This is a genomic window from Bacillus sp. BR3(2024), assembly GCF_039134555.1.
Taxonomy (GTDB): domain Bacteria; phylum Bacillota; class Bacilli; order Bacillales; family Bacillaceae_G; genus Bacillus_A; species Bacillus_A cereus.
Map to the genome: position 1 here is coordinate 3,330,928 of NZ_CP152433.1, position 115,343 is coordinate 3,446,270.

The window sequence follows — 115,343 nt, forward strand, 5'->3', positions numbered from 1 at the left end:
GGATTGCAATTTGAGAGGGTTATTTCAAGATCAGAAAACGTAACCATTTTTTATACAGTCTTTCCAGCGCAAAATAGTGAAGAAGTTAGTTCCGCTGAAAGTGTGTTTGCATAAAAAGAAATGAATTTAATTGATGCTACAAAAATTTTATTTTAATTCTGGTTCTATTGTTTGGAATCGTTCTAGGGTACCATTTGTGTGGACTTTAAAAATTTTCATTTGCGCACCAAAATGTTGTGTTAAGTAAAATGTATCACCCAGTTATTAAATTTCCAATCTTCCAATCTTCCAATCAGGTTGATATGTACTTTCCATGGAACTTTCTAAATCCCCAATCATTATTAAATTGATATATAATGAAGATGAACTACTCAACATTTTCGTTAAAGATAGTCTATCAACCTCTAACTACCTAATGAACTCAAGTAAACACATCTTCAGTCATTTTAAGAGGTACAAAAGGCACCCTTTCGGGTGATTTTTGTATAAAAATTCTATTTTTTTATATTCGATACCAACCACGAACCTTTTTAAAATAATAGTATCATTATGTCTCCTTTTTAGAGATTATTTTTAATTACCTTTAATTTTTTGCACCAGAACCGGAAAATCCCTGACTACTCGAAATATCAACTATCAGGTGCTAATATTCAATAACGCGTACTGAAAATGATTAAACATTTTTATAAACCCGTGGAACATTTAAGAAATCAATTTTTCTCTTATCGAAATTTAATTAGCTTACAGTAATACAGTGGTCATATATTTTTAAGAATAACGGAAGAATATATAGAAATTGCTACAGAAATGTGAAGTTTAATTAATTTAGGAGGAACAAACTTGTTTAATCAGCTTGTAAAAGTTATACCGAATTTATTTACGATTGGAAATTTATTGTGCGGTGTTTTCTCAATCACCTTGAATATGAGTGAATATTTAAGAGCAGCCTCCATTCTCATTTTCTTTTCAGCTGTTTTAGATTTTCTTGATGGAAGAATTGCAAGAAAATTAAAAGTGAACAGTGAGTTTGGCGTAGAATTGGATTCCTTAGCTGATATTGTTAGTTTCGGCGTCGCTCCTGCGCTTTTATTTCATACGATAGCAACACCTTCTATTTTAACTTCTTTGGCATTTATCCTATTCCCAACAATGGGTGCTTTAAGATTAGCTAAATTTAGTATTAAACCAACTATTGGATATTTTAAGGGATTACCTATTCCAGCTGCAGGATTATCATTGGCTGGTATGGCATTGTTTTCATATAGTAATGCATGGATTACTTTAATCCTCGCCCTCTTAATGGTAAGTCCCATTAGGTTTAAAAAATTTTAATGAAGGTCACGCCCAACACCATTAAGGAGCATTTTAAATGGATTTAACGCGTCAATAAGTATAAAAAAGCGGGACAATAATATTAAATTAGGTGCCCTTCGAAAAATTAAAACCTTGTATTTATGGCTATTGGGTTAATCCATCGATATGTTATTCTGAAACGTCAGTCCACTTTTAACAGGAGCTCCCTTTATCAAGAGAGCTCCTGTTCTTATTTCTTCTTCTTTTCTGTCGGTTGGCTTTGTTTAGCAAAATTAGATGAATCATCAAAATTCGGTTGCTTTTTACCAGCATTATTACTTCTACCTTTTCCCATATGTAATGCACCTCCCCTCCCCCTTACTATTCCCAATAAAAAAATTCTCTTGCATCCAAGAGAATTTTAAATTGGGTTCTTATTGATAATACCTAAGTACTTCCAACACTGCCATTCCATAAAAGATGTATCCAATGTTAAATTATTTAATGCTAAAACAAATATTACATTTTCATATTTAACTGGATAATCAATTAATAATCCTAATGTATTTCCTGAATCTGCGCCAATTATGATTCCCTTTTCTAACACGTCATCTATAACTTCTTTTAATTATTCTTACCTAGCATATAATATTTTCCTACACATTGAGATTGCATGTTGTATAAGGAAGCCCTTCTTCTTTCCATGCAAGAAATCCTCCCTTTAAATTCACTACTTCCTTTATACCAGCTCTTTGTAAAATACTAGCTGCTATAGCGGAACGTAATCCGGTTCGACATTGCAAAACTATTGGAAAATCTTTCGGTATATAATCTAGTTGTTCAAATAGATTACCTAAAGTGATATGTATTGCATCATGAAGGTGTCCTTCCTCCCACTCTTTTTTACTACGCACATCGATAACCTTAACGCTTCCACCTTTTATATGCGGATATAATTCAATCGATGTTTTTTCTTTGTAACTTTCAAATCTATCAAGTCTTTGTATTACTTTTAAGGGTGCAAAAGCAATAATATTATCTAACCCAATAGATTCAAATTCTCTAATAACTGCCTCTACTTTAACCTTTTCCTCATCTAGAATTATTAAAGTTTCTTTTTTATAATCTAATAACCATCCACACCAAGTTGTGAAAGAATTGTTATAAGGTATGTTAATTGACTTCTCGATATGACCTGCAGCAAAACTCTCTACATCCCTTATATCAACTATTTGATAAACGCTCTTCAAAATTTCTTGAAGTTCTTCTACTGTATTAATAGCAGTACTTTTTCTCTTCTTACGAATTGGCGGACCATACTTATTTAAATTCTTCATTAATGAAAAATACTTTGGAGGCTCTGGCTGTCCCGTCAATAAAGTCGATATAAAATCACTTTCTTCATTACACCGAAATGCCCAATTGAACATCTTTTCATAACCTAATGTAGAAGTTGGAATTGCTCCTAATGCTTTTCCACATGCGCTTCCCGCACCATGTGATGGCCATATTTGCAAATAATCAGGAAGTATTTTTATTTTTTGTATAGAATCAAATAATTGTTTCGCTCCTATTTTTGCAGTATCTTTAATACCGACTGCAGTTTCTAATAAATCCGGTCTTCCTATATCTCCTACAAATATAAAATCACCTGTGAATATTCCTATCGGTTTATCATTCGTATAATTATTTTGACTTGTATCAGTTACTAAAAAAGAAATACTTTCAGGCGTATGCCCTGGGGTGTGAATTACATTAAATTTTATATGACCTACTTTAAACTCTGTGTCCTCTCTAACCAATTTGTATCGACCTTCGTTAAGATATTGATATTTCCAATCACAATCTCCTTCATCAGATACATATAAATTTGCATGGTAAAGATTAGAAAGTTCTCTAGAACCAGAAAGAAAATCAGCATGAATATGAGTCTCAGCCGCAGCAATTACTTCCATCCCCTCTTTCTTAGCAAATTCTATATATTGTTCTATATAGCGACTAGGATCAATAACGATTGCTACGCCTTCTTTCTGACAACCGACTAAATAGGAAGCATGTGCTAATTTTTCATCATAAAAATATTTTAAAAGCATAGCTATTCCCTCCAATTAGTTATTTCAAATTAATTTTCAATTTTTGTAACCACTTTTTATCTTCTCCTATAGAATCCCTTTCAACATTAAATTCCAATACATATATGGCAACATATATCTTTTAAGTAAAAACATACTATACCGTTCTTTCGCTTGATTAAATGGAAACGTTTCTTGAGGTTCATGTTCATAGTTAAATTCAGCAAGTATAAGACTTTTATATCCTGTAACAATCGGACATGATGTATATCCATCATATTTAGCCTGTAAATCTCTTCCGCTAAGTACGTCCATAATATTTTGTTTTAAGACGGGTATTTGTTTTCGAATTGCTGCTCCAGTTTTAGAGGTAGGTAAATTGGTACAATCTCCAAGTCCAAAAATATTTTTATATTGCACATGCTGCAAAGTATAAGGGCTTATATCTACCCACCCCTGATGATCACTTATCTCACTCTCTTTAATAAAATTAGGTGGCCCCATTGGCGGAACAACATGTATCATACTATATGGTACGGTTTCTCTTTTTAGTGTTTGCGTATCTTCAAAAATTGCCTCTCTCTTTTCGGCGATAATTTCCACTAGATTTTTATTATAATTCGTTATAATTTGCTTTCTTTCTAGTACTTGTTCTAAAGTATTTGCATATCGTGGAACCTGAAATATGTTATTGTTTGCAGAATAAAATATTACTTTACTTCTGTTTCTTACACCACTATTACAAAAATACTCCTCTGCTAAGTACATAATTTTTTGTGGAGCACCACCGCATTTAATAGGAGTATTAGGGTGGGTAAAAAGCGCATTTCCTCCTTTAAATTTTTCGATTTCTCTCCAAGTAGAATCAACATATGTATAAGAATAATTGCTACATACCCCATTAGTGCCAATAGACTCTTTTAAGCCTTTAATACTGTCCCAATTTATTTGGATACCAGCTGCTACAATAAGAATTTCATACTCAAGTAGCAGTCCGTCATCTAAAAGTATCTTATTTTCAGATGGAAATAACTCAACAACACTTTTAGGGATCCACGTTGCCCCTTTTGGAATAAGCGATTCCTGATTACACATCGTACTTTCCTTTGAAACAATTCCTCCCCCCACTAAACTCCATAGTGGCTGAAAGTAATGTTTTTTTGATGGATCAATAATTGCTATACTTTCTTTCAATAGGGGTACATTTCGTAATAAATGTGCAGTAGAAGATAGTCCTGCTGTCCCAGCACCAATTACAATAATTTTATAACTATCTCTGGTCTTCATTATCCTCTTCCTATCTAAAATTGATTTTTAAATTAACTAATTAGTAGCCATTTTTTCATCGTAGTAACATGATTATAAGTTAAAAACATCATAGTTTTATCTGATTTAAATGAAAATTTTGTTAATTTTACCATCAACATTACTATATGCGTAAATCCCCTATGTTACTTCCATATTTTAGTTTTAATATTAAAAATATATATTATTATATAAAATAAAAATAATGCATTAAAATACTTTTCATGAATCCGGATAAGTAATGTTTAAAAAACAACAATTTTACTACAGTAATCAAGAACAGTTTTCTAAATTAAGTCACTGGAGAAAATATAACTCTGGCGCAATATCCCTACCAGCTTTCATTCCAATAGTAACTCCATGATATAACGTCAAAGATGAAATCCCTCAACTTAGGTATTTAACTTTTTAAATTTATACAAATGTCTTAGCTCTATGTACTGTGATATATAGGTCCACATCAATATGTTATTGTATCATATACTGAACAGATAATTTAAATTACTTTTATAAAGGATGATGAGGATGAACCTAGAAGATATACAAAAATCCTATGGCGTAATTGTAAGTTTAGGAGGATTGTGTCAAGTCACCAACCAAATCAAAAGACACAATTTAAGAACATTTTCTGGACCTTTAGATTGGTTTTATTATCCATCACTTTCAGATGTAAACAGATTACTTCAAAATCGATTTAAAAAATTTATGAAGTTGGAAAATATGGTTATAGAAGGTTCAGAAAGTTACGGTCTTATTGAATCAGAATTTGATAATCAAATTAAATGGGCAGAACGAATTACCTACTGTATAAAGGACACTTATTATAATTGTTTTTCAATGCATGATTTTCCTATTAATTCAGAAAAGGATTTGAAATCAACCTATCCTTCTTTTAAAGCTAAATTAGACACTAGAATTAACCGATTCCTTGAAAAAATAAATAGTAGTGAATCCATTTTATTCATTAGAATTTGGGGAAATCGAGATGAAGCGGTTGAATTACAAAACGTATTATCTAAAATTACAAATAAGGATTTTAATATTCTTATTGTTAATTTCAAGGAGGGTATATCTAATATTGTTGAACAAAATTGGGGAATATCGAGGGTTTGTTCAATTGAACTCCCACGTTATCAGGATAGATGGGAAGGTGATGATTCCGATTGGGATGTTATTTTAAACAAAATAACATTAACTTAATAATTTTCTTCTTACTTTTAACATGATTTGGCCCGTAAAATCAAATAGGTGTAGAGAAATAAAATTCCTATCTAATTGATACACACTTAATTAACAAAACGTTCATATAATAATTCGTAAGTCCTTCTTTATTGAATAAATAGTTCTTTACAAAATTAGTTCCATCACTAGAGCACCTTTATGCGGTGCTCTTTTTTGAATTTATAAAATGTAAAAATAGTTGTTCCATTTTCCTTCAAATGGTTAATTCCTTTTGTTATTCTTCTGTTAATTTCTGTAAAATCATTTATGCGATCAGCATATTCTGCTTATGTAGTGCATTCACAACTACTTACTTCCATACTTTATCTTATATTTTGTCTTCTTGGATATTTCATTATAAGCTTCTTCAATTCCCTTGATTTCCTTCCCCTTCTTTTATCTTAAGAACAAACAATTTCTTTCATTAATATTAAATAAACTAAAGCATAGATTTTAAAAGAACCTAATTTACATATAATTAATGATAAACTACAATGTGTATTCTCCACGTTTAATCAGCATCTGAATTATAAATCTAACATATTTTTTTAGTTGATTGTCATTATGGTACAACCGTGTATACATTTACCAAACAAACTACATAGTTTAAATTAGTAAAACATATAGAGAGGAAGGAAATAAATCTATGAAAGTCATAATTTTGTGTGGCGGAAAAGGGCTTCGGATGCAAGGAATTTTAGAGGACATTCCCAAACCATTAGTTCGAGTTCAAGGAAAGCCTCTCCTCTTGCATATAATGAATTGGTATAGAAAATATGGACATTCTGATTTCATTTTGCCCTTAGGATATAAAGGTGAGAAAATTAAGGAATATTTTATGGACTTTAGCTGGAAAGAGAATGACTTTAGTTTGAATTTTAAAACCAGTCAATATACGCTACTTCAGAAATTAGAAAATTGGAATATACACTTTATAGATACAGGAATTGATACAATGACCGGGGCAAGACTAAAAAAACTTGAATCCTTTGTACAGGGTGAAACCTTTTTATTAACTTATGGTGACGGATTAGCTAATATAGATATTGATCAACTAATAACATTCCATAAAGAAAAAGGAAAAATTGCTACATTAACTGGAATTAAAAAAAATAGTCAATACGGCCTATTGGCGGTCGAAGATGGAATTGCTATTGATTTTAAAGAAAAACCATTACTTGATGAAGTAATTAATGGCGGTTTTTTTGTATTTAACAAAGAAATATTCAATTATTTAAGTAATAATGATGATTGTGTTCTAGAAGAAGATCCTCTTCGAAATTTAATAAAAGACAATGAGCTCGCCGTCTATGAACACAATGACTTTTGGGCTAGTGTCGATACACCTAAAGATTTAAAAACTGTAAATGAAAGTTGGAATCCAAATAAATTTTAGTGGAGAGGACTGAATAAGCATTGAACTCTAATGATAAAAAAATAAGTTTACCTCGATTGTACATCCCCTCTAATGAGAAAATAGTTAACCCACTTTCAACAGGAATTAAAGCTTCAAATCTCTCCAAAAAAAATACTCAAAAAAGAATTAATCCCCAATTCTATAATCAACAACATAATCTAAATAATCATTTCTGCGTCATTGTAGGTAGTGAGTATGTCTTGAAAATTATTGCTTTACAGCAATCATTAATGCAGTACTCAGAAAAATTCACATTGTGGATTTGTTGTATAGATCCTTTTGCATATTCACTATTAAAAGAAATGAGTTTAATTAATGTAAACCTTTTACAAGTTGAAGAATTAGAAGATCGTGAACTAAAAGCAATTAAGAGAAAAAGAAAAGTAAATGAATATTGTTGGACTTTAAAATCTGTCTTGATAGAATATTTATTGGTCAATTATGATTTACCATCTATTCTATATTGTGATGGTGATTTATGTTTTTTCTCTGACCCTAATATTATTTTTGAGGAATGGGGTGACCATTCTATTTTCCTAACCCCCCAAAGAGATCGGGATTGGGTAGAAAAAATGTATGGAAAATATCAGGCTGGTCTAATTGGATTTAAGAATGACCTCTATGGACTAAAAAGTGTAAGATGGTGGAAAAATAAATGTATAGATTGGTGCAGTGCCGAGGCTGAGGAGGGAAAATTTGGCGACCAAAAGTATTTAGATTATATCCCTATTTATTTTCCAAAAGTAAAAATTTCAAATAACTTAGGTATAAATGCTGCGCCTTGGAACTGTATATATAATAACGATTATAAAATTGACAAGACTAAAAACGATATATTTATTGAAAACGACAAACTAGTTGTTTACCATTTTGCATGTATTACTATCTTTACTGAAAATGATTTTGATCTTTGGTCTTTGGGAGAAATTTCAATACCCAATAATATATTAAACCATATTTACACTCCGTATTTAGAGAGAATTCAATTTATTTTAAAGCAATTAAAGGATAAATTCAATAAAGGTACTAAACAATTTTTAAGTAAAAAAGATATAAATAAAGCTCAAACTTTATATAAAGATTCACAATTAAGAAGAAAAATGAATCAATCCAATCATTTTATGAACTTTTCCATGATTATAAGTAAAGAACGATTAATTCAAGGATTGACCTCTTATTATTCCTTAGAAAATTTCAACGCTAAATTTACTGTATGGATCTGTTGTATGGATGATTTAACTTATCAAATATTAGAGAAATTAAAATTAAAGCACGCCATCCTAATTCCGGTAAAAGATATTGAAAATCATGAACTCCTCAGTATAAAAAATGATAGAAGTTTACAAGAATATTGTTGGACATTAAAAGCACCCCTATGTCTACATGTCCTTAGTCTTTATCCGGAAGTTGATCACATTATATATTGTGATGCTGATATGTATTTCTTTACAGCACCTAATATCATTCTTGATGAGTGGTGGAAATACTCTGTATTCCTTTGCCCTCAAAGAAGCTCTACTGAAATTGAAAGCATACACGGTATATACCAAGCTGGTTTAGTAGGCTTCAAAAACGATCAAAATAGTAAAGAAATTTTAACATGGTGGAAAGATAAATGCCTAGAATATTGTAATAATCATTATGATGTTGAAATGGATAGATGGGGTGATCAAAAATATTTAAATCACATTCCTAACATCTTTTCTAATATAAAAATCATGACTCATAGAGGTATTGATGCAGCACCTTGGAATGTCATTTTAAATAGCAGTTCTATATCCAAAACAGATAATAAAGTTTTTATTGATCAAGATGAATTAATAGCTTTTCATTTTGGAAGTATGCAAATTATTAATCCAAATGAGTTCGATTTATGGAAACACGAAACTTTAGAATTACCTCCAGCAGTTTTAGATTATATATACATTCCTTATATTGAACAATTGAATAAGACATGTCATACCCTTCATAACACTTTTCAAAAACCTTCCTCTTCTTTATTTGCTGACCAAATTGATACAACAACAATAAAAAATCATTTTAAATACCCCTCCCCTCATCACAATTAAAACTGATACTTTCCTTATTTAAAAATAAATCTATTTATTTCAGCAACTAAAAATACATCTTAATAAAGGATAGATTATCACTATGATTGCTTCATTTAAAAATAAAACTTTCCTTATTACTGGTGGATACGGTTTTATTGGTTCTCACTTGGCACGAAGACTTTTAAATTTACAAGCAAAAATTGTTCTTTTCATAAGAACACCATCAAACTCTTGGAGACTAAAGGATATTCTAAAATATATTGAAACCTATGAAATAGATATACGAGATAAAAAACAAGTACAAGATGCAATAAAGAAAATTAATCCCGATTATATCTTTCACCTGGCAGCCTATGGTGTAAATTCTGCCCATACAGATTACATCCATGCTATAGAAACAAATGTTATAGGGACTTGTAACATTATTCAAGCAGCAAAATTGGTGAATTGTAAAAAAATCATCAATTTTGGGAGTAGTTCTGAATACGGTAACAAGATGGAACCTATTCATGAAAATATGTTACTAACTCCTGTGGATATCTATGGAAGTACCAAAGCTGCTGCTACTATACTCGCCCATCAAATTGCTAGCGAAAACAATATTAATCTTATAACATTAAGACCTTTTGGCATATTCGGAGAAGGCGAAGAGCCGCATAAAATTTTCAGCTATATAATCTTGCGAGTATTACAAAACAAAGATGTAAATTTAACTTTATGTAATCAATTAAGAGACTATTGTTATATAGAAAATGTAATAGATGCCTGTATCCTAGCAGTAGAAAATACTACTGTACAAAATGAAATCTTTAATATTGGGAGCGGCACTATTCACCCCTTGAAACATTATGTAGAATTATTATTCAAACATTTGAAAACCAATTCCAGACCAAATTACGGTGCAATTTCCTCTAGAACAAACGAAAGATGGGTTCCTGAAGCAGATGTGCAAAAAATAAAAAACTCTCTTTCCTGGGAACCTAGAATTAATATTGAAGAAGGAATTATAAAAACTGTTAATTGGTATAAAAATAATAAACATTTATACCTAACCCCCTAAAAATAGGGTACTAAAGGAGGTGGACTAATTGTTAAACCAAAACTTTAATAATGCTTTTTACGGAAAAACAATTTTAATTACTGGACATACTGGTTTTAAAGGTTCTTGGTTATCTCTATGGTTGAATGAATTAGGTGCTACCGTAATCGGATATTCATTAGATCCTAAAAATAAAAATGATAACTTTAACATTACTAACCTTCAAAATAATATAATTGATATTCGTGGAGACATTAGAGATTTTAATAAATTAAATAAGGTTTTTACAGATTATAAACCTGAAATTGTATTCCATTTAGCTGCCCAACCTCTAGTTAAGTATTCATATGAATATCCTAGAGAAACATACGAGGTAAACGTTGTAGGAACTATGAATGTACTAGAGGCAATTCGATTACATGAATCAGCTAAAATAGGAATTATGGTGACAAGTGACAAGTGCTATGAAAATAAAGAATGGCCTTGGGGTTATCGTGAAATTGACCCTATAGGCGGCCATGACATATATAGCTCAAGCAAAGGATGCTGTGAACTTTTAATTTCTTCCTATCGAAATTCTTACTTTTCAGAAGAAAACTTTTCTCAACACAAGAAAATAATTGCAAGCGTTCGAGCTGGTAATGTAATTGGTGGTGGTGATTGGTCAATAGATAGAATTATTCCTGATTGTATACGAGCATTAGAATCAAACAAAAACATTATTATTAGAAACCCTACTGCTATTAGACCCTGGCAACATGTACTAGAACCCTTAAGCGGGTATTTACTCCTTACAGAAAAAATTATAAATAATGGTATCCTTTATTCAGGAGCATGGAACTTCGGGCCATCCCTAAGCAATATTGTTCCAGTAGAAAAATTAGTAACCAGTTTACTAGATATTTGGGGCTGCGGGGATTGGACAGCAGAAAATATAGGTCCAATAAATTTTCATGAAGCAAATTTACTAAATCTTGACATTAGCAAAGCAAAATTCAATCTTAATTGGCAGCCAAAATGGTCCCTACAACAGACTTTAGAAAATACAATAGAATGGTATAAACATTATAATTCTTACACCAGTTCTGAGATGATAAATCTATGTATTAGCCAAATCAAACAATATTGCATGCTTTGAACTACTCCCACTTACCCATACTTGCTGTGAGTTCCTTATGGAGGGAGTCTTCTTAGTTAAAATAATAAAAGATACATTAATTTTTATAGTCTAAATTATAAACCTACTATACCTAAAATTATGTGATTGTCCATTAACAAAGATTTTATTTCTTCGGTTATTTCAAATCAACTATTGACATTATATTGAAGAATAAAGGAATCACGTATTTTTCTAGTGATTCCCTTGTTCTGAGAAAATAATGTCTTGCTTTAACGACAATACAGTATATGCGATTATTAATTTATTTGTTCTAGTTATGAAAAAATCTATTCCTGTCAAAAGAGCTTTCTTCAAAGAAAAACTTCCTATTTTCTTCTACTTATCCTACCCGAAAAGTAACTAAGATGAAAATTTTGATAATTATATCTACTATATAGAATTATACTGAGCTTTAACAATTTTATAATTATCCCCTTCTTGTAGCTATTCCACTAAATTTCATGCTTATATATTGATTCTCTCATTTATTATCACCAATGTTGATGAATTCATGCATTGCTTATTCTATACAAAAATTGCTTTTTGAATTATCTTTTCAGAATAAGTAAAGAAGGCTTTCTCTTTTATGCACTTCTTCCCTACCAGTCTTTAATTTGCCTTTAATCAACAATAAGAACAAATCTTCAATATAGTACATCTTCTATAAAACAAAACCATAAGTAAGATAATTTCACTATTACAAATAATGAGATAGTCTGTTTCACCTTTTTACATTATCTAAAAAAAGAACTTGTAGGAATTCTTACAAGTTCTTTTTTTGTTTTCTTTATTCTCTTCTTATTTACATACGCAAGATTTATATATTTGGTGTTGATACATACTATATGTATCCGATAAAATAATTTTAAAATTAATACGTAATTGATCCGTTTTAAGAAAAGGAAATTTCATAAATCTTCAATCACAGTTTCTAAGTTCACCTGATAGAACATACAAAGACTCATATCATCTTTTGATAATTTTTGGATGTTTTATTCTAAGTATATTCGACACTAATTGATTGTTTTTTATGAATTTTCTTGAAAAATATTGTAATATCACTCCATTTTTTCTTCTATTTTGTTATGATGTTTATAATTAAATTGGATTAGGATTTTTTTAGAAAATGGGGGCGTATATTATGAGTGTTTCAGTAAAGGGAAATGAGCAATTAACCTCTCTATTGAACGACTGGTATCGAGCTATGCTATCTCAACAAGTTATAAAAGCTACTAATCTAAAAAAGAAAATTGATGAAAAAATTAATAAGTTAAGCATTGAACCGGATCAAGAACATCAGGATCAAAATTTGTTACTATACTATTCACTACTCGAATTTCGTTACAAGGTCTTAACAGATAGCCTTGGTATTCAACAAAATAGTTTTGATACTATTAGCGATTATGATATGCCTACAGATCAATTTCTACAATTCTATTATCATTTTTTCAAATCCATTCATTCCACTTTTATATCAAATTATACTGAGGCAGAGGAACATTATAAACTAGCAGAAAAAATATTGGTAGCTATACCAGATGAAATTGAACATGCTGAATTTTACTATAGAATTGCTACTTTCTATCACCATACCTATAACAATCTCGCTTCTATCGACTACGCAAATAAATCGAGAGCAATCTTTTCAAAGTACGAAGGTTATGAAGTAAAAACAGCCTTTTGTAATAGTTTGCTAGGTGGTTGCTGCATCTATTTAAAACAGTACGAACAAGCAGAAGAATATCTACATTGTGCAATTGATTTACTACAAAAAAATAGGGAAGAAGATTCCTTGTTATACGTAAAAAATATTATGGGGTGGCTGTATTCTGATCAAAGTATGTCTACTTTAGCTATTCGTCACCTTTCAGAAGTAACAGAGAAAATCCCTACACACTTCAAGGCCATCTTCCTACAAGCTAAGGAACATTATAAGTTAGGAGAACAATCAACGGCCAGCCAACTCATTGATAAGGGACTACAGATTTGCAGAGAGATTCATAACGAAGAATATACACACCACTTCTCTATTTTAAAAAAATTAAACGAAAATATTCCATTGGAAGAATTAGAAAAAATCATTCAAGAAGGAATCTTATACTTTGAGGAAGAAGAATTATGGGAATATGTTGTCGAATACGCCGAATTATTTGCCACAAAATGTAGACAATTAGAGAACCACCAAAAAGTAAGTGACTATTTCCATATTTGTTATCAAGCAAGACAAAAATCAATCGCAAAAGGAGTGTTAAAATAATGAAAAAAATTAGCTTATTATTATCAAGCATTGCTTTTATTGGGGTATTAACGGTGGGAATTTTTCAGTTTTCTAAAACAGATCAGCTTGCTACTCATGGGCATTATCCTGCTCCTTCATATAGTGTTGGCGATTATGGTGGTGCACCACCACAAATTTAATGTACATGTATTTAAAACCCTCCAAATGGAGGGTTTTTAAATGGCTTATCTGCTTGTTCAATACGCATAGAGAGTACAATACTTATTTACTATGTTATAAGATTTTTCATTTCCACTCTGTAACAAGATTCTAGCATTCTCTCCTAGAATCTCAACTTAAATCTTAAATCCACCAATTAACTCTTGAAGTTCTTCCGCCATCTGTGCTAATTGTATTGCTGAAGAATTTATCTCTTCCATAGAAGCATGTTGTTCCTCAGATGAACCAGCTATCGTTTGCATACTTGAAGAATTTTCTTTTACAGCCATAGCTATTTGATCAATCGATGTATCAACTTTCATTGCATCAGTTGTCATTTTATTTGATAGTTCTACCATACCATGCACTTTTGATACAATATCATTTGCAGATTTTGAAATCTCATAAAAACTTTGTTTTGTATCGTTCGCAACTTTAATTCCCGACTGTACTTCTACTCCCACTTCATTCATAGCTTTTACAGTCTCATGTACGTCTGCTTGTATTTCCTTAATTAAGCTTCCAATTTCCATCGAAGATTCGGATGATTGCTCTGCTAGCTTCCTAACTTCATCGGCAACAATTGCAAACCCTCTCCCCTGTTCCCCAGCTCTTGCTGCTTCAATCGCTGCATTTAATGCTAATAAATTTGTTTGTTCCGCAATATTTTGAATCGCTTCTAATATACTGCCAATTTGCTGTGATTTCTTATCTAATAATTTTATGACATTATCTGATTGAGAAACAGAGTGATGGATAGACTGCATTTGTGTTACAGTTTGTTCTACTAATTGTTCACCTTCATTTGCTTTTTGTTTAGTGTATATGGAGGAAGTCGATACTTCAGAAGCATTCTCAGCTACGTATTGAATATTTCGTGTTACCTCACCAATTAATTCAGCTCCAGACTCAACTTCATTATTTTGAACCTCTGCACTGTTCGAGATTTCTTCCATCTCTTTTGTAATTTGTTCTGTCGCAACACTTGCTTGCTCTACACTAGCAGTTAGTTCCTCAGAAGACGCAGCTACATGTCCTGCAGATGTGTTAATTTGAGAAATAATATTACGTAACGACTCTGCCATTGTATTGAAACTACCACCTAATTGACCAAGTTCATCCTTTGAACGAATATCTATTTTCTCGGTTAAATCTCCTTGACTAATTCTTTGAGCTGACATGACTAATTGTCTTAGTGGAGTAATTATAGATTTGAGTATGAATAGAATTACAATTCCACCTAACAATAATGAAGCACCTATTATAGTGAGTGTTTTATAAAAAATAGGATTGGTAGCTTCTTCAATTTCTTTCGTAGGCATTACGCCAGCTATTTTCCAACCTGTTTTTTTATTTGTCTTAAAGCTTATGTTTCGATCTTCGCCATTGAGGCTATAAGTAATTACTCCATCTTCTGTCTTGTACAATTCATCCACTAAAGTTTTCTCTAATTTCTCTCCAGGCTTTAGTGATGGATGAACAACTATAGTTTTATCTTGACTAACTATAGATACAAATCCTTGCTTCCCAATTTTTATCATTTTGGATGTTTTTACGATATCTTTAATATTCAAATCTACGCCAATGACACCACTTTTATCTGCATTCTGCTTTGCAATTGCAATTACCATATTTCCTGTAGACTTTGATTTATATGGAGATGAAACAATAATCTCTCCATCTGCTTTTACTGCATCCTTATACCAACTACTTTCTAGCGGATTAAACCCTTCTGGTATTTTTCCAACAGGTGCATGAATAAATTGATTGTTACTGGATGCCGTATAAATCGTTTCTATCTCTGGATGTAACTGTATATATTGATCAAATTTATTCTGTACATTTTGCGATTGTTCAGGATTATAATCCCCTTGTGTGAGTACCTTTGCAAAATGAGTGATATCTGTATGCTTATTTTCTAATTCATCATCAACAATCTTATCTAAAATACTTATATTATCTTTTGCTGATTGTAGAATTGTTTCATTAAGATCTGTTTTTGCTTTATTATAAGATGATACTCCTACGATAAGGCTTGGTATAATTAATATTGCTATAAATGCCATAGACAACTTCGTTTTAAGCTTTATTTGTCCCAATCTTTCTTTTATATTAAACACTAGATACTTCTCCTTTTCATTTTTACTACTTATATAGTTTATTTAAATTTTTCTCCTTTACTTTTCCATATTCATTTATTGTACCATTCGAAATGAAACCACAATTAAATCCTATTATCCGTACTTTATAATTTAGAGATTTACTTTTCACAGACAGAGTTTTATCTGTCCTCCTTTCAAATATGTTATTTTTCTAGATTCAGCAATTATTAGACTACGAATTATTCCAAATAAACTTGATGCAACATATACTTCATTTAAAAAATAATTATTGGATTCGTTTGGATAAAAATTTGATTTAGCGCTATTCCAATCAGATGAAATCCTTACCATAATAAATTCACAAAACATAACTAAGTAAATTTATTCCTTTAATAATTATATTTAACTGCCTTTTAACCATTCTAACTGTATTACTTCATCGTTTTATCTGTTTATTACAATCACTTTTGTTTTATTGAATCACTAAACTATAAATTCTAGATAGGAGAATAAAATAAATTAGAGAATTACATTGTAACATATATATATAAGTTGTTGATATTAAAATTTAAAACTTTACTATTTTTCATATGCAATATTACATGCGAAAAGCCATAATTTTTTTGTTATACTATGCATGTGGATTTTTCATCCAAAAATCCACCCAAACGCATATTTATGTATATGCCACCCTAATTGATGAAAGTGAGAAGAATGTTTATCATTTTTCTCACTTTTTTATTTAGGCTCTGTTAATATTGATTATTGATAAAAAGTATTAAATAAGGGAAGACACCTTAGAATTGGTGCTTCCCTTATTTGTTGATTATTCAAATCTAAAATAGGTATTTTCTAAACCTATTCTTTGCTTTAATGTTCTGCCCAAAGCATAATTATTTGGTAATTCTTTTTCAACGACACAAATAATATAACCTGCTTTTCCTGTTGTTAAATTAGTTAGTTGTAAGTAGTTAGTGTTGTCGTAGATATAAGAAATAATATATTCATAGAAATTATTTTCTTTATCTTCTCTATTCATATCAACATTGTACAACCTAACTCTTGCTCCTGCCCAAATTTCCTCATCATCATCAACATTACTTAAAGGCATCCATTTCGAGTTATCCAATATTTCACCCTTTTCTTAATTCATTCGTTTATACACAAATGTTGCTAGACACAAACTATCATAAGCATCCGTCATTTCATTGATTAGACGACCACCGACAGAGAAAAAAGACTCAACATAGCTTTTTCCCCATTGAAACACTTGCTCTCTCTGTATGAGACAAATCACGAATATGTTTCAATAGATTACTGAACGCTTTGCTCAACCTCAATACATATCGAACGTTAGTTTTTATGAAATTATATTAAGATTTCGAATTGGTTTCAAATATCAACATTTACTTTTAACAGAGCTTTTATTTAAAATGTGTGCTTTTACTTAATTCTTTAGTTATTTTTACATTTTGAATCTACGAAAATGAATTCCCTTATAAAAACTCTAACAGAGAATCTTTCTTTCAAATTCCACCTAGGGAATCATTTGTTTTCCCAAAAACCTACCAACATCTTTATCAACTCATTTTAGAATATTTAAACAATAATTTCATATACAAACTCTGCATAAATTATTCATTTTCTTTTATATAATGCCTACCTTTTTACTTTTGATAGATTATTATACATTGGATTATTATACATAAACGCCAAAACATGAGGTATTTTGTAGAATTTTGTCTATCAATATGTATGTACACCCTTTTGTAGTGGATATAGACTGTGAGGTGTAAGGAGATACCTTACAAAATAATAAAAAGGAGATTATAGAATGAGTAGATTAACAAAATTCTCAAAGTTAGTATTTGCAACTTTAGTCGTGGGAAGTAGTTTAAGCACCTTTGTTTCGTCACACAGTGTACAAGCTGACACCTTAGATACTAATTACCAAGATTCTGTAAAATTCATACCACCTTCTAGTGCTAGGCCAAAATTGGAACAAAAAAACACTATTGTTCCAGAAGCAAAAGTTGTTAAAAACCATTATGTAAAGTACTCTAAAGCACATTTCCAAACTAAAGAAAGTATACCAAAAGAGATTTATTATTCTTCAGAAGGCTTTAAAGGCTATATACAGGCAAGTACCGTTTGGGATATGGGAGATCATTTCGCAACACTATATTCCGGAACCGTTATTCGATGTTAGACTTTTAATCCATTCTTTCCTAATGCTTAAAATGATCAATAGTTCACTGCCAATACTGTAATATCTATTGTTCATAAAATAAACCACAAAATCTTTCGATTTCATGGTTTATCAAATATAAAGATAATGCTAAACGAATACTCTAACATTACCTTCCCCAAAGTTAATTATAGAGTATTTTCAAAAAAAAGACACTCTTGTAGTGTCTTTTTTATAGTATTTTAAAAAGAATTCCACCTACTAACACCTTTTTGTTGCGCCTATTCGTTTATTTCAATATGATACTTTTCCATCTCGTATATGCAATAGACAATAATAGCTAAACTCCAACTGACACTATAATAATTATGTGTGTAGAAGTCATAGCCCGCTTTAATACCTTTTTCTATTACAACTAATGTAAATCCTAAAGCCACCCATCTGTTAATTTTCATCTTTATAAACGTTAAAGAGATAATTATTAAAAATAAAATATTTGTAAGATGATTTATCATTAGCTCATATTTTTGAATGTATACTGCCATTATACAAGCAACGATATTAGTCGCAATGCCAAAGGCAATCACCGCTCCCCAAACCCTGTCCGAAAGTCCCACTCCTGAGTCAGTCCCTTCCTAAACAAATATCCCTTTCTTTAATTCGTTCCTACACCCTATTCAAGATATGCTAAATTATCCTTGTCTGATGAATATCTATTTATCTTTTCATATAGAGCAAACAAAATTTCTACTCATAATTTTTTCTTTATTAGACAAACTATGTCTAAGCCGTTTGAACTAGCGGCTTCACTCTTCTGGTAATGGGATAGCACAATTTATTGAATTGACTAACTCATTCAACCCACTGGCACCGGCAGGCAACAAAATAGTTGTCTGCCATTTTCATGTATACTTTTTCTAATTTCATTTCAAACCAAGTGTGTGCTGTACTGATTTCAAAAGGACAGAATTTCATTTTTTAAAATTTAAAAAAGATAAGGTCCTGTCTACTTTTGGTATAGGACTTTTTCTTTTCACACATACTATTTTTGAACCTGTTTACCAATACGTGTCCTAATGGTGTCTTGAATTCCTCCTAAAAAGGGCTGCAGATACGACTGCATGCCCTTTTATTTACGTTGCTTCTCTATATTGAATAAAATAATTAAAAACTAAAAATGTAATATTACATATTTTTTCTGTTCAGATTATGTTAGGATTTACTTCGTAGTCGAATTATAGTTTCGTATCTAATTCAGCAATATGTGAACTGTTTACCTAAAGAAAAGACACCCAAAAGGTGTCTTTTCTTCTTTTAATCTAAAAAACATTTTTTCTTTTCAGTAAGATCCAATTATCCCTCTAACCTAAACCTCATAATTAAAGGCAATTTAATCATGGTACTCAAGAGTTTTCATCCATTTCAATATACCTATAGCTTAATTTAAAATCACATTTCCAGCACTATATTTGCTTTCCTACAGATTTTCTGTCTTGTTCTTAATTCTGTCAAAATCCTCATGTAGCTATACAAAGAATATATGCTACTATGATATTAAGAAACTATGCGTTCCCTTAACCCTGTATCCGGCCCTGTATTTATTACAGGGTCTTTGTTTATTTCATTTACTTTTATTGGCTTATAAGGGTTAATACACAACCAATTTCAATTAAAATCGTTTAAATGTTAGTTAGAATTTGAAATAATATTTCTATTAACTTTTTTAACAAATGAAATCTAATATTAAATCTCTAAATGTATACTGTACTATACACCAGTTAACACTATATAAATAGTATTAACCATCTTAATTGAATATTAGTAATAGTAAGTATAAACATTATCAATTTACTACATCTTACATTTATGTAAAAATAAATACATGTTAAACTTTTTCAAAATCTTTCCCCTAATAAAGATTTGAAGTAGCATTTCATGATTCTCTTTACTGTTAATATACCTTGAAAAAGAGCCCTATAGGGTTCTTTTTCTTCTCATTATAACCTCAGTAAGTCCATACAAAAAGGACTGCTAGTTATTAGAACATTGCTTCATTTTCAAAGAAACAAAAAAGGAATCCTTTACGGATTCCTTTTTGCAATGCACTCTTTTTCAAATGGTACATTTTGTACCTACTTTTAGTATAACTTATAATCCCTATAAGATAAATAAGATTAAATTGAATTTACTTCATTTATTTTCATAAAAGTATATAAATCTATAAATTAATACTACTAGGTTCACTTCCAAAAGGTTTGTATTTTTTCAATAAAAAGAATACATTATACTTCTTTATAATTTTACACTTTAGGTTTATCTGTTAATGCAGTAACAATCCTGTCCACTAAGTCTTCTGGCATCCATTCATGATTTGTATCATTCGTTTCATTTGGCCCTAAAGAATCAATAAACTTTTTAAACTTTGGAAATAAAACAATAGAAGTGATCCAATGTATCGTATGATTTATGGAGAAGAAATGAAAAACTCCTTGCTTTTCACCCTCCTGTAATATTTCTTTTAACTGTTCAAAATTACCTATGAAATACGGTTTAATCTTTTCTAATCGTGCACTTTCCTTAATAATCTCCTCATATGCCAATGATCCAATTTCAGGGTTCTCTTTTATATGTGTAGTAAAAACCGTTAAATAGTCTCTAAGGGCATTGATAGGATCAAATTGATTCTTCTCAAGAAAATTGGGTAGCTCATTAGCAAGACCATATTTCTTAAATACCTCATAATATAGGTTTTCTTTCCCGTTAAAATAGTACGAGGCCATAGCAACATTCACTTTCGCTTCTTTTGCAATTTCTTGTATGCTCGTACCTTCGTAGCCACGCTCTCCAAATTTTTTCTTAGCAGCCTTTAAAATATTTTCCATTGTCTGCTCTCGAGATTTCCCCATTTCACACACCTCAAATAGTATATATTTCACTTCAAAAACCCAATAAGGAATTTGAATAGAGTATCTTTTTAATGAAATTTAATTATATATTTAAAGTGGTAACTTAACAACCGATGAAGTTCTGATTACTTTAAACAATATCCCCTTGCGTAATATCAATAGCTTTCAAATACTTTACGCTCTTTTCTAATCGAGTGAAAGTCTGGACAAAAAACATCTAATATTATCTTAACTTCGTGTGCAAACAAAAAAATAATAAGGACCAAAGTTTATCTATTTTATAGATAAACTTTGGTCCTTTCATTACATTATACAGATTTAAAATAAACTCGTATATTGATGAGATAATTATCCATCAATCGGCCATCATTTACTGACTAGATCTGTTTAATCTCGATATAAGGTCCTTTAATGTTTAATTTGTTAATATCATTAGAGATATTGCCTACAGTTGATTTTTCATTAAAAGTATAGACCTTTTCACCATTTACAAAGATACCCCAATTTTTATCTTCGTAACTGATACCATAACCAGCATTGCTAGATGTAGCTTTAAGTTGATTTCCATTCATTGAAAGAGATAATTTCCCTTTTCCTTTGTTAAGTTTATCATTCACGCTGTTGATACTATTCATTTGTTCTTCAAGGGCTTTTTGGTTATCAAGAGTAACTTGATGGTTTTTCCAGTCTAATTTATAGTGGTTCGTAAAGAATTCATTATATGTATCTTTATTATTTGTTCCCCACCATTTTGAACTTACCCATTCGATATTGTACTGATCTGAAATTCTACGATTTGTTATTTTTAAATCTGATGTAGTTTCTGTTTTATCAGCAGTAATAACCGCTACTACGTTTGGAGAAAAACCATATCCTGTTAAAGCTGGTACTGTATCTTTTGAAACAAAATTATTCGTTCCTTCATTATAACTACGTGATTTCATAAATAGTTGATTACCATAGAAAGTATTGAATGAATCACGATTATAAATTCCCCACTCTGGGAAGTTAAATGATTGGAATCCTACTTTCCAATTTAATTTTTTATCTGTGTGGGTCTCTAATACCGTTTTATAATCTACTTGATCATAAGATACACTTTCTTTCCAAGCAAAGCTACCTGTGATACTTGCATCGGCATTTGGCCCTTTATCATTTACTCCTACTTTAACACTTCCACCAAGTGTATACCCTACCTCCGAAGTGACCTTTGCTGAAGTCATTGTATTAACTGGGGCAGCTTTATGGAATTGAGCACTATCACCACTTGTTATTTCTGCTTCAGTATGATAGGCTGATGGCCATTTTAAACCTGCGTTATAGTATCCGCTATTAATTGTATATTTAGCATCTATATTACTACCATCAGTGGTAACAATTGCAATCTTTTTATCTGCGTAAGGATCCTCAATAAAAGAAACCTTTATTGAATTTTTGATATTTTGCTTCATGTCATAAGTAGTTTTAAAACTATTATAGACCTTCCCACCATTTTGAAGATTTTCTACAGTTCCTTTAGAATCTGCAAATGCAGATGTTGCTTGTAAACCAAATGATCCAGACATAATAACGGACGCTACCGCAACGCATTTAGCTATTTCTTTTGCTTTTTTCATACAGACAGCCACTCCTTCTTAAACATTTAAAAGATATAAATATATTATTTCTAGTTCACAAAAATAGAGATAGATTTATAGCCATACAATATAGAAATTCATTAACTTTTATGACACTAACTAAAAACACATATTTCACTAATCTTCCTCTCACTATTATTGATAACTATTATCAACATTATTAAAACATAAAATAACGATTTAAACAACAATTTTAAATACAAATTTAAAATTGTTGTTTAAAAAAATTAAAAAAATTATAGAATTCTTCATTTCGAGAATTACTATATTTTCAATTACTTATTACAGCCTATATTCAGATACATTATTTCCTTTCCATTCATAATAATCTAAAATTCCTTCATAAATGGCTTCTGCTGCAATTTGTCTGCCATTTTCCGTAGATAATTTACTGTAATCAATACCATTATCTATAAATGCCAGTTCCGTCAACACAGCTGGCATGTCATTTTCCCTTATAACATGAAGGTCTCCATGTTTAACTCCTCTGTCTCGTGTTTGAAGTGCCTCTACTAAACGTGTTTGAATTTTTTCCGCTAAAACACGACTTTCTTCCACATGAGGATTTGTTTTTTCAGATTTAGAAGATTTATAGTAATATGTTTCTGTCCCTTTTGCATTACCATTAAAAGCATTTGCATGTACGCTTATAAAGATATCACCCCGATTTTTCTTAGCAAATTTAACACGTTCCTGTAAAGAACTTTTTTGATCATGTCCTGGTCTATTATCAGATTGACGAGTTAATAAAACTGTAAATGGTGTATGCTTTTCAAGTAATTGTTGTAGACGTAAAGAAGTGTCTAGTACAATCTTACTTTCAGGTAATCCCTTTGTGGATTTCCCAGGATCTTCGCCACCATGTCCAGGATCAATAATAATTGTTTTGCTTTCTAATGGGTTTTTTTGACGATGTTGCATCATATCTGTTTTTGCAGTAAGTTGAGCAGCTTCAGCACGTGTTATAAATCTATTTGGTTGCCAACCGTTCTCAGTACCATTGGAAATTTTCAAACCGATTAAAATATTGGCATATTTTTCTCCCCAATGCCCTTTTAAATCTTCAAATTTAACCTGCTCATTATGATTTGGTGTGCTTTGTAGTTTATATGCATTTACTAGCATCGTAGCCATAGCAGCGCGAGTTACTTTTCCGGATGGATTGAAGATTCCATTACCCTCACCTTTAACAATACCAGCTTTTTCAGCAGCAGCAATATACGGAGTCGCCCAGTGGTTTTGTGAATCTGTAAATGATGGTTTTGCATTAGAGTCAATTTGTAGACCTAAAACTTTTGTCATAATTTTTGTAGCCGAAGCTCTGTCTAATGAGTCATTTGAACCGAAAGTTCCGTCTGGATAGCCATTCAATACCTGTTTATCAACTAAATAATTAACGGATTTGTCCGCCCATGCAGGAACATCTGGGAACTTATGAGTATTTGCAAATGTATTAGATGAGTAGGATAATAGACTTCCAGCAAGAATTCCTGTAGCAATTAATTTGTATTTCAAAATGTAACACCTCTATCAAGTTATTACAATTTGGTAAATATATCATTTATAATTAATCTTTAAATAATACGACCTTGAATAAAGGATAGATTAAGTTCTTCGCATTACTATATAGCAGATAATGAATTTAAAATCGAACTATTACTCCAAAAATAATCCTCGGACATACACTTATAGATAGAGATTATTAAATATAATTACCAACATCGTGTAACCAGTATAGTTACTTATATATATGAGTGTCAATTAAAATAACCTTACACTTTTGTAAGATAATCACCTTAATAGTAAACCAAGTAATTATTAAATAATATAAATAGTTACTACATATAATAAAATAATAATCTTAAATTTTGAACAAAAGCTAATTATTTTGATAGAAAAACAACTTATAATAACCACATTTTTAACAATGCTTTTGAATCCTACTTTACTCTATAATTCTCTGTTATATCCCAACGTGAATGCTCCTATACTATAGTCAATTGCTGCAATGAATACTACAACTTATAATATTGTATTCCCTCAAAAAACATCTCTAGAAGCCACCTAAAGTAGCCTTTATTAATACACCCACACAATCCATCTTTTCACCCCCTTAAGACATCCTCAAATTTTACAAGGAATGAAAAAAGAAGAGGGATACCTTCCCTCTTCACCAAAAAAATAAAAAAACACCTTAATTTATATCCCCTGCCCTTTACAATCTCACGTCTATTGATAGCCAGTTTAATTCTTCAATTCTATTTTTGTAGATCCATATATTCTTCTAAAGTCTGTTTTTGTTTATATATAGTTCTTAACAGAAAGACTGTATATCCTTCTATTTGTTTGACATCATTAAAATGCTCACAGATATAAATAAATTCTATTCCTACATATAGATAAAAAATCTAAAAATTTATATAATAAGATTAGAAGTGTAGCATATTATTATTGAAGGGTCTTGGTATAATGCTAGGCATTAATGTAAAAAAAACAAATGAAGAGTTAATTATTTCATGGCAATTGGCGGAGATTACAATTCCATTACGTGATGTGATTGAGGTTACCGAAGATGCTACCTATGCTGGTGTTGAAGAAATAGATGTAATACGTATTGGAACAGCTTATGGGACAACAGACCGTATTTTAATTAAAACAGTAAAACAAAATTATGTATTATTTACTACAAATAAAGTTGCTATTTTAAATGCCATTCACACTTAAATATAGGAGTCTTCTTGGCTAAAATGATAAAAATAAGCACATCTTGTTATAAAAACAGATGTGCTTATTTTTTAATTTCTATGCATTTTTACGTTTTAAGAAAATCACTCCACCAACAATTAACAGTAATGCTCCTGCAGCCATAGAGATCCAACTTGTAAGATTAGTACCTGTTTGCGGTAACCATCCAATTTTAGATTGAATTTCTTTCTTAAGTTGTGGTTGTTCTTTTACTTGCTCGTTAGGTTGCTCTGGTGTTGGCGTATTTTTACCTGAATTTGGCTGTTCTGGTTTTGGTTGTTCCGATTTTCCCTCTTTAAATTTCACTGTTTGTCCCTTATCTTCAATTTCAGCGTGAATAGCTACTAATATATTATCTTGATACAGTTCTTCAAATACTACTACTTCTTTACCTTGTAATGCAGAAGCATTGAAAGTGAAGTCTAATGTGATAGAACCATTCTTCTCTTTAGCAGTAAACTTAGATTCTACTGTTACTTCTTTACCATCAACTAATAATGGCTTGTTTGTTGCTTTATCCACTAGTTTACCTTTTACTACGTACTCTTTACCCACGATTAAGTCTTTGTATTCCACTTTATCTTGGATTGTTACAGTTTTAGAAGCGTCTAACTCTTTAGAACCATCAGCTTTGTTTGTTGCTGTCGTTTTAATAGAAGGCTCTACAAATCGAACTGTTTGACCTACATCGTTAATATCAGCGTGAGTTGCAATTACTTGCCCTTCATGTAATAAGTCTTCGAACACAACTACTTCTCTTCCTTGCTGTTCAGCACCAACAAAAGTAAAGTCTAATGTTACAAAACCGTTCTTTTCTTTTGCAGTAAATTTAGTATCAGCTGTTACTTCTTTACCATCAATTAGTAATGGTTTGTTAATAGCTTTGTTCATTAATTTTCCTTTTACAGTGTACTCTTTACCAACAACTAAGTTAGTGTACTCCACTTTATCCTGGATTGTGATAGAATCCTTTGAATGAATCTCTTTTCCACCATCAGCTTTGTTTGTAGCAGTTGTTTTTACTGATGGCTTAACGAACTTAACTGTTTGACCTTTATCATTGATATCAGCATGTGTCGTAACAACTTTTCCGTCTTTCAGTAACTCTTCAAATACTACTACTTCTTTTTCTTCTAAACCAGTTGCATCAAATGTGAAGTCTAATGTAATAGAACCATTTGCTTCTTTTGGTGTAAACTTCGTTTCAGCTGTTACTTCTTTACCATTTACAACGAATGGTTTATTAGTCTTTTTATCCATTAATTTACCTTTTAAAGTGTACTCTTTACCTACTTGTAGGTCTTTTAATTCCACTTTATCTTGGATTGTTACAGACTTAGACGTGTGCATTTCTTTTGTACCATCTGTTTTATCAGTAGCTTTTGTTTCTATTGAAGGAATCTTTTCATCTTTGACAATGTGTTTAATGATTTGACCATTCTCTTTAATTTCAAAAGAGAACGTTTCTTCATTTAATACATAACCTTTTGGTGCAACAGTTTCTTTATATGTGTATTTTCCAAATGGTAACTTTTCAAATTTAGCAATTCCTTTATCGTCTGTTTTTCCTTTTACTACTTCTTTTCCTGCTTCGTTATAAATCGTAAATTCTGCATTTGGAAGCTTGTTATTTCCATCAGCTACATCTACCTTTGTAATTTCTAGATCACCTTTGATAAGATGATTAACTGCCAATAGCTCAATAATCTTTCCATGTTCCTTTATTTCGAACATAATTGGTTCTTTAACAAGAACGTAACCATTTGGAGAAGCCTTTTCTACAAATGAATATTTACCATACGCTAAATCTTTGACGTTAATCTCACCATTTTTATCTGTCTTATATTCCCCAACTACTTTTCCACTTGCATCTTTTAGCTCGAATGCTGCACCTTCTAATTTTTTACTAATATCTTCATTATCTACTTTTAGTAATTTTACACTACCTTTCACTTCGGTATTTTCCACTGTAAAAGTAAGTGTTTTATTGTGCTCTTTAATTTCAAAAGGATACTTTGTTTTATTTCCAATATATCCATTAGGTGTTTTTGTCTCTAAGAAATAATATTTACCATACGTAAGACCTTCAACGTTTGCAATTCCATTTTCTTTTGTTACTACTTTTTTCACTTCTTTTCCATCTTCAGTGAAGACTGTGAATTCAACATTTGGTAAAATCTTTCCTGAATCACTAAGCTTTTTAATTTCGATGCTACCTTTTACTTTGTTATTTACTATTTGGACAGCTCCTGTTTCTCCTGTCTTAACTTCAATAGTTTGTGGTTTATCATCTGAAACATAGCCTGTTGGTGCTTTAATTTCTTTTAATGTGTAAGTACCAATTGGTAAGTTGTTTAATTCTGCCATACCATCAGCACCAGTCGTGATTTTTCCGACTGATTCATTATTTACATTAAAGACCTCAAATACTGCACCAGCTAAAACTTCTCCATTTTCTCCAACCTTTTTAATTTTTAAAGAACCAGCTGCTTCCCAATTTACTGCAAGATCACTACTAAGCTTTTCTTCATTTCTCTCTAATAGTACTGTAGCATTCTGAACAGTATCCGTACCACGGTAAGCAATTGCTTGAACTTTAGTTAAATTAGCAGCAACACTTAAATTAAATTCACCCGTTTTTGTATTCTTAGGAATTTGGATACGAAATTTTTCTCCAACTGAAAGCTGATCTTTCACTTCTCCATTTTCACTTACAATTCTAACTCCATTAGGTGCATTTTTCGCTACTACCTTATAAGAACCACTCTTAGCATTTGTTTGTACTGAATATAGATTTGTTTCGAAGAATTCACCCTTTAATTCTGCTTTTTGCTTTTCAGCAGGAATCACATTCATAAAAACATCTTGAGTCTCTTCACTATTATTAGCATTACTAATAATAGCCTTAGCTGCTTTTTCAACATTTTTATTCTCATGTTTTAATTCATTTACATCGAGTTGACCTAATGCATTCCAAACCGCAAGTTGCGTTGCATAATGCGCTTCATTTTTATTAGCTACTCCCAGCTGTTCAGCACTTTTTTGCGGGAAACCATTTAATAAGACTCTATATACTACATTATCTGTTTTCCCCATTTCAGGAAGATCTTCACCATTTGGTGATTTTAATCCAAGGGTTAAGCAATAAGCAATTTGACCACTTGAATTTTTAATCATTTCAGTGCGAATGTACTTACCTAGACTATTACTATAACTCCAGTCCATTGAATATTTCTCATGCGTCATAACCTCTGCACTAGCCCTAGGTAAAAATACATTAAGGAATAATGCCAGTACTGATAATAATGTAAAAACTCTTATAATGACTCTCTTACCCAATTTTGTAACCTCCCTAGAATAAATTAATCCGAGTATATATCGCAATATCTAAAACATTCACGATCGACCCATTTATCATTATAAAACAATAAATTACAAATATTAAATAATTTTAATGAAATAGTCAAAAAATTTACATATTTTATTATTTATCAAGTTTTTTAACGAATTTACTATATACAAATTCTAAAACACGCCTACAATTTAAAAGACAAATATGTATGTTAAATATATAAATAGCAATTCCTTTACTCCAGTTATTAAGCTTTCCCCTATTAAAAATATCTTCTTCATTTTCTTGTTAACCTGAGTAACTTATACACCTCTTCTAATCTATTACACTCCTCCATTTAAATATAAAGGTGACTTCTCGTTCAAAGAATAAAGTGAAACTTTAATCCTCCCGATTCCCATCTAACTTCCTTGCTTTCATTGAATTTTTGGGCGGGAGTCTTACTGCCCAAAAATAGCGGAATATATTATGCAATATTGCATTTGATAATCATTTTCACTGTAACTATAATGATTACATGGTTACTATTAATCCAATATTCTACATGGAGGTTTTATTATGTTTAAAAAAATTATTGTATCTTCTATGGCGCTTACTATGTTCGGTGGAGCTGCAACTATGCTAGAGGCACCTACTGCTCAAGCAGCTTCTTATAACTCAACGTCATCCTCTTACTTTGATGTCACTCCTGAAGAGGCCGTGGCTTTCTATCAATCTCAAGACTATAAAAAATTAAAAGTATTTTTGGATGACTTTGAAGCAAGAAACCCTTATACTCCAGGTGGAGGCTACGCTCAAGGGAGTGTACGTATTCAAAAATTCAACGATGCTCTTAGAGATGCAAAATTAACAAATGTCTACCAAGAATTTATTAGAATCTCATACTACAATCATTATCCAGAACCAAAATAATAACAACGGATTAAATGTTTATTATTTCTATAACTTAGCCTAATTTTAAATGTATAACCTAAAAATAATTACTAAAACCACTCATATAAGGGTGGTTTTTCTATCTCCCCATATAATTTAGCGGAATGTTACATCATCTTTATTTTAATATGTTTTATAGTAGACATTCTCTAGTTGACACAATCTAGTAGGTTAGCAATGGGAATATCAAAATATATTTATAATTATTTTCTGTTTAATAGCAAAAAACGAACACCCTCTCACAATTAGATAAGGTGCTCGTTTTCATTTTTATCGGTAATTCTCAATTCACTTTAGCTTCTTTCCAATAAGTAAAGATTAAATTAACTTAAAAACAAAGCGTTTTAAATTTAATTCATAGATCTTACTGAAACTTGGAATTGCCCCTTAGAACCATCATCATTTGAAACGTAAATTTTATATGTTCCATTCGGCAATGGAGATAAAGCATTCCGTACATTTGTAACATTAATTTGTTGTTCTCCAGGTTTTATATAACCACCAACAATTAGCTCTGTATTTGGACCTTTTACACTATATCCCATTGTATTTTGACCATTATTTTTCATAGAAAAGCTTAAGTCAGTACTCCCATCATATACGAAAGAAGTTACAGCCTCGCCACTATAATCCATTGTTTGGGTTAATAATAAGTCTGCAGAAACATGTTCAACTACATGAATTGGATCATTCGTTTTGTGTACTTCTTCAGCATAAGTATTATTCCCTAACACACCAAGTGTTAATGCTGAAACTACTCCACAACTAAGCACTAGTTTATTTAACTTCATTTTAAGTTCCCCCTTGATGTTTGTATTCTATTACCATCATACATCCTTTTTTAAGTGAGTTTTTATGTAATAATTCATATCTATAAACCTATATATTTTAACTTTCCGCCTTAATAGTTATTGAGAAAGCCACATAGATAAAGCTACAATATTACACTTCATAAAAAACTTATAAATTTTAAAATCTTTTTCTAACAAAGTTTTATACGAGGAAGTACCAAAATACTCAAATAAATAGCATTTCTATTTCAGATAAAATGTACTAATAAAATTTTTCTAAAATTTCACTTTGTAATTTGATATATTCCATGTTAATATAACGAAGGCTACAAAACAGGAGTCACCACACATATCATTTTCACAGAATATTCATACTTAAAGAACCTTATTTTATCAGTAACTCAATCCCAATTTTACCTATACAAAAGTTAGTTTATAATTTCATATGCACATGAATTTAAATAGATTTTTTATCTATTATTTTTTCTATTTTCCTTATCGATTTTAATACGAGTAATATAACAGCACTTTTCAAGTACCCTTCCTTTTTAGATAAAAAGTCTACTAATACTAAACATCTTTGTCCAACTCATACATAATTCTACTTACAAACTATCGGAGATGCAAAACTATGGGAATTTCTACTCTTTTATTAAATACCTTTATTATAATAATTTGTATCCTTAGCTATCACGTACTCTGGCTAGAGTTTAAAGAAAAAATAACATGTAATAATATGTTATTTTCTATCCTTTCCTCCATTGCTATTATTTTTTGTATGACTTTTCCTTTTCATTTACATGTGGGATTTATTTATGATTTACGTTTTATTCCTATTATATTAGTTTTTCTATATGGAAATACAAAAAACATTGTTTTTATAGGAATTTTATATCTTTCTTACCGGTTTTACTTAGGAGGAAATGGCGTTCTTCCATCATTTATTATCTTCACTATTATTTTGGGTATAACAATGCTCTTTCGTTACTTATTACCTATGTATTTTAAAGAAAAAAAGATATTATTAAGCTTACTTCTTATTTTAGTATGTACAGCTTCACTTTCTATTTGCGGTATTGTAACTCAAATAAATACAGGAGGTAAAATAGACTCTACTCTCATAGAATTTTTATTAAATTATATAGTCATTAATATTTTCACAGTATTATTATCAGTTTATTTTATAGAGGAAATGATTGAGAAATATAAAATGAAAGAAAAACTGCAACGGGCTGAAAAATTTTATATAGCTAGCGAACTAGCAGCGTCAATTGCACACGAAATCCACAACCCACTAACCACGGTACATGGATTCACTCAATTATTAAATGAAAAACATGCCTCTAAGCTATCTCAGGAGCAATACTTAGAAATCATGTTAATTGAAATGCAGCAAATACAATCTACTATTAATAACTATTTATCTTTAACCAAACCACAGAACACCCTAAAAGAGAAAATAGATATTAATCACATTTTAAATCAGGTGAAAGATACTATTTCACCACTCGCTCTGTCATACAAAGTTGAAATCAAACAAAATAGTACAGATTCCTTTTATATAAATGGGGACCCCGAAAAATTCAAACTCTGTCTAAACAACATCATCCAAAACGGAATTGAGGCTATGAAAAATGGTGGATTATTACAAATAAATATACAAAAAGTAAAAGAAAATATCATAATTGATATTATTGATTCAGGAATTGGGATGTCATCTCAACAAATAAAACGAATTGCTTTGCCATTCTATTCAACAACAGAAAAAGGAACTGGGCTTGGTACTATGATTGCTTATAGTATTATTAGAGAATTAAACGGAGATATAGAGATAGAGAGTGAATTAGGTAAAGGGACACGTTTTTCTATTAGTATCCCTTGCTAACGTGATAACAATTTTCTATTTAGTTAATTACATAAAAGGATCAGATCTTATCTATTGTTACAGATATACTCTGATCCTTTAGTTTAATTCAATTAAAAACACTTAATATTTATAACTTTTCTTACATCGTGATGAAATACTAGTTCATCGATTTTATCTCATTTACTGATTAGATTTGTTTAATGTAAATATAATATCTCGCGATACTTAATTTGTTATTATCATTAGGGACATTTCCTGCAGTTGTTTTTTCATTAAAGTACAGACCTTGTGCCATTCATTGAAAAAGACAACTCCCTTTTTACTACTTCACTTCCACCGTATAATTCCCTGTTCCACCACCATACTGATACACATGTAAATAATACTTCCCTGGATACGTGTAGTAACTACCTACTAGTTTATTCCCTTGTTGCTGAGCATACGTAACATAATTATTTAAATCTGCTTCAGAATAAAGTACCCAGTTCATTCCGATATTATTTTCATTCGTTACGTTAATTTGAAGGTTTTTAGCATTCTCCACATTAATTTCAAAGAAGTCACTTGTATCGCCATTTCCTAAACTAGCACGTAAAACTTGATTTAACTGCAGTTTGTTTGTTGTTTGGAATGAGTTATTCGGTTCTTTTTCTACACTGTTATCTTCTTTCTTTTGAACAGTTACAGTCGCTGTAGCAGTATTAGTTGCTCCTTTATCGTCTGTTACTGTTAATTTAGCCGTATACGCTCCTTCTTTTGTATATACGTGAGTTGGATTTTGCTCATTACTTACTGCTCCATCACCAAACTCCCATTTATATGAAATAATTTTCCCATCTTCATCTTTTGATCCGTTGCTTGTAAATGAAATTGCTTCATTTACATTTCCACTATACGGACCGTTTATAACCGCAACTGGTGCTTTATTCTCTGCCCCTTCTTCCGTATCAATACCATGGAACACAACATCATATTCAAATTGTCCTGATGCATTCACGCGATAATTTACGAAGTATGCTGTTACTGTTTTATAGCCTGTCCATTCCTTTACACTTAAACGTTTTAACGTATCATTAACGTTTTGTGTAATTGTTTTCCAATCTTCATATTCTCCTTTTGCTGCAGTTCCTGTATATGTTCCTTGTAGTGTGAATGTATTAAAGAACTGTGATTTATTTTTCTTCACTGATACATTTTTCAATTTTGCTTCCGCTGTTATTTCTGCTGCAATATCTGAAACTGGCTTCGATGCATGATTCGCTAAATAATCGTCTGATACTAATGGCACATTATACTTCTCACGATTATCAACTAGCATTTGCATATAGTCTTGATATTCTTTATTTAAATTCGCATCTTTACTTAATGTAGAGCGATATGCATCATATGCTGTTACATCATTTTTCCTAATAAGATCATGTATTTTATCGAACATATCATATCTCTTATTGTACATATACGATTGTAAAGCAAAGGAATAATTATAGAAATCCCACGTTCCATATTTTGCATTTAACGTTCGCTCTGCCGTATAACGCTCTGCTGGATTTGAAGATAATCCTCCTATAATACTCTTTCTCGGTACAACATTATCCGTTCTCGTTGCCCCTGCAAAAAATTCAGCATTCCCTTCTTCAAACCAAGATAATCTTTCATTTTCATATATTTTCCCTTGTCCCCATAACCCTGGTACTTCATATCTACCTTGTAAATAATGCGTGAACTCGTGTCTGAATAATTCTTCTAAACTATAAATACTTTCTTCTGGCGTACGCTCATAAGTAAAGAACGTACCTGTTCCTTCTATATAAAGACCACCGTTATTCGTTTCATAACCGTACAATTGACGATTAAATTGATATTCTGCTGGGCTATTATAAATAACCATCGTTAGTACATCATCAGGATTTCCTTTTTCTAAAGGTTGATCACTTTCAACCGTACGATGGAATTGTGCCTTCACTTCTTTTGCCGCCCAATATAAACGTTTTACTTTTTCTTCTGTCACTTTATCTCCAGCTTTTAAAACAATTGCCCCATCATCAAACGTATACGTTTTTGGCAAATATTTTTTCTTTCCATCTTCTCTTATTTGATCTAAATTCACCACTTTACCATTTGCATCTTTTCCGCCATAATTCGTTGCGATTTGCTCAGCAGCTACGAAATATTGCTCCCCTAAATACGGATAAATTTTCATCGCATCTGTTACAACTTGTAACCCTTTCGTTCCTGTACTATGGAATGTACCGAGTCTACCTGTATAATAAATGCCATTATTAATAAGCCAACCGTTTTTTGCTGTAATCGTTCCCATTAATGCAAAACGACTTAGTTCATTAATATAACTATCTATTTTCTGATACCATACTGTATCTTTCGGTGCTTTCCTCGTATCGTACAAATACGATTGAATGTCGTAATCAACACCTTGCATAATATCGTAAATAGCATTTCCAGCTGAAAGATTATCTACTAATGTAGAAAAATTATCATTATATTGTTTAAAAATCTTTGCAGCTGATGTTATCGTTTCCACATCACTCGAAGCGTTTCCTATTAACTTTCCGTATGATGATACCACTCTATTTTGCTCTAATGTACCCAGCTTGAAATTTGAATTGTTAGCTATCGCTTTTAATGCAGGTAAGCATTTATCATGATAACTCCGTTCATTTAATTTACTAAGTTCCGAATTATAAAATCCTAAATAAAATCCTGAACGCAATACCTCCACTAATGTCTCAATCCCTTTTGAATCATCCTTCGTATAGGCTTGTCCTTGCTGCTTCAATTTATCAATAATCGCCTGCATCCTACTATCATTTTGATAGAATGCTAGACTGTCTGTATTAAACTGAAATAGCCCCGTAATTTGCTCCCAATCAATTGTTACAAGTAAATCTACTAACTGCTGATTGCTTAATTGATTTAATTCAGCAATTGTATAAGTTTTCGCTACAGCTAATTGCTTACTTTCTTTTTTCACCTCAGGTGGTCTTTGTGATAAATCGGCAAATTGTAGCCTTTTCTCAAAAGACTTGCTTTCGAGCACTTTCGATGAATGAGCTAATTCTTGTACTGGTAGTTGTACACCGACTGGCTCCATTTTGAGCACATTTCGATAAGAAACTTGCTCTCCCTTAGTAACTTCTGCCAAACTGACCCCTTGAAAACTCCCTAACATTAAACTAGCAAAACTTACCCCTACTAACATTTTCTTTGAATAGCTTTTCATGCTCTCCCCTACCTTACATTTTTAGTGTCCCGCTCCATTATTTTACTATTTTTACTTTTTGTCCTGTATTGAGAAAAAATAAGGTAACGTTCACACATATATTCATTTCATGTAAAATTAACGCTTGACTTTCCGTGCATTTTAGATCAAAAAAAGATAGATAATAGCAAAATTTCTGCTACATCTATCCTCGTTTTCAACACTATGATTTTAACTTTATAAACGTAACTTCCGGTAATGTTTGCATATGCTGAATAAACTCATTCTTTTCTTCTGACGATATATTTTTCAGCTGCATTCCTACCTTATAAACAGTTTCTGTACCTTGCTGTGAAGCTTCCACCTCATATGAGAGTATTGGGATGCCTTTCACTTGTAGTGTTTCTAATATTTGTTGTATCGCTTCATGTTTATTTACAAACATTTGCACTGTTATATTTTGTGGAAATAGAAATTGCACCTTAAAAATACGACTTACAATTTCTAAACCAATTAAAACGAGAATCGTCGCTCCAATGCCTACTACATACATTCCCGCTCCAATTGCTAATCCTATACCGGCAGTAGCCCATAAACCAGCCGCGGTCGTTAATCCTTTCACCGCCTGCTTTTGAATAATAATTGTGCCTGCACCTAAAAAACCAACTCCACTAACGACTTGTGCTGCAATCCGACTTGGGTCTAGAGACGTATGCTCTTCATACACAATATCTGAAAAGGCATATTTCGAAACAACCATTATTAACGCACTTCCTACCGCTACGAGGAAATGAGTCTTTAATCCAGCTTCTTTCGATCGAATTTCTCTTTCAATACCAATCATTGCTCCTAACAAGCCAGCAACACCGATTCGTATAATAAAATCAAAATCTACACTCACGGGCACTTCCCCCTTTCATTCATTATAGATAGATAAAACAAAAATTATCACAAACATCCATTTATCACCATGAAAGAATACCACTAAAATACACTTAATACTCCGACTGTTTTATGTTAATATTTTAAATATTAACATAAAATAAATAACTCCTGATTTTAAACCTTCACTAATTTTCTAAAAAACCAAAGGTGGATTGCATGAAATTAGGTTGAGAAATTTTAGAAAACGCTTTCATTTTGTTTCATAATTTTTTATAAAAAATACATAAATAAAGGAGCTTACTAACAATGAACGTCTCGTTACTTACACCTACTACTGATTTACAAGAAGAATACTTAGATTTCTATAACGAATGGAAAGATAGCGGTGAAACAATGATCCCGTGGGTTATCTCAAAAAATCCTGCCAACTTCCCAGCTATGGTTCAAGAACTTCTCGATGCGCATAACGGAATAAATATCCCTGAAACTTGGGTACCAGACTCTACATATTGGCTTGTTACAGATGAAAATAAAATTGTGGGAGCTGTTAATATACGTCATAGTTTAACCGAACATTTATTTAACGCTGGCGGTCATATTGGTTATGGCATTCGCCCTTCTGAAAGAAGAAAAGGTTATGCTACGAAGTTACTAGCATTATCATTAGAAAAAACGAAGGAATTAGACATCACGAAAGTACTTGTCGTTTGCGACGCAGTGAATACCGCTTCTGAAAAAACGATTTTACATAACGGCGGGCTTCGTGATGATGATTTCACTGAGGAAGATGGGAATGTAGTAAGAAGATATTGGATTGAGCTATGAATGATCACAAATAAGCGAGAAAGTGATTATACACTTTCTCGCTTATTTTACACTGCTTCTATTTCAAACTGCACTGTAATACCACTTGGATCTACCACCACAAACCCATTTGTAGTTTCATTTATTTCATGTTGTTTTTCTATTAATCTTTCTTTCACTTCATCTAACGCTTCTTTATACGGTAGTACAATCGTATACACCTTTAGCCCAGTTGCATGTACTGGTGGGTGTGGATTGTTTACTCCGTTCCACGTATTTGCACCAATATGGTGATGATATCCCCCTGCTGAAATAAATAAGCAATCCTCTTCACGCTGTTGTACTTCAAAACCTACTGTTTCCACATAAAATTCATGTGATTTCTCTACATCAGCTATTCGTAAATGTACGTGCCCAACGACAGTATTAGCAGGCAAACCATCAAACTCATAATCAACGAATGTTGCCAATTCTTTTAAATCAAGTGGTGTACTTCCTCCTGGCCCTTCTCCCCATCGATCGCGCGGACGGTCTGCATAAATTTCAATACCATTCCCCTCTAAATCTTGCAAATAAAAAGCTTCGCTATATGTATGATCACTTGCACTATTAAACCTTGAAATTGGTAAAATTTCATTTGAATATGTATAACGCCCTTCTTGCTCAGCCGGGCTGTCAATTACATTCTTATTACGAAGAACCCCAAATAGCGCAGAAGCAAAAGCTTCACGAGTCGGAACTAAAAAGGCTACATGATATATACCAGTCGTACGCGGTTCTTGCAGTACCCCGTCCTCTAACTTTTCAAGAACAAGTAACGCATTCTTTCCACCTTTTCCAGATAAATATGCTTTATTCCCCTCTTGCTTAATTACCTCTAATCCTACAACATTCTCATAAAAAGCAATTTGACGCTCTAAATCTTTCACTTTAAATTCAACATGACCAATACGTGTTTTCGGATGAATTTTTACCATGAATAACTTCATCTCCTTATCCCTATATTTTCCCATTACATATAACCGTTACTATGAAGGATACAACTAAAATCATCCTATGTAAATAAGAAAAGTCAGAATTTACATACATTTTTATTTTCATAATAAAAAGCCACCTTTTCTGAAGTGACCCCCGAAAGTTAGACAGGTCGTTTCATTAGGCAGCCTCTAGGGTATGAGCCCGGTATTGTACTGGGCTCATACCCTTTAATTTTGCCTTAATTCTTTTATGGTTATAGTATTCTATATACTTTGCTAATTCTTGTTTGAAATGTGTTATACTTTCAAATTCTTTTCGATACAGAAATTCCGATTTCATGATACCGAAGAAATTTTCAATAACGGCATTGTCATAACAGTTTCCTTTGCGAGACATACTTTGAGTTATGCCACAATTCTTAAGAGAATGACGGTATTGTTTCATTTGATAGTGCCAACCTTGATCAGAGTGAATGAGGAGTTTATCCGGATCGGTTACACAATAAAGTGCTTGGTCCAACATCGTTGAAACAAGGGAATAGGTCGGTTTGGGGCCAATTGTATAAGTGATAATTTCACCATTAAATAAATCCAACATTGGTGATAGGTATAACTTCTCCCCAAATAATTTAAACTCCGTAATATCTGTAACCCACTTTTCATTTGGTTTTTCAGCTTGGAAGTTGCGATTTAAAATATTTGGCGCAATTTTCCCAACTGTCCCTTTGTAAGAGCGATATTTTTTCATACGAACCAGACATTTTAACCCTAATTCTTTCATAAGGCGATACACTTTTTTATGATTTACTTTGTGTCCACGATTCATAAGTTCATCACGAATACGACGATAACCATAACACCCATCGTGTTCATTATAAATAGCTTGAATCAGTTCTTTTACCTCCGCATTTGGATCAGGACGATTAAAACGTTTCATCCAGTAATAGTACGTACTACGTGGAATGTTTGCGAGTTGAAGTAACTCCTTGATAGGAAATTCATGCCTTAACTCGTAGATTACTTGCGCTTTGTCTTGTTTGGTGATTTTTCTTTGTTTTGAACTAAGGCATTCAACTTTTTTAAATATGCATTTTCCATACGTAAACGCTCATTTTCCGCTTGTAAGGCTTCGATTGATCCTTCATCTACTGGTTTTATTTTTTTATCTTTCATGGTTGGACGCCCCTTTTTCTTTAATTGTAGGGCATCCAATCCTCCTGTTTCATAAGCTATTTTCCATTTCCGAAGTGTTTCATAAGACGGTATATTGAAAAGTGCCGCTGTTTCTCTGATAGATGTCCCGTGTTCATTCATATAATAAAGTACATCTAGTTTATACTGGGCTGGGTAGAATGTATAGCACTTTTCAAAGGCCTTTTCACCTGAAGACTCATATCGTCTAATCCACTCACGAAGTACGCTAGGGTTAACTCCTATAGATTTAGCAATTATTTTTCCACTTTCTGTACCATCTAAATATCGTTTCACCGCTTGGATTTTTTCTTTTGAAGAAAATTTAGCCATAAAAAATGCACCTCCAATTGTTAGACTGTGTCTAACAATTGGGGTGCACTTCATTCTAACTTTTAGAAAAGGTGGCTTTTTAACTCTTATCTCATTTTATGTACTTCAGCAACTAGCTTTCCACCCTGAATGCCCATATAAAGCTTCACAGGTGCATCATTCGGATTTTCAAATACTAAATCTAAGTATGGATATGCAATTGTAGCATCTCTTCCTTGTGGAACATAACCTACCGTTTTAGAATGTGTAGTTCTCTCCACCATTTTCAGACCAGCTTGATCTGCTGCATTGTATAAAGTTGAAGATGTTTGACAAACACCACCGCCATATCCATCTACTAATTTACCATCAACTATTTCTTTCCCTAATTGATATCCTTTATCTGGTGTTGTATCACCGATTAATGAATTAAAAGAGAAACGGTCTCCTTTTGCTAACACAACTCCATTTATGCTCGCTGCTGACAAACGAATATTCTCAATACGGCCACCTGTTGAACCACCTAAGTTCGTTTCATATCTACCAATTACCGTACCATTTCCTTGCGCATCACTTAATGTTGCGACTGGTTTTTTCTCCACGATCGGCAACTGATACGTAGCATCCCACATACCAACATTTAACAATTTATCTACTAATTCTTTTTCCATTAATTCATAAGAAGGTTTTCCTTCTTGCCAACTTCCATCAGGTGCTATACGTGAAGGAACCATTTTTTTGTCGACGCTTTTTCCAACCTCACCAACAACCTTTGTTACAGACTTTTTAAATTTCGCTTCATCTTCAAAATAGCCTAAACTAGATAAATCTAATTTTTTCACTTCAGTACCAGTTCGACCATCAACTAAACTAATAGTATCCTGCACTTCTGCTTTAGCCTCTACAGTATGCCCACCAATATCACTTACCAATGCAACATCACTTACTTTTGCACCACAGCCACTCATTATAGCTACACATAACACCCCAACCAATATACCCTTTACTTTACGGAACAATATACTCTCTCCCTTTCCCCAACATCACTATTATGTATTTATTTCATTTTCATGTATGTTTTGTTACAATCATTTTACAATATGTTTATAAAATGTTACAAGTTATTTTTCACTCTATATAAATTACTCTTTTCTTTTATAAATGTCTATACATATTTACATAAAAGTTTGAGTTTGATAGAATTGTAACTTTTATGTAAACTCTCTCTTTTATCCAGTATATACCATTAAGCAAAAGAAATACAAATCAAAAACCCTCAAGCTATTTTTTATAAAGTGAAACTGTAATCAGTGGGGGTTTTACGGGCATCCCGACCTTCTTTGTTTCTGCTGAATTTTGACATGGGGGTCTTATTGCCCAGCAAATAGCGGGATAAAGAGAAATCCCGTCAACATAAATAGGTATTTGCCGTGCCACCACTCCGCTTTTGCACATACATTATGGTGAATTCAACCTATTTTAAAGAAATGGAGGATGTTATTATGTATCCCTACAATCCATATGATCCATATAATCAATATGCGTACCAACAACCACAGTATGACTTACAAACACAATATCAATCTTATATAGATCAAGCAGAGCACACGAATCCATATGACCAAAATAGACAATTCCAACTTCCAATCTCTTTTCCTGGCACTGGAAATCGTCAATTAGAAAGACGCGTAAATGAGCTTGAACAAAGAGTTCGTCAACTAGAAAATACAGTTGAGCGCCATACACGTAGACTAAACCGCTTAAACCAACGTTTACGCACAGTAGAAAACAGACTAAACATTCCATTCGCAGCATTAGAAGACGGATTTTAATCGAGAAAATAAAGATTATATAAAGGAAGGGGCTTCCCCTTCCTTATATAAATTGACGAAAGTTTTTTCCATCTCTATACTGATAAGAGTTAATGAAATGAAACAAGGTGATAAATATGGATTTTGAAATAAATTATCTTTCCTTTTATGTTGTACAAGTAGAAGGAAAAGGTGAAGCAGTTGATAAACGCTACAAACATTTTCAAACTTTAGACGCTGAAGAATATGAAGATAGTTCCTTAAAAGAATTTTTGAATGGTGAGTTATTAAAAATATCGAAGCGAAAAGTAGAACGTCATGCAAAAACAGAACAAGCCCCAACAAAAATTGGTCGCTTTATTGTAGAAGAAGGGCACGAACTTGATTCAAACCCTCATTACAACCTTTTTAATCGTATTCGCTTTGCAGAAACAAAAGAAAACTTTAAAGATATGAGCGAACCTCTCGTTTATACATATCTTGACACAAGCGCTGTACGTGGTGGTGTATTTTTAATTGCTCAGGCAAAACTACGCAAATACTTTGATGATCCATTCGTATTCGTAATGAAATGCGACTTTGAACCAAAGGTTGCTTCTATTTCTGATGAATCAACACTGATTCGTAACGTTGAAATGGCCATCACAACAAAGAATATGAAATCTATCCAATATCCGTACATGCCTGAAGAAGGTATGGTTGAAGTAGGCGAACTAAAAATACACCAAGCATCACATGCCCGCTACTTTGAAGACTTCTTAAAATTCGTCGAATACGAACGCTCTATGCCTGAAATTATGAAAACACAAGTAATGGACATGGTATACGACCAAATTGAAGATGTATTTGAAGAAGGTACGGAAGAACGCGAACAATTCGACCAAGCGATGGAAGTATGGGCTGCCAGTCCGAAACGCGAAATTATGGAACAATTTTCAACCGAAGAAGTAATGGAAGCAACTGCTCAAATCGTCGAGCATGCTCCTGAAGTCGAATTAAAACTAAAAGCAGATCATATCTCTGTGAAGGCCCTGCTTGCTGATTTCGGGGATCAAATACATATTGCGAAGGTAAATGATCGATATGTACTTATGATTGAAGCAGACACACTTACATTTGAAAAAGGCTTCTCTCCTATTGAGTTTCTGAAGCCAGATGAGCTGCAAGATGTGATTGAGCGGATTGAGAATAAGCAGCAGTATTCGTTTGATCCGAGCGGTATTGAATAAAGTGAAACTTTAATCAGTGGGGTTTTGTTCATCCCCCACTAATTATTAACCCTCACCAATCGGGCTTTTACGGGATAAATACTTCCATATAACTGTTGTTACTGGGCGCTTATAATAAGCGCTCTTTTGTTTATATTAAAAACCGATTCTACTAAGAATCGATTTTTCTGCTTTATAATAAAACATGTTTATTTTCAAATTTTTTTGATGCAAGATGACATTTGTTGCAGAATCAAATACATCCCTTCCTTGTTATACAAGCTTATTTCCATTAGAAATATCTACTTCAATATTTCTATTTGACCAAGTCCTTCTATAAGTTGTTAAGATGCAAATTTCACTTTACTACCTCAAATTTATTGTACTCGTAAAAAGATAATTGAAAACGATATTCCGGATGTTCTCTCACCCAATCGTAGGCTTCTTCTAAAATTTCCATTTTGTTTTGCAAGTCATTAAGTTCACTACATTCGTCCCTTTTCTGTTTGCACAGAGGGCAGGATCCATTCACTATTTCCGCACTCGTCGCCCTAATAGTTTTACTTTCTAAATCAACTACTAGACGAAGAATAACAGAATGCTCTTCTTTTGTAGTCACCTTCATTTCAGCAATCCGATCCTCATTCCAAAAGACACCGTTTAATTCCATCTTTACTGTGACATCTTTAATATCCAAGTCTACCACTATCACACCTCCCTTGTACAAAGCTCAATCTTACTCTTCTATTTTAAACTTTAATACACCACAACTTAAAGAGATATTAAGTTTTTTCCAATTCTTCTTTACTATGAAAGAAAGTGTAGTTAATGCTAATTGTGTGGTAAATATTATCCCAAAAACTAAAACAGTTAAAATGTTAAAGATTGTTTCCATTAAACTACAATCTTTTCTTTATATATATATTTATTTTATTAATACGGTTTAAAGCTCTTATTACGTCTTAACACTCCCAAAGCAATTATAATGCACAATCACAACAACAAGTTGATGCCTATTTAATATCAATACGCTGTTATTACATGTATGTAGTTAGAGGTGGAGGAGAAATTCATTTAACCTCTGTATTCTCCTCCATCTCAGCCAAATACCTAATCTGCCGTTCCGCTTTTCTCACTGCTGTACGAAAATGTTTTTTCAGGAGTTCTACTGTATTTTCACTTATATAATATCTTTCCGTTATACTTTCCCACGTGTCACTACTTTCAAATGTACTCCATTCAAAAGGGCGTTCTGTATTTTTCTTTAGTTCTTTAAATACCCATTTTCGCATCTTTTTTTTCGCTTTTTCTGTTAGTTTTCCGTTTTTTACAAGTTCAAGTTCACCATGTCTTTTGTATCGCTTATTAATATCTCTCTCGCTATATACTTTAAGAAGTATATTTGCTGTATTTTCAGCATCTGCTAAAGCACGGTGCTGTTTTCCTTCCCACGTTAAAGCGAGCTGTTCTACCGCAAATTGTAAACTTGGCGTATGTTCAAACAATTCCTCATATGCTTGGAAAACAAATTTTTGCAAATCAATTCTATTTTCTTTTTCTATACTTGGGCATTCAACACCATATAATGTACAATCATGAGATAGAAAGCGATAATCTTCTTTTCCCCATGAAACAAATATAGAACCTTCGCCGATGAACTGAATAAATTTCTCTATAATTTGAGGGAATTTTTCTACACCCATTAAATCTTTTTTCGTAATACCGGTTAATTTTGTTGTATGACGAGTTAATCGTGCACTTGGTTTTACTAACTCCGAAAATTCTTCAATTATCTTCATTGTACCTATTTCTATTTTTACAGCTCCGATATCAACTATTTCTGATGGATCTTCTGATTTATACGGTCTGAAATTCCTTTCAATATCAAACACAATGAAATGTGTAGCGTTTTTCAATTTATTTACCTCTTTCTAAATTCCTTTTCACACAAACACTTTATTTTCAGTATTTATTTATTCATGTACTTTATACAAAAATACTCCGAATAAATGAATGAAAATTCAGTCTTGTTATGATATGTAAGTAGGAGGACATCTATAAAAATGCAAAAAAAAAGAAGGGCGAGCCCTTCTTTTTTCAAAAATTACTTCTTGTTTACGTTAGTAGCTTGAGGTCCACGGTTACCTTGTTCTACTTCGAAAGTAACTTCTTGACCTTCTTCTAAAGTTTTGAAGCCTTCGCCTTGGATAGCTGAGAAATGAACGAATACGTCTTCTCCGCCTTCAACTTCGATGAAACCGAAACCTTTTTCTGAGTTAAACCATTTTACTTTACCGTTTTGCATGAAAAAAATCCTCCTACAATGTACCTATATGTACATATTCATTTTCAACCACCTTACAATAATAAGCCAGATATTAAAAAACTGCAACCCCTGAGGAGATTTAACATTGCTATCCTCCTCGGAAGTTACAGCTCATTTAAATCTCTATATTATTAAAAGTAAAATGGTTTAAACATACTATATCATATCAATATAATAAAAGTAAAGTTTTTTTCTTAAATTATTTTTTGTTCCCACTGCATTGCTTTTAATTCACCTGATCCGGCTACTACATAACCATCTTTTTGATTAACAATGCGCCATCCGTGCCCTTTAACTGAATCACATACTGTAACAATACCTTCTTCAAGAAGCACACGGCACACACTACTAATCCCCGCCTTATTTTGCGTTGAAGTTGTATATAAAACATGTTGATCTACACTTAAGTCTAAATAACTACTTGCTTTCTGCTCACTTTGACATGTATGCCAATATATTTTTTCACTTGCAATACTTTCATCTATTTTACAATAAGAAATATTCCCGCTAACTCCCTTGCACGATCCACTTGCCGCTACTAAATAAGAATTGTGTAAAGTCAACGCGGAGATCATTTGATTCATCGCAATTTTAATCCTCTTTAATTTACGTGTCTTCAAATCAAAGAGCCAAACACCACCATATTTAGCATGTATTTTCGTACCAATAAATAAGTAATGTTTATATAAAAATAATGATCGAATAGACGGTGCCGCACTGCCATACTCAAGAAACGGATGAATAGTTTCCCATGTCAAACCGAAATTATGAGAAAGATACAGCGTTTTTTCTCCATGAGCAACAACAGTTCCTTGTACATTGCTACATACATTCCAACTCGTTGCTTTTGTTGGAAAACGCTGAATTGTCCAGTTCTCTCCACCATTCATACTGCGAATAAAAATCCCTTCGTCACCTACACCATAAACTACATTATCTTCGCTATGTAAATCCCTAATTCGTTTTTGAAAACCATTTAAAATTCGTTTCCATTCTCCGTCTTGTTCAACAAATAAGCCATTATATGTAGTAGCTAACAACAGTTTTCCATCTCTTAACTTTGTAATAGCAGTTGCACTTAACATTGTCTCCACGTTGACACTCCCATTCTTAGAACTTCTCAGCAAATGCAATTGCAAAATTACTGCATTTTTCAACATCCTCTTCATCTTCTGGAGCTAATTCAATTTTCAGCCCTTCTTGTACAAGCTCTGCACCGCGTTCCACAAGACGTTCTTCAAATATCGTTACCGCTTCACAAAACAGTTCATACGCCGTATCACCCGATCCGAATACCGCTACCTTTTTCCCAGCTAAATCTATATTTTCTAAGTCATCATGAAAATCTTCCGCTTCAAATGGTAATTCACCATCGCCCCACGTATAAGATCCTAAAATGATTCCATCATAAGCTAATAATTCTTCAGCGTCCATGCCTTCCATTTCTTGCAATACTACTTCATGATCAAAAGCATCTAAACTAACTTTAATTAAATCAGCAATACTCTCTGTATTTCCTGACATACTTGCATAAGCTATTAAAATTTTTGCCACTTTGGCATCCCCCTCTAACAATAAATGATTCTCATTCTCATTATATTAATAATGAGAATCAATTTCAATTGATTTTTTCTACTTTTATTTACATTTCACATTACTTATTTCAAATAAGGTGAAACTTTAATCAGTGAGGGTATTCATCCCCCACCTAACTTCTTTGTTTCCGCTGAATTTTGAGGCGGGGGGGCTTACTGCCCGGCAAATAGCGGGATAAAGTGAAAGTTTAATGAGTCCTCACCAATCAGGCTTTTTCAGACAACCCACAAAGAGCGGAACAAATAAAAAAGCACAGATGACTATACAATCATCTGTGCTTTTTTATTATTTTTTAAAAATACCAAAAGGCTTTCCTACTGGTAAAACAACTTTTCCGAAGTGTGTATTTAACACTGCTGCTGCTGAACCGTAGAAAGATAATAATGAAATAAGAAGTTCAGAATATGCTGCTAAATTATGCATTGCATGCGGCATAACACCTAAAGTACTTAATGAAAGACCGATAAATAAGAAATCAATAAGGACGAAAATCATAAATAATACTTTATGTGTTTCCATTGCACCAATTGTCATAAAGATTGTGAAAATCAAATATCCGATAAAGGCTACACCAAGCTGTTTTGAATCTGCAGCTTGTGCTAATTTTTCGCCAAATACTCCAAGTTGAATTAACCAAGTCATTCCAACACCTAGCCAAAATAGACCGTACGCACCGAATGCTGTTGTACCGAATGTATTGTTATGCTTTGCATCATGAATGCAAGCAAAGATTTGTGCAAATCCTCCTAAAAAGATTGCCCACGGTAATACAAGTGAAACGCCATCTGTTAAGCCTAACTTTTGAGATGATGCTACAAGTGTTACCATCGCTAATCCAAATAGACCAATTCCAGATGGATCCGCTGTTGTCATTTTCACATGATGTGTAGTAGTTTGATTGCTCATATAAACCTCCTGATTATAAACATACTCGAATACAATACTTAAATCAGAAGACTATGTCAATGGTTTTTTTTGTATGTTGTCAGACGTTATATTTTATAATGATTAAATATATTTCTGACCACTTCATAAGGTTTTATATTCACTTTTTCCAACTCGTTTATCGGTAGCCATAACGGAATATAATTTCCCCTACCTTCCAGCTGAAATTCCTCAGCTGTTCCGCTTCCGAACACTCCGCCTGTAATATAGGCAGCATAATAATATTCATTTCCTTTATATTTTACCTTTGCAATAAGGTGCTCCACTTGTATATGTACCCCTAATTCTTCGTATACCTCTCTTTTCGTTGCCTCTTCAGGCGTTTCACCTTCCTCAATCCCTCCGCCAGGAAAAACATAATATCTTTCCTCTTCTCGAATACGTTTTATAAGAGCGATTTTTCCTTCCAGTACAATGATAGCGGCTCCGCGATTTCTTATCATTTTATTACCTCAATACGAATCGCAACTGTTCCCCACTCTTTTTCTTGTTCTTTCGTATATATTTTGTATGTACTTTCTAACATTTCCTCTAAACTATCATTTTCACAATCCAATAATTTTTTATCGATTTGTTCATATATAGCTTTAAAGCTCTCGTATCGCTTTATTTCCGTTACTTTTACCGTCATCATTTCTGTTGTCTTAAGATTCGTAAATACGATTTCATCGTCTTTGTTTATTAGTTGACGTTTTTTATCGTATAGGCGTACTTCATATACTTTTTCCCCTGATTGAATTGACTGAAACGGTTTATTATATAAACCCATTTCGTATCGCATACATCCCACTCCCTTTTGTTCATTTCACCTATTAATACAGTTCACATTACTACATCTTGCATATAATATTCCATACGTATCACTTAATTGAGAAAGGAGGCTGAAGAAGCATGTTATATTTAAATCAAAAACCTGAATATAATAAATATGATATTGGTGATTATACTTATAGTAAAGTAGGGCCAACCATTTTTTCTTGGAACGATGAAACAAAATTGAAAATAGGTAAGTTTTGTTCATTAGCAGAAGAAGTCGTTTTCATACTTGGCGGTGAACATCGCGCAGACTGGATAACGACTTATCCATTTAATGCACTTTTTGATGAAGGAGCACATATTACTGGTCACCCTTCTTCAAAAGGTGATATCGTAGTTGGCAATGATGTATGGATTGGTTATCAATCCTGCATTTTATCTGGTGTTACAATTGGTAACGGTGCCATTATTGGTGCAAAAAGTGTTGTTACAAAGGACGTCCCTCCATATGCAATTGTGGCTGGTAATCCAGCAAAATTTATTCGATATCGTTTCCCGCAAGAAACAATTGACAAACTAGAGAATCTTGCATGGTGGGACTGGGACATTTCTGTTATAAAAGGAGCTATTCCATTACTACTTTCCGACAAAATCGACGAATTTTTCACCTCGCCCGAAAAAGAATCTACATGATTAATGAAGAAAGAGCATCCTTCTCTTACAGGATGCTCTTTCTTCATTTATTTTTTCTTTATTTGCAAATGATCACACGGAGAACATTGAAAAGGAATTTTCCCTAAGCAATTAAGATTCGTTTCGCAAATTTGTTCAATCGTTGGAACAAATGGAATGACAACTATGTTACTTTCTACTATTTGTGTAACAGGTGGCAATACTGTGCCTACTTGATGTTCAAAACGAATACTCGCTTGATTTATATAATTTCCTGAACCATTTGGCGCGCTCTGTACTGCTACTTGGAACGAAACTGTCCTTGCTTCACCAGGATTTAAACTTCCGATAAGAAACCCTACTGCCGGGCTTACATTCGGCACTGGCGTATTATCAACCGTTACACTTCCAGGAACAAATCGAACACTACTATCTAACATATCTTGAAAACGAATATTTTGCATTACAGTATCACCCGTATTTGTGATGACTGTCGTAAACGTAATGACATCTCCAATTGTTGCTACCTGTAAATCTGCCGTTTTTACGACTGTCGTTGAGACATTTTGAGGAATAAACGGGATAACAACTGTATTACTATCACCTTCAACTACTACTGGCGGCTCATTCGGATTTACAGTTGCAAGCCCATTCGCTGTAGCAGTATTTGTAACTAAATTATTTACTTGCCCTCCTATTATTACAACTTGGAAATTAATAATTGCTGCATCATTTGGCTGAAAATCACCTAACGGAATACCAGTATTCGGATTAGCAAATGGAAGAGGTACATCATTTACCGTTACCGTACCATTTATAAATAGCGTATTCGGATCAATGATATCTGTTAACACAATATTGGTCACAGGAACTGTACTATCATTTATAACAGCGATTCCGTAAGTGACAACATCCCCTATCATTGCTACTTCAAAGTTTGCTCCTTTTGCAACAAATAAGATTGCAGTATTTACCGTCACTATAACTGTATTGCTTGTATCCATCACTGTAACTGGCGGCTCCCCCGGTACTAAAATATATTCTGCTAACGCCCCAGCAACGTTCACTACTGTACCACCATCCGGAAAACTTGTAATCGTAGCTTCATATGTTACAAGTGCCGTCTCACCAACTGGTATATCAGGTATCGTAAATCCAATCTGCGGATTTACCCCCGGTTGCGGAACCCCATTTATCGTTACACTATTTGGAACGAAATCAGCTTCCTGAGATAGCACATCGATAAATTGAACATTCATTGCATCAGCAGTACCAGTATTTAATATACGAACAGTATACGTTACCGTTTCTCCTACACCAACAACTGAATGGTCTACTTCTTTTAGCATATCTAAGCTACCTCTATTTACCGGCGTAACCGTCGTATTACTTGAATTTGTAATTGTAGACGGAGGTTCTCCTGGAATCAATTCGAAATCACCCGTTACTCTTGCTGTATTCATAATGCTACTAGAAGGCGGAACTGCGATTACATTTACTTCAAATGTAATTAATACACTATCCCCTACTGCAAGATCAGGCAATGCAAATCCTACAAATGGATCTAAACCTACTTGCGGAATCCCATTTATTTGTACACTTCCAGGAACAAATTCTAAACTAGGTGATGGAACATCGATAAACTGAACATTCGTTGCTGTTACCGTTCCCGTATTTGTAACTTGCACACTATACGTTAACGTATCTCCTAATCGTGTCGCTTCTTTATTTACAGATTTTATAACGCTGAATCGTCCTCTATTCACTCTAGTTATCGTCGTATTACTCGGCTCTGTTACTACAACTGGTGGTTCTCCTGGCACTAAAGTAAAGCTTCCTGTTATATTTGCAACGTTCGTAATTGTTCCTGATGACGGGATGTTTGTAACTGTCGCTTGAAACGTCACTATAACTGTTTCACCAACTGGGATATCTCCAACTCCAAATCCAGTAATCGGATTTAAGTTTGGTTGCGAGGCTCCATTTATCGTTACACTATTTGGTACAAATGACGCCCCTGCTGAAATGGTATCAACAAACTGAACAGCATTAGCTGTTACTGTTCCAGTATTTGTTATTTGAACCGTATACGTTAATATATCTCCAACGAGAGTAGCAACCCTATTTACTTGTTTAATAACATTAAATTGCCCTCTATTTACAGTTGTAAGTGTTGTATTGCTCGGCTCTGTTACTATAACTGGTGGTTCTCCTGGTACTAATACAAAACTTCCAGTTACATTTGCCGTATTGGCAATTGTTCCGTTTGATGGCGCACTAACAACGGTTACTTGGAAGATGACTTCTACACTTTCACCTGGGTTTATATCTGGAAGCGGGAATCCATTATTCGGATTGAATCCAGGTTGTAACACACCGTCTATCGTTACAGTGTTCGGCACGAATGCTATAGAGGAAGGTAATACATCACTATATTGAACATTCGTTGCTGGCACTGTTCCTGTATTTTGAACTACTGTTGTATATGTGATTGTATCGCCTACTGCAACAACCGGCTGACTCACTGATTTTAAAACATTCAAACCAGGCTCATTGATTTCTGTTAATGTCGTATTACTTGTCGTTGTTTCCGTAATAGGCGGTTCTGTTTCACTTACAGCAAATGTAGCTGTAACGTCTACAAAATTAACAATCGTTCCACCTTCTGGTATGCTTGTAACCACTTCCTGATATGTGACAAGTACAAAATCATCGACAGGTATATCTGGAACTGTAAAACCAATGAAAGGATCTAATCCTGGTGCTGGTACCCCGTTTATGCTCACACTTCCTGGTACAAATGCTACACCCGCGGAAGTAGTATCGATAAATTGAACATTCGTTGCTGGCACTGTTCCGAAATTAAAAATCAATACATCATACGTTAATATTTCTCCTACCGTCGCTACTTCTTTATCTACTAGTTTCAATGGAAAAATAAAGGCTATATTAATTGTCGTAACGACTAAATTTGTTAATATCGTTTCCGTAATCGGTGGTTCCTGCGGATTTGGTTGTGAAGTAAATGTAACATCTGCATCATTTAATATGACTTCATTATCTGGAATTTCTGTAATCGTCACTTGGAATGTGACCTCAATACTTCCACCAGCGATTAATAATGGAGTAACTGTAAATCCTATTTCTGGATTTAAACCAAGTTGCTGCACTCCACCTATCGTTACACTATTGTCAACAAACGTCGTTCCTTCTGGTATGACATCTTGGAAGAACACATCTGTAACAGGGATAATTCCTACGTTTGAAATGAGCACAGTATACGTTAATACATCCCCAACGGCCCCAGTTGCAACATCAACTGTTTTTGTTGCAGTTACTTCACCAGGAGGAGGTAACGGTATTGTAACTACCGTTGTATTACTTGAATTCGTTGTTGTTACAGGTGGCTGTAAAGGATTTAATAAGAAAGTGGCTGTAGCAGATGCTGTATTTAATACCGCTCCACGTGTAGACGGTGCAACTACCGTAACTTGGAACGTTACTGTCAATGATGTTCCAGCTGCAATATTAGGAAGCGGGAAACCAACATTTGGGTCAAATCCAGGTTGTGGCGTTCCATTTATCGTTACACTATTTGCTACAAAAGTTGTTTCTAAAGCAATTGGATCAAGGAAAGAGACATTCGTTGCTGTTACTGTACCGTTATTTCGAATGACAACAGAATACGTGTAAGTTTCTCCAAGTGCTGCTTGTTGTACAGATGAAGATTTTTGTATATTTAACTGTGCTGTGTTTACTTGCGTCACTACAAAATTACTATTTGTAACAGTCGTTATTGGAGGGTTTGCTGGATTTATAAGAAAACTTGCAGTAACGTTCGATTGGTTTCTTATATTTCCACCGCTCGGAACACTCGTCACTGTAACTTGAAACGTAATCGTAGCCGTTTGCCCGACCGGAATATTTGGTACCGGGAAACCTAGCATAGGATCCGCGCCTTGCTGTACGACTCCATTTATCGTCACACTATTTGCTACAAAGGCAGTACCAGACGGAATTGGATCTTGAAAAACAATATTCGTTGCAGGAACAGTTCCTGTATTTTGAATAAGAATCGTATACGTTAACGTATCTCCTACACCGGCTTGTAGTGTATTTACACTCTTCATTACATTAAGTGATCCTACATTCACTCGCGTCACAACAATATTACTAATCGTTACAATTGTAATTGGTGGCTGGAGAGGACTTACTTGGAAATCAGCAGTGACATTCGCATTATTCGGAAGAACTCTATTTGGTGGTACACTCGTGATTGTCACTTGAAAAGTGACCGTCACCATTCCTCCTACTGGAATATTAGCAAGTGGAAATCCAGTTGTCGGGTTTAAACCTGGTTGAGGTGTCCCGTTTATTGTTACACTATTCGCTACAAAAGTGGTTCCAACTGGAATCGGATCAAGGAATGATACATTTGTCGCTGTCACCGTTCCACTATTTTGTATACGAACTGTATACGTTAACGTATCTCCTACACCGGCTTCAGTAGCACTTACACTTTTCATTACATTTAACCCTGAAGAATTCACGATCGTCATAACAGTATTACTTGGTACTGTTACAGTAATCGGCGGCTCTGTTGGATTTACAAGGAAATCTCCAGTTACATTCGCATTATTTACAACATTATTTCCTTTGGGAATTTCATCAATTAATACTTCAAATGTAACAATAACACTGGCGCCAGTAGGCAAATTATTTAATGGGAATCCAAGTTCTGGATCTGCCCCTTCTTGTAAAACACCATTCACAACTACACTATTTTCAATAAATAATGTCCCTTGGGGAATTGAATCTTGGAAAAATACATTCGTAGCTGGTACACTACCTGCATTTATGACTTCTATTGTATATACTAAAATATCCCCTACTGTTGCAACATCCGTATTGACTGCTTTCACAACTTCAAAGTTTCCTGATTGTACTGTCGTATTCACAACATTACTCGGTACATTGATTGTTACTGGTGGTTCATTCGGATTCACTTGAAAGCTTGCTGTTACATTTGCTTGATTTAAAATATCTTCATTTTCTGGATTCTGTACAATTACTACGTCAAATGTGACTACAACCGTTTGAGCCGCAGGAATATTCGGAAGAGAGAATCCTGTATTCGGATTTAGTCCACTTTGCTGTACTCCATTAATTGTTACAGAATTTGCAACAAATGAAACAGCAGAAGAAATAGGGTCTTGGAAAAATACATTTGTTAACGGAACATTCCCTGTATTTTGAACGGCAATTGTGTATGTTAAAGTGTCTCCTACTGCCGCTTGCGTTGTATTCACTTCTTTTATTACATTTAAACCGCCTGTATTAACTTGTGTCACAACTGTATTCGTTTGTCTATTAATCGTTATTGGTGGCTGATTTGGAATAACGACGAAATTAGCAGTTACATTTCCGCGATTCGCAATTGTGCCTCCTGATGGCGTTGATGTCACTCGTACTTGAAAAGTCACTGTCCTACTTCCGCCGGGAGATATATTTGCTACTGTAAACCCAGTCGCTGGATTTACCCCAGGTTGTGAAACCCCATCCACAGTCACACTATTTGCTATAAATGTCGTTCCAATTGGTATTGGATCTTGAAAAATAACGTTCGTTGCAAGTACATTTCCTGTATTTTGAATTGTTACCGTGTACGTAAGAACATCGTTAACCGTTGCAAAAGCTCTATCCACTGTTTTTCTCGTTGTTATATCAGCTATATTAATTGTCGTAACTACAGTATTACTTGTCGCTTGCCCTGAAACTGGTTGTTGACCAGGCACTGGAGTAAAGGTAAATGTTGCACTTGCACGGTTTGGAATTGGATTGACAAGAGGGTTCGATGTTACTCGAACTTGAAAGCGCACTACAGTCGTTTGCGAAGCATTAATACTTCCTAGATTAATACTACTTGCTGGATTCGCTCCTGGACGCGCTACTCCATTTACCGTAACGCTATTTGCGACAAATGTTGTTCCAGCAGGGATACTATCAACAAAAATAACATTGCTCGCAGTGACATTTCCATTATTTGTGATATTAACTGTGTACGTTAATACATCATTAAGCGTTGCCGTCTGTAAATCTACAGATTTCTGCATACTTATAGTTGCTTGATTCACTGTCGTTTGTACTGTGTTTGAAGAAGACGTACTTGTAATAGGAGGACTACCAACGAAAGGCCGAAATTGATATGACACCATTGCACGATTTAAAATAGGATTGGGATTCGGGAATGATATTATTCGAACTTGAAATGTAACAATTCTTTGCGTGTTATTTGGGATTGTACCTAAATTAATTCCATTAGAAGGGTTTGCATTCGGCTGTGTTACTCCCCCTACCGTAACACTACCTGCAACAAACGTCGTTCCGTTCGGAATACTATCACGTAATACAACGTTTTCTGCACTTCCTGTTCCTGTATTTGGGACCGTAATCGTATAAGTGAGGGTATCCCCTACCCCTGCGACTGTTCTATTAACTGATTTAACAGGATTAATAATTGGACCTGTTGCATCAATTTGAACACCAAAACCAGCTGCTGCGTATCCATCTCCATTTGTAACAAATCGAACCGTTGCTGATGTTTGACTGTTTACTAAAGATGAGGAGGCATCTACATTCGTAATATCCCACCCTTGTCTTCGGACGGCCAAAGCTACCCCTAACGGCTGATTCAAATCTCCAAACGTGCCGCTCGTATCTAAATTTCCACTATCATTACAAATTTGTGACTGAAAGAAATTATTCGCAGGATTTCTCGGTCCGAATAATGCAACTGTAGCATTTGCATTCGGCCCAAAGCGAAGTTGATCTCCAACAATGTTAGAATCACCTTCTTGAGCAGTTACGAGCACTCTTCCTGTAACAGCTCCTGTTGCCGGCGTAGCAAAACCTGAAATTGTAGCATCAACTGGCGGGGATGAAGCATCGATAATTTCTTGACCTGCATATACTGACAAATTTCGAAGTGGTAAACTTGCATTTTGATACACAACCTCAAGCGTCCATCCAGCTGAACGACTGATTGTCGGGTCGGCTGAAGTTCTTGCAGCTGGCACAGCACCCGTTGTATATGTGCCTGCTCCACCTGCACTAACAAGATTTGTTACATTGGCAGAGCGAGCATAATAAAACTGATTTCCTACTGAACCTTGCTGCGCGGTAGCAGGATCTGGCGTAACAGAAAACGTCCCTGCTGGCGTTGTAAATGTAATGTTATCATTTAAAAATGGTAACACATCTTCCGTATCAGTCCGGAAAGTACCAGCCCAAACTAATTCTGCATATAATACACTGCTTCCCGCTGGAAGATTTAAAATTGCACTTGAAGAATTCAATTGCCATTCATCTGTTGTCCCTGCTGGGAACCCTGGTACTTGCAATGCTGTATTTACTGTCGTAAACACAGCAAGTGTACCAAAAATATTACCTGGTGCAGGTGATGTAGGGCTAAGTCCCAGCGTATTCCCAGTAAACGTGACGGCACCAGGTACTGTTGTCGTAAACCTATTTATAAAAGGCACACAATCATCTCATTTCAATTATAGTAAAAAGTGCTCTATACTATAAAATGTAGACAAACTATACAATGTACGTTGTCCAACAAAATTCCGCACATATGAGAGGGGTTTATAAAACTATGCGCTACGTTATCATAACAGGAACTTCACAAGGTTTAGGTGAGGCAATCGCTACGCAATTATTAGAAAAAAATACAACTGTCATCTCTATTTCTAGAAGAGAAAATAAAGAGCTTACGAAACTTGCAGAGCAATATAACAGCAATTGCATTTTTCATTCCCTAGATCTTCAAGATGTACATAACTTAGAAACTAACTTTAAAGAGATCATTTCATCTATTAAAAAAGACAATGTATCCTCTATTCATTTAATTAATAATGCGGGTACAGTTGCACCTATGAAGCCAATTGAAAAAGCAGAAAGTGAACAATTCATTACGAACGTTCACATTAATTTACTTGCACCTATGATTCTTACATCTACATTTATGAAACATACGAAAGACTGGAAAGTAGATAAACGCGTTATTAACATTTCATCTGGTGCAGGAAAAAACCCTTACTTTGGCTGGGGCGCTTATTGTACAACGAAAGCTGGTGTAAATATGTTTACACAGTGCGTAGCAACTGAAGAAGTGGAAAAAGAATATCCAGTAAAAATCGTCGCTTTTGCACCTGGCGTTGTTGATACAAATATGCAATCACAAATTCGCGAAACAAATAAAGAAGATTTCATAAATTTGGACCGCTTCATTGCATTAAAAGAAGAAGGAAAACTATTATCACCTGAATATGTTGCGAAAGCTATTCGTAACTTACTAGAAACTGAGGACTTCCCTCAAGGCGAGGTTATTAGAATCGATGAATAACAAAAAGGCGTGCTAAAATAGCACGCCTTTTTGTTCTACTTCTCTAAAAATATAAGCACAGACTCCGCAATTTGCTCATAACCAATTTCTTGATAAATTTTATTCGATGTCGGATTCGCTAAATCAGTATATAACGTAGTCGTCTTGTACCCTTCATCTAACATACGTTGACTAAGTGCCGCTACACACTTAGATGCGTATCCCTTTTTCCTTGCTTCTTTCGGCGTATATACAAAATTAACTGTTATATTATTTTTAGTTGGTCTCGTTTTTGCAGCTACAGAAACGAGTTTCCCATCCACTTCCAAACCAAACAGTCGATTTGTAGTTATTAATGTATATGCAGTTTGTTTTGCTTCTTCTTTCGTAGTAGGAAGCTTTACATCTTCACAAAATTGATATATCCACTGTTCTATTAATGGTAATTCATCATTATTTACCGCTCGAAAAAGTCCATTCGCATTACACTTCTTCTTTACTCTGTTCAACTCATACACACCTTGCTCCATTGCAACATTCATTTTCTTATTTTCTAATACCGCAATCTCTTCCGCTAATTTCTGTACAATTTTCTTATTACCGATCAATCCAGGAATATCCGGATATACTTTCGTTAACTCTTTTGCAAGTTCCTCAATAGCTACTCCCGAAATTTCAGAAGTTGCAACAATGATTTGTTTCTTCTCTTCTGTTTGCAGAAATACAACCGCAATGTCTTCTCCTTGTTTCGCTATCCCCATAAATATCGGTTCTTGAACCATTTGTAATACACCTAATATGAGATTGTTTTCCTGCTCATTCTTTTCTAAAAATGGTGTAACATCTTCTTTAAAATGAAAAATCTCTTCATATACATGTAATTGAATCATCGACAATCTCTTCTCTCTATTTATATTTTAATTAAGTATTGGCGATTAATTCATTAAATCCCTCTTTTACGATTCAATAATATTCAAAGCTAATGTATTCAAGGCATTTTCAGCTTGTAAAATTCTCTGTTTTTCCTTTTCAAATACATCTTCTTCTTTTCGAAAGGACTCTTTTCGATTTTTAATCATACGCTTCATTTCTTTTTTACTCGGTCCACCGTATACATTTCTTTTTTGAATAAAAGCTTCTGGCGATATAATTTCTTTCCACTCTTTTTCTAATAAATTTATTTTAAAATGTTCTTGCAAATACATATTTACATCTTTGAAGTGTAATTCATGTAGTTCTTTTTTCTGCTCCAATGACATATTTGCAATAGCACTTGCTGCATGATGAGCATGCCGAAATGGAATTTCATAATTTTTCGTTAAAACATCAGCGAAATCCGTTATCGTTATTGCATGTTTATAGGAACGACTTTTTAACGTTTCTTCTTCTACTTTCATCGTTAGGATCACTGCATTCATCATACAAAAAACACGAATCGCCTTTTCAATCCCTTTATATAAATATGGCTGCAAGTCATCTTCCGTATCGACAATATCACCAAATGGTGTATTATGAATCATTTGAAATACTGTAAATGCTTCTCCTAAAGCACTACTCGTAATTGCACGAGCGTGTTCAATTGAAACCGGATTTCGTTTTTGCGGCATAATACTACTAATTTGTACATATGGCTTTGCAACAGTAATACCGTCATATTCTTTCGTTGCTAACAACAAAAAGTCATGAATCCATCTACTCGTATTCGTCATCATTACCATAAGTAGGGAGCTAACTTCTAATAAATAATCCGCTCCGGCAACAGCATCATATGAGTTCTCAATTACAGTTGTAAATCCAAGTAGATGAGCAACTCGTTCTCGTTTAATCGGGAAACTTGTTGTAGAGAGTGCAGCCGCCCCCATTGGAGACTGATTTAAAAGCTGGTACGTTTTTTTCATTCGTTCTAAATCTCTTTGCATCGTATCATAAATTGCTAAAGTATAATGACCAAATGTTGTTGGCTGTGCCGGTTGTGTATGTGTATAAGCTGGCATGATCGTTTCCTTATGATCATCAGCAAGTTGCAGTACACTTTCTTGCAATAGCAAATAATGTTCCATTAATCGTAATATATACCGCCTTAAACTCATGCGATACATCGTTACACCCATATCATTTCTACTTCTACCAATATGCATATTACTTACAAAATCGCATTTCGCTTCTTGAGAAATTAAATGTTCGATTAAAAAAAAGAGGTCTTCATGCTGCTCTGTATATACCAATTTATCTTTTGGTATTCGCTCTACTTTTCTAAGTGCGTTTAATATAACTTTAGCTTCTTCTATTTTTATTAAACTTTCTTCAGTCAGCATCGTAATATGTGCTTTATGCACTTGAAACATATCTTTCAATAAGTAATTTCGTTGAAAATCAAATACATGTTGTAATACACAATCCACATATGTTTTTCCAGGGAAATCAGCGCCTTCACTCTTTATAAACTCTTCCTTACTCTGTTTCATCACCTTTTCCCCTCTCACCTAAGTATTACTACCCATCATACCCATTGATAGAAAAAAAGTGCCTGTACATCAAAATAAACTCGGTGCTCTCTGCACCGAGTTTATTTAATAAAAGTCGCATCATACTTATCACTTTGCAACACTTGGAAATGTAAGTTTGCTAAATGTTTCCGTATTTCTGCACTATCGTCTTCATTTAAATTATTCGCCAAAAACACAATCTCCGTACAGTTTCCACGTTTATCCATAGCGTAAACTGCTTTTGTAACCGTCCATGGTGTATAACCATTCTTTTGCCCAGCATGTCTAAATGTTTTACGGTATTTCTTGGCACTCATGTCTGTTTCAACGATATTTGCCCACACTTTTTCTTCAGCTTCTGTCAAGCCACCTTTATGGTTTGCCTTTTGAAGTAATACCATATAATCATTTGCAGAAGCTGCTGGTAATCTATCTGACCAAATTTTGTCGTAACGTTCCTCTAAATAAAGCGGAATTTCCTTCTGTAATAATGGTCCCTTCTTCTTTAAGCGTTCATGAATAATCATCGCATATTCACGATATTGCTCTTGAGACATTTCTTTTAACTTTTTCTCTATTTTATATTTTGGAACATGTAATTCTTTATGCAAATATCCCGGGATATACAAAGATGAAACGATTGGAAATAGTGGTTGATGTGCAGGAAGTGATAAACTTTGTAAATTTCGATTGATGTTATCTAATCCTAACAATTCCATTAAGTATTCAGCATTTGCATTCGAACTAAACTTAACCATTCCTTTTGCCACTTCTTCTAAAGAAACCGCTCCTTCAGTTATCTTGCCCGTTTTCTCCAAATACTTTTGCCATCTATCTTGTGCACCACCATCTGTATTCGGCACATAATAGCGATTCACATCATTAATCGACACGAAACTAGAAGAATCAATTTTCCCTTCAGTAACTTGTTTCGTATATTCAAGCGCCACAATTAATTTCATCGTACTAGCAACTGGCAATACAACATTTGGGTTTACAGAATAAACAACTTTATCATTTCTCTTTACTAGAAGCGCACTATTTTTTTCATCTTTATGTTCTTCAATAAAAGATGCAATATACTGTGCATCATCATTATTTGAACTCCACACTTTTTTCACTAAAAAGTTACCCGATATTAGCAAAACAAAAATACCCACAATTACTGCGCATACTATAGTTTTTTTCAAGTAAAATTCCTCTCCTATTGTGTAACTCTTCTCTATTTATCATTTAAAAACAAAATAATGGAGATGGTCATTTACATAACCATCTCCATTATTTTAACTTGTATGCTCCTATTATGTCTACGTCATAAATCTCACAAAATCCTCAAGAAACTTTTTATAATGTAACGACCAACCAATTCGCACCCAATTTTTTAATGCTTTTGCATCAGGTTGAGGCCGAAAATCAGCAATACTCTCTCCTTTTGCAATTCCAGCTGTATCTACATCGACACGACGATATACATAATCTAAAAGGGATGGATTTGCCGCAACCATCATTGTAACGACGTCATGTACTGGACTTCCTTTTATTTTCGGATTTAACTTTCTATAAGCTTTATAATAGTACGTAAATATCGGCTCGATTAACTTATTAAAACTCGTTTTAGAGTGTTTCGTAATATATTTTACCATTTCCGGTGTAATAATTGCTTCAGATGTAACGTTAAGTGGCACTAATGTCACATTTTTGGCATTTTGCATAACTAATTGTGACGCAATGGGATCACCATGAAAATTCGCCTCTGCGACTGGTGTTACATTGCCAGGCATTAAGAAAGCACCGCCCATTATATAATATTCTTTCACATACTTCATCATCGGCTTTTCTAAAATAAATGCTGTCGCTAATGTTGTTGATCTACCAGCATCGACTATTATTAATTCTCCTTTATATTTTTCAAGAAGATCAAAAAATGTACAAAAAGGCTTTATATTTGGTGAAAAAGTTTTTGGAGGTTTAATTGGCCCTAAACCGTCTGTCCCATGAATTTCTGGATAATACGTCGTAATATCTCCGGATAAAGGAATTTTCGCACCATTAATAACAGGTATATCTTCCCGTCCTGCCATTTGCAATAAATATGCGGCATTACTTGTCGCCTTTTCTTGTGTTACATTTCCATATCCCGTTACTACACCAACAATATCAATATCAGGATGCAACAATCCATACATAATTGCTAAAGAGTCATCAATTCCTGGGTCTCCTAAAAATAACACTTTTTTCATCGACCTCAACTCCATCCCCTCAGTTGTTATTAATTTATGAATAACCGTGGATATACAGAATAAAAAAGAACAAATTCATACGAAAAAACGCAGTCTTATAAGGACTACGTTCTTCAGCTAACCTATACTGTTTTTTTTACAGCACTCATACTTCCAATAACATAAGCGATAAACGCAAAACAAATCGGGAAGACAACTGTATGTATACCGAACGGATTTGGATAGAAAAGATGAATACACATATATGAGCCTACCCCAACTAAAATAGACGCAAGCGCTCCTGTAGCATTTCCTTTCCTCCAATATAACCCTAATACGATTGGCCAAATGAATGCTGCTTCTAATCCACCGAAAGAAAATAAATTTAGCCATATTAAAAAATCTGGTGGTTTAATCGCCGCTGCATAAACGAGTAGTCCTACAATACCAGTAATCCACAAACTTCCTTTTTTTATCGTACTGTCTGCTGCATCTTTATTTATGTAATTTACATATATATCTTTAATAATTGACGAGCTTACAAGTAATAATAAAGAGTTTACTGTAGACATAATCGCTGCCATCGGTGCAGCTAAGAAAACTCCAGCTAACCAAGGAGGTAACACTTCCATCGCAAGTAGCGGCATTACTTTATCTGGTACCGTTATACCTGGAAGTACTACTCTTGCAAATACACCAGTTAAATGCATACCGATCATAATTGTGCCAACGACAACGGTTCCAATTATTAAAGCTTGATGCATCGCTTTTGAATTTTTATAAGACATGGCACGCACGCTAATTTGCGGTAAGCCGACAACGCCAATTCCAATTAAAATCCAAAATGATGTAACATATGATTTCGTTAAACTGCCATCTGCTCCGAATGGTGTAATTAACTTTGGATTAATTTGAACAAGTTCCTGCATAATCTTTTCAATTCCACCACCAGCAATGACAGTAGCAATTAAAATGATTGTCGTTCCAACTAACATAATGATTCCTAATAATGTATCTGATAGAGCAACTGCACGAAATCCACCAATTAATACGTACACAAGTACAGAAAAAGTAAATAAAAATAGTGCTGTTGTATACGATAGACCAGTTAGTGACTCGATTAATCGTCCACCACCGACCCACTGGGCTACTGTCGCTGAAAATAAAAAGATAATAATACATAACGCAGAAAGTATAACAACTGCTTTATTATTGTATCTCCCTTTTAAATAATCGATAAGAGTAATTGCTTCCATCTTCCTAGCGATAATTGCAAACTTTTTACCGATAACCGTTAAAACGATATAGCCTGTTACAACTTGAATCGCAGATAACAGTACCCATCCAAGACCCATATTGTAAGCAATACCAGGGCCACCAATAAAGCTACTTGCACTACCGTACGTAGCAATCATTGTCATCGCTAATAATAAACCGCCTAGCTCACGCCCACCAAGAAAATATTCTTGTAAAAATTTATTATGAGCAGTTGCTTGCACACGTCTTGAAGCATATACACCAATTAAAAATACAACGATAAACGAAATTATCATTGGAATGATTACATACCAATTCATCTATTATTCCTCACTTTTTTCTTCCTCATCGAGTGAAATATCTTGAAATACAAAACGAACAACTAAACTAAGTAAAATAACCATAACGATAAATCCAACGATACAGCTATAAAAAAACCATGCGGGAAAACCTAATACATATGTATATTCATTCGGATTTTTACTACCAAGCCCATAAGCAAATCCGTACCATATTATAAAATTAATAATAGCAAGTCCAAGACCAATTAACGCTTCTCTATGGGCTATTCGAAAGCGTGGATCATCATGATAATCTTTCATTTTTACCCCTCCTCTCACGATGTATTATTGTACCATTGTTCTTCTAGTTTTTCCTACTAGAAAGCAAAAACAAGCAGGATTTTTTATAATCATATAGAAGATTCTCTTACATTACATATTTTTTACAATTGTAACACAAATGAAATTTGAATTTTCAGTATTTCTTAATTATGATTTTAATTAGAGGCTTTCCATCTAGTTTCCACATCCTTGATTTCGGAATAAGCGCCGTCTCGTACTGCGTTTACATTATATTTTCAAGGGGGTTATACAATGAGTCAACTAGCTGTAAATCTTCATGAAAAGGTAGAGAAATTTCTTCAAGGTACAAAAAAGTTATATGTGAATGGATCTTTCATTGAAAGCGCTTCCGGTAAAACATTTAAAACACCTAACCCAGCAACTGGTGAAACACTTGCCGTCGTTTCTGAAGCTGGTCGCGAAGATATTCATAAAGCTGTAGTCGCAGCTCGTATGGCTTTTGACGAAGGTCCTTGGTCTCGTATGAGCACCGCTGAGCGAAGCCGTCTCATGTACAAGTTAGCTGATTTAATGGAAGAACATAAAGAAGAGCTTGCACAGCTCGAAACATTAGATAACGGAAAGCCAATCCGTGAAACAATGGCAGCAGACATACCACTTGCAATTGAGCATATGCGCTATTACGCTGGATGGGCTACGAAAATCGTTGGTCAAACAATTCCTGTTTCCGGTGATTACTTTAACTATACACGCCATGAAGCTGTTGGTGTCGTTGGTCAAATTATCCCTTGGAACTTCCCGCTTCTTATGGCAATGTGGAAAATGGGAGCAGCGCTTGCTACAGGATGTACAATCGTTTTAAAACCTGCAGAACAAACTCCACTATCTGCTCTATACTTAGCTGAATTAATTGAAGAAGCTGGATTCCCGAAAGGTGTTATTAATATCGTACCTGGATTCGGTGAATCAGCTGGACAAGCTCTCGTTAATCATCCACTCGTTGATAAAATTGCATTTACCGGTTCTACTCCTGTCGGTAAACAAATTATGCGACAAGCATCCGAAACATTAAAACGCGTTACACTTGAATTAGGCGGTAAATCACCAAATATCATATTGCCAGATGCTGATTTATCTCGCGCGATTCCTGGTGCACTTTCTGGTGTTATGTTTAACCAAGGACAAGTATGCTCTGCTGGATCACGCTTATTTGTTCCGAAGAAAATGTATGATAATGTCATGGCTGATCTCGTCCTCTATTCTAAAAAACTAAATCAAGGTGTCGGTCTTAACCCTGAAACAACAATTGGCCCTCTCGTTTCCGAAGAACAACAAAAACGTGTAATGGGCTACATTGAAAAAGGGATTGAAGAAGGCGCTGAAGTACTTTGCGGAGGAAGTAATCCATTCGATCAAGGCTACTTCGTTTCTCCTACAGTATTCGCTGACGTAAATGATGAAATGACGATCGCAAAAGAAGAAATTTTCGGTCCAGTTATTTCTGCAATACCGTTTAACGATATTGACGAAGTAATTGAACGTGCAAATAAATCACAATTCGGCTTAGCGGCTGGTGTGTGGACAGAAAATGTTAAAACAGCACACTATGTTGCAAGTAAAGTACGTGCAGGTACAGTATGGGTAAACTGTTATAACGTCTTTGATGCAGCATCTCCATTTGGAGGATTTAAACAATCTGGTCTTGGCCGTGAAATGGGATCTTACGCATTAAATAACTATACAGAAGTAAAGAGCGTTTGGCTTAACTTAAATTAATGAGAAAGAACCTGACCTACCTGGTCAGGTTCTTTTCATTATGTATTCCTTTAAACTTGCAGTCCTCCGCTCACATTTAATACTTCACCTGTAATATAAGATGCGTATTCTGATGCTAAAAAGGCTGCTGCGTTCGCAATATCTTCTGGCGTTCCAATTCTACCAACTGGAATAGCTCCAACCATCTTTTCTTTCACTTTATCTGGTATCGTTTTGGTCATATCTGTATCCATAAACCCCGGACAAATCGCATTACAAGTAATACCGAAACTTCCAACTTCTTTCGCTGCTGTTTTCGTTAATCCTACAACTCCTGCCTTTGTAGCCGCATAATTTGCTTGACCTATGTTTCCTTCTCTACTAATTGAAGATATATTAATAATGCGTCCATACCCTTGTTGTCTCATGTAAAGAAGCGCGGGTTGCATACAATAAAAAACTCCAGTTAAATTCACTTGTAATACTTGTTCCCAAGCAGACTTCTCCATTTTATGTAACATTGCGTCTCTTGTAATTCCAGCATTATTCACCAAAATATGTAATGTACCAAATTTTTGAACCGCATATTCAATTAACGACTTTGCTTCATTTTGATTACTCACATCACATCGATATGAGCACACTTCATATCCTTCATCTGATAACTCATGTGTCGTTTTTTGTAGATTCTCTTCATTTACATCGCTAATTAATACTTTCGCCCCTAGTTTTGCATAAACCCTTGCAATCTCTTTTCCAATTCCCTGTGCAGCTCCTGTTACAACAGCTGTTTTCCCATTTAAAAACTCCATTCCTATCCCCCATTTCTATTACTTATACTGTATATTTCGGCTCCTTGCTTTCCAATTCCTCTTTGTATAAAAAAGTCTATTTGTGTCAAACTAACTTTGCAACGTCGCATAAACGCAAGGAGATTGTGTCGAATGAACAAAAAGAATTTCAAACAAAGCAAAGCAACGGATGGCATTGATGTTGAGTTCTCTCGCGAACTCGCTGACCACAATGACTTAGAAGCAAACGCACGTGCAAATGCCGCTGATGCACGTCAAAAGCGCCAATCAACCGAAAAATAAGGTACATCACAACCTTATTCTTTTCAAAAGGGACCTACTACCCAACAAAATAAACCGAGAGACATCTCTCGGTTTATTTTCTATATTTTTTTGCATAATGAGCCAAAGTAAGCAACGGATATATATGAGCATAACTATGATAACGAATATAAAACCCACCTGGTAAACCTGTTCCAGTAGGATATTTTTCATTTATATAAGAGTTGGAGAGCAAATATGAAATACCTTTTCGAATAACTGGCGTTTCTTTATCATAGTAAGAAATGAGGGCATCTAACGCCCATGCTGTTTGGGATGGTGTACTAAATGGCAAAGTAACAAATCTTTTTTCCACACTACTTTGGCAAGATTCTCCCCAGCCACCATCTTCATGCTGTATATGTTCAAGCCATAAAGCTGCTCGTTTCACTGATGGATCGCTAGATGGTATTCCTAGTGACCGTAAACCAGTCAACACTGCCCACGTACCATATATATAACAAATTCCCCATTTCCCATACCACGATCCATTTTCCTCTTGTACATTCATTAACCAATTTATCGCACTTTGTTTTTGTTTCTCGGGCAATTCATTTTGCGTATACGTTCCGAAAAATTCTAATACTCTTCCTGTAATATCTGGTGTAGAAGGATCTGTAATCATATCACTTGCATTTTCGATTGGTAAATTTGCTAATATACGGCTCGTTACCCCTTTTTCAAAAGCCCCCCAACCACCATCATTATTTTGCAATCCTTTAACCCAATTAACCGCTCGCTTCCAAGCAGTGTCTACATTTCCGTTCCCTCTACTTCGCGCCAATGCTCTTAACGCAGCAGTTGTATCATCAATATCTGGAATCGTCGTATTCACATCCGAAAAGCCCCAACCACCTGGGAAGAGATCCGGTGCATGTACACTCCAATCTACTTTCTTCGTTTGCTGTTTTCTTAATAAATATGCTGATGCATTGTGAATCACTTTACTTGCTTTCGGAACTTGAGCTTCTTGCAAAGCATAACTGAGTAAAGCTGTATCCCATACAGTTGATGGAGAGTTTTGCAAATGGCTCCCTCTCTCCATCTTCCATATATAAGATGTGATTCCCGTTATAGCTTTTTGAATAATTGGTGATTGAATAGAATGTCCTAATGCAAGTAAAGCATAAATCATATAAAACGAGGCAGTTGCGTAGCTATATAATGTTCCATTTTCATCAATACGCTCTTTCATAAAACGTTCTACTTCCTCATATCCTTTATGATGCAAAGAAAGTGGATACGTTATAATTTTCTTCACGTCACTTACTAACGTTTGAAAAACTGGAGACCGATCCTCCCGAAACCATTCTCCGCCCCCGCCTGCAATGTGATTTAAATTTGGCAATAACTTTTTCCCTACTCGGAATCTTTTATTTAAACACAACATCATCGGAATTAAATGAATACGTGCTGAGCTACTCAGTTCAAAAATACTGAGAGGGGAATCATTCTGCAGAAACATAATTGGTGTTGGCAAATGAAAGAGAGAAGGATATTCATATTCTCCATGAATCGCTAATAAAAACTTCGTCATAAAATGAGCACGCGCTACCCCACCGCGCTCATTTATAAACATTTCCGCTCGCTTCATATTCGCATCTTCTTTTGTATATTTTTCCGATGCAAGTAAGGCAGCATAAGATTGAATTGTAGCAGATAAATTACCACCCACTTCATCTTCATACAATTTCCATGTTCCTTCATTTGTTTGGAGTGATGCTAATCTTTTTACAAACGGTTCTATCTCTTTATCTTTACCTAATAATTTTAATAAAAAAATCATATGACAATCTGTTAGTGGCGCTCCTTCAAAACAAAACCGCCACGTACCATCTTGCCGTTGCATTGTTTGAAGTGCAGTTGTTCTTCTCGCTATTTCTTCATGCACTTTTTCATATAATAACAAGTTGCTCACCCACCCTTTCGAAATCCGTATAACGATATTCAAAAAGGCAGCTGAATATGTATAAAAACAAAGAAAAGCAGAACATATAAAATGTTCTGCTCATAAACAATACCCTACTCCGACAATAATCCCTAATAAAGCACCGACTACTACTTCATACGGTGTATGCCCAACAAGTTCATTTAACTTCTTATATTCTGTTTCTCTACCGTGAAAAAAATCATTCAATATTTTTGCTTGTTTACTTACTGCAAGCCTTACTCCTGAAGCATCATACATAACAATAATGGCAAAAATTGTAGCAACCGCAAACATCGAGCTTTCCACACCTCCCACTACTCCAACTCCTGTAGCAAGCGCTGTAACTGTTGAAGCATGAGAACTTGGCATCCCACCTGAAGCAAAAAACTTTGCAAAATCAAATTCACCTGTTTTAACTAATTTGAAGACTACTTTCGTTAATTGTGCTAAAAACCATGAAATTACAGCTGCCATAAGCGGATCATTATGTAAAATTGTTTCCATGTTCTCAGCTCCTTACTGACTATAATGGAAATTCTATATAATATAAGTATAAAGAAAAATGCGTAGAAAATACTACGCATTATGATACTTTTGCTGATTTATTTTTTATAAATTTCGGTTGTTTCTGCACTAAAAACTTAGTCTTCGCTACCGAGAATACAAATAATGCAACCCATATACAGAAAAATGCAATCATATGAGTAGATGTGAAATGTTCACCAAATACGAATACACCTAAAATTAAGCTAATTGTTGGTGCAATATATTGTAAAAAACCTACCATATAAAGCGGAATAAGTTGGGCTCCTTTTGCAAAATAAAAAAGTGGTAGAGCTGTAACAATACCTGCTCCTATTAATAGTAATGTCGATAACATTGAAATAGATCCAAATGAGCCGAAACCATGGGCGCCTGTCATAACAAGGTAAATGATTGCAAGCGGTGTCACTAACATCGTTTCCATCGTAAGTCCAATTGTAGCATCATAGTTTAACAGTTTTTTCGTTAATCCGTATAATCCAAATGAAAAGGCAAGTGAAAGAGAAACCCACGGAATAGATCCGAAACGCACTGTTAAAATGATAACCCCCACTCCAGCTAAACCAACTGCAACATATTGCCAGAAGTTTAACTTTTCCTTTAAAACGACTGTACCAAGTAAAATACTAATAAGCGGATTAATATAATAGCCAAGACTCGCTTCAATAACATGATTATGATTAACGGCCCATATGTAAACAAACCAGTTTCCGCTAATCAAGACTGAAGCTATTGTTAATGACATTAATAATTTAGGTCGTTTAAAAAGATTCACAAATTCCCCAATAAACTGACGAAACCTCTTCGTAACACCTAATACGAGTAACATAAAAACAAACGCCCAAACGATGCGGTGTGCTAATATTTCATCTGCTGGAACTTCCTCAACCCATTTCCAATAAATCGGTAGGATTCCCCACATCGTGTAAGCACCAGCCGCGTATAGTATCCCTTTTTTTTGCTCTGCTGATTGACTCCCCATCTTCCTTTTTCTCCTCTTCTCATTTTTTCTCCATTATACGGTCTCACATGCTCACTTTACCAATAATCAATCTGCATTTCTTTCGACATTTCTCATACAACGAATAATAAACATACCGTTATTACAACAAGTAACGGTATGCCGAAAACAAATTTCTTTTTATGAGTTTTATGATGAAACATATACATGCCGATCCAAGCTCCAACTGCTCCTCCAGCTGCCGCCGATAAAAACAACGTACTTTCTGGCGTTCTCCACTGTTTCTTCTTTGCTTTTCGTTTATCAAGCCCCATAAGGCTAAAAGCTATAACGTTAATAATAAGAAAATAAATCCATTTCATCGCTTTCTCTCCTTATGAAAAATTCGATTAATAGTAACACGAAAAAACGACGGAAACAACTGAAGAACTCTTTTTATCCAACTAGTTTCATTCCTTTTTCTTAATTAGTTACCCTCATATTTACATAACCAACTAAAATCGCAGTTAAAGCATTTAATATAGAAAAATGTTATGAGCAGAATCTTATATTTCATTACATTCATCCACTACCATATCATCAAAAAAATTGCTCTCAATCACTTTCTCATCAAAACGAAGAACTACAATTAGCCCTACATATAAAGAAACAAAATTTAGAAACCATTCCCCATTCTCATCTTTCTTAGCTAAGCATTTAAATATTTCTTGAAATTGCACCCGCTCGTCTACAGCAACAATGGGACGTACACCAAAATATTTCAATACAAGATTCAGCTTCAGCTGTACGGATAATGATAAAATATATTTTAATAGCTTCGTATACTCTGCACTATCTTTTTGACTATACAACTTCACAAGCTTTGGATGTAAATTCGAAATCGATAATTCCTCGTCAGTCACTCTAGTTACTTCTATCGTTTCAATCATCTTTTTCATATCCATCACATTCACCCCTTCTGAAAAAATTCGAAAGCCAAAGAGTACTTAATTCAAAATGTACAACAATTGTGCGTTTCTCGTCTCTCGTTCTTCCTCACTGACTAAATCATACTTTTTTAGGAGGTGAAAAACATCATTTAATAATTTCTGTGAATGAATACCTTGCAAAAAACTCTTTAACTCTTTAAAGATCCCTTCAGGTAAAAAATTCTTTTGACTTTCAAGCTTATTCATCACATCTTCAATAGAATGATCAATGTTACATGCCATACTAAACTTCCCCCTCTATCCTCTATAAATAATATCCTCAGCTAACGATGTAAACACTTCTCCAACAAGAGAATCTTCATCATATACAGATGAACCATTATTTTCTTCACGTTTCGCAAAAGGTATTTTGGCAATTACTTCTGTTTGCAATTGTTCTGCAAGCATTTCGCCGCCGCCTTTTCCGAAGAGATAATTTTTCGATCCATCTTGCTCTTCATAATAAGCCATATTTTCCACAATACCTAAAATCTCATGCTTCGTATGTTTTGCCATTACACCGACTCTTGAAGCAACGAATGAAGCTACATTGTGCGGAGTTGTAACAATTATTTCTTTCGCTTGCGGAATCATCGCTGCAACATCAATCGCAACATCTCCTGTACCTGGTGGTAAATCAAGTAATAAATAATCTAATTCTCCCCAGTGCGTATTCGCAAGGAAATTTTGAATCCATTTATTTAGCATCGGTCCGCGCCACATAACTGGGTTATTTCCTTCTGTAAAAAATCCCATCGACATGATTTTAACACCGTGACTAATGACTGGAATTGCCGTTTGATCAATCATCGTTGGTTTCGTATTCGTTTCCATCATAGCTGGAATACTAAAACCATATATATCTGCATCTAATATCCCCACTTTCTTGCCCATACGAGCTAGTGCAGTTGCAAGATTAATTGTCACCGTTGATTTTCCAACTCCGCCTTTTCCACTCGTTACAGTAATAAAACGTACTCCTGAATCCGGGCGAAGCATGCTCGGCATACCAGTTTCTGTTCTAGTATTTTTCTTTAACTTCTCTGTTAAAGCTGCACGTTCTTCTTGTGTCATAGAACCAAATGTTACATCCACTTTAGAAGCACCAATTGCGTGAAGTGATTCTTCAATATCTTGTTGAATTTTTGCTTTTAACGGACAACCTTGGATTGTTAGTACTACTTCAAGGTTAACCTCTGTTCCGTTCATTTGTACATTTCTAACCATATTTAATTCTACAACACTTTTGTGTAACTCTGGGTCCTCTACATGTTTTAATGCATTCATTATTTGTTCTTGAGTAAGCATGGAACTCATCCCTTCTCTTATTCTAATTTATATACAACATCTTCTTGGCGCTTCATCTGGTGAAAAAGCTTATTATCCCCCGCTAACGGGTGGGATTAATGCGACTATATCTCCGGCTTTTATCATCTCTTCATTCATTACAAACTCTTCATTAACAGCCACCATCACTTTATCCAGCGATTGTAAACAATAGCTGGCTTTGAGCCATTCTTTTAATTGCTGCACTGTCATTTCTTGCTTTTCTGAAATTACTAATCGATCCGATCCAACTTCCTCACGCAAATTTGCAAACAGTAAAATTGTAATCATTTTCTCATTCTTCCTTCTTTGGTTCTCCTTCTGGATAAGGTGTGTTTTCAAGTTGATCTCCAACCCACATCGTTCCATCTTCCCAAAATTCTTTTTTCCAAATTGGAACGATTCGTTTTATACGTTCAATCGCGTACTCATTCGCTTCATAAGCTACTTTACGATGCGGTGATGAAACTGCAATGACTACCGCAATATCCATTATTTCTAGCTGCCCTACACGGTGCGTAATTGCTACTTTTGCATCCAGCCATCTTTCACTAATTTCTTCACCAATTCTCATAAGTTGTTTTACTGCCATCGGTTTATATGCTTCATACTCTAAATGTAGCGTTCGTTTTCCTTTTGTTAATTCTCTCACCGTACCAATAAATGTTGTAATCGCACCTGCTTCCCTTCTTGCGACTTTATTCGTTACTTCTTCAACTAAAATCGGTTTATCTACAATCTCAAATAGCGCTTGTCTCATTAGAACCACCTCTCACTTTATGAAATGTCCAAGGCCATTCACTACCTTCGTTATCTTCTAATAATAGAACATCAACAAACATATCTTTTTTATATCCTCTTGTCCCGCCCGGCAATACGATAAACGCATTTGATTCTGCCAATGAAGAAACTGAGCTAGATTTATCAAACCCTGATGGATAAGCGATTAATTTCCCCTCATCATATTGCAATTTTGCTCGTACAAATCTTGTAAATGGATTCGGTTTTAGAAAATCTTCTCCTAATAACGCTTTTTCTCTTTTTAAATGTACTTTTTCACTAAACATATACGTCCGAATACACGGTCTTACGAATAATTCAAACCCTACGTAACAAGCTGATGGATTCCCTGATAAACCAAATAATAACTTGCCATTTAATTGTGCTACAGTCGTAACACTTCCTGGTCGCATTGCAACTTTATTAAAAAGAACAGATGCACCTAACTTTTCGTAAATAGCTGGTAAGTAATCATAATCTCCTACTGATACACCGCCCGTTGTAATTAACATATCTACTTGGCCAAGCGCTTCTTTCACAGCTGTAAAACACGTATTAAAATCATCACTAAACTTCCCAAAATATTTTACTCTTCCGCCCGCTCTTCGAATTTGAGACAATATCATGTACGTATTACTGTTTCGGATTTTCCCTGGCTGTAATGAATCATTGACATCCAGTAATTCACTCCCAGTCGCTAACAGTCCAATTACAGGCTTTCTCGCAACTGGTACTTCACTATAACCGAATGTAGCAAGAAGAGCTGAAATACCTGGATTAATGTACAATCCCTTCTTTGCAAGAACTGTTCCTTTACGAGCATCTTCACCTTGAAAAGAAATATTGTCGCCCGTTTTGAATGATCGCTTCACTTCCATATAATTGTTGCCATTCTTCTCATATTGACGAGTCAGCTCTAACATAACAACCGCATCACACCCATTCGGAATTTGTGCTCCTGTCATAATTCGAACTGCTTGAAATGGACCTACTTTCTCAAGGAATAGCGATCCTGCACCAATTTCACCCACTACTTCAAATACAACTGGCGTTTCATAACTTGCTAAATTAGTATCTTCTGCTCGAATAGCAAATCCGTCATACGGCGAACGATTAAATGACGGTACATCATGATCAGCTACTAAATCCTCTGCTAATATACGTCCATAAGCTAATTCAATTGGTAATAGCTCCTTTAAGCCCTTATCAGCAAATCCCATCACTTTACGAACAGCTTCTTCAACCGTAATTGGCACTCTTCTTTCCATTGTTGACACCCTCTCTATTAACCGAATACGCGATAATATAGTTGTTTCGCTTTCGAAATATCATTTGTACCATGAATAAAAACACGACCATCCCGAAAAAAAACGATGCGGTAATCATCGAATTGGCAAGATAGTAAATACGGATTCCGATCTACTTTTCCCAGTTTTTTTAATACTTTTTCTATATCATCAAAATTGTATTTCCTATTGTCTACTGTTCTAATTTGAACTGTATTTCTTCCGCACAAAACAGCTGCTTTCGTTTGATTTTCGTATGATAAATAAGGATAAGTTCGATTCAAACCGCATGAGAGACAAGCGTCTGTTTTTATTTTCCCTAATTTTATAAAATGATTTTGATTACTCCATATATCAAACATGAAAAATGTTTTTCTAATTGCTGAGAAATCTTCCACTAAAATTTTGAGCGCTTCTGCCACTTGATATGCTGCGACGATTTGAACAGTCGGGCTAATAATTCCAGCGGTATCACACGTCACACCTGTAACAGGGATGTTTTTCAGCATACAATGTAAACACGGTGTCTCTTGCGGAATAATTATATAACTCATACCATATGATCCAACGCAAGAACCATATACCCACGGAATATTATGTTTTTGTGATAAATCATTTATTACAAATCGAATATCAAAATTATCTGTTGCATCAATGATTGCATCTACATTTTTTAATAGACCTTCCATATTTTCTGAAGTTGCATCCATTACGAAAGCATGTATTTGTACTTCCGAATTAATTTGTTCTAGCCGATTTTTTGCAGCAATTGCTTTCGGCATTTTCTCTCTCGCATCTTGTTCAGAGTACAATTGTTGCCTTTGTAAATTACTCCATTCAACGTAGTCACGATCAATAATCGTCAACTTGCCAACACCTGCACGTACGAAACTTTCGGCACTTGCACTTCCTAATGCGCCTGCCCCTACAATTAACACATGTTTATTTCGAATTTTTTCTTGTCCTTTACTCCCAATTGGTTTGAACAACTGTTGTCGTGAATACCGATCAGCCATTACATACCCTTCCTCTCAAGAACTCTATTTCATATTAGAATGTTGTTTCTGATAACAAGCAAAGTAAGCAAAACCAACAAACCCAGCTCCTCCAATTACATTTCCGATAAAAACAGGAACAAAATTTTTAGCCAGATCCATCCACGTTAGATGACCAGCAAAAATAACAGCGGAAATGACAAACATATTTGCTACTACTTGCTGAAATCCAATCACTACAAATGCCATAATTGGAATCCAAATTCCGATGATTTTCCCAACAAAATCACTCGTCCCGTAAGCGAGCCAAAGAGCAAGACAAACGAGCCAATTACAACCAATTGCTAAAATCAAAGTTCTCCCAAATGATTCATGTAACTTCCCTTCCGCTATCGCTACCGTTTTATTTAAATACTCTCCCTCTGTTAATCCGCCAAGATGTCCAAAGCAATACGCAACGAAAATTGCCCCAATAAAGTTCATGAGAGTAATCCAAACCCAGTTATTCAGTACACTTATCAATGTAATTTTCTTTGCATAAAGCGCCATAGACAGTGACATCATATTTCCCGTAATTAATTCTCCTCCTGCTAATACTACGAGCATGAGTCCAACAGGAAATACTGCTCCTCCTAAAACATTCACTAGACTTCCCCAGCGCTCAGGTAAATTCCCTAAAACTCGAATGTTAAGTAAAAAACCTATCGCAATAAACGCTCCTCCTAAAAAACCGAGAATAAGCATCGCTGGCAATGTCTGTCTTACTTTTTGAACACCGGCCTCAATGACAAGCTCAGCAATTTGTTCCGGCTTATGAAATGCCATTACCCATTCCTCCATTTTCTCCAAATAAAAAAGCAGCTTCAAAAAACCTCCTCAAAATAAAGGTTTTTGAATGCTGCTTAATTTCTCTGCACATCTTTTACAGAGATATCAATCATCACTTTTACTATAAAATAGAAAATCCACAACTCTTGTAAATTTTCCATTTTTCACTATGACGCTAGCTATATATATTAACCACCGATATGTGACATTTCAATTTTAGGTATTGTTTTCTTATTTGTATGATTTAAGCGTTCATCTGAATAACGATCTTCCCTATTATTCCATATATCGCGTACTGCATCTGTAATGTCCTCATCTGTATGTTCAGAACGAAGCAATTCTCTTAAATCATTTCCTTTAGAAGCAAATAAGCAAGTATATAATTTTCCTTCTGCAGAAATACGAGCTCTCGTACATGATGAGCAAAAAGAATCTGTTACTGATGAAATAATACCTATTTCCTCATCGCTTCCTATATAACGATACCTAGTAGCCACTTCACCAGAATAATTTGCTTCTATCCGTTCTAACGGCATAACTTGATGAATCGTATCTACTATTTCTTGTTTAGAGACGACCTCTTTTAAATCCCAACCATTATAATTTCCAACATCCATATACTCAATAAAACGAAGAATATGCTTATTTTCCTTAAAATATTGCGCCATCTGCAAAATGTCCTGTTCGTTTTTTCCCTTTTGAACGACCATGTTTATTTTAATTTTCATTCCAACTTCAGCTGCAGCCTGTATTCCTTCCAGAACCCTTTGCACTTTGCTCCTATTACCATTTAAATAGAAAAACCGCTCTTCTTCTAAGGAATCTAAGCTAACTGTTACACGTGATAGTCCCGCCTTATATAAATCAGGAGCAAACTTTTTAAGTAACGATCCATTGGTTGTTAAACCGATATCTTCTACACCATCAATTTTATTAAGGCGCTCAATAAGCTTTGGAAGCCCTCTTCGAAGTAACGGTTCTCCGCCTGTAATCCGTAATTTTCTCACACCTAAAGAAACGAAAATACGTGTTATCCTTTCAATTTCATCAAAAGATAAAATTTTATCATTAGACAAAAACGAGTAATCAGGACCAAATATTTCTTCTGGCATACAATATCGGCAGCGAAAATTACAGCGATCAGTAACTGAAATACGTAAATCCTTTAACGGACGTTGCAACTTGTCTAATGTAACTGATTTCATCTTCATTGCCTCACTTTTATTTTATATTTAAAACACGTTCTGGATGGGTATATACATTTAAGGAGTGATTACGAATAAATCCTATTGTCGTAATACCTAAATCTTCCGCTAGTTGCAAAGCTAACTCAGTTGGAGCTGATTTTGATAGTATAATTTCACAACCGATTTTTGCAACTTTCAATAATATTTCCGAAGAAATACGACCACTAAAAACAATGATTTTATCTTTTATAGAAATATCGTTTCTTAAACAATAACCGTAAATTTTGTCTAGTGCATTATGCCTACCAATATCCATTCGGCTTAAAATAATACCATTAACATCACATAAAGCTGCATTATGAACCCCACCAGTACGATGAAACGTATCCGCAGATTGCTGCATTTCTTTCATTAACCGAAAACAATCATCGGCAGCAACCTGTACATGGACACCCTTCATTTTTTTTGCACTTAGTGCATCATTTGCAAAAACAAACCCTTGCCTACTCATACCACAACAAGACGTAATATAGCGTTTATTTTGCATTTGTTCATAATACGGATTTACTTTTGTCGTTGTTATATGCACAAATCCTTCTTTCTCCTGCACCCATACACTATCAATGTCTTCATACTTCCGAATGATTCCTTCAGACGCCAAGAAGCCTATTACCATATCTTCTATATATTCTGGAGTACTAACCATTGTAACAAACTCCTGTCCGTTCATTTTAATGGTGACAGGAAACTCTGTTACAATGCTGTCCTCTATATGTTTAAATGCTCCTTGTTCATAACGAAAGATTTCTCTTTCTACCTGTATCGGTTTCACGATCAGTATCCTTCTCTCACGTTATATTTTTATCAAAAACAAATACAGAAACTGCAATATCTTCTTCTACTTTCATATCTGAAAACAAATTCACTAATTTCGCTCCAACAAGTTCCTCCAAATGTTCACGGGAATTCGCAGCATACACTTCTTGAATCATTTTCGTTCTAGCCATATGAACCATTTCCGCACCGTCCATCGTACTTGAAATAAATTTTTCAGTAGGTGTTAAGTTTCCATAAAGAGTCGCTATAGCCATATTTTCCGCAAAAACAGTATGAATTCGTTCTGGTCCTTTTCCGAAAAGTTCCTTTCGAAGTTTTCGTATCATATCATTAAATTCATGTACTTTTTTTGACATACAATTATACCTCCCAAAAGCCTCATTTTACTCTATTATATATTTTACCAAAATGAGCCTTCCGCCCAAACTATTTCCTACAAATATTTGGGCGGAAAGGTTCACTTCATGAAGTTTATTCGTCTTTTAACCCTTTCCCCATACCTTTTAAGAAATGAAGCCCAAACCCGATAGCACGGTTAATATCTGGGTCTTTCAATACTTTCATAAGATCGAATACCCCTACTTTTTTATTACTTTCTAGATGTTCATTACCTTCTTCTAGCCCGACTAATAAACTACCTATAAGCTTTTTCGTAAGTTCTGGGTCAAGTTCAGTTAACGCACCTGCAGCGCCCATCATATTATTAATTAAATTTGTAACAGGCTCACGAGTTACTTGACCTAGAACAATTTTCGCAATTGGTTCTTTCGCTTTTAGCATTGAATTTGCAGCTTCTAGCATTCCAATGTCATTTAATTCCCCTACTATATTAAACATCTGATTTAGAGCTTCTTCATTATTAGTTAGAAGCTCTTTTAAATCATCTAACTTTTGCTGTTTTATTTCTTCCTCAGTTAATTCTTGTTTTTGAATCATTTTTATAGGTGCAGCCATAGTTTTCTCCTCCTACTTATCCGTTAAATGCACATACCCTGGACGTGCCCACTTACGATGTACCTCAATTCCAGCTTGAGGGTGACGTTTTTTATTGCGTGGGTTCGCTTTTGGCATCGGATTTTCGCCATCAACTTCTAATACTTCCATACGCACTTTTGTTTGTTTATACGCAGGTGTATTCGTACGTACATCCACAGCAGGACCTGTTAAGAAATTAATTGCCGTTTCGTTATCTGTAGAGTTCATCGGTAAATATAACTCATTCGCTTTTACACGATCTGTAACGAGTGCACGTAATTTTAATGCTCCAAAAGGAGAGACAAGACGAACTAACGAACCTGTTTTTACGCCACGTTCTTTTGCAAGGTCTGGAGAGATTTCAACGAAAACACCAGGTACTTTCGTTTGAATACCTGTTGATTTATTTGTCATATTCCCTTCATGGAAATGCTCAAGCATACGACCGTTGTTAATGTGAAGGTCAAACTCAGCTGGAAATTCAGCTGGACGTACCCAGTCAGCAATCGCAAAACGAGCCTTTTTATCTGGGAAGTTAAATCCGTCTTGGAACAGAAGTGGTGTATTCGTTCCATCAAAACTTCCCCAATGGAAACTGTTCCATCCTTCAAGCACTTCATAGTTCGCTTGCGAGAACAATGGTGATAAACTTGCCATCTCAGCAAAGATTTCACTTGGGTGGCTATAATTCCAGTTTGCACCTAGTTTATTCGCAACTTCCTGGACGATCCACCAGTCTGGTTTCGCATCTCCTAGCGTAGGAAGAACTTGATATAATCTTTGGACACGGCGCTCTGTATTTGTGAAAGTACCTTCTTTCTCAAGAGATGGCGCTGCTGGTAATACAACATCTGCATATTGAGCAGTTTTAGAAAGGAAAACATCTTGCACAACGAAGAAATCAAGGCTCGATAACACTTCATGTACATGATTTGCATTAGAATCTACAAGAGCCATATCTTCTCCGACAAGATACATTGCTTTCATTTTTCCTTCGTCAATTGCGTGAAGCATTTCGATATTATTAAGACCTGGTTCACTATCAATTTTCACTCCGTAAGCAGTTTCATATTTCGCACGTTCCATTTCGTTAGTAACGTGCTGATATCCTGGAAGCCATCCTGGTAAAGTACCCATATCACAAGCACCTTGTACGTTATTGTGGCCTCGAAGTGGGTATGCGCCTGCTCCTGGACGACGGTAGTTCCCTGTTGCAAGAAGTAAGTTTGAAATTGCAGCGGAAGTATCAGAACCACCTGTATTTTGCGTTACCCCCATACCCCAAAGGATACATGTACCATCTGCATCACGAATCATTTCAGCCATTTGAATAAGCGTTTCTTTTGAAATGCCTGTTACTTCTTCTGCATATTCAAGTGTATATTCCTCTAGGCTTTCTTTGAAATCTTCAAAGAAGTTTACATTCTCATTAATGAATTCCTGATCATGCCAACCTTGATCAATCATATATTTCGTAACAGCCATTAACCAAACTTGATCTGTTCCTTGTTTTGGACTAATAAAGACATCTGATCGCTCTGCCATTTCGGTTTTACGAAGATCAGCTACAATTAACTTTTGTCCGTGTAATTTATGTGCACGTTTAATACGTGTAGCTAGAACAGGATGACCTTCTGTCGGATTACATCCTACAATAATAACAAGACCAGATTGCGCAATATCTTTAATCGTTCCGGCATCACCGCCCATACCAATTGTACGGAACAAACCATCCGTTGCTGGTGATTGGCAATAACGTGAGCAGTTATCAATATTATTCGTTCCAAATACTTGTCGAGCTAATTTTTGAATTACATAATTGTCTTCATTTGTAATTTTAGAGGAAGAAATAAATCCGATAGAACCTTTACCGTACTCTTCTTTAATAGCGCCTAATTTATTTGCAACTACATTCAATGCTTCTTCCCATGTAGATTCAACAAACGTTCCATTTTTACGAATTAAAGGTTTCGTAATTCGTTCTTTAGAATTTACGAAGTCCCAACCAAATTTTCCTTTGACACAAGTAGAAATTGCGTTAACTGGTGCATCAGAAGAAGGTTGTACTTTAAGAATTTTACGTCCTTTCGTCCACACTTCAAATGAACACCCTACACCACAAAATGTACATACTGTTTTCGTTTTCTTCGTACGAGTATCACGCATGGCCGCTTCCACTTCTGATACCGCAAAAATACCGCTATATCCAGGCTCAACTTCTTTAATTAAATCTACCATTGGTTCAAGAATATCTGGTTTTAATCCCGTCATAAATCCAGCTTCACCGAGCATCGTTTTTTCCATTAAAGCGTTACAAGGGCAAATCGTTACACATTGACCACAGCTCACGCATGAAGAATCATTAATATTTACTCCTTCATCCCAAATCACTCGTGGTCGCTCAGCTTCCCAGTCTATCGATAACGTTTCATTTACTTGTAAATTTTGACACACCTCAACGCATTGACCACATGCAATACATTGATTAGGGTCATAGCGATAAAACGGATGCGTCATATCAACTTCACTTACATCTACTTTCGGTTCATAAGGATATTTTTGATGTTCGATTTCCATTAATTCTGCTGTATTATGCAGTTTACAGTTCCCATTGTTGTTGTCACATACTGTACAGTATAATAAATGATTTTCTAGTAACCGATCCATCGCTTCTGTTTGTGCTTCTTTCGCACGAGTAGAATTACGTTCAATATTCATACCTTCCGTCACTACTGTCGAACAAGAGCGCGTTAACTTTCCGTCAACTTCTACAATACAAGTGTCACATGTTTGAATAGGATCTACTTCTGGCACGTAACAAATTTGCGGATGTTCAATCCCGTTCTCATTAATAACACCCAATATCGTTGAACCGGGCTCCGCTGTATACTTTTTTCCGTCAATTGTAATATGAACCATGTTGTTATTCATGGTCTTTCCCCCTTTTTGAGAATAAAAAAACTCCACCACGAAAATATACGCACCACATTTCGGCACGTTATTATCATGGTGGAGTAGTTTATTAGCACATCTTGCTAAAATACCAATCCATTTATTCATAAATAAAACGATAGAGTCATAACAGGTCATATCACGATTCCATCTTTAACACTATAATTATAGCGTTAAAGTTAAAAATATACAATATAAAATTTAAACTACGCATATGTCAGCTTGGAATTATCCATAATAACCCATATAAAGTGAAACTTTAATCAGTGGGGAATTTTCTTCATCCCCCACTGATTATCAGCCCTCACCAATCGGGATAAAACATAACAAGGAGTAGGCGAACAAATGGGGTCTTTTAATAAATGGATTCGTGGTGAAAAATCTTTTTCTACCCAAGAGCAAGCTGATTACGCATTAAATAAATCTATTTCTTCTTCCCTTCCCCTTAATTTAAAGCACTTGTCCAAACTGTTTAGCGGTATTCCAGAATTAATAACACGCACTTTTCCATTAAAAAATGGACAGGAAGCTGCACTTATATATATGGAAGGAATTGTAGACAAAACGGTTATTAACGTAAACATTCTTCGCCCTCTCTTATTTAAAGAGTGGAATGAAGACGATTTTTGGGAAGCCTCTGTTTCTATCGGAAATATTAAAAAGATTGAGCAGTGGACAGACATTGAACAATCTCTTTTACACGGCAAAAGTATTTTATTTATAAACGGACAACTATCCGCTTTAGAGCTTGATACGCAAGCGGCACCAAAAAGGAGCATCGAAGAACCTACAACAGAGAGCTCCATAAAAAGCTCACACGAAGGATTTAATGAAGTAGCGAGCGACAGCCTTGCACTTATTCGTCGATATATTCCAAATCGCGAATTAAAAGTGAAGGAATTCACTGTTGGTGAACGAGCTACTTCAAAGGTTTTTTTGCTTTATCTAGCAGATGTTGCGGACGAAGATGTCGTAAAAGAAATGGCATCCCGTATCGAATCAGTAAAAGTGGATGCGATTCTTACTACTGGTGAATTAGAGGGGTTTGTTGAAGATAATTCCTTTACTCTCTTTCCGCAATTATCAATAACTGAACGCCCTGACACAACAGCACATCATATTCTAGATGGGCGAATTGCTGTTGTTGTAGATCGTTCACCAGGCGTATTAATTGGACCCATGACCTTTTCAGCTTTTTTTCAGACGATAGATGATTACAGCTTCAGGCCAATGATTCCATCTTTTATACGATTACTTCGTTTCACTGGATTATTTATTGCAATTTTTGCTCCTGCTCTTTATATTGCTATGATTTCCTTTCATTATGAAGTGATTCCACTTAAATTATTGTTAACAATTGGAGAATCTCGAGCTAAAATTCCTTTTCCTCCTATATTAGAAGCACTTTTGATGGAATTAGTACTTGAAATGCTCCGCGAAGCTGCAGTTCGGCTTCCTGGTCCCGTTGGACAAACCATTGGCGTCGTAGGAGGGATTGTCATTGGACAAGCTGCAGTTCAAGCAGGAATAGTAAGTAATGTTATGGTTATCGTCGTATCTATTACTGCAGTCGCTTCTTTCATCATCCCTAACCTAGAAATGTCTGCAGGAATTCGCCTTCTTCGATTCCCAATGATGATAATTGCCTCTTTATTTGGTGTCATTGGCATTATGGTTGGGATGGCAATCATTATTATTCATATACTTTCTATGGAATCTCTCGGTGTTCCTTATGGTAGTCCGTTTTCTCCGTTATTTGCTTCGGATTTAAAAGATACCCTTGTACGTTTCCCATGGAAAATTATGAAGAAACGGCCACTATCTCTACAATTAAAACAAGATAACCGGCAAAGAGATGTTGAGGAAAAGGAGGATAATAAGTGACAAAACGTGCAAAGAGGGAGATTAGTTTATTTCAATACATTTTAACGATTAGTGGTGTTCAAGTAGGATTCGGTGTCCTTACACTTCCGCGTGAAGTTGCACAAGGGGCAAATACAGATGGCTGGATGTCTATTATTATTGGATGTGCTCTCACTACTTTAGTCAGTTTATGTATTGTGAAAATTATGGAAAAGCATCCTGGATATACTTTACTCGATGTGCTAACTCGTTATCTTGGGAAGTGGCTAGGAAGAGTAGGAATGATTTTTTGGATTTTATATGCTGTCCTTGCAGCTATTTCCTTAATTTTTTCCCTCTTATACGTTATTCACATTTGGATTTTACCTAGAACTCCAATGTTTTTAATTATGATTTTACTATCTATTCCAATGTTAATGCTAGCATGTAAAGGCGTTCTTATTATAAGTCGCTACGCTGTTTTCACTGTATTTTTCACGCTATGGATGCCTTTTCTATTGTTTATTCCGCTTAAAGATGGGCATTGGATTTATCTTCTTCCTCTTCTTAAAGAAGGCTGGATACCAGTTTTAAACACAGTAAAATCAACTATCATTGCGTTTCTCGGATTTGAGTTTGCATTTGTCCTTTATCCTTATCTCAGTAATAAATCATCTGCAAAAAAAGGAATTGTTCTTGCGAATTTGATTACGCTATTTATTTATCTTCAAGTCACCTTTGTCTCTTTTGTTTATTTTAGTCCAGATGGTATAACAAAGTTTTTATGGCCGACTCTTTCTCTTGTTACACCGTTTCACTTCTCATTTCTTGAGCGATTTGAAATTATCTTTTTGTCATTTTATCTCTTTATTATTTTTGATTCCTGTATTCCTTATATTTTCACTGCTTCAGATGGAATTAATCAATTTCTTAACAAAAAAGGCAGTTCATTACCTATTTATGTTTTATTATTCGGGTGTATTTTCATCTTATTCTTTTATATCCCTTCTTCTTATCAGATAAGTGCGTTGCGGGAATTTTGGGGAACTGCTAGTTATTTTATCGTTTTTCTATTCCCAGTCGTATTTCTCTTATACATGACACTTTATCAGCATTGGAAAAGGAGAAGAGTTTAAATGTGGCGCTTTATTCATTTCACTATACTTTACTTTCTCATAACCTTTTTAACAGGCTGCGGAGATCGACTCGACTTAGAAAAACAATCGATTTCATTAATTTACGGCTTTGACGCAAAAGCAAAAGGAAAATTAATTGTGTACCACGTGAATCCTATTTTTAATGAAGACGTAGAAAAAAAGTACGAAACACATGAAGCGAAAGTACGTACACCTCGAGAAGCAAAAGCAACGTTTAATAGTTCAAGTGGCGGTTTAGTATCTACAGAAAAGTTACAGCTCATTTTATTTAGCACAAATTTTTTAAAACAAGAAGGGGCTATGCCTTACCTTGATGTTTGGTATCGTGATCCTAAAAACACTGGAAACATGCGCATGGTTGCAGTAGACGGTCCAATTTCTTCAGTTATATATAATAACTTTAAAGATAAGCCTGCCCTTCCCGAGTATTTAACAGATTTAATTAATACGAACAAACTGTACAATCGGACCGTTTTTACGACATTCCATGAATTTCACAGGCAAACGTTTAATAAAGGTATAACACCTGCTATTTCAGAAATAAAAAAAGGTAAAAAGGATGTTATCGTTACTGGTTCCGCGCTATTAACTTCTCGCGGAATTTATAAAATGTCATTAAATCGTTATGAAAGCGCCCTTCTTCTTTTGTTACAAAAGAAAGCGAATACACCGGTTTCACTTACATTGAAAATCCCTTCTACTTCAGTTGAAAGTAATAGTGATTTAAAAGATACCGATGGCGGCGATTTCGTAACAATAAATGTTCTTAGCATGAATCGTGATATCCATACAGATTATAGCGATAACCACTTCAAATTTCATGTTAAAATGGATTTAAAAATTGCTGTCTCTGAACTTACATTCAATATGGATATAGACAAAGATAGAAAGAAATTAACTTCTCTTATTACAAAACAACTAAACAAAGATTTGAACGATTTAATCCACAACATTCAAAAACAGCAACTTGATCCATTCGGATTTGGTGATTATGCGAGAGCGTTTCAATATAAAGAATGGAAACAAGTCGAAGATGATTGGCCGAGTGCCTTTTCAAAAGCTAATGTGAAAGTGGCACCAACTATTAAAATTTTAGAAAATGGGATTATTAAATAGAAAAAACACGCTACTTGTTCTTATATGAATAAGTAGCGTGTTTTCATTTCCATTACAAGTATTATTTCAATGGACTATACTTTATTTCTATTTCTAACATTACTATGTTTTTTAGCATATACAAAATATATGAAAACACCTATTATAATCCATGCCACAAAACTAATTAAAGTAAGCTTAGAAAGGTTCAAAGCTAAATATATACAACTTACTATCGAAACGATAGGTAAAAAAGGTACTAGAGGAGCACGGAATGGCCTCTTCATATTAGGATGTGTCTTTCTTAATACAATGACAGCTATAGATACAAACACAAATGCTGTTATCGTTCCCATATTCACTAAATTAGCTAATAAATTCAAATCCACTAATCCCGCTAATAAAGCTGCTAGTATACCTGTAACCCATGTATTAAAAAATGGAGTTTGTAAACGTTTATGGACACTTGAAAGTCTTTTTGGTAACAATCCATCTCGACTCATCGAGTAAGATACACGAACAAATGCAAACATAGCTACTAACAGAACTGTTGTTAGCCCTGCTATCGCTCCCACCGATAACAACCCAGCAATTCTATCTTCTCCTACAGTGCGCAACGCATATGCAACCGGATCAGCAACATTTAATTCCGTAAACGGAACCATTCCAGTTAACACGAATGAAACACCTACATATAGAACCGTACAAATGAACAAGGAAACAAGTAGCCCAATTGGCACGTTACGTTGTGGACGCTTCACTTCTTCTGCGGCTGTTGCAACTGCATCAAATCCTAAAAAAGCAAAAAATACAGTAGCAGCGCCTCCTACCACACCGTGAAAACCAAACGGTAGAAATGGTTGCCAATTCTCTGGTCTTACATATTGTGTCCCTACAACAATAAACCCTACAATAACAGCCAGTTTAATAATAACCATTATATTATTTATTCGTGCACTTTCTTTTGCACCACGGCTTAATAAAAATGTAACAACTAAAATAATAAGAACTGCTGGTAAATCAATGATTCCACCCTTCCCCATTCCTGGTGCCGAAGCAAAAATCGTAGGAATGTGAATATTAAAACCTAGTAGCAATGACTGAAAATATGCTGACCAGCCTGCTGCAACCGCAGAAGTCGCTAATAAATACTCCAGCATAACACACCAGCCAACTATAAATGCAAAAATCTCACCTAGTGTCATATATGTATATGAATATACACTTCCCGAAACTGGAACTGTAGATGCAAATTCAGCATAACAGAAAGCTACACATGCACATATAATTGCCGCTAATACAAAAGATAATACAATCGCCGGACCAGCATGTTTCGCTGCTACAATACCAGTTAATACGAAAATACCTGTACCAATAATTGCTCCAATCCCTAAAAGAGTTAGATCAATCGCTCCTAAAGTTTGATTCAATACTTTTTTCTTTTCTTCATCCATTGCTTTCTTTATGAAAAGACTCATTCTTTGAAACCTCTTTTTCAAGTTTATCTCTTACTTGTTACATTCTTTATTACTGTTCTATTTTAAAAATAAAAATATACATAGTTCACTTCCCTATAGACTTAGTAACCCACCTCAAAAAAAACAGAAAAATCAATCTCTTTATACCGTATTGAATTTTCAAAATATTAATCGTACCAAAAAACCATTAAGAATGCTGATTGAATTTATCATACAATTAATTATATTGTCAATAATAAATCAATCAAAAATAATCGGTTGATTATGTATCAAATGTTATTTTTATACATAATTATTTTCTCAAAAACATTGTTGTTTTCCACCTTAATATTCATACACATTTTATTACATTGATTTTCATACAATTTTCATTGCATACAATGCAATGAAAATCATAATAACCTCAAATGAATTATTATTTAAAAATAATAATTCATTTGAGGTTATTTTACCATTTTAATACTAACAAAAAAGTGCAGATTTTCATCTGCACTTTTTTTATTCTTCCGCTTCAGCTTCTGCACTACTATTTTCAAGATGCTCCTTCTGAGCTTCCTCTTGCAGCTCCGCTGAAATCATCCCATAATAAAGTTCCGGATATAACCCAAATATTTGATATACACTTCCTAAAAACGGCATCAGAATCCCTCTTTTCTAAAGTTGTATTGCCACTTTTAAGGATTCCCTTTTCATTCATTATACATTCGTTTTTGACGTTTCTTCTTCATCTTGAACACCTAATAAATTTTGCCATTTTTTATACGGAGCGCTATTTGGATCTACATATCCTTTTGCATGCGAGCGATCCCACAATTGTTTAATAAACATTTCTTTCTCTTTCTTTGCCACCATATCGGCACCTGTACCGTAATAGTTCTGGAAATACAACTCGATTTCATCAAGGAATAGTCTTAATAATTCATCTGATGTTTCTTCTAACGTCGGATCATACTTCGCTTCACGGTCATACATTAAAATCATATCTAAAAGATTGTGGACATGTTCTTTTCTAAGCCATCTTACATCTTGGGCTCCTAATACGAACGGATGTGTATATAAATGTCCACCTTGTATCATCGCCTTTTCTTGCTCTTCTTCAAATCGTGACAAGATGTTTTCATAAATAAACGGATTATGAAGCAACGCTCTGTGTAATTTATAACTTTCGCTTGAAATATTTTTCCCCATCGACTGAATTAAAAAGCTACGGCCTACACCGTTATATTGATACACAAACTGTCCATCAACAGCAACTAAACTAATCCAGCGATACATATATGCGTATAGTAATGCACGATTACATTTATCATAATCTAATTTTGTTTGAGTCGCGTTTAAATCTGGCATAAAGGCTGGTAAGTGCCAATACTTATCTAAATGCGGCGTTAAACTAGATTTTTTACTATTTAATTTGTTTACACGGCGATAATACGATTGGAAATAGTCACCTTTATCATTCATAAATCCATTTGAAATATGTCCTGATGATAATTTAGGAAAGTCTTGCAGCGATAAGCCGTAATGCGCTCGATAACAGATCACTTCAAATGGCGAAAAGGCTTCATGTACTGTATCTTTTTCTTTAAACATTTCTTGAATTAATTCCTCTTGCAACTCTTTCTTTAAAGAAGGATGTATACCCCAATATTGTAATTCCCTATGATGAGCAACTTTCGGAACGAATGGACTCGCTAAATGGAACAGGTCTTCAATTTTTTCACGAACGTATTCATCGCGATCACGTTTCTTATAATCTGCTTCTTTTCGCAACGCTTCAATAATATTCAGTTCTAATTTATCACGATAGCGTACTTGCAGTTCGTCATAACAATAGCTCAGTATATGTTCTCGGTAGAAATCCTCTACCTTTTTCGACTGAATCTCTTCTGTTTTCGCATCACGACAATATTCCCCGTACAAACTCATATAAATTTCCGCTGATATATCTTTCGGTAGTACACCTAAATTTAAATGTTGCTGCATATCTTGCCATATCTTTTCTTGCAGCTGTTCCTCAGCTAATACATATACATTCGTCGGGTTTGTTTTCCCTTCAAATTCCTTACTGCGCTTTTGGATTTCAAACAGTAAATTTTCACGTGTTTCATGTAAATTATCAAAAAATCTTTCCCAATATTGAATCATTTTATTAACTGCTTGATATAGCGATTGATATACAAGTTCTAATAGCATTTCTTTTCGATATTCATTTAATTTGTGTACATATTGCGTTACGATGTCTTCAAATTCTCTTTTGAATAAACGTTGCTGATTATTAATCATTTTTCCGAACCAGCCTTGTTGTTGAGCAATTTCTACTCGGCGTACAGCCGTTACCGTTCCATCAATATTACCCACATTAAATTTTTTATCGTAATTTTGAATTACATTACGCTTTTGTTCATTATTTTCATGTAGTCGATTCATTTTTTCTACTAACTGCTTTCGAATTTCATATAACATAAAACGTGCTGCTACTGGGTGAACGGGATCTGTTTTCTTTAAAAACCATGTATTTAATTGATAGGACTGCCCTTCAGAACCACTTGGTGAAAAGCGGTCTGATTCAATCATGTCATATAAAAGTGTCGTTACATGTTCATGTACCCGGCTCGGAATCGCATACGCATATAAACGAACCGCATGATCCACTCTTGCCACTTCACCCTTCATTTGTTCCATCATTTTCAGTTTCGTAGCTGAAATTTTACACTCATGTTGCAGACGATTTAATTCCTCATCTTTTTGCACCGTTCGTTGTACATAACTTTCTACAGCTTCTAAAAACAGTTTTGATTTCGCAACTCCGAGCTTACCACCCTCTGCTCCTTCACGTGTTTCATTGTACATTTGTCTATAGAAAATATGAGCTTGCTCTGGACGGGTAGCAAGATGCTCCAAGTCCTCTAAATAACTTTTACCTCTCTCCGGCTTTTCACGTTGCATCCCACGTTTTACATCTTGATCGTATCTTTGCTTCTTCTCTTGAAACAGTTGATCTAAATGAAGCCACGATTCATCTAAACCTTGCACAGCCCATTTTAAAGCACAATATTTTAACACATGTTCATATGGATAAATGAGTTTTGCTGTTCCTGCCCCGCAATATCGTCCTTTTCCGCTTGATTCTGCTAATTGCTGAATTTGATTGTCTTCCTGTGCAAAATGACTTGTGGACATCGGGCTAAATAACTGTAAATAAATTGTATTTGCCATCTGTTCCATATAGTCTGATAAATTGTGTAAATGGTGTCCATGTAGGTTTTCGTAATCGTATAAGAAACAATAATTGTACGGTAAATGATGTTGTTTAATTGTATGATTCGTTCTTCCGTCTTCATCTACTTGATCAGGGCGATACTCTAATTCAATTGTTACACCGCCGCGTTTTGATAATTCTCCAGTAGACCCGAGCGTAATAGCATGTAATTCTTTTAACGATGCATAGCCATTTGCTTGCACCGTTTCAAATTCTTTCGCGCTAACCGTTCTCGTCTTTACTAAAACATCCGGCATTAAAAACGCACCGCGTATTAAAATGTTATGATGCTGTAATTTCTTCCGAAGCATTTCACGTAAATATAAAGCAATTTGCAGAAACATCCCTGAACCTGTTCCGCCTGCTAGTGATGTTACTATAATAACACGCACACCATATTCCGTTTGATCACTTGTAACCGGAAAAATTTTCTCGATTTCTTGCCAAAAAGACGTCAATTTATCTTCTTTCATCGCAGCACGTAACGCTAAACGTGAAATGACGCGTAACTGTCCTGCTCCTTCTGTTAATGGTTTATCAAGTATAGTCGGATCCATCGGAAACCACTCTGGGATCGTTGGATCTCCCGCAATATACTCCCTAGGCGTTTTACTAGAACTTGTTTGTGTCTTAAACTTTCGAATATGATCGAATTTACTTAATGTATTCACATCTGTATCAAATACGTGCATTGCTACCTTTTTCCGGCGCTCTTCAGGCAGTTTTTCATATATTTGATGCGTCACAGTACTACCGATTCCACCTAAACCAATTAATATTGTTGGAACTTGTAATGTCATGTGAACCACCTTCCTATTCTTGCTTGTTTGAAAAAAGGGAAAGAGGATCAATACTCCATCCCCTTCTTATCCCTACCTACTATTCACATTCGTACTTGTAAATCTCTTTACCATATCCCCTATCAATTAGTAAAAGTTCATTTGGATATAGTGTCTTATGTTCCATTCCTACTTCATCCTCTGCTATAAACATTCCATCAATAATCATTCCAACTACTTGTGATTCTTTCGCTACAAAGACAGATTTCGAACCTTTCTTCGCTATAAACGTAACGGATTGCACGGTTTTTCTTTCTGCTCTAAATGGGATACCAAAATAATGGTTCCACCATTTATTTCGAAGTAATTCTGGTTCAGATTGATATAGCCAATCTTTCGCTACCTCTTGATCCCATTCATAATACAGTAGTGCTTTCCGGTGAAATCTTGGCCGAACAATCCATCCTAAAACAATGATTCCTACTACTAGCAGTAATAAAGTGATAGGAATGACAAACTTAAAAATAAGCGCATATTTTTCATAAAACGGAGCATCTTGAATATGGAATGTTATGTTTTTCTTTACTTCTTGTAACTTTGAATCCTGCATTACGATGGTAGCTTCTACGGTGCCGGTATCTGTAAAATTAAATGTGTCGGAGTAATAGGGACGAGGATAAACATAGATTTGATTTCCATGTTGCTTTATTTCATAATTGATTGATTGTTTAGATGTGACACCAGTAGATTTTAATAGTTTTTTTACAGCTTCTTCTGTCATTAACTTACCATCTAACTGTGGTTGTAAAACAAATGGTTTACTATTCTCTAAATTTGTCACTTTTTCTTCATAATCTTTTGTAACAGTTTGAAGTGATAATTTCGGTTTCTCAGCTGTTTCAATTTTAAATTCTTTCGTCTGTCTATAAAACCCCTTTATATTCATATGAACTTTCCCGCGTACTAATCCTTTACCAAGCTTCGTTTCGTAATAAAACACATGCCTTTTATCGTTCCACTTCATTGCATATTGTTTTCCATCTATTTCTACTTCTGCCTGAAAGTAAGAAGACTGAACTGGCAACTCCGTAGGCTTTGCTTCAATAACAGCAGTAACACCTTCGTACATTTTCTCTACATTTTTTTGACTACTATCATCTTTGTCATAAGTAGAAACCGTATAATTAAGCGCTGGTTCAACTAATACTTGTAGTCCTTCTTTCTCAATGTCCTGGTCCACTTCTATCGTATAAGTTCCTGGTTTAATAACTTCCTCATTTTCCGTACTTATATGAACTATATTTCCGAACAATTTTGCTTCTCCTGGTGCATGTATGGAAAAAGAAGATTGTAATTGTAATGGTTTAGAAATTTGTGTGACTTGATAATCGGGCAGAGAAGGCGATTGTCGTACAAGCGTCATACGCTTTAACGGAAATGGTGTTGTAATCTCTACTCTTTTCCCCACTACTTTCGTTTTTACAATCGATTCAACAGAGGAGAATGGATCACGATTTGCAACTAATGCTGCCACTTGATTTACACTTTTTACAATGCCATCTTCTCCGCTTGACGGCATCGTAACGCCATTTATCTCTTTCTTCCATATTTCCTTGAACGTATTTAGTTGTTCTTTTTCTTGTTGTCCTAAATCTTCTTCCATCGTAATTAAGACTGGATGTAACGATATCTTTTTTGCATCCATTTCTTTCTTAAACTGGGCTAATTTCCACAAAATTTGTTCTTTTCCGCCAACCTTATCTTTTTCTAAATCATTAAATGCCCCGTCAGTTAATACAATAAGCCAAAATTCACGTTTTCCATCTATATCTGCTTCCTTTTTTATAGATTGCATCGCCGTTTCTACCGCGCTAAATGGAGTATTTAAATACGTTTTCCACGCTCCAATTCCCTCAATTTCTGTTTGCCTTTTATCCTTCGTTAACGAAATGTTTAATGGATCATTCGGCTTACTCATTGGAACGTAAGAAAATTTATCTTTTTCATCCAATAGCGCAACTAAACTTTGCAAAGCATAATTGGCATATTTCCAGCGATCGTTATTTCTCATGCTGCCCGAATCGTCATATACAAGTGAAACGACCCTTTCCTTTGCCTCCTCTCCTTTTGCAAAAGCTGATAAAGGTAAACATATAAATAGAAACAACATGAACGTGGCACAAATTCGGATTTTCATGATGAGGCTTCGCCACCTTTGTAGACAAATTCCTATGTTTAAATTTATGAGAGGAAACAAGATATATGACTTGTATTTTAGGACAACTAACCCACCATAACCTTATTATGTAAACAGATCATACACTTGGTAATATTCCTTCTAGCATTCTCTATCCAATTATATAAGTAAAAAAGCCTGTTTAAGCTCCACACTTAAAACAGACTTTTCCTACTTTTTATTTTAAAAACACATAACAAAAAGTTTGATTTTTAACTTAACACATCACTTCTATTGTAAATCCACCAGGTGCTTCAACGTAAAACGTATACGCATGGGCATGCTTAGGAGGCTCGACCAAAAATCCATCTTCCTTCAATCTTTGATTTATCTTATCTACTTGTTCTTCACTTTCTTGTGGAAATCCTACATGAAATGTTTTTGGATACTGAACTTCTTTTCCTTTCATTAACGTTAGTATAAATCCATCATTATCACGCATAACTGCAAAGGCATTCCCCCTTGTTCCACTACAAGTTAAGCCAAAATACTTTTCTAAAAACTCTCTTGCAGCTACTACATCTGCAACTGTTAAATTAAGATGTTTAATTCCCAATTCATCACCTTCTTTCTTAATTTTCTAACATTTTATCATACAATAAAAAAACACGCCTTTCACAGCGTGTTTCCTTGCTTTACATACACTTCAACAATCGGATTCTCTTTATGATCCGCATGCAAGCGTATATTCTCTTCACTTGTATTATAAATACTAGCTAATAACATTATCGTTAACACATTAGGTGTCTTCGCATCACTTCCGTATTTTCTCTCAAGCGCTTCCTTATATTCAAAATCTAAATCCCCCTGCACATATGTATACACTTCAAAACCATCTTCTAAATTGCAAACTACTGTATCAATAATATCTGCCCCTACTTGCTTCTTCATTTCCTCTCGCAACGCTTCAATAAATTCTTCCCACGGTACTTCGTATGTCTGAAACTGATCTGTAGATTTCATGCCTTTTCCTCCTTATATATCCTCTTCTTATATTTCCCCTTTCCTATAACAATTATGATAGATAGGGCATTCGTACAAGCCGCACTTGTCCCCCTTACATATCGTATTACTGTAATGCGGAAGGAGGAAAGAACATGCATAGACAAAAATGTTATGATACATGCCGACGTTACTTCGGAAAAGTTGTTCGGATTGAAGACCGTGATGGCCGTATACATTTAGGGAAAATAATCGATGTGACACAAAGCTCTGTATGGATTGAACCGGTGCAACAGCGCTCATCTTTTGATTCAGGATTCGGCTACTATGACGCTTATGCAAACGGTGGTTGTGACCTTTGTGGAGGCCTTAGCAGGTGTGATAGTTGTGGATTCGGATGCGGTGGTGGATTCAGCAGCTGCGGATGTGGTGGTCGTGGTTGTAGTAGTTGTGGTTGCGGCGGCTGGGGAGGCGGCGGTTGTGGCTGGGGTGTTGAACTCGGATTTGGTTTCATCTTCGGAATTACATTAGCTGCATTATTTTTCATTTAACATAGTAAAGAGTTGGCTACCTTTAGCCAACTCTTTTTCTTTATTTTTCACATATAAAAATACGATGCCCTAAAATGTGTTGGTACATAAGCCGTACATTTTCATGCTGTACCCACGCCTCATATAACTCATTCGGAATATGTGAGGATACATTCCATTCTGGCTCTTCTACATAGCCAGAGATCGTTTCTGCAATCGTGCCACCGCCAGCAATTGTAATTCTTTTAAAATTTGCTTTCTGAAATAATTGTACCCACTCATTCTCAGTTAATAATTCTTTCATACCATATAATTGGGCGATTTTTTCTTCCTCACCCTTATCAATGTGCCTATCAATAATCATTTCAATGACAACAAGCTTACCGTCCTGCTGTAATACACGATAACATTCCGAGATAACCCTCTCTTTGTCTGTAAAAGCGATGATTGATTCTCCAAGTACGAACTCAAATGAGTTATTCAAACACGGTAAATGCTCCACATTTCCTTCAATTAATTGTATATCTAACCCTTCAAACAACCATCTATCTTTTGCCTTTTGAATCATAATTTCATTCTTTTCAACCGTTGTTACTTTATAACCAAATTCCCTTGTCATATATGCCGCTGTTTTCCCCGTACCGCAACCTATCTCAAGGACATTCGCTCCATATTTAAAAGGCAGTTGTGCTAACAATTGTTTTGTTAACGTAAAGCCACCAGGATGAGCGCTTCCTATTCCGTAATAAGCTAGGAAATCGATGTATGTGTTTCGCTTCATGGGATTCTCCCTTTTTTATTTTATATATTCGAGGACGGAAGAAAAGTGCATAGAAAAAAGGGCGTATTGTACGCCCCTCATCTTACTTATCCTCTGTAATATATGCCCATTTATAGCTGTAGTCTCCACCAACTGGATGGTGAACAATACCTTTTACTTTAGGTCTTTGAACGATAGCATCACCACGTTGATATAATGGTGCAATTGCTGCATCTTCCAATAACATTTTCTCCGCTTTCAGTAAGCTATCCCAACGCTCTTTCGTTTTCGTTAATAGCTCACCTTTACCTTTTTGTATAATCTCATCATATTTAGGATTTGAATATCCTGTTTGGTTATGAGGGCCATTTGTAACAAACATATCAATGAATGTCATTGGATCTAAGTAGTCAGGCCCCCAACCAGCGTAAGATAAATCATAATCTAGATCTGATTCTAATTTTAACTTTTGTTTAAATGGCTGGTTTTTCAAATTCACCGTTAAACCTGGTAGGTTTTTCTCAAGTTCTCCTTTTAAGAATTCTCCTACTTTTTTCGCACCATCACCATCATAGTTTAATAGTTCTACTGTAATTGCATCTTTTCCAAGCTCTTTTTTCGCTTTTTCCCAATGCTCTTTTGCTTTTTTCACATCTGTTTTTAAAATATCTCCATTTTCTTTACGGAAGTCTTTTCCATCTGGGCTCTTAGCAAATTCTTTTGGCACTAAATAATCTGCAGGTGTAGAACCATCATTTAAAATTACATTCGTTAAGCCTTTTTTATCGTACGCTTTTGCAATCGCTAAACGTAGATCTTTGCTCTTTAACACTGTATCTTGCCCACCACGTTTTTGGTTTAAGCGTAAGAAGTATGTTGACGGTGTTTTTTGTGTAAAGAAGTCGGAGCTTGATTTATATTTGTCAACAAATTCAGATGTAAGTCCTGAACGATCGATTTGTCCACTTTCATATAAGTTAACACGTGTACCGCTATCTTTTACTACGTTAAAGTTGATTTCATCTAACTTAACTGTTTTATTATCCCAATATTGTGCATTTTTCTTTAACTTCCAACCTTCTTCATGTTTCCAGTCTGTTAATGTAAACGGTCCGTTGTATAACGTCGTATCTGATTCTAAACCGTACTTTTCTCCTTTTTCTTTTACAAATTTCTCGTTTAATGGATAAAATGTTCCAAATGAAGTTAATTCTACAAAGTAAGGAACTGGATTTTCTAATTCTACTTCTAACGTATAGTCATCTACAGCTTTTACTCCTAACGTATCTAGTTCAGCTTTTCCTTCATTAATCGCTTGTGCATTTTTCAAATCAAACATAATGTATGCATATTCTGCTGCTGTATTTTTATCTACCGCACGTTTCCAAGCAAACACGAAATCCTTCGCTGTTACAGGCTCTCCATTTGACCATTTTGCATTTTTATTTAATGTAAATGTGTATTTTTTACCATCATCACTCTTTTTATATGATTCAGCAACTCCTGGTGTTGCTTTATTATCTTTATCAAGTCGATATAAACCTTCCATTACGTTGTTTAAAGCTAGAAACGATACTTGGTCTGTCGCTTTAGCAGAGTCCATAGATGGAATCTCTTGAGACTCTGTTAAATTAAGCACTTGCTTCGCCGCTAGCTTTCCGCCTTCTTTTTCACCGCTTTTTGGTGTTGTGCTTGCCTTCTCTTTATCTCCTGATCCAGAGCAAGCTGTTAATGCCATACTCATTACTAAAACTGGTGCTACAACCGCTGTCAATTTTTTCATCTTTTTTCTCTTCATTTTTTTGTACCCTCCCCAATTATATGTACGATATTAACATTTAGAAATTCTCTACTAACTTTTGTTATCAGAAAATTCTTATTAATTAATATTCTACTGTTTTTTAAAATTTTGTAAAGTATTTTTGTAAATTTTCTAAATATTTATTTTTTTATTATAGTAACTTGCTGTTTTAACTACTATATGAATTATCCCCCGTCTACTATATGTAAACATCCCTTCCCTTATTCCAATCTATTACTACATTCTATATTTTTCTTATTAGCATGAGGTCTCTTACTATCATTCATCTGTCTTACTACTTACTGACCTCTCTATTTTCCTCCGATAGAACCTTCCTAATTACCTACCCGATTCTCAATAGGCTAACGAGATTTATTCCCTTATGCATACTAAAAAGCATTTCAAAAGCAGCTCAGCCACTTTTGAAATGCTTTCACTTTATTTTTTTCCGCCATCCTCAGTTACATACGCCCACTTAAAGCTATATTCTGGACTGATGTTATGTTTCACAATTCCTTTTACATTCGGTTTCATTACGTACGATCTTCCTGTTTGATATAAAGGAACTAACCCTGCATCTTCTTCAAGGAATAACTTTTCAGCTTTCCCTAACGTTTCCCAGCGTTTTTTCGCATCACTCATTAATTCATTACCTGCTTTTCCTACCATTTCATCGTATTTTGGATTTGAATAACTCATTTGGTTGTACGGGCTCTTCGATTCAAACATATCAATAAATGTCATTGGATCCGCATAGTCTGGACTCCAACCTGCATAAGAAATTTCATAATCTTGCGCAGTTTCTAATTTTAATTTTTGTTTGAACGGCTGAATTTTTGTATTAATCGTTACACCTTTTAAATTTTTCTCAATTTGATCTTTTACATAGTCAGCAATCTTTTTCGCAGTTCCATCATCATAACTTAGCAATTCAATTGTAACTTGATCTTTTCCAAGTTCTTTTTTCGCCTCTTCCCACGCTGCTGCTCCTTTTTTCGGATTATATTTCAGACCATTTTTAAATGTATCTTGATAATCTTTACCATCTGGCCCTGTCGCAAGTCCTTTTGGAACCAATTGATCTGTTGCTTTCGATCCATTATTTAAAATTACATTTGCCAATCCTTTTTTATCAACCGATAATGCAATTGCTTCACGTAGTTTTTTGCTCTTTAAAGGCGTATCTTGTCCGTTACGTTTTTGATTTAAACGTAAGAAGAATGTACTTGATTCCGCATACTCACCATATTCTTCTTTGTTCGATTTATATTTATCTACAAACTCTCCTGATAGTAATGTAAAATCAATTGATCCTGTATCATATAAGTTTACTTTCGTTGCAACCTCTTTTACTACACTATAGTTAATTTCTTCTAATTTCACAGTCTTTTTATCCCAGTACTTATCATTTTTCTTCAGCTGCCAACCTTGTTCATGTTTCCATGAAGACATAACGAATGGACCGTTATACACAGTTGTATCTGCTTCTAAACCGTACTTATCACCTTTTTCTTTTACGAATTTTTCATTTAATGGATAGTATGATGGGAATGCTAATAAATTTAAGAAATAAGGTACCGGTTTTTCTAATTCTACTTCTAGCGTGTAATCATCTACCGCCTTCGCTCCTAATTCAGTTACAGGTTTTTCTCCTTTATTAATCGCTTCTGCATTTTTAATATAGTAAGCAATAAATGCATATTCTGCCGCAGTATTCTTATCAAGTAAGCGCTGCCATGCGAAAACGAAATCTTTCGCTGTTACAGGATCACCATTTGACCATTTTGCATCTTTTCGCAGTTTAAACGTATACTTTTTACCATCTTCACTTTTCGTACTAGACTCTGCCGCAGCAGGAATTGGCTTATTATCTTTATCAAGGCGATATAGGCCTTCCATCGTGTTCCCTAAAATTTGCGCACCTAATGTATCAGTAGATTTAGAAGTATCCATCGTCGGAATTTCTTGGTTTTCCGTACGATTTAATACTTGTTTCGCTGCATATTTAATATCAGATTTTTTTTCTTCCCCACTATTTGATGTAGTAGTCGTTTTCTTTTCCCCACCTGACCCAGAACATGCTGTCAATGCAACACTCATCGCTAAAACTGGTACCACAACTGCCGTTAACTTTTTCATCTTTTTTCTCTTCATTTTTGTACCCTCCCTAATTATATGTACATTACCAACCCTTGAGAGACCCCTTACTAAAGATTTATTTTTATGAAAATTACAACTAATGCTATTCTACTCTTTTTTTCGCATTTGTAAATAGTTTAATTTTAAATATTCTGACTTTTTATTTTAGTAGGATTTATCCCCCATCTACTATATGTACATACTATACACCTTATTCTCCTCTATTTAACCATACTAAAAATTAGTATTTTAAGCTCACAAAAAAAGCATTTAAAGGTAGCTAAGCCACTTTTAAATGCTTTTTCAACTCTATTATTTTTCAGTCACATATGCCCACTTAAAGCTAAATTCTGGACTGATATTATGTTTTACTACTCCCTTTACATTTGGTTGTAAAACATAAGAATCTCCACGTTGATATAAAGGTACAATCGCTACATCTTCTTCAAGTAATGTTTTTTCAGCTTTTCCTAACTCTTCCCAACGTTTTTTCGCATCGCTCATTAATTCCGTTCCAGCTTTTTTCACCATGCCATCATATTTAGGGTCAGAGAAGCTCATTTGGTTATGAGAATGTCCAGTCTCAAACATATCTAAGAACGTCATTGGATCTGCATAATCCGGATTCCATCCGCCATACGAAATATCATATTGTTGTTCAGTTTCTAATTTTAGTTTTTGCTTAAATGGTTGAAGTTTAATATTAACTGTTACACCTTTTAGGTTTTTCTCAATCTGATCTTTAATATATTCGCCAACTTTTTTCGCATTACCAGTATCGTAGTTTAAGAATTCAATCGTAACTTGATCTTTTCCAAGTTCTTTTTTCGCTTCTTCCCAAGCTGCAGCAGCTTTTTTAGGATTTGGTTTCAAACCGTTTTTAAATGTTTCTTGGAAATCTTTACCGTCCGGTCCAGTTGCTAACCCTTTTGGTACTAAGAAGTCAGCTTCTTTTGATCCATCATTTAAAATTACATTTGCTAAATTCTTTTTATCAATTGATAGCGCAATTGCTTCACGTAATTTTTTGCTCTTTAATGGCGTGTCTTGTCCATCACGTTTTTGGTTCATACGAATGAAATACGTACTCACTTGTGAATATGTGCCAAATTCATCTTTCTTGCTTCTATATTTATCAACGAACTCTCCATTTAATAAAGCAAAGTCAACTTGACCGCTATCATATAGATTGACTAAAGTCGCAGCCTCTTTAACAACACTAAAGTTAACTTCTTCCAGTTTCACAGTCTTTTTATCCCAATATTGATCATTTTTCTTTAATTGCCATCCTTGTTCATGCTTCCAATCTTTAAGAACGAACGGTCCATTATAGACAGTTGTATCAGACTCTAAACCGAACTTCTCGCCCTTTTCTTTTACGAACTTTTCGTTTAATGGATAATATGATGGGAATGCTACTAAGTTTAAGAAGTACGGTACTGCTTGCTCTAACTCAACTTCAAGCGTAAGATCATCTACTGCTTTTACTCCTAATTCAGTTACAGGTTTTTCTCCTTTATTTACTACTTCTGCATTTTTAATCGGGAATGCGATAAATGCATACTCAGCAGCTGTTTTTGGATCTAATAGACGTTGCCAAGCGTATACGAAATCTTTCGCAGTTACTGGATCTCCATTTGACCATTTTGCATCTTTGCGTAGTTTGAACGTATATTTTTTACCATCTTCACTTTTCGTGCTAGATTCTGCTGCTGCTGGAATCGGCTTATTGTCTTTATCAAGACGATATAACCCTTCCATCGTATTACCTAGCATTTGTGAAGATACTGTATCAGTTGATTTTGAAGAGTCCATCGTCGGAATCTCTTGTGTTACTGTTCGATTTAACACTTGTTTTGCTGCTAATTTTTCCCCTGATTTACTATCTCCACTAGAGCTAGAATTTGTGCTTGTCTTCTTATCTCCACCTGATGTAGAACATGCTGTTAACGCCATGCTCATTGCTAAAACCGGTGCTACAACTGCTGTTAGTTTTTTCATTTGTTTCTTTTTCATTTTGTACCCTCCCTAATTCTTAACGATAGCTATTAAAGAATTTTCTGATAATTCTGTTTTTCTCTATATATTTATCAGACGATTCTTACTAATTCTTATTCTACTAATTTTTTAATTTTTGTAAAGTATTATTATTGAAAATTTTTAAAAAATTATTTTTTTACAGTAATATTCATAAAAATTCCATATTTTGTTCAAACCTTATTTCGCATTCATACACATTCGTTGTTTTAATCACTTTCATCTCATTTACCACTTGAATACTTGTTAATTATTGCTAATAAATAATGCATATATCTAAAAACATCTTTTCTACAAAAATAAAAAAGTCAGCAAAGCTGACTTTTTACCCGACCATTTTTTCTCTTTTCATTTCCTCTACTACTCTCGTATACTTCTCATCATCAAATTCATTTTCACTTTTCGCAACAACTACAGTTGCAATACCGTTACCAATTAAATTAACGATAGCACGTGCTTCTGACATGAAACGATCTACACCAAGTAATAACGCTAAACCTTCTAATGGGATAACATTCATTGCAGATAGAGTAGATGCTAGTACAATGAATCCCCCGCCGGTTACTGCTGCTGCTCCTTTAGATGTAACTAACAAAATAGCTATTATAGTTAATTGTTGACCTAGTGAAAGATCGACGTGAAAAACTTGCGCTAAAAATATAGTAGCCATCGATAAATAAATTGTTGTTCCATCTAAGTTAAAAGAATAGCCTGTTGGAATGACTAAACCTACTACCGGTTTCGAACACCCGAAGTCTTCCATCTTTGTCATCATCCGCGGCAGTACTGATTCTGACGATGATGTCCCGAGAACAATAAGTAATTCTTCTTTAATATACGCTAAATATTTCCACAAACTAAATTTATACAATTTACAAATAAAATTTAAAACAATAAAAACAAATAATGCCATTGTCGCATATACACAAATCATTAATTTACCAAGTGGTATGAGCGTGCTTAAACCATACTTCCCAATTGTAAATGCCATCCCACCGAATGCTCCAACCGGTGCTAATTTCATTACAATTGATAAAATGTTAAAAAATACTTTCGATAATCTTTCAAAAAAGTCAATAACCGGTTGTCCATTTTTTCCTAACATCGTTAACCCTGCTCCGAATAAAATGGAGAAGAACAGAACTTGTAAAATATCACCTTTGGCAAATGCTTCAAACATGTTAGACGGCACGATATGTAAAAAGAAATCCATCCATTTCATTTCTTGCCCACTTTGTACATATTGTGAAACATCTCCGCCTTTTAGTTTTGAGGGATCTAATCCATCTCCTGGACGTACAACATTCGCTACGATGATACCAATAATTAAAGCCGCTGTTGTAACAATTTCAAAATATAATAGTGCCTTCCCACCAACACGGCCTACCTTTTTCATACTTCCCATACTTGCAATACCGAGCACAATTGTTAAAAAGATAATCGGTGCAATAACCATTTTAATCATATTGATGAATGTTTCACCAATTGGCTTCATTTGTTGTCCAACACTCGGCCAAATTGCCCCTACTGCAATACCACAAATAATGGCCACAATAACTTGGAATGTTAAATTCTTTACGATTCTCATTTTTGATACTCCCCTGTATTTTCATTTCTCCCATACTATTTCAATAATTGCTAATGATATATTCTATGTAATAGCCCCCTGTTATTTAACTTAAACTATAACTTTATGTTACACTATTATCTTAAATTTGAAAATAGTATATAATATTTACGAATAAAAGACATACTATTTAACATAATAAAAAAGCAGACATTACATCTGCTTTAATTCTCCTCAATCTGTTTTTCACTTAATCCTAGATGTGTTCTAAGAGTATTACTCAAACTCTGTAGATCTTTTTTATTAGGATTATAATAATATACACGTTGCCCGTTTGGGCCATTAGGTAAGTATAAATCATCACCAGCTAATTGTATTTTTTCAACTGAACCGTTTAAACCGTATTTATAAAAAGATAAAATATCATCCATTACTAAATTTGTTTTAAAATCATCATCAACCGCCTCAACTATTTTTTCTAGCTTCGTAACCGATCCTACACTTTTTAATTTACTTAAAATCGCTTCAATAACAAGTTGTTGGCGCTGTCCTCTCATTGCATCACTATCAATATGGCGCGTTCTTGCTAGTGCAAGTGCTTCTTCCCCATTTAATTTTTGTAATCCTTTTTTCAAATGAATCGCATCAGGTTCATCTTTACTATTTTGCTCCGTAAATTCAACTGGGACATCCACTTCAATACCATCTAACCCATCAACAATTTTAGTAAAGGAACCAAAATTAAATTTCACAAAATAATCAACAGGCACCTGTAACAATTTTTCTACCGCTTCCACAGAAGCTTGCGGTCCTCCATCTTTACCATTTTTAACGAAACCACTTCCATATGCATGGGTTATTTTATCTTTTTTCTTTTCAACTGGAACATATGTATATGTATCACGTGGTATGCTCGTTAATTTCACTGTTTTATCGTCTTTATTAAAAGTCGCTAACAATAATGCATCTGTATGAAATGCACCATTATATTCCTTTTGTCGTTCTTGATTTTCATCAATTCCCATAATTAAAAGTGAAACATGATTTGCAATTGGCTTTACAGATTTCTCACGTAAATTGGATTTTTCACCTCGTGCTAAATTCAAATTAGATTTTTGTACAAGACTAGAAGTTTTCATATATACATAGGCTCCATAGCCAATTCCACCAAATAGTAATACCGCCAATAGTAAACTTATTATCTTTTTCTTTTTATATTTTTGCTTATTTTTCTCTTCTCTTAAAGATGAATGATTCCCCATTTACTCTCCTCCTGTTTCTATTCATCCAATATGTTTTTCATTTTTTCATATTTAGCGCTATCCTTTTGAAATATACTTTCTTTCAATCCCTTATCTATTTGTATCCATTCAGTCGTAACTGAATATTGAATCAAGCCTTCTTGAAAACTAAGAAATTTCAACATAATCCCTGTATTTTTCTCCACAACCATTTCGAATTTCCCTCTTAAATTTTCAGAGGTGCTAACAGGCATCTCTATGTTTATAACTCCTTCAATTTTGTAGCAATCTAATCCAAGATATTTCGTTTCTTTATAATTCCAATCTTTATATCGAATTAATAAATCTGCGAATTCTGATTGAATACTATATTTAGCTAGCCCTATATATTCATCATCATATCTCTTTTTCTCATCTGATTTTCTCACTAACCTTTCCGTAGGATTTAATTTTAATAGTTCATTGTTTCTTTCTTTCGGGTTCCATTTTGTCTCTTTATAGGTATACTTCTCATCATCAAACTCTTTTTTCTTGCCCTCGTTATATATAATTGTTCGTTTTTTGGCTAGTTTATCTTCTTTCGAAGAGATACCTCTTTGTTTCTCCGTATCAATCGCATACTTATATGTTGTAGCAATTCTTGATGAGCTAGAATATTCCTCAAATTGTCCTGAAATATTTTTAAAATAATCAATAGAATCTAGCATTTTTTGATGAATCTTTTCTTTATCTGGATAATGTACATTCGATTTTATTTCTTCTTCATTTTCATAATCAGAAAACGCTTTTTTCTTTACATATTCAAATACTCCACCATTTTGCGCAAAACTTTGTATAGAAAACTCAGACATAGATACCACTGAAAGTATACAAACCGCTGCACTAATTATCATCATATGAATTTTGTAACTCTTCTTTTTTACCTTAAGATTATGTAGCGTGCCATTAATCTTTTCATTTAACTCTGGAGGTACAATAACATTTTCATCTTTTATTCTCTTTTTTAATTTCTCATCAAATAATTTTTCATTATCCATCCTTTACACCCCCTATTCCATCTTTAATCGTTTTTGTAGTTGTTCCCTCGCACGTGATAATCTTGATTTCACTGTTCCTTTCGGTATTTCTAACAGCTTTGCTATACTCTCTTGATTCATGTCTTCATAGTAATAAAGCACCGTAACAGCTCTTAATTCTTCATGTAACGATTGAATCGCATTACACAAATCTATATCTTCATACTGATCACACGCACTCATAATGTAATCATTCTCTTCTGTCACAATTACATTTTTATACGCTCTAATAATATTGTTACACTCATTTATTAGTATTCGAATTAACCAAGTTTGAAAAAATTCTTCTTTTTTTAATTTTTTTATATTTTCATAGGCTTTTAAAATTGTTGTCTGTATCGCATCCTCTATATTTGTCTCATCACGTAACATCGCCTTTGCTATTCGATACATCTTCGCTTTTTCTGTATGTATAAGCGCTATAAAGGCTTCATGATCACCTTTTTTCGCTAAAGAAACATCCGTTTCTTCTTTTACAATCATTTTATATAAAGGGATTACTTTCACAATTGCTCCTCCTGTTTCATCCTCACTTCATCACTTCCAATTTAACTTTACATATATTAGACGTATGAACCTAGAAAAAGGTTCACTTTTTTGAATATTTTTGTAACTGAAAAGATAAATATCCTTTATAAGGATGCAATAAACATACTAGTTTAAATTTACAAATAAAAAAAGCCCACTTTCTCAGTGGACTTTCTACTCTATAACGGTAAATCCCTCTTCCTAAATACTACAATCGCTACGATAAAAATACAAAGCGCTACAGTAGTTAAACCTATACTTACCGGCCATATATTATATGATCCTTCAGCAATTTCTTTCGGACGAAACAGCGTAAATAATGATAGGTTTTTCATCCATTCTAACTTATCACTTAACTTCCCTACCATATCCAATACGAAAAATAAGATAGTTAAACTCGCTGAATAACTTAGTGCTTTTCTTTCGTCATTACATATACAAGAAAAGAAAAATGAATACGCACTAACGACTAAAAATATGAGCCCTCCGACTACATTTATCTTCAAAAATAATTCTTTATTTAAGTTATTATCTTGTAAAAACCATTCTGCACCTACTAACCCAGCTACATACGTAACAGATACAATAATTAGAAGTCCCAATATGAGAACAGCAGCTTGTGTAATCGCAATTTGCACTCTAGATACAGGTGTTGCTAGCAAGTATGCCATTGCTCCTTTATCTACATGACGAGCAATTAAATGTGTCGCAACTGTTACGCAAAAAATTGTTAAAATGATAATAAACAATAGACTATAGTATTCGCCCGCTAGAAAATCCATTACGTTTTGAATCGGACTTTCCATACCAACGATTTTTTTCACACTATCAGGCATGGCAGCTATTAATTCATTTAGCCCTTTCGCTGATACCATTGACGGGAATATCCAAATTAATAACCACAGATATAAAGCTGCACCAGACGCATAACTCAAAATACTTTTTTGTGTTTCTTTCAAACTAGCTAAAAATAATTGCTTATTCATGCGTTACCCCTTCTTTCTTATCGTAATAATGCATAAATAAATGTTCTAAATCCATCGCTCTCGTTTGAAGTGCCGTTACATTATAGTTTGAAAGTGTTTGTAAAACAGTTTGATAGTTTCCTTGTACAATGATAGATGCCTCTCTGCCTTTTACCGCTTCAAATTGCAAATTACACTTTGTAAGGGACTCAATCTCTTCTTCTGATGATACTGTTACATCTATCACCTGTCTTCTCATACTTTGTAAATCGTGAATATTTTCAACCGTTACGAGTCGACCATCTTTAATAATAGCTACTCTATCACAAGTTCTCTCAATTTCAGTAAAAATATGTGATGACATTAGGATTGTTTTTCCTCTTTGCTTTTCCTCTAATATTAAATCTATAAATACTTGCTGCATAAGTGGATCAAGTCCAGATGTTGGTTCATCTAAAATTAACACCTCTGGATCGTGCATAAATGCAGCGACTATCCCTACTTTTTGCTTCATTCCTTTAGACATTTTGCGAATCGGTGTTTTCACATCAAATTGCAGACGCTCTATCAGTTCATCTCGTCTTTTCGTATCCTTTAATCCACGCATTCCTTGCATTAATTTTAAAAACTCTAATCCGTTCATTCCTTCAATAAAAGAAATTTCACCCGGTAAGTAACCAACTTCCCTTTGAATTTTCGCCGCTTCATTCCAACAATCTAATCCAAAAATTGTCGCTTTACCAGTTGTCGGTTTTATAAATCCCATTAAATTACGAATCGTCGTTGATTTCCCGGCACCATTCGGTCCTAAATAACCAAATACTTCTCCCTCTTTTACATCAAATGTAATATGAAACAAACCTTTTCCGTTCGAAAACTGTTTTGTGACATCTTGAACTGAAATCATAATTCCACCTCATTTTTTGAAATATTTAATGTTTGATATTTCAAAATTATTGTACTCCTCATCTTCCATATTCGCAACAACTTTTTGAAATATTTATTAGTCCATATTTCAAAATTATTGTTTTCCATTATTTTTTCTTGTATATTTTAAGTGAGGTGATTGCATTGAACGGCTTTGAAAGAGTAAAAGAAAAGAAAAAGCGTGCCATTAAAGAAGCAGCATTCGTATTATTTTCAGAACGTGGATTTAATGAAGTGAAAATAGAACATATCGCAAAAGAAGCAAACGTTTCTCAAGTTACAATTTATAATCATTTCGGAAGTAAAGATGCGTTATTTAGGGAGCTTATACAAGAATTTATCATATCTGAATTTCAATATTATAAAGAGCTTGCAGAAGAAAAATTACCTTTTCATGATATGATGCAAAAAATGATTGTAAGAAAAATGAATACTGGCGGATTATTTCAACCTGATATGTTACTACAAATGATGCAAAGGGACGAAGAACTCCGTAAGTTTATTTATAGTTATCAAAATGAAAAAACCCTACCCTGGTATTTAGAAATATTAGAACAAGCTCAGCGCAAAAACGAAATTAATCCACACCTTACTAAAGAAATGATGTTACTTTACATTCAAATGTTTACAAAATTAGGTGATGAATTTGGAGCACAACTTCTTGAAGGAGATCGGGAAAAACATATAAAAGATATCGTTACGATGTTCTTTTATGGACTGTCCGTCCCAGAAAAATAATTGTTTCTAAAAAACAAATACAATCACCAAAAAGCCCTTTGGATATTTAAATCTCAAGGGCTTTTTCATATCAAATAAATAGCTAAAACTAACTTTATCTTAAAGAAGTTAAATGCTGCTTTATAGATAACACCTTATTATAGATTAACTCTTTTAGCATAACAGGCTGAATTGAAATAATCGTTTCACCGAAATTCAGAAAATAATTTGAAATAAAATCAGATTCTTGCTTGTTAAAATAGCCTGTTATAATGTAATTTTCATTTTCCTTTTGCAACCTCATGGAAGGGTAATTCTCTTTATCAAAAATGTCTTTTCCTTTTTGATTAACAATGACGCTAAAATCAATTGCATCAGACTTTCTGTGAAAGGTAGTAAGATAACTTAATAATTCTTCAAGATTTTTTGGATGAACATTGCTTGTTTCCACAATAGAAAGAATTTTATCACATCTAATTATTTGAACATGATTTGTCTCAAAATTAAAGATTTTAGCATACCACTGGCCAAATTTAGATTCTATTCGAATAAATTGGGCAACCAATGCTTTCTCCTCACCTTTTTTTAAATATGTTAAATGATAAACTTGCTCAGCAAAAATTCCCTGTAAAATTTCTTTTAAGAACGGACTAAAATTACTATGATTTGTTACTTCAAAGGAAAGCGTTCGTTCCATAATTGAAATATTTTTACTCACATTATCAGGTAATACATGTTTAAATTTATTTTCAAGCGCAATACTTTCTACATTAAATGGTTTTGTCTTGTATCCATTTAGCGTAAGAATTGAAAAGTATAACGCATACATTTCATCCACACTAAAATAAATTGGCGATAACACACTATTTTCTATAATTTTATAACTTCCATTTCTACCTAATTCAGAATATATGGGTACACCTATTTCTTCCAATGATTGAATATCTCGCAACGCAGTACTTTTAGAAATATCATATCTAGCCATTAAATCTTTTAAATTAAAATATCTTTTATTATTTAAGAAAATAAGCATGTCATTTATTCGTTCAGTTTTTTTCATATTTCCCTCCCAAAAAGGTATCATGTATTGAAACCTTTTTAATCTATATTATAATTATCAACTAATAAAGGAGTTATATATTTATGACATTAGAGATAGCTATTTTTCTTTCAATGAACGGGCAAGCAAAGGAGGCGATTAACTTTTATACACGTAATTTAAAAGCCAAAAAATTAATGATTGTTACGTATGAAGAACTGGCGAAAAGAGATAGTTCTTTTAAAATTACAAGTGAAAATAAAGATCATATTGCTCACTCTGTTTTACAAATTGGGAATACAAAGCTAATGATAGCAGAAGATACAATGAAGCATAATGAACGTTATAACGTTGGAAATAACATGTCACTTTGCATTCAAAGCGCTAATTTAGAAGAAATACAACGGTTTTATAATAATTTAATTTCCGATAAGCATGTGAAAATAATCTCTCCGCTAGAAAAAAATATATTTAGTGAAGCATATGGTATTATTGAAGATCCTTATGGCATACAAATCCAATTAATGTATGATAAACGACTAAACTAATTAATTAATCATATTCACATATTCCTAATAAAAAAGACACGAATTTCGTGTCTTTTTATTTTATAGAAATGACTCTAGCCTTTTCACTACTTTCAATCGCTAATTGAATCATTTTAATAACATCTAAACCTTCTTTTGCTGTTACAGGTAGTTCCTCACCATTTAATATACTATCTCGTACACCTTTATAATAATTGTCATAACAACCGACTTCTGTTGGAATACGCTCTAAGCTGTCTTCTGTTTCTAAAGTAGCAAAATTCTCTTCATCGTCTACTCCATAACCGTTATCACCTGGCTTCATTCCATTTTTTAATTGCTCTTCCTGCGAATCCATACCGTACTTCACGATAGAACCTTTCTCTCCATGCACTATAAAATGTGGTCCAGCTTTTTTCACATAACTGCTACTACGTAAAATGACACGTTTAACTCCGTAATGAAGTACTATGTGGAAATAATCATCCACCTCTGCACCTGGTCGTTGTTTTATTACATCTGCACTTATCGCATCTGGTTTCCCGAATATTGATAACGCTTGGTCAATTAAATGCGATCCTAAATCGTATAATATACCGGAGCCTGGTAGATTTTTTTCTCTCCATCGATCACGTACATGTGGACGGAAACGATCAAAATTCGATTCATATGCGTATACATTCCCTACTCTGTTTTCTCCTAACAATTTCTTAATTGTTAAGAAATCATTATCAAAACGACGATTATGATATACGCTTAACATTACATTATGCTGCTCTGCTAATGAAATAAGCTCTTCCCCTTCTTCAATTGAGACAACAAATGGTTTTTCTACAACAACATGCTTACCTTTTAAAATTGCTTCTTTTACATATGGAAAATGAGTTGTATTAGGTGATGTAATAACAACTAAGTCAACATCAGCTCGCTTCACCAATTCATCAATTGTACTAACAACATTAGCGTTTGGTAATGTGTCTTTTACTACCTCTTCTTTTGAGGATAATACAGCACGAATATCATATTCTTCTATTGTTTGTAATAGTGGGATATGAAATGTCGTACTAGAAAAACCAAATCCTACAATCCCTACACCTATTTTTTTCATGTTGCCCCTCCATTTGTGCCGCTTTAACGAGCAGTAAGATTCCTAACCCAAAATTCAGTGAAAGCTAAGGAATTAGGTGAGGAATCAACTGCTTGTTAAAGCCCGATTAGTTGAACTTTATGAGAACGATTTCATTCAGTTATTATAACAAGATTATTATTATTTACATAATAAATTGCCTAGAAAAAAGCATCTTGCTACTATTCATAGCAAGATGCCCTCTTTATTCTGGTCTTTTCTTCGTCCACGTTTCTACTACTTCACCAGTATCATTAACATCTAGCACAAGGCTACCATTACTATACCGGTCTTTATTTCGATACGCTTTCGGATCAATTTCTTCTACAATGTTTTTCTCTGTCTTCATGTAAACTAATTCATCGTCCCGAACGATTTCAATACCGACAATGCGGTACGGATTACGTTTTAATTCTTTGAAAATAACAAGACCTCGCTTCGCCCTCGTTGATTTCTCAATTTCTGATGCTTTTAGGCGTTTTACAGCACCGCGCTGTGTTACGAGAATAAGTTGATCTTTGTCACCATTTAACGGTTTACCAGAAGCGACATAGTCATCTTCTTTTAAATTAATTGCTTTCACTCCAGCAGCTCTTACACCGACTGGACTTACTTCCTCTTCATGGAAAATAAGTGCATATGCACCGTGTGTAGCAAGAACAATATCACTCGTTCCATCTGTCGCAAATATATCGACAACTTCATCATCTTTTTTCAAGTTTACAGCAACGAATGCCCTTGAATAACGCTGAACTTTATATTGATTTAATTCTGTTTTCTTTATCATACCATTTCGTGTTACAAATACGATAAATCGTTTTTCTTCCTCAAAGTTCGGTACAACCGTTGCCCAAATGATTGTTTCATCCCGGTCGAGTGAAACGATATTAGCAACGTGCTGACCTAAATCTTTCCAACGAATATCTGGCATTTCGTATACTGGCAGATATATATAGTTTCCTTTATTCGTAAATAAGAGGACTGTCTCTGTCGTATTCGTATCGAATCGTTCAAGTAAGATGTCACCCTCTTTCATACCGAAGTCTTTGCCGTTTGAGGCATTATGTGAGCGCCATCCAGTACGTTTCACATATCCTTCTTTCGTTACAGTAACGATGACATCTTCTTGTGGGATCATCACTTCTACATCGATTTTAATTTCCTCGATTTGATCTTCAATAATCGCGCGTCGATCATCACTATACGTTTTCTTAACTCTCTTTAAATCAGTTTTAATTACTTGAAGTAATCTTTTTTCACTTTGTAAAATTGCCTGTAGCTCAATAATTTTCTTATTAAGCTCATCTGCTTCTTCTTGTAACGCCGTAATGTCTGTATTCGTTAAGCGATATAATTGCAAGGAAACAATTGCTTCTGCCTGTGCTTCTGTAAAGCCAAATTTTGCACTTAAATTATCTTTCGCGTTACGTTTATCTTTTGAAGCTCGAATTGTCTCAATTACTTGGTCTAAAATCGATAATGCTTTCTTTAAACCTTCTACAATATGTTGACGATTTTCTGCTTTTCTTAATTCATATTGCGAACGTCTCGTAATAACCTCTTTTTGATGTCCAATATAAGCATCTAAAATTTTCGGTAATGTCATAAGTGTTGGACGACGATTATTGATCGCTACCATATTAAAGTTATATGGAATTTGCAAATCTGTATTTTTATATAAATAATTTAAAATACCTTCGGCGTTTGCTTCTTTCTTTAATTCAACAACAATTCGTAAACCAGTACGATCTGTCTCATCACGCACTTCAGCAATACCATCTAACTTTTTATCTAGACGTAATTCATCCATTTTCTTTACAAGGTTTGCCTTATTCACTTCGTAAGGAATTTCAGTGATTACAATTTGTTGTTTCCCACCACGCACTGTTTCAACTTCTGCTTTTCCGCGAATAATAATTTTACCTTTACCTGTTTCATACGCCTTTTTAATACCATCAATCCCCTGAATAATACCGCCTGTTGGGAAATCTGGTCCTTTCATAACTGTTAATAAATCATCAACAGTACTATTTGGCTTATCAATACGCATCATTGTAGCATCAATAACTTCTCCAAGATGATGCGGAGGAATTTCTGTTGCATAACCAGCGGAAATCCCTGTAGATCCGTTCACTAATAAATTCGGGAACGCTGCTGGTAATACAACTGGTTCTTCACTCGTATCATCAAAGTTTGATACGAATTCTACTGTTTCTTTATCAAGATCACGTAATAACTCAGATGCAATTGGTGATAAACGAGCTTCCGTATAACGCATTGCTGCTGCTGGATCCCCGTCAACACTACCGTTATTACCATGCATTTCAACTAAAACATTACGTACTTTCCAAGTTTGGCTTAAACGTACCATCGCCTCATATACAGAGGAATCACCATGTGGATGATAATTACCAATAACGTTACCGACTGTTTTAGCTGACTTACGGAACGCTTTATCATGTACATTACCTTCTACATACATAGAATATAAAATACGTCTTTGTACTGGCTTTAAGCCGTCACGCGCATCTGGAAGTGCACGATCTTGAATAATATATTTACTATAACGTGCAAAGCGATCACCTAACACGTCTTCAAGCGGGAGGTCATGAAACTTCTCTGCTTGCATGTTATTCCACCTCCGTCTCCATAATCATTTCATTTTCTAAAATATTTCCTTCTTCTTGCATACCAAACTGTACATTACGTTCAATCCATTTACGGCGCGGTTCTACTTTATCGCCCATTAACGTTGTAACGCGGCGCTCTGCCCTAGCTGCATCATCAATTTTCACGCGAATTAATGTACGCGTTTCAGGATTCATTGTTGTTTCCCATAATTGATCCGCATTCATTTCACCAAGTCCTTTATAACGTTGTAACATATAGCCTTTTCCAACTTTTTTCGTTACACCGTCTAATTCCTCATCTGACCAAGCGTATTCAATTACCTCACTCTTACCTTTTCCTTTACTTACTTTGTATAAAGGGGG

The 115,343-nt window shown here is 34.3% G+C and carries 93 protein-coding genes and 2 pseudogenes (1 of these 95 running past the window's edge); 25 read left to right on the top strand and 70 right to left on the bottom strand.

The window, feature by feature from the left end; genetic code table 11:
- Positions 1-156: 156 nt before the first annotated feature.
- A pseudogene (locus V7S45_RS17135) lies at positions 157-378 on the bottom strand (hypothetical protein); the annotation flags it as partial.
- Positions 379-840: 462 nt separating this feature from the next.
- Here V7S45_RS17135 and pssA point away from each other — a divergent pair.
- Positions 841-1,332 carry a CDP-diacylglycerol--serine O-phosphatidyltransferase gene (gene pssA, locus V7S45_RS17140; protein ID WP_257115601.1) on the top strand — a complete coding sequence of 164 codons (492 nt, stop codon included), beginning with the start codon at positions 841-843 and terminating at the stop codon, positions 1,330-1,332.
- A gap of 617 nt (positions 1,333-1,949) precedes the next feature.
- On the opposite strand, the gene V7S45_RS17145 is transcribed toward pssA, so the two are convergent.
- Together V7S45_RS17145 and V7S45_RS17150 are read right to left on the bottom strand one after the other, a co-directional pair.
- The gene (locus tag V7S45_RS17145; protein WP_257115602.1) at positions 1,950-3,386 is read right to left on the bottom strand and encodes an MBL fold metallo-hydrolase; all 1,437 of its coding nucleotides are present in this window, start codon (positions 3,384-3,386) and stop codon (positions 1,950-1,952) included.
- Positions 3,387-3,452: 66 nt separating this feature from the next.
- A complete protein-coding gene (locus tag V7S45_RS17150; RefSeq protein ID WP_025689583.1) occupies positions 3,453-4,652 on the bottom strand; it encodes an FAD/NAD(P)-binding oxidoreductase in 1,200 nt (399 codons plus the stop codon).
- A 543-nt stretch (positions 4,653-5,195) separates the two neighbouring features.
- On the opposite strand from V7S45_RS17150, the gene V7S45_RS17155 reads away from it, so the two are divergent.
- The 7 genes from V7S45_RS17155 (at position 5,196) to V7S45_RS17185 (ending at position 13,975) form a co-directional block, all read left to right on the top strand.
- The gene (locus V7S45_RS17155) at positions 5,196-5,870 is read left to right on the top strand and encodes a papain-like cysteine peptidase (RefSeq protein ID WP_001047153.1); all 675 of its coding nucleotides are present in this window, start codon (positions 5,196-5,198) and stop codon (positions 5,868-5,870) included.
- A 667-nt stretch (positions 5,871-6,537) separates the two neighbouring features.
- The gene (locus V7S45_RS17160) at positions 6,538-7,287 is read left to right on the top strand and encodes a sugar phosphate nucleotidyltransferase (protein ID WP_342761431.1); all 750 of its coding nucleotides are present in this window, start codon (positions 6,538-6,540) and stop codon (positions 7,285-7,287) included.
- 20 nt (positions 7,288-7,307) lie between these two features.
- Positions 7,308-9,377 (top strand): hypothetical protein, encoded by a 2,070-nt coding sequence (locus V7S45_RS17165; RefSeq protein ID WP_001087532.1) that lies wholly within the window; start codon positions 7,308-7,310, stop codon positions 9,375-9,377.
- Between the two features lie 82 nt (positions 9,378-9,459).
- On the top strand, positions 9,460-10,419 hold the full coding sequence (locus tag V7S45_RS17170) for an NAD(P)-dependent oxidoreductase (RefSeq protein ID WP_000561952.1): 960 nt from the start codon (positions 9,460-9,462) through the stop codon (positions 10,417-10,419).
- Between the two features lie 28 nt (positions 10,420-10,447).
- Positions 10,448-11,536 (top strand): CDP-glucose 4,6-dehydratase, encoded by a 1,089-nt coding sequence (gene rfbG, locus V7S45_RS17175; RefSeq protein WP_000934342.1) that lies wholly within the window; start codon positions 10,448-10,450, stop codon positions 11,534-11,536.
- A 1,162-nt stretch (positions 11,537-12,698) separates the two neighbouring features.
- The gene (locus V7S45_RS17180) at positions 12,699-13,814 is read left to right on the top strand and encodes a Rap family tetratricopeptide repeat protein (RefSeq protein WP_000116952.1); all 1,116 of its coding nucleotides are present in this window, start codon (positions 12,699-12,701) and stop codon (positions 13,812-13,814) included.
- Positions 13,814-13,975, top strand: a complete 162-nt coding sequence (locus V7S45_RS17185; RefSeq protein ID WP_000724116.1) for a hypothetical protein — start codon at positions 13,814-13,816, stop codon at positions 13,973-13,975. The genes V7S45_RS17180 and V7S45_RS17185 overlap by 1 nt, the downstream gene beginning before the upstream one ends.
- 156 nt (positions 13,976-14,131) lie before the next feature.
- Here V7S45_RS17185 and V7S45_RS17190 read toward each other — a convergent pair whose 3' ends face one another.
- The 3 genes and pseudogenes from V7S45_RS17190 to V7S45_RS17200 form a co-directional block, all read right to left on the bottom strand.
- Positions 14,132-16,114 carry a methyl-accepting chemotaxis protein gene (locus V7S45_RS17190; protein WP_025687841.1) on the bottom strand — a complete coding sequence of 661 codons (1,983 nt, stop codon included), beginning with the start codon at positions 16,112-16,114 and terminating at the stop codon, positions 14,132-14,134.
- 808 nt (positions 16,115-16,922) lie between these two features.
- Positions 16,923-17,207 (bottom strand): hypothetical protein, encoded by a 285-nt coding sequence (locus tag V7S45_RS17195; protein WP_002041583.1) that lies wholly within the window; start codon positions 17,205-17,207, stop codon positions 16,923-16,925.
- An 84-nt stretch (positions 17,208-17,291) separates the two neighbouring features.
- Positions 17,292-17,430 (bottom strand): annotated as a pseudogene (locus tag V7S45_RS17200) (IS1595 family transposase); the annotation flags it as partial.
- Between the two features lie 500 nt (positions 17,431-17,930).
- Between V7S45_RS17200 and V7S45_RS17205 the strand changes: the two are divergent.
- Entirely contained in the window at positions 17,931-18,305 is a 375-nt protein-coding gene (locus V7S45_RS17205; RefSeq protein WP_000088971.1) for a hypothetical protein, read from the top strand.
- A 260-nt stretch (positions 18,306-18,565) separates the two neighbouring features.
- Here V7S45_RS17205 and V7S45_RS17210 read toward each other — a convergent pair whose 3' ends face one another.
- From V7S45_RS17210 to V7S45_RS17225, 4 genes are all read right to left on the bottom strand, one after another.
- Positions 18,566-18,901 carry a hypothetical protein gene (locus V7S45_RS17210; RefSeq protein ID WP_000524431.1) on the bottom strand — a complete coding sequence of 112 codons (336 nt, stop codon included), beginning with the start codon at positions 18,899-18,901 and terminating at the stop codon, positions 18,566-18,568.
- A gap of 1,683 nt (positions 18,902-20,584) precedes the next feature.
- A complete protein-coding gene (gene hlyIIR / locus V7S45_RS17215) occupies positions 20,585-21,190 on the bottom strand; it encodes a hemolysin II regulator HlyIIR (RefSeq protein ID WP_000520484.1) in 606 nt (201 codons plus the stop codon).
- 377 nt (positions 21,191-21,567) lie between these two features.
- Complete coding sequence (gene hlyII / locus V7S45_RS17220) at positions 21,568-22,806, bottom strand: hemolysin II HlyII (RefSeq protein ID WP_000709367.1); 1,239 nt, start codon at positions 22,804-22,806, stop codon at positions 21,568-21,570.
- Positions 22,807-23,109: 303 nt separating this feature from the next.
- Positions 23,110-24,342 (bottom strand): N-acetylmuramoyl-L-alanine amidase, encoded by a 1,233-nt coding sequence (locus V7S45_RS17225; protein WP_000875660.1) that lies wholly within the window; start codon positions 24,340-24,342, stop codon positions 23,110-23,112.
- 954 nt (positions 24,343-25,296) lie between these two features.
- On the opposite strand from V7S45_RS17225, the gene V7S45_RS17230 reads away from it, so the two are divergent.
- On the top strand, positions 25,297-25,551 hold the full coding sequence (locus V7S45_RS17230; protein WP_000900694.1) for a hypothetical protein: 255 nt from the start codon (positions 25,297-25,299) through the stop codon (positions 25,549-25,551).
- A 78-nt stretch (positions 25,552-25,629) separates the two neighbouring features.
- Here V7S45_RS17230 and V7S45_RS17235 read toward each other — a convergent pair whose 3' ends face one another.
- The gene (locus tag V7S45_RS17235; protein WP_342761432.1) at positions 25,630-28,911 is read right to left on the bottom strand and encodes a VaFE repeat-containing surface-anchored protein; all 3,282 of its coding nucleotides are present in this window, start codon (positions 28,909-28,911) and stop codon (positions 25,630-25,632) included.
- A 571-nt stretch (positions 28,912-29,482) separates the two neighbouring features.
- Here V7S45_RS17235 and V7S45_RS17240 point away from each other — a divergent pair.
- A complete protein-coding gene (locus tag V7S45_RS17240; protein ID WP_000473482.1) occupies positions 29,483-29,836 on the top strand; it encodes a hypothetical protein in 354 nt (117 codons plus the stop codon).
- Positions 29,837-30,207: 371 nt separating this feature from the next.
- On the opposite strand, the gene V7S45_RS17245 is transcribed toward V7S45_RS17240, so the two are convergent.
- Positions 30,208-30,648 (bottom strand): hypothetical protein, encoded by a 441-nt coding sequence (locus tag V7S45_RS17245; protein WP_000773522.1) that lies wholly within the window; start codon positions 30,646-30,648, stop codon positions 30,208-30,210.
- Positions 30,649-31,279: 631 nt separating this feature from the next.
- On the opposite strand from V7S45_RS17245, the gene V7S45_RS17250 reads away from it, so the two are divergent.
- On the top strand, positions 31,280-32,533 hold the full coding sequence (locus V7S45_RS17250) for a HAMP domain-containing sensor histidine kinase (protein WP_000513034.1): 1,254 nt from the start codon (positions 31,280-31,282) through the stop codon (positions 32,531-32,533).
- A gap of 304 nt (positions 32,534-32,837) precedes the next feature.
- Here the strand turns inward: V7S45_RS17250 and colA are convergent, their stop codons facing one another.
- Both colA and V7S45_RS17260 read right to left on the bottom strand, forming a co-directional pair.
- Complete coding sequence (gene colA / locus V7S45_RS17255; protein ID WP_342761433.1) at positions 32,838-35,753, bottom strand: collagenase ColA; 2,916 nt, start codon at positions 35,751-35,753, stop codon at positions 32,838-32,840.
- Positions 35,754-35,955: 202 nt separating this feature from the next.
- Positions 35,956-36,633, bottom strand: coding sequence for an MgtC/SapB family protein (locus V7S45_RS17260; RefSeq protein WP_000109728.1), 678 nt, complete (start codon positions 36,631-36,633; stop codon positions 35,956-35,958).
- Positions 36,634-36,923: 290 nt separating this feature from the next.
- On the opposite strand from V7S45_RS17260, the gene V7S45_RS17265 reads away from it, so the two are divergent.
- Positions 36,924-37,442: a GNAT family N-acetyltransferase gene (locus tag V7S45_RS17265; RefSeq protein WP_001103118.1), complete on the top strand. Its 519-nt coding sequence runs from the start codon at positions 36,924-36,926 to the stop codon at positions 37,440-37,442.
- Between the two features lie 47 nt (positions 37,443-37,489).
- On the opposite strand, the gene V7S45_RS17270 is transcribed toward V7S45_RS17265, so the two are convergent.
- The 3 genes from V7S45_RS17270 to V7S45_RS17280 all read right to left on the bottom strand — a co-directional run bounded on the left by V7S45_RS17270 (position 37,490) and on the right by V7S45_RS17280 (position 40,920).
- The gene (locus tag V7S45_RS17270; RefSeq protein WP_139256967.1) at positions 37,490-38,434 is read right to left on the bottom strand and encodes a VOC family protein; all 945 of its coding nucleotides are present in this window, start codon (positions 38,432-38,434) and stop codon (positions 37,490-37,492) included.
- 142 nt (positions 38,435-38,576) lie between these two features.
- Positions 38,577-39,922, bottom strand: a protein-coding gene (locus V7S45_RS17275) for an IS3-like element ISBth10 family transposase (protein ID WP_085963707.1) whose coding sequence is annotated in 2 segments (ribosomal slippage) — positions 38,577-39,481 and positions 39,481-39,922 — 1,347 coding nt in all. Because the reading frame shifts where the segments join, the coding sequence is not laid out codon by codon here.
- Between the two features lie 86 nt (positions 39,923-40,008).
- Positions 40,009-40,920 carry a VanW family protein gene (locus tag V7S45_RS17280; protein WP_342761434.1) on the bottom strand — a complete coding sequence of 304 codons (912 nt, stop codon included), beginning with the start codon at positions 40,918-40,920 and terminating at the stop codon, positions 40,009-40,011.
- 483 nt (positions 40,921-41,403) lie between these two features.
- Between V7S45_RS17280 and V7S45_RS17285 the strand changes: the two genes are divergently transcribed.
- Together V7S45_RS17285 and V7S45_RS17290 are read left to right on the top strand one after the other, a co-directional pair.
- Complete coding sequence (locus tag V7S45_RS17285; protein WP_000283715.1) at positions 41,404-41,733, top strand: hypothetical protein; 330 nt, start codon at positions 41,404-41,406, stop codon at positions 41,731-41,733.
- A 116-nt stretch (positions 41,734-41,849) separates the two neighbouring features.
- A complete protein-coding gene (locus V7S45_RS17290) occupies positions 41,850-42,941 on the top strand; it encodes a DUF3900 domain-containing protein (protein WP_000345046.1) in 1,092 nt (363 codons plus the stop codon).
- A 337-nt stretch (positions 42,942-43,278) separates the two neighbouring features.
- Here the strand turns inward: V7S45_RS17290 and V7S45_RS17295 are convergent, their stop codons facing one another.
- The 8 genes from V7S45_RS17295 to V7S45_RS17330 all read right to left on the bottom strand — a co-directional run bounded on the left by V7S45_RS17295 (position 43,279) and on the right by V7S45_RS17330 (position 48,568).
- A complete protein-coding gene (locus V7S45_RS17295; protein ID WP_000227984.1) occupies positions 43,279-43,626 on the bottom strand; it encodes a hypothetical protein in 348 nt (115 codons plus the stop codon).
- Positions 43,627-43,990: 364 nt separating this feature from the next.
- Positions 43,991-44,836, bottom strand: a complete 846-nt coding sequence (locus V7S45_RS17300) for an exonuclease (protein WP_000786419.1) — start codon at positions 44,834-44,836, stop codon at positions 43,991-43,993.
- Positions 44,837-45,024: 188 nt separating this feature from the next.
- Positions 45,025-45,225: a cold shock-like protein CspB gene (gene cspB, locus V7S45_RS17305; RefSeq protein ID WP_001179150.1), complete on the bottom strand. Its 201-nt coding sequence runs from the start codon at positions 45,223-45,225 to the stop codon at positions 45,025-45,027.
- Between the two features lie 215 nt (positions 45,226-45,440).
- Complete coding sequence (locus V7S45_RS17310; protein ID WP_000449495.1) at positions 45,441-46,340, bottom strand: hypothetical protein; 900 nt, start codon at positions 46,338-46,340, stop codon at positions 45,441-45,443.
- Between the two features lie 16 nt (positions 46,341-46,356).
- Positions 46,357-46,800 (bottom strand): flavodoxin, encoded by a 444-nt coding sequence (locus tag V7S45_RS17315; protein WP_001062752.1) that lies wholly within the window; start codon positions 46,798-46,800, stop codon positions 46,357-46,359.
- Positions 46,801-47,127: 327 nt separating this feature from the next.
- Positions 47,128-47,748, bottom strand: a complete 621-nt coding sequence (locus tag V7S45_RS17320; RefSeq protein WP_000070938.1) for a GPR1/FUN34/YaaH family transporter — start codon at positions 47,746-47,748, stop codon at positions 47,128-47,130.
- An 86-nt stretch (positions 47,749-47,834) separates the two neighbouring features.
- Positions 47,835-48,230 (bottom strand): NUDIX domain-containing protein, encoded by a 396-nt coding sequence (locus V7S45_RS17325; RefSeq protein WP_000620818.1) that lies wholly within the window; start codon positions 48,228-48,230, stop codon positions 47,835-47,837.
- Positions 48,227-48,568 (bottom strand): ASCH domain-containing protein, encoded by a 342-nt coding sequence (locus V7S45_RS17330; RefSeq protein WP_001268345.1) that lies wholly within the window; start codon positions 48,566-48,568, stop codon positions 48,227-48,229. Before V7S45_RS17330 ends, V7S45_RS17325 begins: the two co-directional genes overlap by 4 nt.
- A 110-nt stretch (positions 48,569-48,678) precedes the next feature.
- On the opposite strand from V7S45_RS17330, the gene V7S45_RS17335 reads away from it, so the two are divergent.
- The gene (locus tag V7S45_RS17335; protein WP_000966302.1) at positions 48,679-49,236 is read left to right on the top strand and encodes a CatB-related O-acetyltransferase; all 558 of its coding nucleotides are present in this window, start codon (positions 48,679-48,681) and stop codon (positions 49,234-49,236) included.
- Positions 49,237-49,283: 47 nt separating this feature from the next.
- On the opposite strand, the gene V7S45_RS17340 is transcribed toward V7S45_RS17335, so the two are convergent.
- Complete coding sequence (locus V7S45_RS17340) at positions 49,284-56,756, bottom strand: DUF11 domain-containing protein (RefSeq protein ID WP_025687001.1); 7,473 nt, start codon at positions 56,754-56,756, stop codon at positions 49,284-49,286.
- 116 nt (positions 56,757-56,872) lie between these two features.
- On the opposite strand from V7S45_RS17340, the gene V7S45_RS17345 reads away from it, so the two are divergent.
- Positions 56,873-57,622 carry a (S)-benzoin forming benzil reductase gene (locus tag V7S45_RS17345; RefSeq protein ID WP_025687002.1) on the top strand — a complete coding sequence of 250 codons (750 nt, stop codon included), beginning with the start codon at positions 56,873-56,875 and terminating at the stop codon, positions 57,620-57,622.
- Positions 57,623-57,657: 35 nt separating this feature from the next.
- On the opposite strand, the gene V7S45_RS17350 is transcribed toward V7S45_RS17345, so the two are convergent.
- The 6 genes from V7S45_RS17350 to V7S45_RS17375 all read right to left on the bottom strand — a co-directional run bounded on the left by V7S45_RS17350 (position 57,658) and on the right by V7S45_RS17375 (position 64,165).
- Positions 57,658-58,491, bottom strand: coding sequence for a GNAT family N-acetyltransferase (locus V7S45_RS17350; protein WP_000615373.1), 834 nt, complete (start codon positions 58,489-58,491; stop codon positions 57,658-57,660).
- A gap of 66 nt (positions 58,492-58,557) precedes the next feature.
- On the bottom strand, positions 58,558-60,066 hold the full coding sequence (gene argH, locus V7S45_RS17355; RefSeq protein ID WP_025687003.1) for an argininosuccinate lyase: 1,509 nt from the start codon (positions 60,064-60,066) through the stop codon (positions 58,558-58,560).
- A 101-nt stretch (positions 60,067-60,167) separates the two neighbouring features.
- On the bottom strand, positions 60,168-61,277 hold the full coding sequence (locus V7S45_RS17360; protein WP_000751366.1) for a serine hydrolase: 1,110 nt from the start codon (positions 61,275-61,277) through the stop codon (positions 60,168-60,170).
- A 117-nt stretch (positions 61,278-61,394) separates the two neighbouring features.
- A complete protein-coding gene (locus V7S45_RS17365; RefSeq protein WP_025687004.1) occupies positions 61,395-62,327 on the bottom strand; it encodes a nucleoside hydrolase in 933 nt (310 codons plus the stop codon).
- A 122-nt stretch (positions 62,328-62,449) separates the two neighbouring features.
- Entirely contained in the window at positions 62,450-63,883 is a 1,434-nt protein-coding gene (gene panF, locus V7S45_RS17370; protein WP_001104820.1) for a sodium/pantothenate symporter, read from the bottom strand.
- A 3-nt stretch (positions 63,884-63,886) separates the two neighbouring features.
- Positions 63,887-64,165, bottom strand: coding sequence for a YhdT family protein (locus V7S45_RS17375; protein ID WP_000656239.1), 279 nt, complete (start codon positions 64,163-64,165; stop codon positions 63,887-63,889).
- A gap of 273 nt (positions 64,166-64,438) precedes the next feature.
- Here V7S45_RS17375 and dhaS point away from each other — a divergent pair, with 273 nt between their 5' ends.
- Positions 64,439-65,923: an aldehyde dehydrogenase DhaS gene (gene dhaS / locus V7S45_RS17380; RefSeq protein ID WP_000080281.1), complete on the top strand. Its 1,485-nt coding sequence runs from the start codon at positions 64,439-64,441 to the stop codon at positions 65,921-65,923.
- Positions 65,924-65,973: 50 nt separating this feature from the next.
- Here dhaS and fabG read toward each other — a convergent pair whose 3' ends face one another.
- A complete protein-coding gene (fabG, locus tag V7S45_RS17385) occupies positions 65,974-66,714 on the bottom strand; it encodes a 3-oxoacyl-ACP reductase FabG (RefSeq protein ID WP_025708953.1) in 741 nt (246 codons plus the stop codon).
- A 132-nt stretch (positions 66,715-66,846) separates the two neighbouring features.
- On the opposite strand from fabG, the gene V7S45_RS17390 reads away from it, so the two are divergent.
- Positions 66,847-66,996 carry a YfhD family protein gene (locus V7S45_RS17390; protein ID WP_001035815.1) on the top strand — a complete coding sequence of 50 codons (150 nt, stop codon included), beginning with the start codon at positions 66,847-66,849 and terminating at the stop codon, positions 66,994-66,996.
- A gap of 73 nt (positions 66,997-67,069) precedes the next feature.
- Here V7S45_RS17390 and V7S45_RS17395 read toward each other — a convergent pair whose 3' ends face one another.
- The 17 genes from V7S45_RS17395 to fdhF all read right to left on the bottom strand — a co-directional run bounded on the left by V7S45_RS17395 (position 67,070) and on the right by fdhF (position 82,561).
- Entirely contained in the window at positions 67,070-68,923 is a 1,854-nt protein-coding gene (locus tag V7S45_RS17395; protein ID WP_342761435.1) for a prenyltransferase/squalene oxidase repeat-containing protein, read from the bottom strand.
- A gap of 99 nt (positions 68,924-69,022) precedes the next feature.
- Positions 69,023-69,448 (bottom strand): divergent PAP2 family protein, encoded by a 426-nt coding sequence (locus tag V7S45_RS17400; RefSeq protein WP_342761436.1) that lies wholly within the window; start codon positions 69,446-69,448, stop codon positions 69,023-69,025.
- A 79-nt stretch (positions 69,449-69,527) separates the two neighbouring features.
- A complete protein-coding gene (gene rarD / locus V7S45_RS17405) occupies positions 69,528-70,469 on the bottom strand; it encodes an EamA family transporter RarD (protein ID WP_000535539.1) in 942 nt (313 codons plus the stop codon).
- A gap of 92 nt (positions 70,470-70,561) precedes the next feature.
- Entirely contained in the window at positions 70,562-70,810 is a 249-nt protein-coding gene (locus V7S45_RS17410; RefSeq protein WP_000871349.1) for a DUF1294 domain-containing protein, read from the bottom strand.
- A 183-nt stretch (positions 70,811-70,993) separates the two neighbouring features.
- Positions 70,994-71,392: a hypothetical protein gene (locus V7S45_RS17415; protein ID WP_242555237.1), complete on the bottom strand. Its 399-nt coding sequence runs from the start codon at positions 71,390-71,392 to the stop codon at positions 70,994-70,996.
- Positions 71,393-71,434: 42 nt separating this feature from the next.
- On the bottom strand, positions 71,435-71,659 hold the full coding sequence (locus V7S45_RS17420; RefSeq protein WP_000752375.1) for a hypothetical protein: 225 nt from the start codon (positions 71,657-71,659) through the stop codon (positions 71,435-71,437).
- A gap of 15 nt (positions 71,660-71,674) precedes the next feature.
- Positions 71,675-72,724, bottom strand: coding sequence for a P-loop NTPase (locus V7S45_RS17425; protein WP_342761437.1), 1,050 nt, complete (start codon positions 72,722-72,724; stop codon positions 71,675-71,677).
- Between the two features lie 72 nt (positions 72,725-72,796).
- On the bottom strand, positions 72,797-73,033 hold the full coding sequence (gene moaD, locus V7S45_RS17430; RefSeq protein WP_000628500.1) for a molybdopterin converting factor subunit 1: 237 nt from the start codon (positions 73,031-73,033) through the stop codon (positions 72,797-72,799).
- A gap of 4 nt (positions 73,034-73,037) precedes the next feature.
- Positions 73,038-73,502, bottom strand: coding sequence for a molybdenum cofactor biosynthesis protein MoaE (locus tag V7S45_RS17435; RefSeq protein WP_342761438.1), 465 nt, complete (start codon positions 73,500-73,502; stop codon positions 73,038-73,040).
- Complete coding sequence (glp, locus tag V7S45_RS17440; RefSeq protein ID WP_342761439.1) at positions 73,483-74,790, bottom strand: gephyrin-like molybdotransferase Glp; 1,308 nt, start codon at positions 74,788-74,790, stop codon at positions 73,483-73,485. Before glp ends, V7S45_RS17435 begins: the two co-directional genes overlap by 20 nt.
- 17 nt (positions 74,791-74,807) lie before the next feature.
- A complete protein-coding gene (locus V7S45_RS17445) occupies positions 74,808-75,824 on the bottom strand; it encodes a molybdopterin-synthase adenylyltransferase MoeB (protein WP_342761440.1) in 1,017 nt (338 codons plus the stop codon).
- Between the two features lie 24 nt (positions 75,825-75,848).
- On the bottom strand, positions 75,849-76,628 hold the full coding sequence (locus V7S45_RS17450) for a formate/nitrite transporter family protein (RefSeq protein ID WP_000863998.1): 780 nt from the start codon (positions 76,626-76,628) through the stop codon (positions 75,849-75,851).
- A 191-nt stretch (positions 76,629-76,819) separates the two neighbouring features.
- Positions 76,820-77,836 (bottom strand): GTP 3',8-cyclase MoaA, encoded by a 1,017-nt coding sequence (gene moaA / locus V7S45_RS17455; protein ID WP_025687012.1) that lies wholly within the window; start codon positions 77,834-77,836, stop codon positions 76,820-76,822.
- 16 nt (positions 77,837-77,852) lie between these two features.
- On the bottom strand, positions 77,853-78,650 hold the full coding sequence (gene fdhD, locus V7S45_RS17460) for a formate dehydrogenase accessory sulfurtransferase FdhD (protein ID WP_000802683.1): 798 nt from the start codon (positions 78,648-78,650) through the stop codon (positions 77,853-77,855).
- Positions 78,651-78,666: 16 nt separating this feature from the next.
- Positions 78,667-79,011, bottom strand: a complete 345-nt coding sequence (locus tag V7S45_RS17465) for a DUF2294 domain-containing protein (protein ID WP_000039582.1) — start codon at positions 79,009-79,011, stop codon at positions 78,667-78,669.
- A gap of 115 nt (positions 79,012-79,126) precedes the next feature.
- Entirely contained in the window at positions 79,127-79,609 is a 483-nt protein-coding gene (locus V7S45_RS17470; protein ID WP_000729897.1) for a DUF1641 domain-containing protein, read from the bottom strand.
- 12 nt (positions 79,610-79,621) lie between these two features.
- A complete protein-coding gene (fdhF, locus tag V7S45_RS17475; RefSeq protein WP_025687013.1) occupies positions 79,622-82,561 on the bottom strand; it encodes a formate dehydrogenase subunit alpha in 2,940 nt (979 codons plus the stop codon).
- A gap of 366 nt (positions 82,562-82,927) precedes the next feature.
- Between fdhF and V7S45_RS17480 the strand changes: the two genes are divergently transcribed.
- The 3 genes from V7S45_RS17480 to gerSC are packed head-to-tail and all read left to right on the top strand — an operon-like array spanning position 82,928 to position 86,697.
- Positions 82,928-84,466, top strand: a complete 1,539-nt coding sequence (locus tag V7S45_RS17480) for a spore germination protein (RefSeq protein ID WP_025687014.1) — start codon at positions 82,928-82,930, stop codon at positions 84,464-84,466.
- The gene (locus V7S45_RS17485; RefSeq protein WP_000166517.1) at positions 84,463-85,560 is read left to right on the top strand and encodes an endospore germination permease; all 1,098 of its coding nucleotides are present in this window, start codon (positions 84,463-84,465) and stop codon (positions 85,558-85,560) included. Before V7S45_RS17480 ends, V7S45_RS17485 begins: the two co-directional genes overlap by 4 nt.
- The gene (gerSC, locus tag V7S45_RS17490) at positions 85,561-86,697 is read left to right on the top strand and encodes a spore germination protein GerSC (RefSeq protein WP_025687015.1); all 1,137 of its coding nucleotides are present in this window, start codon (positions 85,561-85,563) and stop codon (positions 86,695-86,697) included.
- Positions 86,698-86,771: 74 nt separating this feature from the next.
- Here gerSC and V7S45_RS17495 read toward each other — a convergent pair whose 3' ends face one another.
- From V7S45_RS17495 to V7S45_RS17520, 6 genes are all read right to left on the bottom strand, one after another.
- On the bottom strand, positions 86,772-88,154 hold the full coding sequence (locus V7S45_RS17495; protein WP_000051652.1) for an amino acid permease: 1,383 nt from the start codon (positions 88,152-88,154) through the stop codon (positions 86,772-86,774).
- Between the two features lie 498 nt (positions 88,155-88,652).
- Positions 88,653-88,793, bottom strand: a complete 141-nt coding sequence (locus tag V7S45_RS17500; protein WP_001116192.1) for a hypothetical protein — start codon at positions 88,791-88,793, stop codon at positions 88,653-88,655.
- Positions 88,794-88,850: 57 nt separating this feature from the next.
- On the bottom strand, positions 88,851-92,213 hold the full coding sequence (locus V7S45_RS17505) for a tubulin-like doman-containing protein (RefSeq protein ID WP_000175124.1): 3,363 nt from the start codon (positions 92,211-92,213) through the stop codon (positions 88,851-88,853).
- Positions 92,214-92,292: 79 nt separating this feature from the next.
- Positions 92,293-94,389, bottom strand: coding sequence for a vWA domain-containing protein (locus V7S45_RS17510; protein WP_000702069.1), 2,097 nt, complete (start codon positions 94,387-94,389; stop codon positions 92,293-92,295).
- Positions 94,390-94,645: 256 nt separating this feature from the next.
- Entirely contained in the window at positions 94,646-94,984 is a 339-nt protein-coding gene (locus V7S45_RS17515; protein ID WP_000511515.1) for a VOC family protein, read from the bottom strand.
- A gap of 59 nt (positions 94,985-95,043) precedes the next feature.
- Positions 95,044-95,391 (bottom strand): hypothetical protein, encoded by a 348-nt coding sequence (locus tag V7S45_RS17520; RefSeq protein WP_000842902.1) that lies wholly within the window; start codon positions 95,389-95,391, stop codon positions 95,044-95,046.
- A 134-nt stretch (positions 95,392-95,525) separates the two neighbouring features.
- Between V7S45_RS17520 and V7S45_RS17525 the strand changes: the two genes are divergently transcribed.
- Entirely contained in the window at positions 95,526-95,921 is a 396-nt protein-coding gene (locus V7S45_RS17525) for a hypothetical protein (RefSeq protein WP_000555000.1), read from the top strand.
- Positions 95,922-95,961: 40 nt separating this feature from the next.
- Here the strand turns inward: V7S45_RS17525 and V7S45_RS17530 are convergent, their stop codons facing one another.
- The 10 genes from V7S45_RS17530 to V7S45_RS17575 form a co-directional block, all read right to left on the bottom strand.
- A complete protein-coding gene (locus V7S45_RS17530) occupies positions 95,962-96,681 on the bottom strand; it encodes a class I SAM-dependent methyltransferase (RefSeq protein WP_000828250.1) in 720 nt (239 codons plus the stop codon).
- Positions 96,682-96,763: 82 nt separating this feature from the next.
- Complete coding sequence (locus V7S45_RS17535; protein ID WP_342761441.1) at positions 96,764-98,458, bottom strand: peptide ABC transporter substrate-binding protein; 1,695 nt, start codon at positions 98,456-98,458, stop codon at positions 96,764-96,766.
- Positions 98,459-98,899: 441 nt separating this feature from the next.
- Positions 98,900-100,615, bottom strand: coding sequence for a peptide ABC transporter substrate-binding protein (locus V7S45_RS17540; protein WP_000823467.1), 1,716 nt, complete (start codon positions 100,613-100,615; stop codon positions 98,900-98,902).
- A 297-nt stretch (positions 100,616-100,912) separates the two neighbouring features.
- Positions 100,913-102,616, bottom strand: a complete 1,704-nt coding sequence (locus tag V7S45_RS17545) for a peptide ABC transporter substrate-binding protein (protein ID WP_000730167.1) — start codon at positions 102,614-102,616, stop codon at positions 100,913-100,915.
- 346 nt (positions 102,617-102,962) lie between these two features.
- Positions 102,963-104,225, bottom strand: a complete 1,263-nt coding sequence (locus V7S45_RS17550) for a dicarboxylate/amino acid:cation symporter (RefSeq protein ID WP_001223629.1) — start codon at positions 104,223-104,225, stop codon at positions 102,963-102,965.
- 203 nt (positions 104,226-104,428) lie between these two features.
- Positions 104,429-105,466 (bottom strand): LCP family protein, encoded by a 1,038-nt coding sequence (locus tag V7S45_RS17555; protein WP_000526727.1) that lies wholly within the window; start codon positions 105,464-105,466, stop codon positions 104,429-104,431.
- A 17-nt stretch (positions 105,467-105,483) separates the two neighbouring features.
- On the bottom strand, positions 105,484-106,482 hold the full coding sequence (locus V7S45_RS17560) for an anti-sigma factor (RefSeq protein WP_088345592.1): 999 nt from the start codon (positions 106,480-106,482) through the stop codon (positions 105,484-105,486).
- A 12-nt stretch (positions 106,483-106,494) separates the two neighbouring features.
- Positions 106,495-107,028, bottom strand: a complete 534-nt coding sequence (locus V7S45_RS17565) for a sigma-70 family RNA polymerase sigma factor (RefSeq protein ID WP_000864730.1) — start codon at positions 107,026-107,028, stop codon at positions 106,495-106,497.
- A gap of 200 nt (positions 107,029-107,228) precedes the next feature.
- Positions 107,229-108,035 carry an ABC transporter permease subunit gene (locus V7S45_RS17570; protein WP_025688680.1) on the bottom strand — a complete coding sequence of 269 codons (807 nt, stop codon included), beginning with the start codon at positions 108,033-108,035 and terminating at the stop codon, positions 107,229-107,231.
- Entirely contained in the window at positions 108,028-108,921 is an 894-nt protein-coding gene (locus tag V7S45_RS17575; protein WP_025688682.1) for an ABC transporter ATP-binding protein, read from the bottom strand. Before V7S45_RS17575 ends, V7S45_RS17570 begins: the two co-directional genes overlap by 8 nt.
- A gap of 155 nt (positions 108,922-109,076) precedes the next feature.
- Here V7S45_RS17575 and V7S45_RS17580 point away from each other — a divergent pair, with 155 nt between their 5' ends.
- Positions 109,077-109,679, top strand: coding sequence for a helix-turn-helix domain-containing protein (locus tag V7S45_RS17580; RefSeq protein WP_342761442.1), 603 nt, complete (start codon positions 109,077-109,079; stop codon positions 109,677-109,679).
- Positions 109,680-109,773: 94 nt separating this feature from the next.
- On the opposite strand, the gene V7S45_RS17585 is transcribed toward V7S45_RS17580, so the two are convergent.
- The gene (locus V7S45_RS17585) at positions 109,774-110,742 is read right to left on the bottom strand and encodes a WYL domain-containing protein (protein WP_002041615.1); all 969 of its coding nucleotides are present in this window, start codon (positions 110,740-110,742) and stop codon (positions 109,774-109,776) included.
- Between the two features lie 59 nt (positions 110,743-110,801).
- Here V7S45_RS17585 and V7S45_RS17590 point away from each other — a divergent pair, with 59 nt between their 5' ends.
- Complete coding sequence (locus V7S45_RS17590) at positions 110,802-111,245, top strand: VOC family protein (RefSeq protein WP_025687662.1); 444 nt, start codon at positions 110,802-110,804, stop codon at positions 111,243-111,245.
- Between the two features lie 55 nt (positions 111,246-111,300).
- Here V7S45_RS17590 and V7S45_RS17595 read toward each other — a convergent pair whose 3' ends face one another.
- The 3 genes from V7S45_RS17595 to parE form a co-directional block, all read right to left on the bottom strand.
- Positions 111,301-112,332 carry an oxidoreductase gene (locus V7S45_RS17595; protein ID WP_342761443.1) on the bottom strand — a complete coding sequence of 344 codons (1,032 nt, stop codon included), beginning with the start codon at positions 112,330-112,332 and terminating at the stop codon, positions 111,301-111,303.
- Between the two features lie 223 nt (positions 112,333-112,555).
- Positions 112,556-114,979 (bottom strand): DNA topoisomerase IV subunit A, encoded by a 2,424-nt coding sequence (parC, locus tag V7S45_RS17600; protein WP_001147464.1) that lies wholly within the window; start codon positions 114,977-114,979, stop codon positions 112,556-112,558.
- 1 nt (position 114,980) lies between these two features.
- On the bottom strand, positions 114,981-115,343 hold the end of the coding sequence (parE, locus tag V7S45_RS17605) for a DNA topoisomerase IV subunit B (RefSeq protein WP_001062202.1). It continues 1,602 nt past the right edge of the window; 363 of the gene's 1,965 nt are visible here — the last part of the coding sequence; its start codon lies off the right edge, out of view; it ends in the stop codon at positions 114,981-114,983.

Excerpts from the sequence above, each read along its gene's own strand:
- V7S45_RS17145 (WP_257115602.1), bottom strand. The coding sequence starts at position 3,386 with ATGCTTTTAAAATATTTTTATGATGAAAAATTAGCACATGCTTCCTAT.
- V7S45_RS17150 (WP_025689583.1), bottom strand. The coding sequence starts at position 4,652 with ATGAAGACCAGAGATAGTTATAAAATTATTGTAATTGGTGCTGGGACA.
- V7S45_RS17155 (WP_001047153.1), top strand. The coding sequence starts at position 5,196 with ATGAACCTAGAAGATATACAAAAATCCTATGGCGTAATTGTAAGTTTA.
- V7S45_RS17160 (WP_342761431.1), top strand. The coding sequence starts at position 6,538 with ATGAAAGTCATAATTTTGTGTGGCGGAAAAGGGCTTCGGATGCAAGGA.
- V7S45_RS17170 (WP_000561952.1), top strand. The coding sequence starts at position 9,460 with ATGATTGCTTCATTTAAAAATAAAACTTTCCTTATTACTGGTGGATAC.
- V7S45_RS17180 (WP_000116952.1), top strand. The coding sequence starts at position 12,699 with ATGAGTGTTTCAGTAAAGGGAAATGAGCAATTAACCTCTCTATTGAAC.
- V7S45_RS17185 (WP_000724116.1), top strand. The coding sequence starts at position 13,814 with ATGAAAAAAATTAGCTTATTATTATCAAGCATTGCTTTTATTGGGGTA.
- V7S45_RS17195 (WP_002041583.1), bottom strand. The coding sequence starts at position 17,207 with ATGCCTTTAAGTAATGTTGATGATGATGAGGAAATTTGGGCAGGAGCA.
- V7S45_RS17205 (WP_000088971.1), top strand. The coding sequence starts at position 17,931 with ATGAGTAGATTAACAAAATTCTCAAAGTTAGTATTTGCAACTTTAGTC.
- hlyIIR (WP_000520484.1), bottom strand. The coding sequence starts at position 21,190 with ATGGGGAAATCTCGAGAGCAGACAATGGAAAATATTTTAAAGGCTGCT.
- hlyII (WP_000709367.1), bottom strand. The coding sequence starts at position 22,806 with ATGAAAAAAGCAAAAGAAATAGCTAAATGCGTTGCGGTAGCGTCCGTT.
- V7S45_RS17230 (WP_000900694.1), top strand. The coding sequence starts at position 25,297 with ATGCTAGGCATTAATGTAAAAAAAACAAATGAAGAGTTAATTATTTCA.
- V7S45_RS17240 (WP_000473482.1), top strand. The coding sequence starts at position 29,483 with ATGTTTAAAAAAATTATTGTATCTTCTATGGCGCTTACTATGTTCGGT.
- V7S45_RS17245 (WP_000773522.1), bottom strand. The coding sequence starts at position 30,648 with ATGAAGTTAAATAAACTAGTGCTTAGTTGTGGAGTAGTTTCAGCATTA.
- V7S45_RS17250 (WP_000513034.1), top strand. The coding sequence starts at position 31,280 with ATGGGAATTTCTACTCTTTTATTAAATACCTTTATTATAATAATTTGT.
- colA (WP_342761433.1), bottom strand. The coding sequence starts at position 35,753 with ATGAAAAGCTATTCAAAGAAAATGTTAGTAGGGGTAAGTTTTGCTAGT.
- V7S45_RS17265 (WP_001103118.1), top strand. The coding sequence starts at position 36,924 with ATGAACGTCTCGTTACTTACACCTACTACTGATTTACAAGAAGAATAC.
- V7S45_RS17270 (WP_139256967.1), bottom strand. The coding sequence starts at position 38,434 with ATGGGAAAATATAGGGATAAGGAGATGAAGTTATTCATGGTAAAAATT.
- V7S45_RS17285 (WP_000283715.1), top strand. The coding sequence starts at position 41,404 with ATGTATCCCTACAATCCATATGATCCATATAATCAATATGCGTACCAA.
- V7S45_RS17290 (WP_000345046.1), top strand. The coding sequence starts at position 41,850 with ATGGATTTTGAAATAAATTATCTTTCCTTTTATGTTGTACAAGTAGAA.
- cspB (WP_001179150.1), bottom strand. The coding sequence starts at position 45,225 with ATGCAAAACGGTAAAGTAAAATGGTTTAACTCAGAAAAAGGTTTCGGT.
- V7S45_RS17320 (WP_000070938.1), bottom strand. The coding sequence starts at position 47,748 with ATGAGCAATCAAACTACTACACATCATGTGAAAATGACAACAGCGGAT.
- V7S45_RS17325 (WP_000620818.1), bottom strand. The coding sequence starts at position 48,230 with ATGATAAGAAATCGCGGAGCCGCTATCATTGTACTGGAAGGAAAAATC.
- V7S45_RS17330 (WP_001268345.1), bottom strand. The coding sequence starts at position 48,568 with ATGCGATACGAAATGGGTTTATATAATAAACCGTTTCAGTCAATTCAA.
- V7S45_RS17335 (WP_000966302.1), top strand. The coding sequence starts at position 48,679 with ATGTTATATTTAAATCAAAAACCTGAATATAATAAATATGATATTGGT.
- V7S45_RS17345 (WP_025687002.1), top strand. The coding sequence starts at position 56,873 with ATGCGCTACGTTATCATAACAGGAACTTCACAAGGTTTAGGTGAGGCA.
- V7S45_RS17350 (WP_000615373.1), bottom strand. The coding sequence starts at position 58,491 with ATGATTCAATTACATGTATATGAAGAGATTTTTCATTTTAAAGAAGAT.
- argH (WP_025687003.1), bottom strand. The coding sequence starts at position 60,066 with ATGAAACAGAGTAAGGAAGAGTTTATAAAGAGTGAAGGCGCTGATTTC.
- V7S45_RS17365 (WP_025687004.1), bottom strand. The coding sequence starts at position 62,327 with ATGAAAAAAGTGTTATTTTTAGGAGACCCAGGAATTGATGACTCTTTA.
- panF (WP_001104820.1), bottom strand. The coding sequence starts at position 63,883 with ATGAATTGGTATGTAATCATTCCAATGATAATTTCGTTTATCGTTGTA.
- V7S45_RS17375 (WP_000656239.1), bottom strand. The coding sequence starts at position 64,165 with ATGAAAGATTATCATGATGATCCACGCTTTCGAATAGCCCATAGAGAA.
- dhaS (WP_000080281.1), top strand. The coding sequence starts at position 64,439 with ATGAGTCAACTAGCTGTAAATCTTCATGAAAAGGTAGAGAAATTTCTT.
- fabG (WP_025708953.1), bottom strand. The coding sequence starts at position 66,714 with ATGGAGTTTTTAAATGGGAAAACAGCTGTTGTAACAGGAGCTGCACAG.
- V7S45_RS17390 (WP_001035815.1), top strand. The coding sequence starts at position 66,847 with ATGAACAAAAAGAATTTCAAACAAAGCAAAGCAACGGATGGCATTGAT.
- V7S45_RS17400 (WP_342761436.1), bottom strand. The coding sequence starts at position 69,448 with ATGGAAACAATTTTACATAATGATCCGCTTATGGCAGCTGTAATTTCA.
- rarD (WP_000535539.1), bottom strand. The coding sequence starts at position 70,469 with ATGGGGAGTCAATCAGCAGAGCAAAAAAAAGGGATACTATACGCGGCT.
- V7S45_RS17410 (WP_000871349.1), bottom strand. The coding sequence starts at position 70,810 with ATGAAATGGATTTATTTTCTTATTATTAACGTTATAGCTTTTAGCCTT.
- V7S45_RS17415 (WP_242555237.1), bottom strand. The coding sequence starts at position 71,392 with ATGGATATGAAAAAGATGATTGAAACGATAGAAGTAACTAGAGTGACT.
- V7S45_RS17420 (WP_000752375.1), bottom strand. The coding sequence starts at position 71,659 with ATGGCATGTAACATTGATCATTCTATTGAAGATGTGATGAATAAGCTT.
- V7S45_RS17425 (WP_342761437.1), bottom strand. The coding sequence starts at position 72,724 with ATGCTTACTCAAGAACAAATAATGAATGCATTAAAACATGTAGAGGAC.
- moaD (WP_000628500.1), bottom strand. The coding sequence starts at position 73,033 with ATGATTACAATTTTACTGTTTGCAAATTTGCGTGAGGAAGTTGGATCG.
- V7S45_RS17435 (WP_342761438.1), bottom strand. The coding sequence starts at position 73,502 with ATGAGACAAGCGCTATTTGAGATTGTAGATAAACCGATTTTAGTTGAA.
- glp (WP_342761439.1), bottom strand. The coding sequence starts at position 74,790 with ATGGAAAGAAGAGTGCCAATTACGGTTGAAGAAGCTGTTCGTAAAGTG.
- V7S45_RS17445 (WP_342761440.1), bottom strand. The coding sequence starts at position 75,824 with ATGGCTGATCGGTATTCACGACAACAGTTGTTCAAACCAATTGGGAGT.
- V7S45_RS17450 (WP_000863998.1), bottom strand. The coding sequence starts at position 76,628 with ATGGCATTTCATAAGCCGGAACAAATTGCTGAGCTTGTCATTGAGGCC.
- moaA (WP_025687012.1), bottom strand. The coding sequence starts at position 77,836 with ATGAAATCAGTTACATTAGACAAGTTGCAACGTCCGTTAAAGGATTTA.
- V7S45_RS17465 (WP_000039582.1), bottom strand. The coding sequence starts at position 79,011 with ATGTCAAAAAAAGTACATGAATTTAATGATATGATACGAAAACTTCGA.
- V7S45_RS17470 (WP_000729897.1), bottom strand. The coding sequence starts at position 79,609 with ATGGCTGCACCTATAAAAATGATTCAAAAACAAGAATTAACTGAGGAA.
- fdhF (WP_025687013.1), bottom strand. The coding sequence starts at position 82,561 with ATGAATAACAACATGGTTCATATTACAATTGACGGAAAAAAGTATACA.
- V7S45_RS17480 (WP_025687014.1), top strand. The coding sequence starts at position 82,928 with ATGGGGTCTTTTAATAAATGGATTCGTGGTGAAAAATCTTTTTCTACC.
- gerSC (WP_025687015.1), top strand. The coding sequence starts at position 85,561 with ATGTGGCGCTTTATTCATTTCACTATACTTTACTTTCTCATAACCTTT.
- V7S45_RS17495 (WP_000051652.1), bottom strand. The coding sequence starts at position 88,154 with ATGAGTCTTTTCATAAAGAAAGCAATGGATGAAGAAAAGAAAAAAGTA.
- V7S45_RS17500 (WP_001116192.1), bottom strand. The coding sequence starts at position 88,793 with ATGCCGTTTTTAGGAAGTGTATATCAAATATTTGGGTTATATCCGGAA.
- V7S45_RS17505 (WP_000175124.1), bottom strand. The coding sequence starts at position 92,213 with ATGACATTACAAGTTCCAACAATATTAATTGGTTTAGGTGGAATCGGT.
- V7S45_RS17510 (WP_000702069.1), bottom strand. The coding sequence starts at position 94,389 with ATGAAAATCCGAATTTGTGCCACGTTCATGTTGTTTCTATTTATATGT.
- V7S45_RS17520 (WP_000842902.1), bottom strand. The coding sequence starts at position 95,391 with ATGAAATCTACAGATCAGTTTCAGACATACGAAGTACCGTGGGAAGAA.
- V7S45_RS17525 (WP_000555000.1), top strand. The coding sequence starts at position 95,526 with ATGCATAGACAAAAATGTTATGATACATGCCGACGTTACTTCGGAAAA.
- V7S45_RS17530 (WP_000828250.1), bottom strand. The coding sequence starts at position 96,681 with ATGAAGCGAAACACATACATCGATTTCCTAGCTTATTACGGAATAGGA.
- V7S45_RS17535 (WP_342761441.1), bottom strand. The coding sequence starts at position 98,458 with ATGAAGAGAAAAAAGATGAAAAAATTGACAGCGGTTGTAGCACCAGTT.
- V7S45_RS17540 (WP_000823467.1), bottom strand. The coding sequence starts at position 100,615 with ATGAAGAGAAAAAAGATGAAAAAGTTAACGGCAGTTGTGGTACCAGTT.
- V7S45_RS17545 (WP_000730167.1), bottom strand. The coding sequence starts at position 102,616 with ATGAAAAAGAAACAAATGAAAAAACTAACAGCAGTTGTAGCACCGGTT.
- V7S45_RS17550 (WP_001223629.1), bottom strand. The coding sequence starts at position 104,225 with ATGAGAATCGTAAAGAATTTAACATTCCAAGTTATTGTGGCCATTATT.
- V7S45_RS17555 (WP_000526727.1), bottom strand. The coding sequence starts at position 105,466 with ATGGGGAATCATTCATCTTTAAGAGAAGAGAAAAATAAGCAAAAATAT.
- V7S45_RS17560 (WP_088345592.1), bottom strand. The coding sequence starts at position 106,482 with ATGGATAATGAAAAATTATTTGATGAGAAATTAAAAAAGAGAATAAAA.
- V7S45_RS17570 (WP_025688680.1), bottom strand. The coding sequence starts at position 108,035 with ATGAATAAGCAATTATTTTTAGCTAGTTTGAAAGAAACACAAAAAAGT.
- V7S45_RS17575 (WP_025688682.1), bottom strand. The coding sequence starts at position 108,921 with ATGATTTCAGTTCAAGATGTCACAAAACAGTTTTCGAACGGAAAAGGT.
- V7S45_RS17585 (WP_002041615.1), bottom strand. The coding sequence starts at position 110,742 with ATGATACCTTTTTGGGAGGGAAATATGAAAAAAACTGAACGAATAAAT.
- V7S45_RS17590 (WP_025687662.1), top strand. The coding sequence starts at position 110,802 with ATGACATTAGAGATAGCTATTTTTCTTTCAATGAACGGGCAAGCAAAG.
- V7S45_RS17595 (WP_342761443.1), bottom strand. The coding sequence starts at position 112,332 with ATGAAAAAAATAGGTGTAGGGATTGTAGGATTTGGTTTTTCTAGTACG.
- parC (WP_001147464.1), bottom strand. The coding sequence starts at position 114,979 with ATGCAAGCAGAGAAGTTTCATGACCTCCCGCTTGAAGACGTGTTAGGT.